The sequence below is a fragment of the Pseudomonas sp. NPDC008258 genome (assembly GCF_042956345.1).
Classification (GTDB): Bacteria; Pseudomonadota; Gammaproteobacteria; order Pseudomonadales; family Pseudomonadaceae; genus Aquipseudomonas.
Genome location: NZ_JBIBGE010000010.1, coordinates 1 through 112233, shown reverse-complemented (window position 1 = coordinate 112233; position 112233 = coordinate 1). Strand labels below are relative to the sequence as shown.

General features: G+C 63.1%; 107 protein-coding genes and 2 tRNA genes. 53 read left to right on the top strand and 56 right to left on the bottom strand.

The window, feature by feature from the left end:
• Nucleotides 1–144 precede the first annotated feature (144 nt).
• The 3 genes from ACFY9W_RS10665 to ACFY9W_RS10655 form a co-directional block, all read right to left on the bottom strand.
• Nucleotides 145–1170 carry a methyltransferase gene (locus ACFY9W_RS10665; protein ID WP_391129460.1) on the bottom strand — a complete coding sequence of 342 codons (1026 nt, stop codon included), beginning with the start codon at nt 1168–1170 and terminating at the stop codon, nt 145–147.
• A 127-nt stretch (nt 1171–1297) separates the two neighbouring features.
• Nucleotides 1298–1384: transfer RNA gene (locus ACFY9W_RS10660), tRNA-Leu, on the bottom strand.
• 88 nt (nt 1385–1472) lie between these two features.
• A tRNA-Leu gene (locus ACFY9W_RS10655) sits at nt 1473–1559 on the bottom strand.
• Between the two features lie 272 nt (nt 1560–1831).
• On the opposite strand from ACFY9W_RS10655, the gene rnr reads away from it, so the two are divergent.
• The 8 genes from rnr to ACFY9W_RS10615 all read left to right on the top strand — a co-directional run bounded on the left by rnr (nt 1832) and on the right by ACFY9W_RS10615 (nt 11429).
• Nucleotides 1832–4417: a ribonuclease R gene (gene rnr, locus ACFY9W_RS10650; protein ID WP_391129457.1), complete on the top strand. Its 2586-nt coding sequence runs from the start codon at nt 1832–1834 to the stop codon at nt 4415–4417.
• Complete coding sequence (gene rlmB / locus ACFY9W_RS10645) at nt 4414–5160, top strand: 23S rRNA (guanosine(2251)-2'-O)-methyltransferase RlmB (protein WP_391129454.1); 747 nt, start codon at nt 4414–4416, stop codon at nt 5158–5160. The genes rnr and rlmB overlap by 4 nt, the downstream gene beginning before the upstream one ends.
• Before the next feature lie 306 nt (nt 5161–5466).
• Entirely contained in the window at nt 5467–5892 is a 426-nt protein-coding gene (gene rpsF, locus ACFY9W_RS10640) for a 30S ribosomal protein S6 (RefSeq protein ID WP_003249557.1), read from the top strand.
• 28 nt (nt 5893–5920) lie between these two features.
• Nucleotides 5921–6151: a 30S ribosomal protein S18 gene (gene rpsR / locus ACFY9W_RS10635; RefSeq protein WP_003249563.1), complete on the top strand. Its 231-nt coding sequence runs from the start codon at nt 5921–5923 to the stop codon at nt 6149–6151.
• Nucleotides 6152–6184: 33 nt separating this feature from the next.
• On the top strand, nt 6185–7048 hold the full coding sequence (locus tag ACFY9W_RS10630) for a hypothetical protein (protein WP_391129451.1): 864 nt from the start codon (nt 6185–6187) through the stop codon (nt 7046–7048).
• Between the two features lie 20 nt (nt 7049–7068).
• A complete protein-coding gene (rplI, locus tag ACFY9W_RS10625) occupies nt 7069–7515 on the top strand; it encodes a 50S ribosomal protein L9 (protein WP_003249568.1) in 447 nt (148 codons plus the stop codon).
• Between the two features lie 111 nt (nt 7516–7626).
• Nucleotides 7627–9024 carry a replicative DNA helicase gene (gene dnaB / locus ACFY9W_RS10620; RefSeq protein WP_391129448.1) on the top strand — a complete coding sequence of 466 codons (1398 nt, stop codon included), beginning with the start codon at nt 7627–7629 and terminating at the stop codon, nt 9022–9024.
• 104 nt (nt 9025–9128) lie between these two features.
• The gene (locus ACFY9W_RS10615; RefSeq protein ID WP_391129445.1) at nt 9129–11429 is read left to right on the top strand and encodes a YgiQ family radical SAM protein; all 2301 of its coding nucleotides are present in this window, start codon (nt 9129–9131) and stop codon (nt 11427–11429) included.
• A 122-nt stretch (nt 11430–11551) separates the two neighbouring features.
• On the opposite strand, the gene ACFY9W_RS10610 is transcribed toward ACFY9W_RS10615, so the two are convergent.
• Entirely contained in the window at nt 11552–12139 is a 588-nt protein-coding gene (locus ACFY9W_RS10610; protein ID WP_391129442.1) for a TIGR00730 family Rossman fold protein, read from the bottom strand.
• 349 nt (nt 12140–12488) lie between these two features.
• On the opposite strand from ACFY9W_RS10610, the gene azu reads away from it, so the two are divergent.
• A complete protein-coding gene (gene azu, locus ACFY9W_RS10605; RefSeq protein ID WP_391129439.1) occupies nt 12489–12938 on the top strand; it encodes an azurin in 450 nt (149 codons plus the stop codon).
• A gap of 114 nt (nt 12939–13052) precedes the next feature.
• Here the strand turns inward: azu and nadE are convergent, their stop codons facing one another.
• Nucleotides 13053–13880, bottom strand: coding sequence for an ammonia-dependent NAD(+) synthetase (nadE, locus tag ACFY9W_RS10600; protein ID WP_391129436.1), 828 nt, complete (start codon nt 13878–13880; stop codon nt 13053–13055).
• Between the two features lie 3 nt (nt 13881–13883).
• Complete coding sequence (gene pncB, locus ACFY9W_RS10595) at nt 13884–15089, bottom strand: nicotinate phosphoribosyltransferase (protein WP_391129433.1); 1206 nt, start codon at nt 15087–15089, stop codon at nt 13884–13886.
• 526 nt (nt 15090–15615) lie between these two features.
• On the opposite strand from pncB, the gene ACFY9W_RS10590 reads away from it, so the two are divergent.
• The 6 genes from ACFY9W_RS10590 to ACFY9W_RS10565 all read left to right on the top strand — a co-directional run bounded on the left by ACFY9W_RS10590 (nt 15616) and on the right by ACFY9W_RS10565 (nt 22162).
• The gene (locus tag ACFY9W_RS10590) at nt 15616–16752 is read left to right on the top strand and encodes an ABC transporter substrate-binding protein (RefSeq protein WP_391129430.1); all 1137 of its coding nucleotides are present in this window, start codon (nt 15616–15618) and stop codon (nt 16750–16752) included.
• Nucleotides 16753–16897: 145 nt separating this feature from the next.
• Nucleotides 16898–17812, top strand: coding sequence for a branched-chain amino acid ABC transporter permease LivH (locus tag ACFY9W_RS10585; protein WP_119371591.1), 915 nt, complete (start codon nt 16898–16900; stop codon nt 17810–17812).
• Nucleotides 17813–17814: 2 nt separating this feature from the next.
• Entirely contained in the window at nt 17815–19116 is a 1302-nt protein-coding gene (livM, locus tag ACFY9W_RS10580) for a high-affinity branched-chain amino acid ABC transporter permease LivM (protein ID WP_391129427.1), read from the top strand.
• On the top strand, nt 19113–19988 hold the full coding sequence (locus tag ACFY9W_RS10575; protein WP_054900210.1) for an ATP-binding cassette domain-containing protein: 876 nt from the start codon (nt 19113–19115) through the stop codon (nt 19986–19988). Before livM ends, ACFY9W_RS10575 begins: the two co-directional genes overlap by 4 nt.
• A complete protein-coding gene (locus ACFY9W_RS10570) occupies nt 19985–20701 on the top strand; it encodes an ATP-binding cassette domain-containing protein (RefSeq protein WP_391129423.1) in 717 nt (238 codons plus the stop codon). Before ACFY9W_RS10575 ends, ACFY9W_RS10570 begins: the two co-directional genes overlap by 4 nt.
• Nucleotides 20702–21394: 693 nt before the next feature.
• A complete protein-coding gene (locus ACFY9W_RS10565; RefSeq protein ID WP_391129420.1) occupies nt 21395–22162 on the top strand; it encodes an SDR family NAD(P)-dependent oxidoreductase in 768 nt (255 codons plus the stop codon).
• A gap of 98 nt (nt 22163–22260) precedes the next feature.
• Here the strand turns inward: ACFY9W_RS10565 and ACFY9W_RS10560 are convergent, their stop codons facing one another.
• From ACFY9W_RS10560 to ACFY9W_RS10550, 3 genes are all read right to left on the bottom strand, one after another.
• The gene (locus tag ACFY9W_RS10560; protein ID WP_391129417.1) at nt 22261–23358 is read right to left on the bottom strand and encodes an AGE family epimerase/isomerase; all 1098 of its coding nucleotides are present in this window, start codon (nt 23356–23358) and stop codon (nt 22261–22263) included.
• A gap of 175 nt (nt 23359–23533) precedes the next feature.
• Nucleotides 23534–24166, bottom strand: coding sequence for a TetR family transcriptional regulator (locus ACFY9W_RS10555; RefSeq protein ID WP_391129414.1), 633 nt, complete (start codon nt 24164–24166; stop codon nt 23534–23536).
• Between the two features lie 121 nt (nt 24167–24287).
• A complete protein-coding gene (locus ACFY9W_RS10550) occupies nt 24288–24740 on the bottom strand; it encodes a hypothetical protein (protein WP_027614722.1) in 453 nt (150 codons plus the stop codon).
• A 341-nt stretch (nt 24741–25081) separates the two neighbouring features.
• Here ACFY9W_RS10550 and ACFY9W_RS10545 point away from each other — a divergent pair, with 341 nt between their 5' ends.
• On the top strand, nt 25082–27148 hold the full coding sequence (locus tag ACFY9W_RS10545) for an AsmA family protein (RefSeq protein WP_391129411.1): 2067 nt from the start codon (nt 25082–25084) through the stop codon (nt 27146–27148).
• 126 nt (nt 27149–27274) lie between these two features.
• Here ACFY9W_RS10545 and ACFY9W_RS10540 read toward each other — a convergent pair whose 3' ends face one another.
• Together ACFY9W_RS10540 and osmE are read right to left on the bottom strand one after the other, a co-directional pair.
• On the bottom strand, nt 27275–27805 hold the full coding sequence (locus ACFY9W_RS10540; protein ID WP_391129408.1) for a ferritin-like domain-containing protein: 531 nt from the start codon (nt 27803–27805) through the stop codon (nt 27275–27277).
• A gap of 42 nt (nt 27806–27847) precedes the next feature.
• Complete coding sequence (gene osmE, locus ACFY9W_RS10535) at nt 27848–28189, bottom strand: osmotically-inducible lipoprotein OsmE (RefSeq protein ID WP_027592558.1); 342 nt, start codon at nt 28187–28189, stop codon at nt 27848–27850.
• Nucleotides 28190–28312: 123 nt separating this feature from the next.
• On the opposite strand from osmE, the gene ACFY9W_RS10530 reads away from it, so the two are divergent.
• Nucleotides 28313–29203 (top strand): alpha/beta fold hydrolase, encoded by an 891-nt coding sequence (locus tag ACFY9W_RS10530; RefSeq protein ID WP_391129404.1) that lies wholly within the window; start codon nt 28313–28315, stop codon nt 29201–29203.
• Here the strand turns inward: ACFY9W_RS10530 and ACFY9W_RS10525 are convergent.
• Complete coding sequence (locus ACFY9W_RS10525) at nt 29200–30072, bottom strand: EamA family transporter (RefSeq protein WP_391129401.1); 873 nt, start codon at nt 30070–30072, stop codon at nt 29200–29202. The genes ACFY9W_RS10530 and ACFY9W_RS10525 overlap by 4 nt on opposite strands.
• 216 nt (nt 30073–30288) lie before the next feature.
• On the opposite strand from ACFY9W_RS10525, the gene ACFY9W_RS10520 reads away from it, so the two are divergent.
• The 3 genes from ACFY9W_RS10520 (at nt 30289) to ACFY9W_RS10510 (ending at nt 32506) form a co-directional block, all read left to right on the top strand.
• Nucleotides 30289–31077 carry a helix-turn-helix domain-containing protein gene (locus tag ACFY9W_RS10520; protein WP_391129398.1) on the top strand — a complete coding sequence of 263 codons (789 nt, stop codon included), beginning with the start codon at nt 30289–30291 and terminating at the stop codon, nt 31075–31077.
• 63 nt (nt 31078–31140) lie between these two features.
• Complete coding sequence (locus tag ACFY9W_RS10515) at nt 31141–31428, top strand: PsiF family protein (protein WP_391129395.1); 288 nt, start codon at nt 31141–31143, stop codon at nt 31426–31428.
• A gap of 70 nt (nt 31429–31498) precedes the next feature.
• Nucleotides 31499–32506 (top strand): AI-2E family transporter, encoded by a 1008-nt coding sequence (locus ACFY9W_RS10510; protein WP_391129392.1) that lies wholly within the window; start codon nt 31499–31501, stop codon nt 32504–32506.
• A gap of 122 nt (nt 32507–32628) precedes the next feature.
• Here the strand turns inward: ACFY9W_RS10510 and ACFY9W_RS10505 are convergent, their stop codons facing one another.
• Nucleotides 32629–33897 (bottom strand): Hsp70 family protein, encoded by a 1269-nt coding sequence (locus ACFY9W_RS10505; protein ID WP_391129390.1) that lies wholly within the window; start codon nt 33895–33897, stop codon nt 32629–32631.
• Between the two features lie 164 nt (nt 33898–34061).
• On the opposite strand from ACFY9W_RS10505, the gene cbpA reads away from it, so the two are divergent.
• A complete protein-coding gene (gene cbpA / locus ACFY9W_RS10500) occupies nt 34062–35015 on the top strand; it encodes a curved DNA-binding protein (protein WP_391129387.1) in 954 nt (317 codons plus the stop codon).
• Between the two features lie 2 nt (nt 35016–35017).
• On the top strand, nt 35018–35323 hold the full coding sequence (locus ACFY9W_RS10495) for a chaperone modulator CbpM (protein ID WP_391129384.1): 306 nt from the start codon (nt 35018–35020) through the stop codon (nt 35321–35323).
• Between the two features lie 117 nt (nt 35324–35440).
• Here the strand turns inward: ACFY9W_RS10495 and ACFY9W_RS10490 are convergent, their stop codons facing one another.
• The 17 genes from ACFY9W_RS10490 to cbiE all read right to left on the bottom strand — a co-directional run bounded on the left by ACFY9W_RS10490 (nt 35441) and on the right by cbiE (nt 53159).
• Nucleotides 35441–35956 carry a GNAT family N-acetyltransferase gene (locus tag ACFY9W_RS10490; protein ID WP_391129381.1) on the bottom strand — a complete coding sequence of 172 codons (516 nt, stop codon included), beginning with the start codon at nt 35954–35956 and terminating at the stop codon, nt 35441–35443.
• Between the two features lie 31 nt (nt 35957–35987).
• A complete protein-coding gene (gene urtE / locus ACFY9W_RS10485) occupies nt 35988–36686 on the bottom strand; it encodes an urea ABC transporter ATP-binding subunit UrtE (RefSeq protein WP_391129378.1) in 699 nt (232 codons plus the stop codon).
• A gap of 146 nt (nt 36687–36832) precedes the next feature.
• Nucleotides 36833–37690 carry an urea ABC transporter ATP-binding protein UrtD gene (gene urtD, locus ACFY9W_RS10480; RefSeq protein ID WP_391129376.1) on the bottom strand — a complete coding sequence of 286 codons (858 nt, stop codon included), beginning with the start codon at nt 37688–37690 and terminating at the stop codon, nt 36833–36835.
• The gene (gene urtC / locus ACFY9W_RS10475; protein WP_391129373.1) at nt 37687–38766 is read right to left on the bottom strand and encodes an urea ABC transporter permease subunit UrtC; all 1080 of its coding nucleotides are present in this window, start codon (nt 38764–38766) and stop codon (nt 37687–37689) included. Before urtC ends, urtD begins: the two co-directional genes overlap by 4 nt.
• Nucleotides 38766–40295 carry an urea ABC transporter permease subunit UrtB gene (urtB, locus tag ACFY9W_RS10470; RefSeq protein WP_391129370.1) on the bottom strand — a complete coding sequence of 510 codons (1530 nt, stop codon included), beginning with the start codon at nt 40293–40295 and terminating at the stop codon, nt 38766–38768. The genes urtC and urtB overlap by 1 nt, the downstream gene beginning before the upstream one ends.
• A 79-nt stretch (nt 40296–40374) precedes the next feature.
• A complete protein-coding gene (gene urtA / locus ACFY9W_RS10465) occupies nt 40375–41640 on the bottom strand; it encodes an urea ABC transporter substrate-binding protein (protein WP_201202524.1) in 1266 nt (421 codons plus the stop codon).
• Nucleotides 41641–41825: 185 nt separating this feature from the next.
• Nucleotides 41826–43232, bottom strand: coding sequence for a D-serine/D-alanine/glycine transporter (gene cycA, locus ACFY9W_RS10460; protein ID WP_391129366.1), 1407 nt, complete (start codon nt 43230–43232; stop codon nt 41826–41828).
• Nucleotides 43233–43459: 227 nt separating this feature from the next.
• Complete coding sequence (locus tag ACFY9W_RS10455; protein WP_391129363.1) at nt 43460–44827, bottom strand: PepSY domain-containing protein; 1368 nt, start codon at nt 44825–44827, stop codon at nt 43460–43462.
• A gap of 58 nt (nt 44828–44885) precedes the next feature.
• Nucleotides 44886–46937, bottom strand: a complete 2052-nt coding sequence (locus ACFY9W_RS10450; protein ID WP_391129361.1) for a TonB-dependent copper receptor — start codon at nt 46935–46937, stop codon at nt 44886–44888.
• Between the two features lie 66 nt (nt 46938–47003).
• Nucleotides 47004–47435, bottom strand: a complete 432-nt coding sequence (locus tag ACFY9W_RS10445; protein ID WP_391129358.1) for a DUF2946 family protein — start codon at nt 47433–47435, stop codon at nt 47004–47006.
• A gap of 22 nt (nt 47436–47457) precedes the next feature.
• A complete protein-coding gene (locus ACFY9W_RS10440; protein ID WP_391129355.1) occupies nt 47458–47943 on the bottom strand; it encodes a copper chaperone PCu(A)C in 486 nt (161 codons plus the stop codon).
• Between the two features lie 46 nt (nt 47944–47989).
• Nucleotides 47990–48379 (bottom strand): DUF2946 family protein, encoded by a 390-nt coding sequence (locus ACFY9W_RS10435; RefSeq protein ID WP_391129352.1) that lies wholly within the window; start codon nt 48377–48379, stop codon nt 47990–47992.
• A 208-nt stretch (nt 48380–48587) separates the two neighbouring features.
• A complete protein-coding gene (locus ACFY9W_RS10430; protein ID WP_016712216.1) occupies nt 48588–49442 on the bottom strand; it encodes an SPFH domain-containing protein in 855 nt (284 codons plus the stop codon).
• A gap of 26 nt (nt 49443–49468) precedes the next feature.
• Nucleotides 49469–49906 (bottom strand): NfeD family protein, encoded by a 438-nt coding sequence (locus ACFY9W_RS10425; RefSeq protein ID WP_104833875.1) that lies wholly within the window; start codon nt 49904–49906, stop codon nt 49469–49471.
• A 235-nt stretch (nt 49907–50141) separates the two neighbouring features.
• Nucleotides 50142–50864 carry a cobalt-precorrin-6A reductase gene (locus ACFY9W_RS10420; protein ID WP_391129349.1) on the bottom strand — a complete coding sequence of 241 codons (723 nt, stop codon included), beginning with the start codon at nt 50862–50864 and terminating at the stop codon, nt 50142–50144.
• Nucleotides 50861–51955 carry a cobalt-precorrin-5B (C(1))-methyltransferase gene (locus ACFY9W_RS10415; protein WP_391129346.1) on the bottom strand — a complete coding sequence of 365 codons (1095 nt, stop codon included), beginning with the start codon at nt 51953–51955 and terminating at the stop codon, nt 50861–50863. The genes ACFY9W_RS10420 and ACFY9W_RS10415 overlap by 4 nt, the downstream gene beginning before the upstream one ends.
• Nucleotides 51948–53159 (bottom strand): precorrin-6y C5,15-methyltransferase (decarboxylating) subunit CbiE, encoded by a 1212-nt coding sequence (gene cbiE, locus ACFY9W_RS10410; protein WP_391129343.1) that lies wholly within the window; start codon nt 53157–53159, stop codon nt 51948–51950. The genes ACFY9W_RS10415 and cbiE overlap by 8 nt, the downstream gene beginning before the upstream one ends.
• Nucleotides 53160–53402: 243 nt before the next feature.
• Between cbiE and cobG the strand changes: the two genes are divergently transcribed.
• The 7 genes from cobG to ACFY9W_RS10375 all read left to right on the top strand — a co-directional run bounded on the left by cobG (nt 53403) and on the right by ACFY9W_RS10375 (nt 59911).
• Nucleotides 53403–54734, top strand: coding sequence for a precorrin-3B synthase (gene cobG, locus ACFY9W_RS10405; protein ID WP_391129340.1), 1332 nt, complete (start codon nt 53403–53405; stop codon nt 54732–54734).
• Nucleotides 54727–55353, top strand: coding sequence for a precorrin-8X methylmutase (locus tag ACFY9W_RS10400; RefSeq protein WP_016489386.1), 627 nt, complete (start codon nt 54727–54729; stop codon nt 55351–55353). The genes cobG and ACFY9W_RS10400 overlap by 8 nt, the downstream gene beginning before the upstream one ends.
• Nucleotides 55350–56084 (top strand): precorrin-2 C(20)-methyltransferase, encoded by a 735-nt coding sequence (locus ACFY9W_RS10395; RefSeq protein ID WP_391129336.1) that lies wholly within the window; start codon nt 55350–55352, stop codon nt 56082–56084. The genes ACFY9W_RS10400 and ACFY9W_RS10395 overlap by 4 nt, the downstream gene beginning before the upstream one ends.
• Nucleotides 56072–57769 (top strand): precorrin-3B C(17)-methyltransferase, encoded by a 1698-nt coding sequence (gene cobJ, locus ACFY9W_RS10390; protein WP_391129333.1) that lies wholly within the window; start codon nt 56072–56074, stop codon nt 57767–57769. The genes ACFY9W_RS10395 and cobJ overlap by 13 nt, the downstream gene beginning before the upstream one ends.
• Before the next feature lie 93 nt (nt 57770–57862).
• Nucleotides 57863–58543, top strand: a complete 681-nt coding sequence (locus ACFY9W_RS10385; protein ID WP_391129330.1) for a hypothetical protein — start codon at nt 57863–57865, stop codon at nt 58541–58543.
• A gap of 59 nt (nt 58544–58602) precedes the next feature.
• Nucleotides 58603–59295 carry a hypothetical protein gene (locus tag ACFY9W_RS10380; RefSeq protein WP_391129327.1) on the top strand — a complete coding sequence of 231 codons (693 nt, stop codon included), beginning with the start codon at nt 58603–58605 and terminating at the stop codon, nt 59293–59295.
• Complete coding sequence (locus ACFY9W_RS10375; protein ID WP_391129325.1) at nt 59288–59911, top strand: hypothetical protein; 624 nt, start codon at nt 59288–59290, stop codon at nt 59909–59911. The genes ACFY9W_RS10380 and ACFY9W_RS10375 overlap by 8 nt, the downstream gene beginning before the upstream one ends.
• On the opposite strand, the gene ACFY9W_RS10370 is transcribed toward ACFY9W_RS10375, so the two are convergent.
• The 9 genes from ACFY9W_RS10370 to ACFY9W_RS10330 all read right to left on the bottom strand — a co-directional run bounded on the left by ACFY9W_RS10370 (nt 59908) and on the right by ACFY9W_RS10330 (nt 71162).
• Nucleotides 59908–60504 (bottom strand): MarC family protein, encoded by a 597-nt coding sequence (locus ACFY9W_RS10370; RefSeq protein WP_391129322.1) that lies wholly within the window; start codon nt 60502–60504, stop codon nt 59908–59910. The two genes, ACFY9W_RS10375 and ACFY9W_RS10370, sit on opposite strands and share 4 nt — an antisense overlap.
• Nucleotides 60505–60554: 50 nt before the next feature.
• Nucleotides 60555–63326: a response regulator gene (locus tag ACFY9W_RS10365; protein WP_391129319.1), complete on the bottom strand. Its 2772-nt coding sequence runs from the start codon at nt 63324–63326 to the stop codon at nt 60555–60557.
• Nucleotides 63327–63476: 150 nt separating this feature from the next.
• A complete protein-coding gene (gene purD / locus ACFY9W_RS10360) occupies nt 63477–64772 on the bottom strand; it encodes a phosphoribosylamine--glycine ligase (RefSeq protein WP_391129316.1) in 1296 nt (431 codons plus the stop codon).
• A 145-nt stretch (nt 64773–64917) separates the two neighbouring features.
• Nucleotides 64918–66525 carry a bifunctional phosphoribosylaminoimidazolecarboxamide formyltransferase/IMP cyclohydrolase gene (gene purH, locus ACFY9W_RS10355; protein WP_391129314.1) on the bottom strand — a complete coding sequence of 536 codons (1608 nt, stop codon included), beginning with the start codon at nt 66523–66525 and terminating at the stop codon, nt 64918–64920.
• Nucleotides 66526–66606: 81 nt separating this feature from the next.
• Nucleotides 66607–66927 carry a DNA-binding transcriptional regulator Fis gene (fis, locus tag ACFY9W_RS10350; RefSeq protein ID WP_019099786.1) on the bottom strand — a complete coding sequence of 107 codons (321 nt, stop codon included), beginning with the start codon at nt 66925–66927 and terminating at the stop codon, nt 66607–66609.
• Entirely contained in the window at nt 66924–67937 is a 1014-nt protein-coding gene (gene dusB / locus ACFY9W_RS10345; RefSeq protein WP_391129311.1) for a tRNA dihydrouridine synthase DusB, read from the bottom strand. Before dusB ends, fis begins: the two co-directional genes overlap by 4 nt.
• A gap of 255 nt (nt 67938–68192) precedes the next feature.
• Entirely contained in the window at nt 68193–69551 is a 1359-nt protein-coding gene (locus tag ACFY9W_RS10340) for a DUF3426 domain-containing protein (RefSeq protein ID WP_391129308.1), read from the bottom strand.
• Between the two features lie 42 nt (nt 69552–69593).
• Nucleotides 69594–70472, bottom strand: a complete 879-nt coding sequence (gene prmA, locus ACFY9W_RS10335) for a 50S ribosomal protein L11 methyltransferase (protein ID WP_391129305.1) — start codon at nt 70470–70472, stop codon at nt 69594–69596.
• Nucleotides 70473–70706: 234 nt separating this feature from the next.
• Entirely contained in the window at nt 70707–71162 is a 456-nt protein-coding gene (locus ACFY9W_RS10330) for a MaoC family dehydratase (RefSeq protein ID WP_016712197.1), read from the bottom strand.
• Nucleotides 71163–71305: 143 nt separating this feature from the next.
• Here ACFY9W_RS10330 and ACFY9W_RS10325 point away from each other — a divergent pair, with 143 nt between their 5' ends.
• From ACFY9W_RS10325 to ACFY9W_RS10315, 3 genes are read left to right on the top strand one after another with little or no spacing between them, the layout of a single operon-like run.
• Nucleotides 71306–71668: a CidA/LrgA family protein gene (locus ACFY9W_RS10325; RefSeq protein WP_391129301.1), complete on the top strand. Its 363-nt coding sequence runs from the start codon at nt 71306–71308 to the stop codon at nt 71666–71668.
• Entirely contained in the window at nt 71665–72381 is a 717-nt protein-coding gene (locus tag ACFY9W_RS10320; protein ID WP_391129299.1) for an LrgB family protein, read from the top strand. The genes ACFY9W_RS10325 and ACFY9W_RS10320 overlap by 4 nt, the downstream gene beginning before the upstream one ends.
• A 9-nt stretch (nt 72382–72390) precedes the next feature.
• Nucleotides 72391–72981, top strand: a complete 591-nt coding sequence (locus tag ACFY9W_RS10315; protein ID WP_391129296.1) for an LON peptidase substrate-binding domain-containing protein — start codon at nt 72391–72393, stop codon at nt 72979–72981.
• Between the two features lie 128 nt (nt 72982–73109).
• Here ACFY9W_RS10315 and ACFY9W_RS10310 read toward each other — a convergent pair whose 3' ends face one another.
• Nucleotides 73110–74426: a phosphatase PAP2 family protein gene (locus tag ACFY9W_RS10310; protein WP_391129293.1), complete on the bottom strand. Its 1317-nt coding sequence runs from the start codon at nt 74424–74426 to the stop codon at nt 73110–73112.
• 2 nt (nt 74427–74428) lie between these two features.
• Nucleotides 74429–75097 (bottom strand): DNA-3-methyladenine glycosylase, encoded by a 669-nt coding sequence (locus ACFY9W_RS10305; protein ID WP_391129291.1) that lies wholly within the window; start codon nt 75095–75097, stop codon nt 74429–74431.
• 329 nt (nt 75098–75426) lie between these two features.
• Between ACFY9W_RS10305 and ACFY9W_RS10300 the strand changes: the two genes are divergently transcribed.
• The 13 genes from ACFY9W_RS10300 to ACFY9W_RS10240 all read left to right on the top strand — a co-directional run bounded on the left by ACFY9W_RS10300 (nt 75427) and on the right by ACFY9W_RS10240 (nt 87851).
• Nucleotides 75427–76698 carry a glutamate-5-semialdehyde dehydrogenase gene (locus ACFY9W_RS10300; RefSeq protein ID WP_391129288.1) on the top strand — a complete coding sequence of 424 codons (1272 nt, stop codon included), beginning with the start codon at nt 75427–75429 and terminating at the stop codon, nt 76696–76698.
• 1 nt (nt 76699) lies between these two features.
• On the top strand, nt 76700–77359 hold the full coding sequence (gene nadD / locus ACFY9W_RS10295) for a nicotinate-nucleotide adenylyltransferase (RefSeq protein WP_391129285.1): 660 nt from the start codon (nt 76700–76702) through the stop codon (nt 77357–77359).
• Between the two features lie 43 nt (nt 77360–77402).
• The gene (gene rsfS / locus ACFY9W_RS10290) at nt 77403–77822 is read left to right on the top strand and encodes a ribosome silencing factor (protein ID WP_198752385.1); all 420 of its coding nucleotides are present in this window, start codon (nt 77403–77405) and stop codon (nt 77820–77822) included.
• A gap of 10 nt (nt 77823–77832) precedes the next feature.
• A complete protein-coding gene (rlmH, locus tag ACFY9W_RS10285; RefSeq protein WP_003249722.1) occupies nt 77833–78300 on the top strand; it encodes a 23S rRNA (pseudouridine(1915)-N(3))-methyltransferase RlmH in 468 nt (155 codons plus the stop codon).
• 16 nt (nt 78301–78316) lie between these two features.
• Complete coding sequence (gene mrdA / locus ACFY9W_RS10280; RefSeq protein ID WP_391129280.1) at nt 78317–80206, top strand: penicillin-binding protein 2; 1890 nt, start codon at nt 78317–78319, stop codon at nt 80204–80206.
• 38 nt (nt 80207–80244) lie between these two features.
• On the top strand, nt 80245–81348 hold the full coding sequence (gene rodA / locus ACFY9W_RS10275) for a rod shape-determining protein RodA (RefSeq protein ID WP_391129616.1): 1104 nt from the start codon (nt 80245–80247) through the stop codon (nt 81346–81348).
• Between the two features lie 17 nt (nt 81349–81365).
• Nucleotides 81366–82376, top strand: coding sequence for a lytic murein transglycosylase B (gene mltB / locus ACFY9W_RS10270; RefSeq protein ID WP_391129277.1), 1011 nt, complete (start codon nt 81366–81368; stop codon nt 82374–82376).
• Nucleotides 82376–83377, top strand: a complete 1002-nt coding sequence (locus ACFY9W_RS10265) for a septal ring lytic transglycosylase RlpA family protein (protein WP_391129274.1) — start codon at nt 82376–82378, stop codon at nt 83375–83377. Before mltB ends, ACFY9W_RS10265 begins: the two co-directional genes overlap by 1 nt.
• A gap of 272 nt (nt 83378–83649) precedes the next feature.
• Complete coding sequence (locus ACFY9W_RS10260) at nt 83650–84810, top strand: D-alanyl-D-alanine carboxypeptidase family protein (RefSeq protein WP_012274373.1); 1161 nt, start codon at nt 83650–83652, stop codon at nt 84808–84810.
• Nucleotides 84811–84883: 73 nt separating this feature from the next.
• Complete coding sequence (locus ACFY9W_RS10255; protein ID WP_003249736.1) at nt 84884–85159, top strand: DUF493 domain-containing protein; 276 nt, start codon at nt 84884–84886, stop codon at nt 85157–85159.
• Entirely contained in the window at nt 85159–85806 is a 648-nt protein-coding gene (gene lipB / locus ACFY9W_RS10250) for a lipoyl(octanoyl) transferase LipB (RefSeq protein WP_391129271.1), read from the top strand. The genes ACFY9W_RS10255 and lipB overlap by 1 nt, the downstream gene beginning before the upstream one ends.
• A 2-nt stretch (nt 85807–85808) precedes the next feature.
• Nucleotides 85809–86825, top strand: a complete 1017-nt coding sequence (gene lipA / locus ACFY9W_RS10245) for a lipoyl synthase (RefSeq protein WP_391129268.1) — start codon at nt 85809–85811, stop codon at nt 86823–86825.
• A gap of 87 nt (nt 86826–86912) precedes the next feature.
• Nucleotides 86913–87851 carry an LD-carboxypeptidase gene (locus tag ACFY9W_RS10240; protein ID WP_391129265.1) on the top strand — a complete coding sequence of 313 codons (939 nt, stop codon included), beginning with the start codon at nt 86913–86915 and terminating at the stop codon, nt 87849–87851.
• Between the two features lie 114 nt (nt 87852–87965).
• Here the strand turns inward: ACFY9W_RS10240 and ACFY9W_RS10235 are convergent, their stop codons facing one another.
• The 5 genes from ACFY9W_RS10235 to leuS all read right to left on the bottom strand — a co-directional run bounded on the left by ACFY9W_RS10235 (nt 87966) and on the right by leuS (nt 94047).
• On the bottom strand, nt 87966–89282 hold the full coding sequence (locus ACFY9W_RS10235) for a lytic murein transglycosylase (protein ID WP_391129262.1): 1317 nt from the start codon (nt 89280–89282) through the stop codon (nt 87966–87968).
• Nucleotides 89283–89342: 60 nt separating this feature from the next.
• Complete coding sequence (gene arfA / locus ACFY9W_RS10230) at nt 89343–89507, bottom strand: alternative ribosome rescue factor ArfA (protein WP_003257578.1); 165 nt, start codon at nt 89505–89507, stop codon at nt 89343–89345.
• A gap of 189 nt (nt 89508–89696) precedes the next feature.
• The gene (gene holA, locus ACFY9W_RS10225; protein WP_391129258.1) at nt 89697–90734 is read right to left on the bottom strand and encodes a DNA polymerase III subunit delta; all 1038 of its coding nucleotides are present in this window, start codon (nt 90732–90734) and stop codon (nt 89697–89699) included.
• Nucleotides 90735–90773: 39 nt separating this feature from the next.
• On the bottom strand, nt 90774–91379 hold the full coding sequence (gene lptE, locus ACFY9W_RS10220; RefSeq protein WP_391129255.1) for an LPS assembly lipoprotein LptE: 606 nt from the start codon (nt 91377–91379) through the stop codon (nt 90774–90776).
• 61 nt (nt 91380–91440) lie between these two features.
• Nucleotides 91441–94047 carry a leucine--tRNA ligase gene (gene leuS, locus ACFY9W_RS10215; protein ID WP_391129251.1) on the bottom strand — a complete coding sequence of 869 codons (2607 nt, stop codon included), beginning with the start codon at nt 94045–94047 and terminating at the stop codon, nt 91441–91443.
• A gap of 228 nt (nt 94048–94275) precedes the next feature.
• Between leuS and ACFY9W_RS10210 the strand changes: the two genes are divergently transcribed.
• Both ACFY9W_RS10210 and ACFY9W_RS10205 read left to right on the top strand, forming a co-directional pair.
• Complete coding sequence (locus ACFY9W_RS10210) at nt 94276–94590, top strand: hypothetical protein (protein WP_198752397.1); 315 nt, start codon at nt 94276–94278, stop codon at nt 94588–94590.
• A 133-nt stretch (nt 94591–94723) separates the two neighbouring features.
• Nucleotides 94724–95485 carry an ElyC/SanA/YdcF family protein gene (locus tag ACFY9W_RS10205; RefSeq protein ID WP_391129248.1) on the top strand — a complete coding sequence of 254 codons (762 nt, stop codon included), beginning with the start codon at nt 94724–94726 and terminating at the stop codon, nt 95483–95485.
• A gap of 126 nt (nt 95486–95611) precedes the next feature.
• Here ACFY9W_RS10205 and lnt read toward each other — a convergent pair whose 3' ends face one another.
• From lnt to ACFY9W_RS10185, 4 genes are read right to left on the bottom strand one after another with little or no spacing between them, the layout of a single operon-like run.
• Nucleotides 95612–97129, bottom strand: a complete 1518-nt coding sequence (gene lnt, locus ACFY9W_RS10200; RefSeq protein WP_391129246.1) for an apolipoprotein N-acyltransferase — start codon at nt 97127–97129, stop codon at nt 95612–95614.
• 8 nt (nt 97130–97137) lie between these two features.
• Complete coding sequence (locus tag ACFY9W_RS10195; RefSeq protein WP_391129244.1) at nt 97138–97977, bottom strand: transporter associated domain-containing protein; 840 nt, start codon at nt 97975–97977, stop codon at nt 97138–97140.
• A gap of 25 nt (nt 97978–98002) precedes the next feature.
• Entirely contained in the window at nt 98003–98476 is a 474-nt protein-coding gene (gene ybeY / locus ACFY9W_RS10190; RefSeq protein ID WP_391129241.1) for an rRNA maturation RNase YbeY, read from the bottom strand.
• Nucleotides 98469–99467, bottom strand: a complete 999-nt coding sequence (locus ACFY9W_RS10185) for a PhoH family protein (RefSeq protein ID WP_016712170.1) — start codon at nt 99465–99467, stop codon at nt 98469–98471. The genes ybeY and ACFY9W_RS10185 overlap by 8 nt, the downstream gene beginning before the upstream one ends.
• Nucleotides 99468–99728: 261 nt before the next feature.
• Here ACFY9W_RS10185 and ACFY9W_RS10180 point away from each other — a divergent pair, with 261 nt between their 5' ends.
• The gene (locus ACFY9W_RS10180; protein WP_198752411.1) at nt 99729–100055 is read left to right on the top strand and encodes a DUF1820 family protein; all 327 of its coding nucleotides are present in this window, start codon (nt 99729–99731) and stop codon (nt 100053–100055) included.
• A 3-nt stretch (nt 100056–100058) separates the two neighbouring features.
• Here ACFY9W_RS10180 and ACFY9W_RS10175 read toward each other — a convergent pair whose 3' ends face one another.
• From ACFY9W_RS10175 to ACFY9W_RS10160, 4 genes are all read right to left on the bottom strand, one after another.
• Entirely contained in the window at nt 100059–100604 is a 546-nt protein-coding gene (locus ACFY9W_RS10175) for a tetratricopeptide repeat protein (protein WP_391129237.1), read from the bottom strand.
• A 239-nt stretch (nt 100605–100843) separates the two neighbouring features.
• Complete coding sequence (gene hemL / locus ACFY9W_RS10170; RefSeq protein WP_391129234.1) at nt 100844–102127, bottom strand: glutamate-1-semialdehyde 2,1-aminomutase; 1284 nt, start codon at nt 102125–102127, stop codon at nt 100844–100846.
• A 17-nt stretch (nt 102128–102144) separates the two neighbouring features.
• Entirely contained in the window at nt 102145–102768 is a 624-nt protein-coding gene (thiE, locus tag ACFY9W_RS10165) for a thiamine phosphate synthase (protein WP_391129231.1), read from the bottom strand.
• Nucleotides 102769–102781: 13 nt separating this feature from the next.
• A complete protein-coding gene (locus ACFY9W_RS10160; protein ID WP_391129228.1) occupies nt 102782–103579 on the bottom strand; it encodes a bifunctional hydroxymethylpyrimidine kinase/phosphomethylpyrimidine kinase in 798 nt (265 codons plus the stop codon).
• Between the two features lie 265 nt (nt 103580–103844).
• Here ACFY9W_RS10160 and ACFY9W_RS10155 point away from each other — a divergent pair, with 265 nt between their 5' ends.
• The 4 genes from ACFY9W_RS10155 to ACFY9W_RS10140 all read left to right on the top strand — a co-directional run bounded on the left by ACFY9W_RS10155 (nt 103845) and on the right by ACFY9W_RS10140 (nt 110019).
• Nucleotides 103845–105833: a 7TM diverse intracellular signaling domain-containing protein gene (locus ACFY9W_RS10155; RefSeq protein ID WP_391129225.1), complete on the top strand. Its 1989-nt coding sequence runs from the start codon at nt 103845–103847 to the stop codon at nt 105831–105833.
• A gap of 245 nt (nt 105834–106078) precedes the next feature.
• On the top strand, nt 106079–107731 hold the full coding sequence (locus ACFY9W_RS10150; protein ID WP_391129222.1) for an acyl-CoA dehydrogenase family protein: 1653 nt from the start codon (nt 106079–106081) through the stop codon (nt 107729–107731).
• Nucleotides 107732–107916: 185 nt separating this feature from the next.
• On the top strand, nt 107917–109380 hold the full coding sequence (amn, locus tag ACFY9W_RS10145) for an AMP nucleosidase (RefSeq protein ID WP_391129219.1): 1464 nt from the start codon (nt 107917–107919) through the stop codon (nt 109378–109380).
• 6 nt (nt 109381–109386) lie between these two features.
• The gene (locus tag ACFY9W_RS10140; RefSeq protein WP_391129216.1) at nt 109387–110019 is read left to right on the top strand and encodes a pseudouridine synthase; all 633 of its coding nucleotides are present in this window, start codon (nt 109387–109389) and stop codon (nt 110017–110019) included.
• Between the two features lie 112 nt (nt 110020–110131).
• On the opposite strand, the gene ACFY9W_RS10135 is transcribed toward ACFY9W_RS10140, so the two are convergent.
• Nucleotides 110132–110335, bottom strand: coding sequence for a DUF2788 domain-containing protein (locus tag ACFY9W_RS10135; protein WP_003249787.1), 204 nt, complete (start codon nt 110333–110335; stop codon nt 110132–110134).
• 54 nt (nt 110336–110389) lie between these two features.
• Nucleotides 110390–110866: an Lrp/AsnC family transcriptional regulator gene (locus ACFY9W_RS10130; protein ID WP_016712159.1), complete on the bottom strand. Its 477-nt coding sequence runs from the start codon at nt 110864–110866 to the stop codon at nt 110390–110392.
• A 394-nt stretch (nt 110867–111260) separates the two neighbouring features.
• Here ACFY9W_RS10130 and ACFY9W_RS10125 point away from each other — a divergent pair, with 394 nt between their 5' ends.
• Complete coding sequence (locus ACFY9W_RS10125) at nt 111261–112055, top strand: DUF6515 family protein (RefSeq protein ID WP_391129211.1); 795 nt, start codon at nt 111261–111263, stop codon at nt 112053–112055.
• Nucleotides 112056–112233 lie beyond the last annotated feature (178 nt).

The window sequence follows — 112233 nt, the reverse complement described above, 5'->3', positions numbered from 1 at the left end:
TTCATGGGCAGACCATGGTTCAACCTTTGAGGGTTGTGCTGGATTCTTCGCGGGCATGCCCGCTCCCACAGGTATTGCGCTGCCCTCGAAACCAGCGGTATTCCCTGTGGGAGCGGGCGAGCCCGCGAAGAGGCCGGGGCAGGTTTACAGCTTACTGGCAATAACAGCGCTCACCGGTGCAACCGGGTACGTCAGGCCATCTTGCTGCTGCACTTCGCCAAACCCCACCTCGACCAACCGCTGCGCCAACTCCCCAGCCGGCAACACATGCCGCCCCTGCATGCGCATGTGCAGGTAATAAGGCAGCATCCGCGCCGCAGTCTGTCGGTCTTCGGGCACCTCGGCATGGCAGCATATCAGCACCCCGCCTGGGTTCAGCGCCGCATGCACCCTGCGCAGCACACCATCAAGATCATCGGCAAAGTGGAGCACCGACGAACACCAGATCAAATCGTAGCCACGGCCAAAATCATCCCGGTCCAGGTCACCGCTGATAATCCCGAGACGCTTTTCCAGCCCGGCGCGCTCGATATTGTCCTGGGCCACCGCTGCGGTTTCGGCAAAGTCGAACACTGCCCCGTGCAAGTCGGGTAGCTGCCGGGCTAGTGCAATGGCTACCAGGCCCGGCCCGCCGCCCAGGTCCAGCATGCGTTGCAGGGATGGCGCCTGTGGCAAGCGTTCGACCAGTGCGCATGCCACGGCCACGGTAACGGCCTGTTGCTCCTGGGCAATCTGCACCCGTGCCGCCTCCGCCCAGCGCCGGGCCATTTCCGGGCCCGGTGCTGTTGCCGATGGCAGGCCATTGCGCAGCGCCTGTTCCAGTGTTTGCCCAGCCTGGCGCAGAACTTGATGGCGAAAGAGCAGGGCATCGCCGCAATAGCTGCCGGCGCTCCGGCTCAGATAGCGTTGGGCGGTTTCGCCATTGCGGTAAAGGCTGCCCTGCACATCGCGCTCCAGCAGGCCCTGGGCCCAGAGCATTTCCAGCAGGTAGCCGGTATTGAAAGGTTCAAGGTCCAGCACATTCGCCAACTGAGCGGGTGCGGTGAATTGCTCAAGGTGCTCGAACAGGTCGATTGTCAGTGCCACGCGCAAGGCATCGGCAGCGAGGCCCGCCAGTTGCAGATCCCAGCACGCCTGGAGTGGGTGAGGGGTGGTCAGGTCCGTGCTCATCGTTCGCTCGCTCCATGAGAGAAAACCCAATCCTAGATAGGAATCATTCTGGATTGCAATGAGGGAGGGGGAATACAAAAAAACGCAGGCAAGAAAAAACCCACTAGCAAGCTAGTGGGTTTTTGTATGGTGCCCAGGAGAAGACTCGAACTTCCACGACCTTGCGGTCACTGATACCTGAAACCAGCGCGTCTACCAATTCCGCCACCTGGGCAAAGCTTTACATCATCTGTTGAAGGCGACTATCGTCAGCTTTCACACAGTAGTAACAGATCCTTGGTCATCTGTTACTTGAAAATATTTGGTGCCCAGGAGAAGACTCGAACTTCCACGACCTTGCGGTCACTGATACCTGAAACCAGCGCGTCTACCAATTCCGCCACCTGGGCACACATTCGAGATTATTTGATGCTTTACAGCGTCGCTAATCTCTACTACAACTTCGGGCTTGTCCGTCGTTGTGGTGCGCACTATACGGACGGTCCGGGGGGCTGTAAACCCCTCAAGCAAAAAAAATTTCAAAAAATTCAACTTGTTGATTCCACAAGCCTATTCCTGCTGTCTATGCACTGCAGCGGGGGCTGTCCAAGGCCGACATTTCCGGTTTCAATACGCCTATGCCAGAATTCCTATCTATATACCCCAAGGTGAACCCCTTCTGATGGCCGATTGGCAATCCCTCGATCCCGAGGCCGCTCGCGAAGCGGAAAAATACGACAACCCCATTCCCAGCCGTGAGCTGATCCTGCAGCGCCTTGCCGACCGTGGCGAACCCGCTGCGCGCGAGGAGCTGGCGAAAGAGTTTGGTCTGTATGAAGAAGACCAGATCGAAGCCCTGCGCCGTCGCCTGCGTGCCATGGAGCGCGATGGCCAGCTTATCTATACCCGGCGCGGCACTTATGCCCCGGTAGACAAGCTGGACCTGATCTGCGGCCGCATCTCCGGTCACCGCGATGGCTTTGGCTTCCTCATCCCCGATGATGGCAGCGACGACCTGTTCCTCGGCCCGTCGCAAATGCGCCTGGCCTTCGATGGCGACCGCGCGCTGGCGCGTGTTTCCGGTACCGACCGCCGTGGCCGCCGTGAAGGCGTCATCGTCGAGGTCATTTCCCGCGCCCACGAAAGCGTGGTCGGCCGCTACTTCGAAGAAGGCGGCATTGGCTACGTAACCCCGGACAACCCGAAGATCCAGCAAGAAGTGCTGGTAACTGCCGGGCGTAACGGCGGCGCCAAGATTGGCCAGTTCGTCGAAATCAAGATCACCCACTGGCCAACCCCGCGCTTCCAGCCGCAAGGCGACGTGGTCGAAGTCATCGGCAACTACATGGCGCCAGGCATGGAAATCGACGTTGCCCTGCGCAGCTACGACATTCCGCACGTCTGGCCCGATGCTGTAGTCAAGGAAGCGCGCAAGTTCCGCTCCGAAGTCGAGGAGAAGGACAAAGAGAAGCGCGTCGACCTGCGCCACCTGCCGTTCGTCACCATCGACGGCGAGGATGCGCGTGACTTCGACGATGCTGTCTATTGCGAACCGCTGGGCAAGCTGCGCCTGTTCTCCGGTGGCTGGCGCCTGTATGTGGCCATCGCCGATGTGTCCAGCTACGTCCGCCTGGGCTCGGCCCTGGACGTCGAGGCTCAGCAGCGCGGTAACTCGGTGTACTTCCCCGAGCGCGTGGTGCCGATGCTTCCCGAAGAGCTGTCCAACGGCCTGTGCTCGCTGAACCCACATGTCGACCGCTTGGCCATGGTCTGTGAAATGACCATGAACAAAGCCGGCCAGATGGTCGACTACCAGTTCTATGAAGGCGTCATTCACTCCCACGCCCGCCTGACCTACAACAAGGTCAGCAGCATGCTCGAGCACGCCCGCACCCGTGAGGGCAAGGCGCTGCGCGAGGAGTACAAGGAGGTCGTGCCGGACCTGAAGAACCTGTACAACCTGTACAAGGTGCTGGTGGATGCCCGTCACACCCGTGGGGCCATCGACTTCGAAACCCAGGAAACCCGCATCATCTTCGGCGACCAGCGCAAGATCGCGGAAATCCGCCCGACCGTGCGCAACGACGCCCACAAGCTGATCGAGGAATGCATGCTGGCGGCCAACGTCGCCACTGCCGAGTTCCTGCAGAAGCACGGCGTGCCGGCCCTGTACCGTGTGCACGACGGCCCGCCGCCGGAGCGCCTGGAAAAACTGCGCGCCTTCCTGGGCGAACTGGGCCTGAGCCTGCACAAGGGCAAGGACCCGTCGCCGAAGGATTACCAGGCCCTGCTGGCCAGCATCGCCGGGCGCCCGGACTTCCACCTGATCCAGACCGTAATGCTGCGCTCGCTGAGCCAGGCTGTGTACAGCACCGAAAACAACGGTCACTTCGGCCTGAACTACGAGGCGTATACCCACTTCACCTCGCCGATCCGCCGTTACCCGGACCTGCTGGTGCACCGCGCCATCCGCAGCATCATCCGTTCCAAGGTCGATACCCCGCACGTCAAGCGTGCCGGCGCCATGAGCATTCCCAAGGCGCGCATCTACCCATACGACGAGAACACCCTGGAGCAACTCGGCGAGCAGTGCTCGATGACCGAGCGCCGCGCCGATGAGGCCACCCGTGACGTGGTCAATTGGCTGAAGTGCGAGTTCATGAAGGACCGCGTGGGCGAAACCTTCCCGGGCGTGATCACCGCGGTGACCGGTTTCGGCCTGTTCGTCGAACTGACCGACATCTATGTAGAAGGCCTGGTGCACGTCAGTGCACTGCCGGGCGACTACTACCACTTTGACCCAGTGCATCACCGCCTGTCGGGCGAGCGCACCGGGCGCAGCTTCCGCCTGGGCGATACCATCGAAGTCAAGGTCATGCGCGTCGACCTGGACGAGCGCAAGATCGACTTCGAAGTGTCGGACAAGACCCTTGCTGCGCCGATCGGCCGCAAGCAGCGCGGCGCTGCGCCGGCAGCCGACAAGGCTGAGCAACAGCCGGTGACCGAGGCGAAAGCCACGCCCAAGCCGCGTAGCCGCAAGAGCGAAACCGCCGAGGCGTACTTCCCGAAAGACGCCGTGCAGCGCAACGCCGAGGTGCGCAAGAGCCGCGAAATGAAAAAGGCGCTGATGAGCGAGGCGCGCAGTGGCGGCCATGCCAGCAGCAAGTCGGACAAAGGTGGTAAGCCCTCCGGTTCCGGCAAGCCGACCAAGCACCGTAAAGGCCCGCCGAAGTCCGGTGCGCCACGCAAGAGCAAGAGCAAGTCATGAGTCAGCTGGAAAAGATCTACGGCGTGCACGCCGTGCAGGCATTGCTGCAGCACCATCCGAAGCGGGTCAAGCAGATCTGGCTCTCGGAAGGGCGCAGCGAGCCACGCCTGCAGGCGCTGCTGGCGCTGGCTGCGGAAAACCGCGTGCAGGTTGGCCAGGCCGAGCGCCGTGAGATGGATGCCTGGGTCGAAGGCGTGCACCAGGGCGTGGTTGCCGAGGTGAGCCCGAGCCAGGTGTGGGGCGAACTGATGCTCGAGGAACTGCTTGAGCGTACCGAAACTCCACCGCTGATTCTGGTGCTGGACGGTGTCACCGACCCGCACAACCTCGGCGCATGCTTGCGCACGGCCGATGCTGCCGGTGCCACGGCGGTGGTCGTGCCCAAGGACAAGTCGGCAACCCTTACCCCGGTGGTGCGCAAGGTTGCTTGCGGCGCTGCCGAGGTGATTCCGCTGGTGGCCGTGACCAACCTGGCGCGTACCCTGGAGAAGTTGCAGCAACGCGGCCTGTGGGTGGTCGGTACCGCGGGCGAGGCCGAGCAGGAGATCTACCAGCAGGACCTGACCGGGCCGCTGGTGATGATCATGGGCGCGGAAGGCAAGGGCATGCGCCGGCTGACCCGCGATCATTGCGATTTCCTGGTGAAGTTGCCGATGGGCGGTAGTGTCAGCAGCCTGAACGTTTCGGTGGCGACCGGGGTTTGCCTGTTCGAGGCCGTGCGTCAGCGCCAGGCCAAACGCTGATCTATAGCCTGTACCGGCCCTATCGCCGGCAAGCCAGCTCCCACAGGTACACCACAAGGCTCAGCACCTGTGGCGATCCTGTGGGAGCTGGCTTGCCGGCGATAGGGCCAGTGCAGGCATAAAGTGTTTCAGGCTGTTCAAATATTCGCCAATTGCCTTGCTTGTGCGCAACGCCTTCTCTACAATTGCGCCCCTTGCCGAGCTGGCAGGCGCGCATGTGCCTCCCCTCCGTGCAAGACATACAGTGTCATTCACTCCTTGTCTGACCAGATTCCCTGGCAGACTACTAACCCGTAAGGAGCATTCATGCGTCATTACGAAATCATCTTCCTGGTTCACCCGGACCAGAGCGAGCAAGTCGGCGGCATGGTTGAGCGTTACACCAAGCTGATCGAAGAAGACGGTGGCAAAATCCACCGCCTGGAAGACTGGGGCCGTCGTCAACTGGCCTACGCAATCAACAATGTTCACAAGGCTCACTACGTGATGCTGAACGTTGAGTGCACCGGCAAGGCCCTGGCCGAGCTGGAAGACAACTTCCGCTACAACGATGCCGTTATCCGTAACCTGGTCATCCGTCGCGACGAAGCCGTTACCGGTCAGTCCGAGATGCTGAAGGCTGAAGAAAACCGCAGCGAGCGCCGTGAGCGTCGTGAGCGTCCTGAGCATGCTGACTCCGCCGAAGGCGACGACAGCAATGACAGCGACTCCAGCGATAACGCTGACGAGTAATCCACGGACCTTTAGAGGAGCCTATTAAATGGCACGTTTCTTCCGTCGTCGTAAATTCTGCCGCTTCACTGCTGAAGACGTGAAAGAGATCGACTTCAAAGATCTCAACACCCTGAAAGCTTACGTATCCGAAACCGGCAAGATCGTTCCAAGCCGTATCACCGGTACCAAAGCTCGTTATCAGCGTCAGCTGGCTACCGCTATCAAGCGCGCCCGCTTCCTGGCCCTGCTGCCCTACACCGACAGCCACGGCCGCTGAGACCGGGTCGTCGACAAGTAGTAAGGGATTAGCATGCGAGCGTTAGCAAGTTTCATCATGCGCGGTCGTGTGCAGGCCACCCTCGTGGTGGTCATCAGCGCGGTACTGCCGCTGCTGTTCTGGTTGAGTGCCGCTGCTGGCAGCCTTGTGCTGCTGCGGCGTGGGTTCAAGGATGCTACATCGGTCATCGCTGGCGGCTTGCTCGCCGGGCTGGCCGTGTGGGTCATGGGCGATCCCATCACCTTTCTGGTGATTGCGGGTGCCGTGGCCTTGGCCGCCATGTTGCGTGCCGATCATCCCTGGAGCCGGGTGTTGGTGGTCAGTGCCGTGTTCGCCGTGGCTTTCAGCCTCGTGCTCGATCTGGTGCTGGCACAAACCTTCGATGTGCTGGCCAAGGCGTTTCCCGAAGCCATGCCGCAAATCGAGGGGCAACCGGTGCTCTCCGGTGAGCTGATCCGCCCTGTGCTGGTCGCTTCCACAGCAGTGACGGTGCAATTGTTCAGTGTGCTGGCCTTGGTGCTGGCGCGCTATTGGCAGGCAGCGTTGTACAACCCTGGAGGCTTCGGTCGCGAGTTTCGCGCCCTGAAGTTGCCCAAACAGACCATGGCGGTCTTGGTGGCAGTGATGGTGGTGGCCCCGTTCATCGGGTCGCAGTTCATCATCCTGGCATCGGCTTCGAGCCTGGTACTGGTGCTGGCCGGCATCGCCTTGATGCATGGGCTGGTGGCACAGGGTCGACTGGCCGGTTTCTGGCTGGTGGGCATGTACGTGACGTTGCCGCTGATCATGCAGCTGATTTATCCGTTACTGATGGTTTTGGCCATTGTCGACAGCCTGATTGATTTTCGCGGTCGCAAGTCCCCCAAGGGGAATGACTCCGCGAACGGTGAAGGTTAAAAGTTAAGAGGTTTTACCAAATGGAACTGATCCTGCTGGAAAAAGTCGCTAACCTGGGCAACCTGGGCGACAAAGTAAAAGTTAAGGCTGGTTACGGCCGTAACTTCCTGCTGCCATTCGGCAAGGCCACCGTTGCCAACGCCGCCAACCTGGCTGCGTTCGAAGAGCGTCGCGCCGAGCTGGAAAAAGCAGCCGCTGACAAGAAAGCTTCGGCTGAAAGCCGCGCTGCCCAACTGGCCGAGCTGGAAGTGACCATCACTGCCACCGCTGGCGACGAAGGCAAGCTGTTCGGTTCGATCGGCACCCACGACATCGCTGACGCTCTGACCGCCTCCGGCGTTGAAGTAGCCAAGGCTGAAGTTCGTCTGCCGAACGGCACCATCCGTCAAGTTGGCGAATACGACGTAGCCGTGCACCTGCACAGCGACGTTGAAGCCACCGTACGCGTGGTTGTCGTAGCTGCCTAAGCTGCGCTGACTGGCTGGCTCCTTGCGAGCCAGGCGGTTAACATCGGGCACGGTCCTGTTTTACAGGCCGTGCCCTTTGTCTTTTTCGTCCTCCAGAATTCTTTCGTGGCCATGAACGAGATCACTACCTCCGAACAGCTAGACCTGCAAACCGCAGCCCTTAAGGTGCCGCCGCATTCCATCGAGGCCGAACAGGCCGTGCTCGGTGGCCTGATGCTGGACAACAACGCCTGGGAGCGAGTGCTGGATCAGGTGTCGGACGGTGACTTCTACCGGCATGACCACCGCCTGATCTTCCGTGCCGTGCACAAGTTGGCCGACGCCAACCAGCCATTCGACGTGGTGACCCTGCACGAGCAACTGGACAAGGAAGGCCTCTCTTCGCAAATCGGCGGCCTGGCGTACCTGGCCGAGCTGGCCAAGAACACCCCGTCGGTGGCCAACATCAAGGCCTACGCCGCGATCATTCGCGAACGGGCTACGTTGCGCCAGCTGATCAGCATCAGTACCGACATCGCCGACAACGCCTTCAACCCCCAAGGGCGTAACGCCGAAGAAATCCTCGACGATGCCGAACGGCAGATCTTCCAGATCGCCGAGGCCCGGCCGAAAACCGGTGGCCCGGTGGGCGTCAACGAGCTGTTGACCATGGCCATCGACCGTATCGATACGCTGTTCAACTCCGACAGTGATATCACCGGTATCTCCACCGGTTACACCGACCTGGACGAGAAAACCAGCGGCTTGCAAGCGGCTGACCTGATCATCGTCGCGGGTCGTCCGTCGATGGGTAAGACCACCTTCGCCATGAACCTGGTGGAAAACGCCGTGCTGCGCAGCGAAAAGGCGGTGCTGGTGTTCTCCCTCGAGATGCCAGGTGAATCGCTGATCATGCGTATGCTCTCGTCCCTTGGCCGAATCGACCAGACCAAGGTACGTTCCGGCCAGCTGGACGACGACGACTGGCCGCGCCTGACCTCGGCAGTGAACCTGCTCAACGACCGCAAGCTGTTCATCGACGATACCGCCGGCATCAGCCCGTCGGAAATGCGGGCGCGTACCCGTCGCCTGGCGCGTGAGCACGGTGAAATCGGCATGATCATGGTCGACTACCTGCAGCTCATGCAGATCCCGGGTTCGGCCGGTGACAACCGTACCAACGAAATTTCCGAGATCTCCCGCTCGCTCAAGGCCCTGGCCAAGGAGTTCAACTGCCCGGTCATCGCCCTGTCGCAGCTGAACCGCTCCCTGGAACAGCGCCCGAACAAACGCCCGGTGAACTCCGACTTGCGTGAATCCGGTGCAATCGAGCAGGACGCCGACGTGATCATGTTCGTGTACCGCGACGAGGTGTACCACCCCGAGACCGAGCACAAGGGCGTGGCGGAAATCATCATCGGTAAACAGCGTAACGGCCCTATCGGCTTTGTGCGCCTGGCGTTTATTGGCAAGTACACCCGCTTCGAGAACCTTGCGCCGGGGATGTACAACTTCGACGACGACGAATAAGCCACTGGCCTCACAGGAATCCGACAACCACCGTCGGATTTGGTCAAAATTTGTGCTATATTCCGCGCCCGCGATTTCCCTGTACACCAGAACCGGTCACTGACATGCAAGCAGCCAAACCACTCTACGACTATCCCAAGTACTGGGCCGAATGCTTCGGGCCAGCACCTTTCCTGCCAATGAGCAGGGAGGAGATGGATCTGCTCGGCTGGGACTCCTGCGACATCATCATCGTGACCGGGGACGCCTACGTCGACCACGCCTCGTTCGGCATGGCCATCATCGGCCGCCTGCTGGAGGCCCAGGGCTTCCGCGTGGGCATCATTGCGCAGCCGAACTGGCAGTCCAAAGACGATTTCATGAAGCTCGGCGAGCCGAACCTGTTCTTCGGTGTGGCCGCAGGCAACATGGACTCGATGATCAACCGCTACACCGCGGACAAGAAAATCCGCTCTGACGACGCCTATACCCCGGGTGGCCTGGCCGGCAAGCGCCCGGACCGTGCCAGCCTGGTGTACAGCCAGCGCTGCAAGGAAGCCTACAAGCACGTACCGATCGTGCTGGGTGGCATCGAGGCTTCGCTGCGCCGCATTGCCCACTACGACTATTGGCAGGACAAGGTTCGCCATTCGATCCTGATCGACGCCAGCGCCGATATCCTGCTGTACGGCAACGCCGAGCGGGCCATTGTCGAAGTGGCCCAGCGCCTGTCCCAGGGCGAGAAGATCGAGAGCATCACCGACGTACGCGGCACCGCCTTCGTACGCCGTGATACCCCTCAGGGCTGGTACGAGATCGACTCCACCCGCATCGACCGCCCAGGCCGCGTCGACAAGATCATCAACCCGTACGTGAACACCCAGGACACCCAGGCTTGCGCCATCGAGCAGGCCAAGGGTGACCAGGAAGACCCGAACGAAGCCAAGGTCGTGCAGATTCTCGACAGCCCGAGCGTGACGCGCGAGAAGTCGGTGATCCGCCTGCCATCGTTCGAAAAAGTGCGTAACGACCCGGTACTCTATGCCCACGCCAACCGCGTGCTGCACCTGGAGACCAACCCGGGCAACGCCCGCGCCCTGGTACAGAAGCATGGCGAAGTGGATGTGTGGTTCAACCCGCCACCCATCCCCATGACTACCGAAGAGATGGACTACGTGTTCGGCATGCCCTACGCGCGTATTCCGCACCCGGCCTATGGCAAGGAGCGCATCCCGGCCTACGAGATGATCCGCTTCTCGGTGAACATCATGCGTGGCTGCTTCGGTGGCTGCACCTTCTGCTCGATCACCGAGCACGAAGGCCGCATCATCCAGAACCGCTCGCATGAGTCGATCCTGCACGAGATCGAAGAAATGCGTGACAAGGTGCCGGGCTTCACTGGCGTGGTCTCCGACCTTGGCGGCCCGACCGCCAACATGTACCGCATCGCCTGCAAGAGCCACGACATCGAGAAGCACTGCCGCAAGCCGTCTTGCGTGTTCCCGGGCATTTGCGAAAACCTCAACACCGACCATAGTTCGCTGATCGAGTTGTACCGCAAGGCCCGTGCCTTGCCGGGTGTGAAGAAGATCCTGATTGCCTCGGGCCTGCGCTACGACCTGGCCGTGGAATCGCCGGAGTACGTCAAGGAACTGGTTACCCACCACGTGGGTGGCTACCTGAAGATTGCCCCGGAGCACACCGAGCGTGGCCCGCTGGACAAGATGATGAAGCCGGGTATCGGCACCTACGACCGCTTCAAGCGCATGTTCGAGAAGTTCTCGAAAGAGGCGGGCAAGGAGCAGTACCTGATCCCGTACTTCATCGCCGCGCACCCGGGCACCACCGACGAAGACATGATGAACCTGGCCCTGTGGCTGAAAGGCAACGGCTTCCGTGCCGACCAGGTGCAGGCGTTCTACCCGTCGCCGATGGCTTCGGCCACGGCCATGTACCACTCGGGCAAGAACCCGCTGCGCAAGGTGACCTACAAGAGCGAAGGGGTTGAGATCGTCAAGAGCGAAGAGCAGCGCCGCCTGCACAAGGCGTTCTTGCGCTACCACGACCCGAAGGGCTGGCCGATGCTGCGTGAAGCGCTTGAGCGCATGGGCCGTGCTGACCTGATCGGCCCGGGCAAGCACCAGCTGATCCCGCTGCACCAGCCGCAGACTGATACTTACCAGAGCGCGCGCCGCAAGAATTCGACGCCAGCGGGCAGCCACAAGGTAGGCAAGGATCAGAAGATCCTCACCCAGCACACCGGGCTGCCACCGCGTGCCAGTGATGGTAGCAAGCCGTGGGACAAGCGCGAGAAGGCCAAGGCCGAGGCGTTTGCGCGTAACGAGAAGGCGGCCAAGGAGCGCAAGGAAGCGGCCAAAGGCGGCAAGGGCAACAAGAAGCCGCGCCAGCCCGTCATCCCGCGCTGATCTTGAAAGCTACATAGAACCCTGTGGGAGCGGGCGTGCCCGCGAATGCGATGGTGGATTCACTGCCGCATTCGCGGGCATGCCCGCTCCCACAGGTTAGGTGTTCGGCCTGCTGATCGAGGTCAATCAGGCTTCTTGTCGACCCACTTCGGCGCCACCGGCGCAACAAAGCTGTCCATCCCGTCCAGCAGCTCATCCGGCTGCTGCCCCAGCAGCAACATCGCCCGGTGCTGCGGCCGCACGAAACCTTCTTCGACGATATGGTCGAGGAACCCGCCCAACTTGTCGTAAAAGCCATTCACATCGAGTAGCCCCAGCGGCTTGGCGTGATAGCCCAGTTGCCCCCAGGTCCACACTTCGAACAGTTCTTCCAGCGTACCCAGCCCACCCGGCAGGGCGATAAATGCATCACTCAGCTCGGCCATGCGGGCCTTGCGCGCATGCATGCCATCCACCACTTCCAGGCGCGTCAGGCCTTTGTGGCCGACTTCAGCGTCCAGCAGGCTTTGCGGGATGATGCCGACCACTTCGCCACCGGCTGCCATGGCCGCGTCGGCCACCACGCCCATCAGGCCTACGGCACCGCCGCCATACACCAGGGTCAGCCCACGGCGGGCAATGGCCTGGCCGAGCGCGACGGCAGCTTCACGGTAAGCAGGGTTGGCGCCGATGCTGGCGCCGCAGAACACACAAACGGAACGTACGGGCATTGCTCATCTCCTGTTACTCAGCTGTACAGGGTACGGCGCATGCCCGTTGCTTCCAAGGCCACTTTCATTCGGGGCGGGAGAATTCGCAGATGGCACCAGTGGCGCCGTGGGCGTAGGCGGCGAGCAGGCTGTTGAGGAATTGGGAGATGGGCATTTGGTATTGCTCCTAAATGAGAGGTTGTCCCATCGTCTATTAAAAGGGCATGATGTGCCCTTAGATTGGTTGTATACAATCCATTGAACAATTCTACTGGCTGGCCTCTTGACACCCCCTTGACCCATATCAGCAGGGGGATGAACGGTTTCAGGCAGTCTCGCAATTGATAAAACCCTGCCAAGGAGATTCATGATGTTTGCGAAAGCTGTAGCGGTATCCCTGCTGACCCTCGCCAGCGCCTCTGTCTTTGCAGCCGAGTGCTCGGTGACTGTCGAGTCGACCGACCAGATGTCCTATACCACCAAGGAATTCACCGTCGACAAGAGCTGCAAGGAATTCACCGTCAAACTGACCCACTCCGGCAACCTGCCGAAGAACGTCATGGGTCACAACCTGGTGATCAGCAAGACTGCCGACATGCAGGCAATTGCCACTGAAGGCATGAGCCAGGGCCTGGAGAAGGGTTACCTGAAAGAAGACAATGCCAACATCATTGCCCACACCGCGATGATCGGTGCGCCGGAAAAAGAAACCGAAGTGAAGTTCGACACTTCCAAGCTGGAAGCCGGTGGTGACTACAGCTTCTTCTGCACCTTCCCGGGCCACATCTCGATGATGAAGGGCAAGGTCGTCGTCAAGTAATGACAGCTGTCTAGGCCTCTAGGGCCTATTCGCGGGCTCGCCCGCTCCCACAGGATAGCCACTGTTCTCAAGGGCAGTGGTTATCCTGTGGGAGCGGGCGAGCCCGCGAAGCTTTTATGGGGCGAACGGCAGTTCGCGCTTGTGCTGGGTCTTGCGGTAGGTGGCGACGATGATGTCGAACGCTGCCTGGTCAACCGGCAACCCATGCAGGAAGGCATCGATCTGCTGGTAGGTCACGCCATGCGACGCTTCGTCCGGCTTGCCTGGTTCCAGGTCTTCCAGGTCGGCAGTCGGCACCTTTTCCACCAGTGACTCCGGCGCACCAAAGCTGCGCGCAATCGCCCGTACCTGGTTCTTCACCAGCCCGCTCAGCGGCGCCAGGTCGCAGGCACCATCACCAAACTTGGTAAAGAAGCCCATCACCGCCTCGGCGGCGTGGTCGGTACCGATTACCAGGCCTGCGCGTGCGCCGGCGATGGTGTACTGGGCAACCATGCGCGTGCGCGCCTTGACGTTGCCGACCACGAAGTCGACCAGGGTTGGCGAGCCGTTCTTCAGCTCCACCACTTCCGCCGCCAATGCCCGTACTGCCGGGGCAATGTCCACGGTGTGCACTTCATCGGCCTTGATCACCTCCAGGCAAGCCTGGGCATCATGCTCGTCATGCTGCACCTGGTACGGCAGGCGCACGGCAATGAAGGTGTATGCCTGGTCGCCGGTTTCGGCGCGCAGTTCATTCACGGCGCGCTGGGCGAGCAGGGCGGCGGTCAGCGAGTCGACACCGCCGCTGATGCCCAGCACCAGGGTCTTGAGCCGGGCGTTGGCCAGGCAGTCCTTGATGAACGCCACGCGCCGAGCGACTTCGGCCTCGAGCGCGGCGGTGTCGGCGAACGGCGGCTGTACCTTCAGCGCCTGGGCAATCTCTTGCTGAACCGCTTGCATGGGTTACTCCTTGCTGGGGACTTTGAATACGTGGCGCATATAGGCGACGAAGTTCTCGTCGCGGCATTGGGTCTTGGCGGCTTCGTCCGAGATCTTGGCCACTGGCGCGCCGTTGCAGTCGGTCATTTTAAGCACGATGTTCATCGGGGCCACACCCGGTATGTCGCAAGTCAGGTTGGTGCCGATGCCAAAACTGACGTTGATGCGACCGCGCAGGGCACGGAATATCTCCAGCGAGCGGGTCAGGTTGAGGCCATCGGAGAACACCAGGGTCTTGGTCATGGGGTCGATACCCAGTTTCTGGTAGTGGGCTATGGCCTTCTCTGCCCAGGCCACCGGCTCGCCCGAGTCGTGGCGCAGGCCGTCGAACAGCTTGGCAAAGTACAGGTCGAAATCGCCGAGGAAGGCGTCCATGGTGATGCAATCGGTCAGGGCGATGCCGAGCAGCCCGCGGTACTCGCGTACCCAGCAGTCCAGCGCGGCGATCTGGCTGTCGATCAGGCGCGGGCCGAGCTGCTGGTGGGCCATGATCCACTCATGGGCCATGGTGCCCAGTGGCTTGATATCCAGTTTCCATGCCAGGTCGACGTTACTGGTGCCGACGAAACGGGCCGGGAAGTCGTCGCGCAATACCCGCACCACTTCTTCCTGCACGCGGCTGGAAAAACGCCGACGGGTGCCGAAGTCGGCTACCTGCAGGTCGGCCAGTTCATCGTCACTGGCATGCGCACGCAGCCAGTCGAACTTGCGGTACAGCTGGTCCCGGGCTTCGGCCAGCCGCATGTGCGGGTGCAGTTGGCGGTTGCGCACTTCGCTGATGATGGCCAGTAGCGGCACTTCGAACAGGATTACGTGCAGCCACGGGCCCTTCAGGCGCAGGAACAGTTGATCGTTTTCGATACCGACGCGTACGTAGCGCAGGTTGAAGCGAAACAGCCGCAGAAAGCGCAGGAAATCGGGCTTGAGGAAGCTGATGCGTTCGAGGAAAGCCAGTTGGCCATCATCCAGCGTGAGGTCGCTGAGCAGTTCGAGCTGGTGACGGATCTCGCCCAGGTAAGGGCGCAGGTCCTCGCCGTTGCGGCAGCGGAATTCCCATTCGACGTCAGCGTCCGGGTAGTTGTGCAACACGCCCTGCATCATGGTGAGTTTGTAGAAGTCGGTGTCGAGCAGGTTGTGCACGATGCGCTCGGCGAATGCGCTCTCGCTCATCAAAGGGGGCTCCGGAAGCGGCGAATGGCGGACATTGTGCCAGCCTTTTATACCTTGTGTGGCTGTTCCGGCCCTTTCGCGGGCTCGCCCGCTCCCACAACGACCCCACTTGGCCCAAGGGTGTTGCGCTACCTGTGGGAGCGGGCAAGCCCGCGAAGAGGCCGGAACAGCCAAAACAGAGGTGTTTTTCCGTGCACCGGCTAGCCTTGAAACGGTGCCGCCTGTAGCAGTCGCGCACCAGCGGTGTGCACTTCGGTGACGTCCGCTGTTACAGGCTGGTTGCACGTAAACACTTGTCGGGGTTGCAATGATGGCACCGTACGGTTGCTCCTTGTCTGTACGTGTGGTGGCGCCTGCCGCGTGGCAGACGGTTGCACGCTCAATAAAGAAAAGGCCGTCGGTCGCTTGCTGGCGCCCGTCACAGTGTGTTTTCCCGGAAGACAAAACCTATGGCACGGCCCTTGCTCTGAGCACAGGGTTGAGAAGTTGTAGTGCCAACCAAAAAAAACTCTAGGAGCACCACCTCATGTCGCAGACGTTTTACAAGAAAGGTTTCCTGGCTCTGGCCGTGGCTACAGCACTGGGTGTTTCTTCGTATGTTCAGGCCGACGTCAAGATCGGTGTAGCGGGCCCCATGACCGGGGCGAACGCAGCGTTTGGCGAGCAGTACATGAAAGGTGCGCAGGCAGCGGCCAACAAGATCAACGCCGCCGGTGGCGTGAATGGCGAGAAAATCGTCCTGGTGAAGGGTGATGACGCCTGCGAGCCGAAGCAGGCCGTGGCCGTGGCCAACCGCCTGGTCGACCAGGACAAGGTGATCGGTGTGGTCGGGCACTTCTGCTCCTCCAACACCATTCCGGCGTCCGAGGTGTATGACGAGGCGGGCGTCATCGCCATCACCCCAGGCTCGACCAACCCACAGGTTACCGAGCGCGGCCTGAGCGCCATGTTCCGCATGTGTGGCCGTGACGACCAGCAGGGCATCGTCGCCGGCGACTACATCGTTGATGTGCTCAAGGGCAAGAAAGTTGCGGTGCTGCATGACAAGGACACCTACGGCCAAGGCCTGGCCGACGCCACCAAGGCGCAGCTGGAAAAACGCGGCGTCAAGCCTGTGCTGTACGAAGGCCTGACCCGTGGCGAGAAAGACTTCAGCGCCGTGGTTACCAAGATCCGCTCCACCGGTGCCGACGTGGTGTATTTCGGTGGCCTGCACCCAGAGGCCGGCCCGCTGGTACGCCAGCTGCGCGAGCAGGGCCTGAAGGACGTCAAGTTCATGTCCGATGACGGCATCGTTACCGACGAACTGGTGGCCACGGCCGGCGGCGCGCAATACGTCGATGGCGTGTACATGACCTTCGGCGCCGACCCGCGCCTGCTGCCAGACAGCAAGGCGGTGGTGGAAGAGTTCCGCAAGGCCGGTACCGAACCTGAAGGCTACACCCTGTACGCCTATGCCTCGCTGCAGGCCCTGGCCGCTGCTTTCAACGGCTCCAAGTCGAACAAGGGCGAAGACGCTGCCAAGTGGCTGAAGGCCAACCCGGTGCAGACCGTAATGGGCGAGAAGAAGTGGGACAGCAAGGGTGACCTGACCGTCTCCGACTACGTGGTCTACCAGTGGGACAAGGACGGTAAATACCACCAGCTGGAAAAACAAAAATAATAACGGCCCACGGCCCGGGCTGATGCTCGGGCCCAAGCCCCGCGGTACCTGTCTTTATTTCGGAGATCTGCACGGTTCTGCGCCGCTTGGGGCCGCTTCATCCGTGGCCGGCGCCCGTGCAGTCTCACTCAGGTGAGATTGCGTTATGGATGGTATTTTCCTGCAGCAACTGGTCAACGGCCTGACCCTCGGGTCGGTCTATGGCCTGATCGCCATCGGCTACACAATGGTCTATGGCATCATCGGCATGATCAACTTCGCGCACGGCGAGGTGTACATGATTTCCGCGTACCTCGCGGCAATCAGCCTGGCATTGCTGGCTTATTTCGGTATCGAGTCGTTCCCCCTGCTGATGTTGGGCACGTTGTTGTTCACCATCGTCGTCACGGGCGTGTACGGCTTCACCATCGAGCGCATCGCCTACAAACCCCTGCGTAACTCCACCCGCCTGGCACCGCTTATCAGTGCCATCGGCATCTCGCTGATCCTGCAGAACTACGCACAGATCAGCCAGGGTGCCCGCCAGCAAGGCGTGCCGACCCTGCTTGAAGGGGCATTGCGCGTCGAAGTCGGTACCGGCTTCGTGCAACTGACCTACACCAAGATCTTCATCCTGATTGCCGCCTTCGTGGGCATGGGGCTGCTCACCTACGTGATCAAGTACACCAAGCTCGGCCGCATGTGCCGTGCCACCCAGCAAGACCGCAAGATGGCCTCGATCCTGGGCATCAACACCGACCGGGTGATTTCGTACGTGTTTGTCATCGGTGCGGTAATGGCCGCCCTGGCAGGTGTGTTGATCACCATGAACTACGGCACCTTCGACTTCTACGCCGGCTTCATCATCGGCATCAAGGCGTTCACCGCCGCCGTACTCGGTGGTATCGGCTCACTGCCTGGCGCCATGCTTGGCGGCATCATCCTGGGGATTTCCGAGTCGCTGTTCTCTGGCCTGATCAACTCCGACTACAAGGACGTGTTCAGCTTCTCGCTGCTGGTGATGATCCTTATCTTCCGCCCACAAGGCCTGCTGGGTCGCCCGCTCGTGGCTAAGGTGTGAACATGTCCGTTGCCAAAACTGCCTCTGCTTCCGAAACCAAGGGTTTCGACCTTAAACGCAGCCTGCTGGAGACCATCGTCGCCGGCCTGCTGGCACTCATTGTGTTTGGCCCGGTCGTTGGCGTGGTGCTCGACGGCTACAGCTTCAATGCCGAGCCGCGCCGCGTGGCCTGGCTGGTAGGTGGGGTGATGCTGGGGCGCTTCCTGCTCAGCCTGTACCTGCAGACCGCCGCTGGTGCGCGCATGCTCCAGGTTTTCGATAGCGGCGGCTCGGGCGTGCATGTGAACGCACCGGACTACAAGTCGCGCTTGCGCTACATCATCCCCGCGCTGGTGGTGATTGCCATCGTCTTCCCGATCTTCGCCAACAAGTACCTGCTGACCGTGGTCATCCTCGGCCTGATCTACGTGTTGCTGGGCCTTGGCCTGAATATCGTGGTCGGCCTGGCCGGCCTGCTCGACCTGGGTTACGTGGCGTTCTACGCCATTGGCGCCTACGGCCTGGCGCTGGGTTACCAGTACCTCGGCCTGGGCTTCTGGAGCGTACTGCCCTTGGCAGCCATCGCCGCAGCGCTGGCGGGGTGTATCCTCGGCTTCCCGGTGCTAAGGATGCACGGTGACTACCTGGCGATCGTGACCCTGGGCTTTGGCGAGATCATCCGGCTGGTGCTGAACAACTGGCTGTCGTTCACAGGTGGCCCCAACGGCATGCCGGCGCCGTCGCCAACCTTCTTCGGCCTGGAGTTCGGCCGCCGGGCCAAGGACGGCGGGGTGCCGATCCATGAGTTCTTCGGCTTTGAATACAACGCCAACCTCAAGTTCGTGTTCATCTACGCGGTGCTGTTCCTGGTCGTGCTGGCGGTGCTGTACATCAAGCACCGCCTGACCCGCATGCCGGTCGGCCGGGCGTGGGAAGCACTGCGCGAAGACGAGATCGCCTGCCGTTCGATGGGCCTGAACCACGTACTGGTCAAGCTTTCGGCCTTCACCCTGGGTGCCTCCACCGCCGGCCTGGCCGGGGTGTTCTTTGCCACCTACCAGGGCTTCGTCAACCCGTCGTCGTTTACCTTCTTCGAATCGGCGCTGATCCTCGCCATCGTCGTACTGGGCGGCATGGGCTCGACCGTGGGCGTGGTGATCGCAGCGTTCGTGCTGACCGTGGCGCCGGAGCTGCTGCGCAGCTTCTCCGAATACCGGGTACTGCTGTTCGGTGTGTTGATGGTGCTGATGATGATCTGGCGACCGCGTGGGCTGATCCGCATCAGCCGTACCGGTGTGACCCCGCGTAAAGGAGTGGCGCCATGAGCGACGAAATCATTCTCTCGGTCGACAACCTGATGATGCAGTTCGGCGGCATCAAGGCGCTCAGCGACGTCAGCCTGAAGGTCAAGCGCAACCAGATCTTCGCCCTGATCGGCCCCAACGGCGCCGGCAAGACCACCGTGTTCAACTGCCTGACCGGCTTCTACAAGGCCAGCGGCGGGCGTATCGAGCTGAACGTACGCGGCAGCCACACCAACGTCATCCAGCTGCTTGGCGAGCGCTTCCAGGCGGCCGACTTCGTGTCGCCGGCGCGCTTTGCCAACCGCCTGTACTACAAGATGTTCGGCGGTACTCACCTGGTCAACCGCGCAGGCCTGGCGCGCACCTTCCAGAACATTCGCCTGTTCAAGGAAATGTCGGTGGTGGAGAACCTGTTGGTAGCCCAGCACATGTGGGTCAACCGCAACCTGCTGGCCGGGGTGCTCAACACCAAGGCCTACCGCAAGGCCGAGAGCGATGCGCTGGACCACGCCTTCTACTGGCTGGAAGTGGTCGACCTGGTCGACTGTGCCAACCGCCTGGCCGGCGAGTTGTCGTACGGCCAGCAGCGCCGCCTGGAAATTGCCCGGGCCATGTGCACGCGGCCAAAGATCATCTGCCTGGACGAACCGGCAGCCGGCCTGAACCCGCAGGAAACCGAAGCCCTCAGCCGCATGATCCGGGTGCTCCGGGACGAGCATGACATTACCGTGGTGCTGATCGAGCACGACATGGGCATGGTCATGAGCATTTCCGACCATATCGTGGTGCTGGACCACGGCAACGTGATTGCCGAAGGCGCCCCGCAGGACATCCGCCACAACCCGACGGTGATCGCCGCCTACCTGGGTGCAGACGAAGAGGAACTGGTATGAGTGCACCCATTCTCGAGCTGAAAGACCTGGACGTGTTCTACGGGCCGATCCAGGCGCTGAAAAAGGTGTCGATGCACATCAACGAGGGCGAGACGGTCAGCCTGATCGGTGCCAACGGTGCCGGCAAGTCGACCTTGCTGATGTCGATCTTCGGCCAGCCGCGGGCGGCCGCTGGGCACATTGTGTACCGCGGCACCGACATCACCCGCAAGTCGTCGCACTACATTGCCTCCAACGGCATTGCCCAGTCGCCGGAAGGGCGCCGGGTGTTCCCCGACATGACCGTCGAGGAGAACCTGATGATGGGCACCATCCCCATCGGCGACAAACATGCCGCCGAAGACATGCAGCGCATGTACGAGTTGTTCCCACGGCTGAAGGAGCGGCGCAACCAGCGGGCCATGACCATGTCCGGGGGCGAGCAGCAGATGCTGGCCATCGCCCGTGCGCTGATGAGCCGGCCGAAGTTGCTGCTGCTGGACGAGCCCTCGCTGGGGCTGGCGCCGATCGTGGTCAAGCAGATCTTTTCGACCTTGCGTGAGCTGGCCAAGAGCGGGATGACCATCTTCCTGGTGGAGCAGAACGCCAACCATGCGCTGAAGCTGTCGGACCGGGCGTATGTGATGGTCAACGGGCAGATCCGCATGACCGGGACCGGGCAGGAACTGTTGGTCAACGAAGAGGTGCGTAACGCCTATCTTGGCGGGCATTGAGTTGAATTCGGGGCCGCTTTGCAGCCCATCGCAGGCAAGCCAGCTCCCACAGGAATCTCACAAGCCCTGAGAGCAACGCAGTACCTGTGGGAGCTGGCTTGCCTGCGATGGGCTGCAAAGCAGCCCCATTCCAAATGTGGACAACTTGTCGCGCACCTCTCGCCATACGCATCACCATCCCATCCCAAGCCCTTGTTTCCACAGGCCAGATCTTTTCCACGGATAATGTGGAACCGCCTGTGGAAAACATGGTGGCATCTCGCTCAAGCCCTTTGATACCAAGCCCTGTAGGGGTATGGTTATTTTTTGATCACAATCCCCTTGTGGATGATTTTCCCAGGCTTTTCAAAGCCCTGCATTCATTCGCAGAGCAACGAAAGGCCTGTGGATAAGTCTGTGAAAAAACCTTGGATAGAGCGCTGCAAGCGGCATGCTTGAAAGCCTTGCGCCATCACTGAAAAGATATCCACCGACCACCTTTCGCTGAAAGGGTTCCGCTCAGCAGACAAGTTGCCCCCAATCCGTGGGGAAAGCCTTGTGGATAACATGCGCATAGCTGGCGCCGGGCCCTCTGCCGCAAGGGTTTGCCGCTTATGTACAAAAAATGAACAGTGCCATGAACGGCTTGCTGCCAGCGCCCGGCGCGGGCATGCTGCAAAGCTGCCGATGACAACCTACCGTGAGGAACAGAGCATGACGTCCACCGTATTCATCACTGGCGCCACTTCCGGTTTTGGCGAGGCCACCGCCCGCCGATTCGCCGAAGCCGGCTGGAAGCTGGTGCTCACCGGCCGTCGCAAGGAGCGCCTGGATGCCCTGTGTGCCGAACTGTCGGCCAAGACCGAAGTGCATGGCCTGGTATTGGACGTGCGTGACCGCAAGGCGATGGAAGAGGCCATTGCCACCCTGCCGGCCGGCTTCGACAAGCTTCAGGGCCTGGTGAACAACGCTGGCCTGGCACTGGGTGTGGACGCGGCACAGAACTGCAGCCTGGACGACTGGGAAACCATGGTCGACACCAACATCAAGGGCCTGATGTACACCACTCGGTTGCTGCTGCCACGCCTGATCGCCCACGGCCGTGGTGCATCGATCCTCAACGTGGGTTCGGTGGCGGGCAACTACCCGTACCCGGGCAGCAACGTGTATGGCGGCACCAAGGCTTTTGTCGGCCAGTTCTCGCTGAGCCTGCGCTGCGACCTGCGCGGTACTGGCGTGCGGGTGAGCAACATCGAGCCGGGCCTGTGCGAGAGCGAGTTCTCGCTGGTGCGCTTTGGTGGTGACCAGGCCAAGTACGACGCTACCTATGCGGGTGCCGAGCCGATCCAGCCGCAGGATATTGCCGAGACCATCTTCTGGATCCTCAACCAGCCGGCGCACATCAATATCAACAGCCTCGAGCTGATGCCGGTGAGCCAGGATTGGGCAGGGTTCTCCATAGACCGCTCGGTCAAGGGCTGATCCGAGGGCCTCTTCGCGGGCACGCCCGCTCCCACAGGTAATTTGCCGCCCTCAAGGTCGGCGCTATCCCTGTGGGAGCGGGCGTGCCCGCGAAAGCGTCAGGCCAGGCGCTGCAACCCTTCCAGGCAAGTCGCCAAGTGGTAGGGGGTAGTCGAAGGCATGTCATGCCGGCTGACACTGCCTCCACCATCCCGGCACTCATACCAGCCCGCCTCACGCAGGAACCGCGCCTCCAGCACCTGCAACTGCTCTGGCAATTTCGCCTCGCCTCCAGCTCGCAACACCAGCGCCCTCAGGTACTCCGCCTGCGCCCAGACCCGCTGTGTAGCATCGATAACCTTGCCATCCACATCCAGCATGGCCAACACTGCCCCATCCTTCACCCCATACTGCTCGGCAAAGCCGAAAGCCCGGTCGATGGACGCATGAAGTGGCGTATCACGCAGCAGCGGCGAGGTATGCAGCAAATAGAACCACTCGAACTGATGCCCTGGCTCGAACCAGTTATCCACAGCCCCGAGTGGCTTTTCCAGCATCAGGCCGTGGGCCGGTTCGATGAAGCAGGTTTGCAGTGCTCCGCACAGTTGCAGCAGTGACTGTCGGGTATGTTCGTCATCACGCACCGCCAGCACTTGCAGGAACGCTTCGGCCAGGTGCATCTGCGGGTTCTGCAGCGGGCCGCTGCCCAGGTCGGCCCAGTCTTCGCCCAGGCTGGCTTCGTACAGGCCGTCGTCACGGGCAAACTGCTGGTCGATGATGTCCAGCGCGGCGTTCAGGGTGGACTCCACCAGGCTTTCGCGCACCTTGCCCCAGTAGTGCGCGCAGGCGAAGACGATGAATGCGTGGGTATACAGGTCCTTGCGCCGGTCCAGCGGCTTGCCTTGGGCATCGATGCTGTAGAACCAGCCACCGTGCTCGGCGTCGTGGAAGTGCTTTTGCAGGGAGCGGAACAGGGCGGCTGCGCGCTCGGCTGCGCCCGGTTGGCCGATGCGGCTGCTGAACAGGTACAGCTGGCGGGCGCAGGCCATGGCCCGGTAGCGCTGCACGGGCAATGGCTGATGCTGATCGTCCAGCGCCTCGTAGGGCAGGGCCATGTCGGCGTTCCAGCCTGGCCCTTGCCACATCGGCACGATGCGCTCGGCGAAATGCTGGTTGAAACGGGCCAGTTCGGGCAGGGTGGGGCGGGGGTTGGACATTTCGGCGCTCGTCGCTGTCGGGCAGGGCGCCATGGTAGCAGAACTGGGGTTCTCGGTAGCCTGTGCGGGCCCTTTCGCGGGCGCGCCCGCTCCCACATGAGCACCACACGCCCCGGCAATGTGGGTTACCTGTGGGAGCGGGCGTGCCCGCGAAAGGGCCCGCACAGGCTACCCATCAGCCCGGGTTGCCAAGCCCTTGCCAATGTCGCGCCCCGACAAAGATGAAGCGCAGCTGCTGGGTAATCTTTTCCTGCGCCGTCAGCGCCTGTGGATAACCCGCTTCCGGGCTGTCGATAAGTTCGGGCAGGGTAGCGAACACCGTCTTCACCACCAGGTCAGCCATTACCGTCAGCGCTGCACTGTCCAGGTGCTGCCAGCGTTTCATCCGCGCAAGGTCGGTGGCCAGGTCGTCGCTGATGTCCTGGCGCAGGCGGGCAATGGCTTGGCGCACGGCCTGCGAGCCCCCGTATTGCTCGCGGGCCAGGAACAGGAACTGCGCACGGTGGGCGGCCACCACATCGAGGAAGATACGCACCGAGGCGTCGGTGATGCCACCCAGTTCGAATTCGTTTTGCCGTACCAGGCGGATGGTCTGGCGGAACGTGGTATCGACTTCAGCTACCAGGGCCAGGCCCAAGGCGTCCATGTCGGAAAAGTGCCGGTAGAACCCGGTGGGCACGATGCCTGCCGTTTTCGCCACTTCGCGCAGGCTGATACTGCCGAAACCACGGCCGCTCTCCATCAGCAGGCAGGCGGCATCGAGCAGGGCCTGGCGGGTCTGTAGCTTCTGTTCGGCGCGCGGCAGCATGGTGCGGGCTTCTGTGGCGGTAAGGCTGGGCACTCTAGTTAAAAAAACAAAGCCCGGTCAATGACCGGGCCTGGAGGGGAGCAAGCGTTGTGACATGAGTTGTTCTTTTCGACCATGGCTATCAGCTCACACGGCTGAGTTCAACCAGGCGATCCGAACCACCTTCAGCTACGCGGCCACTGCGTTCGATCAGGCGATCAGAGCCACCTTCGGCAACGCGGCCACTGCGTTCGATCAGGCGATCAGAGCCACCTTCGGCAACGCGGCCACTGCGTTCGATCAGGCGGTCAGAACCACCTTCGGCAACGCGGCCACTACGTTCGATCAGGCGATCAGAGCCACCTTCGGCGACGCGGCCACTGCGTTCGATCAGGCGATCAGAGCCACCTTCGGCGACGCGGCCACTGCGTTCGATCAGGCGATCGGAACCACCTTCGGCTACGGTTTTCAGCGGTTGGGCGATTTCGGCAGCGCTGGAGCGCGATTCAGCGGTCAGGTGTTGTTCGGCAGCTGGCAGGGCAAAAGCGTTGGCAGCCAGGATGGACAGGGTCAGGGTCAGCAGATGGCGTTTCATGATTTCGGTGCTCCTCTCGGGGGCTGGAAAGTGGGTACGGAGCCAATGCTACGCCGCGTAACGCCAGAGAGAAGTTCATACGGGTAATGGTAACAATCGACCGCGTTGATAGAGGTTAGCAACGTCTCTATTCAGCCTGTTGCAGGCCGAATGGTGGCAATTTGACCCTGCCGGTTATGGGTAACATGTAGGGCCTGGCACGACAAATTGCTGAGCAAAAGGCCAGGAAAAACTTCGCTATCATGGCGCCATCGATAAAACCCTGCGGGTTTTCGCAAGTCCGACATATTGAGTGCCAACGTTGTGCCCGTTTTGTGCCATGCCGCAAGGAGAACCACGCAATGACGCGTCCCACCAGAATCCTCATCTGGACTTTCACCAGCCTGCTGACACTGCTGGCAATCCTGGTGGTGGTGATCGCCACCTTCGACTGGAACCGCGTCAAGCCGCTGCTCAACGAAAAGGTTTCCGAGGCCCTGCACCGGCCCTTCGCAATCAACGGCAACCTTGCCCTTCACTGGCGCACCGAGCCTGAAGAGGGGGGCTGGCGCGCCTGGGTGCCATGGCCGCATTTTATTGCCGAGGACCTGAGCCTGGGCAATCCTGAGTGGCTCAAGGAGCCGAAGATGGTTGGCCTGGAGCGCGTGGAGTTCCGCCTGGCGCCGTTGCCGCTGCTGTTCCAGCAGATCAGCATTCCGCGCATTGACCTGACCAAGCCCACAGCCAGCCTCACTCGCCTGGCTGATGGCCGTGCCAACTGGACGTTCGACTTCGGCCCCAAGGATGAAAACGCAGAACCCTCCAAATGGCAGCTGGATATCGGTGCAATCGGCTTCGATCAGGGCAATGTCAGCTTCGACGACCAAACCCTGAAAACCAGCATGAAGGTGCAGATAGACCCGCTTGGCAAGCCAATCCCGTTCAGCGACATCGTCGGCAAGGCCAGCGCCGAGAAGGCTGGCGGTGCACAGGACTACGCCTTCGGGCTCAAGGCCCAGGGCCGCTACAAGGGCCAGCCAGTGTCCGGCACTGGCAAGATCGGCGGCCTGCTGGCCCTGCAGGACGCCAGCCAGCCGTTCCCTTTGCAGGCCGACGTGCGTATCGCCGATATCCATGTGGTGCTCGCCGGCACCCTGACCGACCCTCGCAACCTCGGTGCCCTCGACCTGCGCTTGCGCCTTTCCGGTGCCAGCCTGGGCAACCTCTACCCATTGACCGGGGTTACCCTGCCGGACACCCCGGCCTACTCGACCGACGGCCGGCTCAGCGCCAACCTGCATGCGGCGCAAGGCGCGACGTTCAACTATCAGGGCTTCAACGGCAAGATCGGTGACAGCGATATCCACGGAGACCTGGCCTTCGTTGCCAGCCAGCCACGGCCCAAGCTGTCCGGCACCCTGGTGTCGAACCAGTTGCTGTTCAAGGACCTGGCACCGCTGATTGGCGCCGACTCCAACGCCGAGCAAAAGGCTCGGGGGGGTGCCAGCAAGCAGCCGGCAGGCAAGGTGTTGCCGGTAGAGGAGTTCCGCACCGAGCGCTGGCGTGCGATGGACGCTGACGTCACCTTTGCCGGCAAGCGCATCGTGCACAGCACGCAACTGCCGTTCAATGACCTGTCGGCGCATGTGATCCTCGAAGACGGCCTGCTGCGCATGGAGCCCCTGCGGTTTGGCGTGGCCGGTGGCAACCTGGCCTCCAGAATCCGCCTGGACGGGCGCAACGTGCCTTTGCAGGGGCGTGCCCAGCTGACTGCACGTGGCTTCAAGCTCAAGCAACTGTTCCCTTCCTTTGCACCGATGCAGACCAGCTTTGGCGAGTTGAACGGTGATGCCGACATCAGCGGCCGTGGCAACTCGGTAGCGGCTTTGCTGGGCACGGCCAATGGTGACCTGCGCATGCTGATCAACGATGGCGCCATCAGCCGCAGCCTGATGGAGATTGCCGGTCTGAATGTGGGCAACTACGTGGTCGGCAAACTGTTTGGTGACGAGGATGTGAAGATCAATTGCGCGGCGGCTGACGTGGGTATCAAGGATGGCCTGGCGACGACGCGCCTGTTCATCTTCGATACCGAGAACGCGATCATCTACATCAACGGCACGGCCAATTTCGCCAGCGAGCAGCTGGACTTGAAGATCACGCCGGAATCGAAAGGGCTGCGGCTGTTCTCGCTGCGGTCGCCGCTGTATGTGCGCGGGCCGTTTGCCAAGCCCGGTGCCGGGGTGCAGGCGTTGCCGCTGGCGCTACGTGGTGCGGGAATGGTGGCGCTCGGTGTCGTGGCCGGGCCGGCGGCGGGGTTGCTGGCGCTGATTGCGCCCAGCAGTGGGGATGATCCCAACCAGTGCACGCCGCTGTTGCAGCAGATGAAGGCGGGCAAGGCGCCGGCTGCGGTGAAAGGCAAGAAATGACAGGGGCCGCGTTGCGGCCCATCGCCGGCAAGCCAGCTCCCACAGGAATTGCACAGGCCTTGAATTCTGTGCGGCCCCTGTGGGAGCTGGCTTGCCGGCGATGGGCTGCAGAGCAGCCCCTTGCGATTACAGCCCTTGCAGCAAGTCGGACATGTCGTCCGCGTGTTCTTCCTCCTGCGCCAGGATGTCTTCGAAGATACGGCGAGTTGTCGGGTCTGTATCGCCGATGTACTGAATGATCTCGCGGTAGCTATCAATCGCAATCCGCTCCGCCACCAGATCCTCCAGCACCATTTCCTTCAGCGAATCCCCCGCCACGTACTGGGCATGGGAATTCTTGGTCAGGTTATCGGGGTTGAAGTCCGGTTCGCCGCCCAGCTGCACGATGCGCTCGGCCAGCTTGTCGGCGTGCTCTGCTTCCTGGTTGGCATGCTCCAGGAATTCCGCAGCAGCCACGCTGGCCTTGATGCCGCTGGCCATGAAGTAGTGGCGCTTGTAGCGCAGCACACACACCAGTTCGGTGGCCAGTGACTCGTTCAGCAGGCGCAGGATCTGTTTGCGATCGGCGTGATAGCCCTCGGTCACCGCGCCTTGCTCGACATGCTGGCGGGCACGCTTGCGCAGGGTTTGCACATCGGTCAGTTCAACGTTGCTCATGGTTATCTCCAGGCGGGTCAGGACGGTAGGTGAAGGTGGGACTTACGCGCCATGCACGGCGTCGCTGTCCTCTTGGCGTTGCTTGCAGGTCTTGAAGCCCTTGGCATCGACATGGCCGGTGGCGTCGAAGCGCACGTAGTAAGGCTGCTGCTTGCCGTCGCGGTTGAGGATGTAGTCGTTGCAGGTGCCCCCGTGCGGCAGGTCGATCACGTTCGACGGGCTGCCGCCGATGGCGATGACCTTCTGCATGGTCATGCCATGCTCCACCTGCTTGACCAGCGGCTCGTCACGGTAGGTGACGTAGTCCACCGGGTTTTCCGGGCGGCTGCCGCAGGCGGCCAGGGTGGCGCTTGCCAGAAGGATTGCCAGGGTCTGCTTGTACATGGTCCCGCTCCTTGCAAAGGGTCTGTGTGGTTTGGAACCACAGCGCGCGCCGGGAGTTCGATTGCGATGGTCATGATGGCCGCTGTAGTGTTGGCCGGTCGTCCACGGAAAGGGGCTGGGGCAATGCAGCAGGAATTGGCCACGCGATACCCGTTGGTGCTGGTGCCGGGCATGCTCGGGTTTGTCCGGTTGGTGCTCTATCCCTACTGGTTCGGCATCGTGCCGGCCCTGCGCAAGGGCGGCGCACAGGTGTTCCCGGTGCAGGTTTCGCCGCTGCACTCAAGCGAGGTGCGTGGCGAGCAGTTGCTGGCGATTATCGAAGACATTTGCCAGCGCACCGGGGCCGACAAGGTCAACCTCATCGGCCATAGCCAGGGTGCCCTGAGCGCGCGCTACGCTGCGGCCAGGCGGCCGGATCGCGTGGCTTCGGTCACCTCGGTGGCTGGCCCCAATCACGGTTCGGAACTGGCGGACCACCTGGAACGCACGGCGCCCGGCGATTCTGCCCAGGGACGCATCCTCAAGGCCGTGCTGCATGGTTTTGCGTTGATGCTGGTGTGGCTGGAAACCGGCTGGCGCCGCCACCCGCTGCCGGTCGATGTGCACGCCTCGCACCAGTCGCTGACCAGCGCCGGGGTAGCGCTGTTCAACCAGGCTTATCCACACGGCCTGCCGCAGGCCTGGGGCGGTGAAGGTGCCTATGAGGTCAACGGCGTGCGCTATTACTCCTGGTCCGGCACCTTGCAGCCCGGCCTGACTGACCAAGGCCGCAACCGTTTTGACGGTAGCAACCGCTTTTGTCGCATGTTTGCGCGCAGTTTCGTCAAGGAGAAAGGCCAGTGCGACGGCATGGTCGGGCGCTTCAGCTCGCACCTGGGGCAAGTAATTGGCGACGACTATCCGCTCGACCATCTGGACATCGTCAACCAGTCGCTTGGCGCCGTGGGCAAAGGCGCCGAGCCGGTGCGGCTGTTCACCGACCATGCCGCCCGGCTCAAGGCTGCAGGGCTTTAGCGACGGATGGGCGTGGTCCAGCGCTCGGCCAGCACCACCCCGGCCAGGGTCAGCACGCCGCCGATCAGGTGATAACGGGCCAGTTGCTCGTCGAGCACCATGGCGGCGATCAGCGCAGTGACCACCGGCAGCAGGTTGAAGAACAGCGTGGTACGGCTTGGCCCCAGGCGGTGCACCGCCTGCATCCATACCAGCGGCGCAATCATCGAGGCCAGCACGCAGGCATACAGCACCAGGCCGATATTGTGGCTGTTCAGGCCGGTCTTGTCCGACAGCAGGTACAGCGGCAGTAGCACCACGATCGCCACCAGCACCTGCAGGTAAAGCAATTGCAGGGGCGGCAAGCGCAGCTGCCATTTCTTCAGCAGGAAGCTGTACAGCGCATAGGCCAGGGTGGCCACCAGCATCAACAGGTCACCGCTGTTCAGGCCTTGTTCCAGCAGGCTGGCGGGGTGCCCGGCGCTGACCACTTCCAGTACGCCGAAGAATGAAACCACTGCACCCAGCAGTGCGCCATAGCTCAGCCGCTGACCCAGCCAGGCGATGGACAGGGCCAGTGACATCAATGGCATCAGCGAGAGGATGATGCCCATGTTGGTGGCGCTGGTGATGCCGGCGGCGAAGTAGGCCAGGCTCTGGTACAACGCCATGCCCAGCACACCCAGCACGAATACTTTGCCCAGGTGCGGGCGAATGGCTGCGCGGTTGCGCCACACGGCGGGCAGCAGGAACGGGGTGAACAGCAGCCCGGCCAGCAGCCAGCGGTAGAAGCCGATTTCGGCGGGGTGGATGGCACCGGCGGACATCTTGGTGACCACGGTATTGCCGGCCCAGATGAGGATGGCGGTGAGGGGGAACAGGTAGTTCATGTAGCGGGGTACTCGTTTTGGGCTGATTGGGGCTGCTTTGCAGCCCTTCGTGGGCATGCCCGCTCCCACAGGAATCTGGAGGCTGACGCGGATCCTGTGGGAGCGGGCGCGCCCGCGAAGGCCTGCAAAGCAGGCCCTCGATAGGCCTGTATTATCGGTTGTCCGTCCACAAGCCTATACTCCTATACAGACAACCCACCCCGCCAAACAGTCAGCATGCCGCCCAAACACCTCGACATCCCCCGATTCACCCAGCTCCCGGCCCCGGTGTACTTTCGCCACGACGAGTTCGGTGCCGACACCCTCAGCGCCCCGCACCGCCACACCTGGGGCCAGCTCAACTATTCCGCTCATGGCGTGATGCAGCTGGACGTGGCCGGCCAGCGTTTCCTTTCGCCACCACACTACGCCGTGTGGGTGCCGCCCGACACCGAGCATGGCTGCTACAACCCCCAGGCCATTGTCTACCGCTCAATCTACCTGGACCGCAGCCTGTGTGCCGCGCTGGGGCAGCAACCGTGCAGCCTGATGATCAGCGATATTCTCAAAGCCATCCTCGGCGACTTCGCCCGGCGCGACCTCAAGGTGGCCGAGGACGCGCGCGACCAGCGCCTGGTGCAGGTACTGCTCGACCAGTTGCTGCTGGCGCCCACCCAGGCCTGCTACCTGCCGTTTGCCCACAGCGATGGCCTGCGCCTGGTACTTGATGCCCTTGGCGCCGAACCGGGCGACAACCGCCCACTGGCTGACTGGGCCGCGCAGGTACATGTCAGCGAGCGCACCCTGGCCCGCCAGTTCCTGCGCGAGCTGGGCATGAGCTTTGGTGAATGGCGCCTGCGCCTGCGCTTTCTGCGTGCCATCGAAGCGCTGGAGGCCGGCCTGCCGATTCAGGCCATCGCCTTCGACCTGGGCTACAGCAGCGCATCTGCGTTCATTGCCATGTTCCAGCGCCAGGCCCAGTGTACGCCCGAGCAATATCGCCGGCAGGCGCGGGCAGGGCGTTGAGAATTCTTGGCTACACTCAGCTCGACCCCCGTGCATCGGGCGCGGAGCCAAGGAGACCACTCCATGAAAGTGCTGCAAATCCCATTGCTGGTGTTGGCGGTGTTGTTCAGCGCCCAAGGCTTCGCCGCCAATACCGCGCAGCAGGAAAAGATGAAAACCTGCAATGCCGACGCCACCACCAAAGCCCTCAAAGGCGATGAGCGCAAAGCCTTCATGAGTACTTGCCTGAAGAAAGACGTGCCACAAACCCAGCAAGACAAGATGAAAACCTGCAACGCCGACGCTACTGCCAAGACCCTCAAGGGAGACGAGCGCAAAGCGTTCATGAGCGACTGCCTGAAGAAGAAATGACCTGCGCCTATGCCTGCAGGCATAAGGCTGGCAGACTGCGGGCATTCCCGCTGTCTGCCGTCGAGGCTGTATGACCTTTACCCCCCGTCAGATCACGCTGGCCAGCCTGATCATTGTCATGGCCGGGCTGCTGCTGGCTTTGCCCCTCAAATTGTTGCCCAGCCTGCTTGCCGGCCTGCTGGTGTTCGAACTGGTCAACATGCTGACCCCGCGCCTGCAACCGCTGCTGGCCGGCCAACGGGCCCGCTGGCTGGCCGTGGCGCTGCTCGGTACGCTGGTGGTCAGTACCTTGACGCTGTTGATTGCCGGCGCCTTCAGCTTTTTGCTGCACGAGGCGGAAAACCCCGGCGCCTCGCTGGACAAGTTCATGGCCCTGGTCGAGCGCGCACGCGGCCAGCTGCCGCCGTTCATCGAGGGCTACCTGCCCGCCAGTGCCGCAGAGTTCAAGGTGGCCATCGGCGACTGGATCAAGAGCCACCTGAGCGATTTGCAGCTGGTGGGCAAGGGCATGGCGCACATGTTCGTGACGCTGCTGATCGGCATGATCCTCGGTGCCATCATCGCCTTGCAGCGCATTCCTGATGTATCACGGCGCAAGCCACTGGCGGCGGCGCTGTTCGAGCGCCTGAACCTGCTGGTGAAGGCGTTTCGCAACATCGTTTTCGCGCAGATCAAGATTTCGCTGCTGAACACGGCCTTCACCGGCATCTTCCTGGCGGTGGTGATGCCGCTGTTTGGCGTGCACTTGCCGCTGACCAAGACGCTGATCGTGCTGACCTTCCTGCTGGGCTTGCTGCCAGTGATCGGCAACCTGATGTCCAACACGCTGATCACCATCGTCGGTTTGTCGCTGTCGATCTGGGTGGCGGCGGCAGCGCTGGGGTATCTGATCGTCATCCACAAGGTCGAGTATTTCCTCAACGCGAAGATCGTGGGCGGGCAGATCAGTGCCAAGGCGTGGGAGCTGTTGCTGGCGATGCTGGTGTTCGAGGCGGCGTTCGGGCTGCCTGGGGTGGTGGCGGGGCCGGTCTACTATGCCTACCTGAAGAGTGAGCTGAAGCGGGCCGAACTGGTCTGATCAGGTAGTTGACCAGGGCCGGCCTATTCGCGGGCTTGCCCGCTCCCACAGGGATCGCACAGATCTCAAGACTTGTGCAGTACCTGTGGGAGCGGGCAAGCCCGCGAAGAGGCCGGTACAGGCTAAACGCCGTACCGCTTGCGCGCCTCGATGGCCAGGCCGCTGCCAATGCTGCCAAAGATGTTGCCTTCCACATGCCGCGCATTCGGCAGCATCGCCGCAACGCTGTTGCGCAGTGCCGGAATACCGCTGGAACCCCCCGTGAAGAACACCGTGTCCACCTGGCCTTCGCTCACGCCAGCCTTGGCCAGCAGTTCGGTCACGCTCCCGCGCACACGTTCCAGCAACCCTTCAATCGCGTCTTCGAACAGCACGCGGGTCAGTTCTGCGGTCAGCTCCGGCTCGACACGGCGCAGGTCGATGTGGCGGCTCTCACGGTCCGTCAGCTCGATCTTGCTGGCCTCGACTTCCATCGCCAACCAGTGCCCGGCGCGTTGCTCGATCAGCTTGAACAGGCGGTCGATGCCGAAGCTGTCCTCGATGTCATAGCGCATGCTGCCCAGCGCCAGCTGCGACTTTTGCGAATACAGGGCGTTGATGGTGTGCCAGGTGGCCAGGTTGAGGTGGTAGCTGGTGGGCATCAGCGCGCCGCTCTTCATGCGGCTGCCGTAGCCGAACAGCGGCATCACGCCCTGCAGGCTCAACTGCTTGTCGAAGTCGGTACCGCCGATGTGCACGCCGCCGGTGGCGAGGATGTCGCTTTGGCGCTCGGCTACCAGGTGGCGCTCGGGCGACAGGCGGATCAGGGTGAAGTCGGACGTACCACCGCCGATGTCGACGATCAGCACCAGCTCTTCGCGGCTGATGCCCGACTCGTAGTCGAAGGCCGCGGCAATCGGCTCGTACTGGAACGACACGTCCTTGAAGCCGATCTTGCGTGCTACTTCGGCCAGGGTATCCTCGGCTTCCTGGTCGGCAGCCGGGTCTTCGTCGACGAAGAACACCGGGCGGCCCAGCACCACCTGGTCGAATTCGCGGCCCGCGGTAGCTTCGGCGCGCTTTTTCAGCTCGCCGATGAACATGCCCAGCAGGTCCTTGAATGGCAGGGCGCTGCCCAGCACGCTGGTGTCGTGCTTGATCAGCTTGGAGCCCAGCAGGCTTTTCAACGAGCGCATCAGGCGGCCTTCGTAGCCTTCCAGGTACTCGTGCAGCGCCAGGCGGCCATACACCGGGCGACGTTCCTCGATATTGAAGAACACCACCGAGGGCAAGGTGATCTTGCCGTCTTCCAGGGCGATCAGCGATTCCACGCCAGGGCGGTGCCAGCCGACCGTGGAGTTGGAGGTGCCAAAGTCGATGCCCAGGGCGCGGGCCGGGGATACGTCAGACATGGGGAATGAGCTTCCGGAGGCAAAACGGCCGCGCAGTGTATGCCAGTTGGCTACAGAATCAAGACCAGTCGTCTGCCATGGGGCAAACCCAAGGCGGCCTTGAAAGGCTATGCTTGACCCCTATCTTCAGTTGCAACACGCACATTCACATTGGTGATCCACAGATGGACTTCAAAGACTATTACAAGATACTCGGCGTAGAGCCAACGGCGGACGACAAGGCGATCAAGGCCGCGTACCGCAAGCTGGCGCGCAAGTATCACCCCGATGTCAGCAAGGAGCGCGACGCCGAGGACAAGTTCAAGGAGGCCAACGAGGCCTACGAAGTGCTGGGCGACGCGCAGAAACGTGCCGAATTCGACGAAATCCGCAAGTACGGGGGCCAGCATGGCCGGCCGTTCCAGGCGCCACCAGGCTGGGAAAACCGCGGCGGTGGCGGCGGCTTCGAGGGCGGCGACTTCTCCGACTTCTTCAGCTCGATCTTTGGTAGCCGGGGTGGTAACCCCTTTGGTGGCGCCCGGCAGCAGCAACGCAGTGCCGGCAGGCGAGGGCAGGACGTGGAGCTTGAACTGGCAGTATTCCTTGAAGAGACCCTGAGCAAGGAGTCCAAGCAGATCAGCTTCCAGGTGCCGCAAACCAATGCCATGGGCCAACGCACCGGGTTCACCACCAAGACCCTGAACGTGAAGATTCCGGCCGGTGTGACCGACGGCGAGCGCATCCGCCTCAAGGGCCAGGGCGCACCGGGCAGTGGCGGCGGGGCCAATGGCGACCTGTTCCTGACCATCCGCATGGCACCGCACCCGCTGTTCGATGTCGAAGGCCATGACCTGATCATCACTGTGCCACTGGCACCGTGGGAAGCAGCCCTGGGCACCAAGGTGGCGATGCCGACCCTGGAAGGCAAGATCAACCTGACCATCCGCCCCGACAGCCAGAGCGGCCAGCGCCTGCGCGTGCCGGGCAAGGGCCTGGCCAACAAGAGCGGCGAGCGCGGCAACCTTTACGCGCAACTGAAGGTGGTCATGCCGCCAAGCTCCGATGAGGCTGCCCGCGAACTGTGGACCCAGCTTTCCGAGAAGGCGGCGTTCAACCCGAGGACACAATGGAGTAAGTGATCATGAGCAGCACCCTGATCGTTCAACTGGACATGCGTACCCTGTGTCAGGAAGCCGATGTTACGGCGGACTGCGTGATCGAAATCGTCGAGCACGGCATTGTCGAACCCTCTGGGCGAACGCCTGAGGACTGGTTGTTCGACGATCAGGCGCCGCTGCTGACCCGGCGTGCGGCCAAGCTGCACCACGAGCTGGAACTGGAGTGGGAAGGGGTGGCGCTGGCGCTGGAACTGTTGCAGGAAGTGCAGCAGTTGCGCAGTGAGAACAGCATGCTGAAGCAGAGGCTGGGCAGGTTTACCCAGATGTAAGGGTTGCAGGCCCGGCCTCTTCGCGGGCGCGCCCGCTCCCACAGGTACATCACAGGTTTCGAGGCCTGTGGTGTACCTGTGGGAGCGGGCAAGCCCGCGAAGAATGTCACACGGAACTCAGCTGGGTTCAGCCCCCGGGTTCAACACCAGCTGCATGAAAGTCAGGTCCAGCCAGCGGCCAAACTTCACCCCCACCTGCGGCATCTGCCCGGTCACCACAAAGCCCAGCCGCTCATGAATGCGCACCGACGCCGCATTGCCACTTTCGATTGCCGCCACCATCACATGCTTGCCGCATTGCCGCGCTCGCTCGATCAGCGCCGCCATCAACACTGGCCCCAGCCCCTTGCCACGCTGGTCACCCCGGACATACACCGAATGCTCCACGGTCAGGCGAAACCCTTCGAACGGCCGCCAGTCACCAAACGAGGCATAGCCCAGCACACCGGTGGCATCCACTGCCACCAGGATCGGATACCCCTGCTGCGCCCGTGCTTCAAACCAGGCCTGGCGGTTGCCAAGGTCAACCGGGGTTTCGTTCCAGATCGCCGTGGTGTTGCGCACCGCGTCGTTGTAGATATCAAGGATGCCCGGCACGTCGGTAGGCAGGGCGTCGCGTATTTCGTAACTCATGACAGCGTCTCGCAGGGTTGTTGTTGGCAGATTAAATGGTTACCAGCCCACGCACACCTTCGGCTTGCATGTTTTCACCACGGCCACGCTGCACGATCTCGCCACGGGCCATGACCAGGTACTGGTCGGCCAGTTCCTCGGCAAAGTCGTAGAACTGCTCCACCAGCAAGATTGCCATGTCGCCGCGCTCGGCCAGGCGGCGGATGACTGCACCGATTTCCTTGATGACCGAGGGCTGGATGCCTTCGGTCGGCTCATCAAGGATCAGCAGGCGCGGGCGGCTGGCCAGGGCGCGGCCGATAGCCAGTTGTTGCTGCTGGCCGCCAGACAGGTCACCGCCGCGGCGTTGCTTCATCTGCTCCAGCACCGGGAACAGTTCGTAGATGAACGCTGGCACTTCGCGGGCTTCCCGGGCGGGGAAGCGCGACAGGCCCATCAGCAGGTTTTCCTCCACTGTGAGGCGCGGGAAGATTTCGCGGCCCTGGGGCACGTAGGCGATGCCCGCGTGCACCCGCTGCTGCGGTTTGAGGGCGGTGATCGGCTTGCCTTCCCATGTGATGCTGCCGTCGCGGGCGGGTACCAGGCCCATCAGGCAGCGCAGCAGGGTGGTCTTGCCCACGCCATTGCGGCCGAGCAGGCAGGTGACTTCGCCGACCTTGGCTTCGAAAGACAGGCCGCGCAGGATGTGGCTGCCGCCGTAGTACTGGTGCAGGGTGTCGATCTTGAGCATGTTGGTATTCCTGAAAGGGTTGCTGTGCCTGTGCCGGCCTCTTCGCGGGCTCGCCCGCTCCCACAGGAAACTCGCAATTTTCGAGCCCTGTGGAGTACCTGTGGGAGCGGGCAAGCCCGCGAAGGGGCCGGCACAGGTTTCCTTGTCTAGCGGCCCAGATAAACCTCGACCACCCGCTCATCCGCCTGCACCTGCTCCAGCGACCCCTCTGCCAGCACACTGCCCTGGTGCAGCACGGTCACATGGTCGGCAATGCTGCCGACAAAGCCCATGTCATGCTCCACCACCATCAGCGAATGCGTGCCAGCCAGGCCCTTGAACAGCTCGGCGGTGAACTCGGTCTCGGCATCGGTCATGCCGGCCACCGGTTCATCCAGCAAAAGCAATTGCGGCTCCTGCACCAGCAGCATGCCGATCTCGAGGAACTGCTTCTGCCCGTGCGACAACAATCCTGCCTGGCGCTGGGCCAGGGGCAACAGGCGCAAGGTGGTCAGCACTTCTTCGATACGCTGGCGCTGTTCACCGCTCAAGCGAGCTGCCAGGCTGGCCCACACCGACTTGTCGGTCTTCAAGGCCAGCTCCAGGTTCTCGAACACCGTCAGGGCCTCGAACACCGTGGGCTTCTGGAACTTGCGGCCGATGCCGGCCTGGGCGATCTGGTATTCGCTCATGCGGGTCAGGTCGAGGGTGTCGCCAAAGTAGGCGCTGCCCGTGTCGGGGCGGGTCTTGCCGGTGATCACGTCCATCATCGTGGTCTTGCCGGCGCCGTTGGGGCCGATGATGCAACGCAACTCGCCCACGCCGATGTACAGGTTCAGCGCATTGAGCGCCTTGAAGCCATCGAAGCTGACGCTGATGTCTTCCAGGCTCAGCACCGTGCCGTGACGGGTGTCGAGGCCGGCCTTGCGGCTCTGGCCCAGGCCGATGGCGTCACGGCCGGCGCCGAGGTTGTCGAACACCGGTTCCAGCATGAATTCCGGGTGTACCGGGGGCACGCCTCTCATGGCTGGCTCCTTTTCTTCAACAGGCCGACCACGCCCTTGGGCAGGTACAGGGTCACGAGGATGAACAGTGCGCCAAGGAAGAACAGCCAGAACTCCGGGAAGGCCACGGTGAACCAGCTCTTCATGCCATTGACCAGGCCGGCGCCGAGCAGCGGGCCGATCAGTGTGCCGCGCCCGCCCAGGGCCACCCACACGGCGGCTTCGATGGAGTTGGTCGGCGACATCTCGCTGGGGTTGATGATGCCCACCTGCGGCACGTACAGCGCGCCCGCCAGGCCGCACAGCACGGCGCTGAGCACCCACACCAGCAGCTTGAAGCCACGCGGGTCGTAGCCACAGAACATCAGGCGGTTCTCGGCGTCGCGCACGGCGGTGAGCAGGCGGCCGAACTTGCTGCGGGTCAGGCGCCAGCACAGGTACAGGCTGGCCAGCAGCAACCCGACGGTGAGCAGGAACAGCACGGCCCGGGTGCCTTGCGCGGTAATGTCGAAGCCGAGGATGGTGCGGAAGTTGGTAAAGCCGTTGTTACCGCCAAAGCCGGTTTCGTTGCGGAAGAACAGCAGCATGCCGGCGAACGTCAGGGCCTGGGTCATGATCGAGAAGTACACGCCCTTGATCCGCGAACGGAAGGCGAACCAGCCGAACACCAGCGCCAGCAAGCCCGGCGCCAGCACCACCAGGCACAGGGCCCAGGCAAAGTGCTGGGTACCGGCCCAGTACCACGGCAGTTCGGTCCATGACAGGAAGGTCATGAAGCCCGGCAGGCCATCACCGGCCGCCTGGCGCATCAGGTACATGCCCATGGCGTAGCCGCCCAGGGCGAAGAACAGGCCGTGCCCCAGCGACAGCAGGCCGGCGTAGCCCCAGACCAGGTCCAGGGCCAGGGCGACAATGGCGTAGCAGAGGATCTTGCCGACCAGGGTCAGGGTGTAGGCCGACACTTGCAGGGCATGGTCCGCCGGTAGCAACGACAGCAGTGGCAGGGCGACCAGCAGCAGGATGACGACGGCGCCGATGGCCAGCGTCAGGCGGGGCCCGGCCTTTTGCGTAGCGGTGACAAGCAGTGGCTGGTTCATCAGTCGATTACCCGTCCCTTGAGGGCGAACAGGCCTTGCGGGCGTTTCTGGATGAACAGAATGATCAACGCAAGGATGAGGATCTTGCCGAGCACCGCACCGATCTGCGGCTCCAGCAGCTTGTTGGCGATGCCAAGGCCGAAGGCGGCCCAGAGGCTGCCGGCCAGTTGCCCGACGCCACCCAGCACCACCACCAGGAACGAGTCGATGATGTAGCTCTGGCCCAGGTCCGGGCCGACGTTGCCGACCTGGCTCAGGGCCACGCCGCCGAGCCCGGCAATGCCAGAGCCCAAGCCGAATGCGAGCATGTCGACGCGCCCGGTGGACACACCGCAGCAAGCCGCCATGTTGCGGTTCTGGGTAACGGCTCGCACGTTAAGGCCCAGCCGTGTGCGGTTGAGCAGCAGCCAGGTGAGCAGCACCACGGCCAGGGCGAAGCCGATGATGACCAGGCGGTTGTACGGCAGCACCAGGTTGGGCAACAGCTGGATACCGCCCGACAACCACGCCGGGTTGCTGACCTCGACGTTTTGCGCGCCGAACAGCAGGCGAATGGCCTGGATCAGTATCAGGCTGATGCCCCACGTAGCCAGCAGGGTTTCCAGCGGGCGACCGTACAGGTGACGAATGATCGTGCGCTCCAGCGCCATGCCGACCCCGGCACTGACGGCGAAGGCCACCGGCAGGGCAATCAGCGGGTAGAACTCGATGGCACCCGGGGCGTAGCGCTGCAACAGCACCTGGACCATGTAGGTGCTGTAGGCGCCGAGCATCAGCATTTCGCCGTGGGCCATGTTGATCACCCCGAGCAGGCCGAAGGTGATGGCCAGGCCCAGCGCCGCCAACAGCAGGATCGAGCCCAGCGACAGGCCGCTGAAGGCCTGGCCGAGCAGTTCGCCGACCAGCAGCTTGCGCTTGACCTGGGCCAGGCTGGTTTCGGCCGCGGTGCGTACGCCTGTGTCGCTTTCTGCATCGGGTTGCAGCAACGCTTCAAGGCGGGTGCGGGCCAGCGGGTCGCCTGTTTCACCCAGCAGCCGCACGGCGGCCAGGCGTACCGCTGGCTCGCTGGCGCCCAGTTGCAGGTTGGCCAGGGCCAGGCCGAGGGCGGCGTGCACGGCGGCGTCCGGTTCGCTGGCGAAGCGTCGGTCGAGGAAGGCCATTTGCGCCGGTTGTGCGCTTTTTTGCAGCTGTTGGGCAGCGGCCAGGCGCGTTTCGCTGTTGTCGCTGAGCAACTGATGGCTGGCCAGGGCGTTGTCGATCAGGCCGCGCAGGCGATTGTTCAGGCGCAGCTTGCGCGTGTCGTCGGCGGCGATGCGGCCTTGGCGCAGGTTGTCCAGCAGTGGCAGGCGCGCGGCATCGGGTTGCGCCGCCCAGCTTTCGAGCAGGCGGGCTTGCTCGGCGGGCTTGGCGGTGAGGAAGAATTCGCCCTCGTTGGCCTGGGTGGCCAGGGGGAATAGCAGGAGCAGGGTGAGCAGGAGTCTGAGCATGCGGGCAATCCTGGAAATCGGCGGTGGATTCTTCGCGGGCATGCCCGCTCCCACAGGTACACCACAGGCCCTGTGGGGGCGGGCTTGCCCGCGAATGGGCTGCAATGCAGCCCCAATGCACTCAGTTACCTTTCACCGCATAGTCTGGCCGCTTGTCATTCCCCGGAATGAACGGGCTCCAAGGCTGCGCCCGCAGCGGCTGCTCGGTTTCCCACACCACGCTGAACTGCCCGTCATCCTGGATCTCGCCGATCATCACCGGCTTGTGCAGGTGGTGGTTGGTCTTGTCCATGGTCAAGGTAAAGCCCGAAGGCGCCTTGAAGCTTTGCCCGGCCAGCGCCTCACGCACCTTGTCGACGTCGGTGGACTTGGCTTTCTCCACCGCCTGCGCCCACATGTGGATGCCCACGTAGGTGGCCTCCATCGGGTCGTTGGTCACTGCCTTGTCGGCGCCCGGCAGGCCCTTGGCCTTGGCGTAGGCCTTCCAGTCGGCAACGAACTTCTGGTTGACCGGGTTATCCACCGACTCGAAGTAGTTCCACGCCGCCAGGTGCCCCACCAGCGGCTTGGTGTCGATACCGCGCAGCTCTTCTTCACCCACCGAGAACGCCACCACCGGCACGTCGGTGGCCTTCAGGCCCTGGTTGGCCAGTTCCTTGTAGAACGGCACGTTGGAGTCGCCGTTGACCGTGGAGATGACCGCCGTCTTGCCGCCGGCAGAGAACTTCTTGATGTTGGCAACGATGGTCTGGTAGTCGGCGTGGCCGAACGGTGTGTACACCTCTTCGATGTCCTTGTCGGCCACGCCTTTGCTGTGCAGGAAGGCCCGCAAAATCTTGTTGGTGGTGCGCGGGTAGACATAGTCGGTGCCCAGCAGGAAGAACCGCTTGGCGCTGCCGCCGTCTTCGCTCATCAGGTATTCCACCGCCGGGATGGCTTGCTGGTTGGGTGCGGCGCCGGTATAGAACACGTTCGGCGACATCTCTTCACCCTCGTACTGCACCGGGTAGAACAGCAGGCCGTTGAGCTCTTCGAACACCGGCAGCACCGACTTGCGCGACACCGAGGTCCAGCAGCCGAATACCACCGCCACCTTGTCCTGGGTCAGCAGCTGGCGGCTTTTTTCGGCGAACAGCGGCCAGTTGGAGGCCGGGTCGACCACCACCGGTTCGAGCATCTTGCCGTTCACGCCGCCCTTGGCGTTGATCTGCTCGATGGTCATCAGCGCCATGTCCTTGAGCGACGTCTCGGAAATGGCCATGGTCCCGGAAAGCGAATGCAGGATGCCGACCTTGATGGTTTCGGCGGCCTGGATACTCCAGCTCAGGCCCATTGCGGCAATCGATGCGCTAAGGGTAAAGGCCTTGATCAGACTGCGACGCTTCATGTGCTCTCTCCGCTGGGTTTTTTTGTGTTGGGCAAGCGGGGAGGGGCGTTGCAAGGGGTGTGCCTAGTGGCAAAAGGGGCGGGATAGAGGGGTTGTGCGAGGTGTTGGGGCGCTTTTTAGGTCCAGCTTGGTGCCCGTGGAATTTGTGTGCACAGGATTGGGGCCGCTGTGCGGCCCCGAGGCCATCAGCCGTTACGCACAGCCGAACGCGGATGACGGCGGCTACGCACGCCCTGATAGGTCACTGCCAGCAGCAAGAACCAGATAGGCGTGACGACCAGCGCCGAACGGGTATCTGCCTCCAGGCTCAACAACACCAGGATGAAGGCAAAGAACACCAGGCACACGTAGCACATGAAGCGCCCGCCCGGCATCTTGTACTTCGACGCCTGGTGCAGTGCCGCACGGTTTTTGCGGTACTTCAGGTACGACAGCAGGATCAGCGTCCAGACGAACATGAACAGCACCGCCGAAACCGTGGTCACCAGGGTGAACGCTTCGACAACGTTCGGCACCAGGTAAATCAGCACCGCCCCTAGCAGCAGGCAGGTGCAGGAGAAGTACAGGCCGTTGGCTGGCACCGAGCGGCTCGACAGTTTCTCGAACGCCTTGGGTGCGTCACCCTCCTGGCTCAGGCCGTACAGCATACGGCTGGTGGAGAACACGCCGCTGTTGGCCGACGAGGCCGCCGAGGTCAGCACCACGAAATTGATGATGCTGGCCGCTGCCGGCAAGCCGGCCAATACGAACAGCTCGACGAACGGGCTCTTGCCCGGTACCACGTCGCGCCAAGGTGTCACCGCCATGATCGCGATCAGCGCCAGCACATAGAACACGATGATGCGGATCGGGATCGAGTTGATCGCCCGCGGCAGGGTGCGCTCCGGGTTCTTCGCCTCGGCGGCGGTGGTCCCCACCAGCTCGATGCCGACAAAGGCAAATACGGCAATCTGGAAACCGGCGAAGAAGCCCATCAGGCCATGGGGGAACATGCCGCCGTCATTCCACAGGTTGGCCAGTTGGGCAGTGCGCCCGCTGGGCGAGGTGAAACCGGTGATGACCATGTACAGGCCGGTGGCGACCAGGCCGAGGATGGCGACGATCTTGACCAGGGCGAACCAGAACTCCATTTCGCCGAACATTTTCACCGTGACCAGGTTCAGCGACAGCAGCAGCCCGACACAGGTCAATGCCGGTATCCACTGCGGCAGGTCGGGGAACCAGAACTGCGTATAGGCTGCGATGGCGACCACGTCGGCAATGCCGGTAACCACCCAGCAGAACCAGTAGGTCCAGCCGGTGAAGTAACCGGCCCAGGGGCCGAGCAGGTCGGCGGAGAAGTCGATGAACGACTTGTAGTTCAGGTTCGACAGCAGCAGTTCGCCCATGGCGCGCATGACGAAGAACAGCATGAAGCCGATGATCATGTAGACGAAGATGATCGATGGCCCGGCCAGGCTGATGGTTTTGCCCGAGCCCATGAACAGGCCGGTACCGATCGCGCCACCGATGGCGATCAGCTGGATGTGGCGGTTGGTCAGGTTGCGTTGCAGGTGCTGCTCTTCTGGTGGTGTGGGTGAGGTTTGCGTCATAGGCTGCATTCCCTTGTAAGGTCAGTCTTCTTGTCAGAGGTAGCCGGCTAGGCTAACACGCGGGTTCCCGTTCGGGGCGCGACAGATCGACTCTACTTTTGGGTAGCAGCATTTCGCCTGTACCGGCCCTTTCGCGGGCTTGCCCGCTCCCACAGGTACTGCGCAAAGCCTGAGGGCAACGCAATCCTGTGGGAGCGGGCAAGCCCGCGAAGAAGCCAGTGCAGATATCAAGCGTTGGCCACCACCCGGCGATGCCTCACCACCAGGCTATCCACCACCCACATCACCACCATCGACACCCCCACCAGCGGGAACATCACCCCCAGCACCAGCATCACCCCCACCGCCGCCTTCCAGCGCGGCAGGTCATGGCGCAGCGGCGGCACGCCCAGGCCGCCTTCGGGCCGGCGCTTCCACCACATCACCAGCCCGCTCACCGAGCCCAGCAGGATCATCAGGCATACCAGCAAGATGATGATCTGGTTGAACGCCCCGAACATCTTGCCTTCATGCAGCATCACGCCCATCTCGGTGGCCCGGGCGACCGGGCTGTAATCCTGCCAGCGCACATCGGCCAGCACCTTGCCGGTGTACTGGTCGACATGCAGGGTGGCGTCGTTGCGTGGGTCGTCGGCGAACACGGCAATGGTGAAAACACCGTCGGCGGTGGTGGGCAGGGTGATGCTGTAGCCCGGCTCGACCTGGCGGGAGGTGGCAATGTCTTCGACCTGCTGCACGCTCACCTGGGGCGCTGCGGGCATGTCCGACATCATGTGGTGGCCGGCGTGTTCGGCGTGTGCACCAGACTGCGGCATGGGTGTGTTTTCCATCGCCCAGGGCACGGTCTGGCGGTGAGCGCTGTTCAATTCACCGGCCTGTTGGTCCGATTTGGGCACGTCGTTCCACATGGCAGCCGGGAAGCGGTTCCACACATCGGCGTACTGCTTGCCCCACAGGCCAGTCCAGGTCATGCCGCTGACCAGCATCAGCAGCAGCAGGGCCGAGCCCCAGAAACCGGTCACCGCGTGCAGGTCGCGCCACAACAGCCGGCCGCGTGCACTCAGCCGTGGCCACAGCACGCCAGCGCCATTGCGTCCGCGTGGCCACCACAGGTACAGGCCGGACACTACCAGCACGATGCCCCAGCCAGCCGCCAGCTCCACCAGGCGGTCACCGACCGTGCCGACCATCAGTTCGCCATGCAGCGCACGGGCGATGGCCTGCAGGTTCTGCTTGCCATCCTGCTCACCGAGGACCTTGCCGCTGTAAGGGTCGACGAACACGTTCAGCTCGCGCCCGCCGTCATGCACCACGAACTGCGCACTGCGCTCGGGGTTGACTGGCGGCAGGTACTGCCCCACATGCCCCTTGGGGTAGGCCTGGCGCACCTCGGCCAACATCGCATCGGCGCCCTGTCGGTGGTGGCCCGCTTCGACCACCATCAGGTCGCGGTACAGCAGCGGGTCGAGCTGTGGCTTGAACAGGTAGATGATCCCGGTGATCGCCAACAGGATCATGAACGGGGCCACGAACAGCCCCGCATAGAAGTGCCAACGCCAGGCCAGGTTATAGAAATTGATGCGTGTTCCTCTCATGGGAACCTCCTGTGTGACCAGCTGATGGGCGCAACCGAAGTTGCGCCCGTTGTTGTTGTCAGAAGCTGAAATCGACCTTGGTCCAGAAGGTCCTGCCTGGCTCGTTCACCGGCTGTGGATCGGTAGCCGGGTAGCCGAACCCGGCGTTCCCGGCCAGGTTCAAGTGCTCGGCGTAGGTTTTGTCGAACAGGTTGTCGACCCCCGCGCTGAGCTTGAGGTTTTTGCTCACCTTGTAGGCGCCATTGAGCGAGAACACGCCGAAGCCGGCACTTTCTTCGTAGTCCTTGCCGACCACGTTGCCCTGGTTTTCGGCGATGCGGTTTTGCGCCGCTACCAGCCGCCACAGGGCGCCGACGCTCCACACATCGCGGCTGTAGGTCAGGCCCAGGCGGCTTTCCAGGGGTGGCATTTGCGGTAGCGCTTTGCCATCACTGCTGTTCTTGCCCCAAGCGTAGGCCAGCGTGGCGTCGGCCTTCCAGTTTTCGGTCAGCTGGTACGCCGCGCCCAGTTCGCCGCCCATGATGCGGGCGTCGACGTTGCGGGCCTGGGAGCTCATCCCTTGGTAGTCGAACAGGATGTAGTCGCGGATCTGGCCGACATAGCCCGATGCCCAGGCTTCCAGGCGCTCGGTGCGGTACTGGATGCCGAAGTCGAGCTGGGTGGTTTTCTCTGGCTTGATGCCGTCGAAGGCGTTGGCCGCCCCGGGTGGTGCCAGCCTGGGCGAGAACAGCTCCCAGTAGTCGGGAAAGCGCTGGGCATGGCCGAGGCCGATGTAGGTGGTGGCCGGGATGGCTGCCAGGTCGTGCTCGTAGCGCACGAAGCCGCTGGGCAGCGTATCGGCGCGGGTGTCGCCATTGGTGGCGCTGGCTGCGCGGAAGTCGCGGGCTGAGGCACGGTCCAGGCGGGCACCGGTAATCAGCCGGTCTTCACCGCTGACGTACCAGGTCAGTTCGCTGAAGGCGCCGTAGTTGTGGAAGTCGGCGTCTTTGGTCCAGGCCTGGCCCTTGTGCTCGTCCACGCCCATGCCGCCGCGCTGGCGATGCTCGTTGGTTTGGGCATCGATGCCGCTGATCAGTTGCACGTCGGCCCAGCGCCAGGTGGCCTTGAGGCGCGCCCCCATTGTGCGGCGGTCGACGTTGCTGACCATCGGCATGCCCATCATGCCGCTGCCCGAGGGCGTGCGCAGGCTGTAGTTGTCCATCACATGGTCGGCGTAGTTGTAGTAAACCTGGGCTTCGACCTTGTCGAGCACCTCGCCGAGGTTGGACTTTTCAAAGCGCAGGCCCAGGCTTTCGCGCTTGAACTGCGAGCCGTCCATGCCACGCCCGGCATAGCGGGCCTCGCCATCGCCCTTGCCGGCGGTGAGCTCCAGCAGGGTGTTCTGGTCGGGCGTCCAGCCGAGGGCGACATCGCCGTTCCATTTTTCCCAGCGCGACGGCACGGTGTCGTTGTTGCCGTCGTGGTAGTCATCCGAGCGTGACTGGTTGCCGACGAAGCGGGCGTAAGCCTGGCTGTTGCCGGCAGCGGCATCCAGCACCTTGTCGAAGCGGCCATTGGAGCCGGCCAGCAGGCTGGCGTTCACCCGGCTGCCGAGGGTACCGAACTTCTCGGGCTCACGCTCGAAGAGGATGGTGCCTGCCGAGCCGCCCGGGCCCCAGACCACGCTTTGCGGGCCTTTGATCACGGTCAGGCGGTCATAGGTTTCTGGCGAAATGTATGAGGTGGGCGCGTCCATGCGGTTGGGGCAGGCGCCCAGCATCAGGCCGCCGTTGGTGAGGATGTTCAGGCGCGAGCCGAACATGCCCCGCAACACCGGGTCGCCGTTGGTACCGCCGGCACGGATCGCCGAAAAGCCAGGGATGGTCTTCAGGTAGTCGGCGCCGTCGCTGGCCGGCACGGGCTGGCGCGGGTCTTTCGGGTTGGTGACCACGGTCAGCGGCGAACTCGGGGCCACGGCGGTGATCACCGTCGGGCTCAACTCGGGTGCGTCGTGCGCATGGCCTTCATGGCCAGGGTCGGCGGCCAGGGCTACGGGCGCGAGCAGCGAGCCGCACACGGCGGCAAGGGTCCCACGCAGGGACAAGGCAAACAAAGGGGGGCAGCCGGACATAATGATTCCAGTCGATCAGTCATGGGTTAGCGCGAAGCCTCCTGGCTTCGTGCGCAAAACGTGTTTTCAGACGTAGATCGAGGAAGGCGGGGCGCGGCTGCGCGCACCGGGGAATACAGCCTGCCGGGCATGGCCCTGGTGCGTTGGCGCAAGCAGGTGGCTGGTGGGGATAACGCTGCCGGCACTGAGCGGGCTGAGGGCCTGGGGCAGGGCCGGGCAGTTGAACAACAGGCTGCAGTAACCGCACTTTTCCCACATCACATGCAGCTGGCCATCGCCGCCGTGGCCGTGATGGGTGTCGCCCCCATGCTGATGGGCAGCGGCCATCGGCATGTCCATCGGCATGCTCATGCCGGCGTGGTGGTCCATCGGCATCGACTGGGAAATCAGCGGGCCGATGAAGATCATCCACATGGCGAACAGGCTCAGCCATCCGCCACCGGCGCGCCTGCGGTCAGGGCGGGTGGTACGGCTGATGCTGTTGCGCGGCAGGCTCATGGCGAGTGCCTGTCAGCAGGTGTCAGTGCGCGTGTTCGTGGGCTTGCGGCTGGTCCGCTGGCGCCTGCTTCTGCACGGCCACTTCGACGGTGATGTCGCCGGCCTTTTCGAAGTGCAGGGTCAACGGGAAGCGCTTGCCGTCGACCAGCAGACTGCGGTCCTTGGGTTGCATCAGCATCACATGGTAGGCGCTGGGGGCGAAGGTCAGGTCCTTGCCGGCAGGCACCACCACGTTAGGCACCTGCTGCATCTTCATGGCGCCGCTGGCACTCATGGCATGCTCGTGCAGTTGGGCGTCATCGCTGATGGGGCTGTCGACACTCAGCAGGCGGTCGTCGGCCTTGCCGTTGTTGTGCACCACGAAATAGGCGGCGACATTGGGCGCGTTAGGGGGTAACTGCAGCGACCAGGGGTGAGCGATGTGCAGGTCACCCACGCTGTATTCGTGGGCATTGGCAAAGGCGCCGGGCAGCAGCAGGGCGGCCATGACGAGGGCGTGCTTGAGCATGGTGAATCTCCGTTCTGTTCAGGTTCAGGCAGACAGCGTGATGAACTCAGGCCAGCGGAGAGGCACGGGGATTGAGCGCAGGCCATAAATGGCGCGGCGTGGGTTGGTAGTTGGCAGGTGGCGGCAGTCGCCCGGCGAGCAGTGTCGGCGGGTTGTGCAACTGCGGCGGGTAGCCGGGCAGGGCCAGCAGCGGTGCGGCGCCCGAGCAGCACCAGCAATTCATCATGCTGGCGCTGTCGTCGCTTTGCGGGCCGAGGTCGATCTTGGCCAGGGCCTGGACATCGACTTTGGCCTTGTTGGCCATGCTTGAACAGAAAGCCCCCCACAGCAGCTGCTCGGCCGGGCCCTTGGGCACGGCAGAGGCCAGCGGCATGGCCAGCAGGTTGAACAGCACTGCAAGGCAGGCTATCCAGGCGATGTGCCGACGTGGGGGCATGGAGAGATCCGGTCAGGAATCGTGGTGGGTATTGTAAGGCGGAGTATAGGTAAAAATGGCGGGGTGCGGTGAAGTGACGCAGGTCGTGCTGGTTTCGGGGGCTGCGTTGCAGACCAATCGCGACGCAAGGCCGCTCCCACAGGGATATGCGTACTCTTGTGGGAGCGGCCTTGTGTCGCGATAGGGGCGCAAAGCGCCCCCGGCATTCTCAAGCCTTGTTACGGCCCATCAGCCCACGCACGGTCTCCTGCAGGTCCGCCGGCAACACTACCACCTTGGCATTGCTGCTGCCCGCCAGGTTCTCCATGGCCCCGACATAGCGCTCGCCCAGCAGGTACATGGCCGGTACGGTCTCATTGCCCACCGCTTCCTTGACCAGCGAAATCGCCCGCGCCGAGGCCTCGGCCAGGCTTATCTGTGCTTCGGCATCCAGCCTGGCCGCTTGCAAGCGTGCTTCCGCTTCAAGGATCGCCGCTTGCTTGGCACCTTCGGCGCGGGTCACATCTGCCTTGCGCTCACGCTCGGCGGCAGCCTGGCGTTCCATGGCCAGTTGCATGTTTTCCGAAGGCTTGATGTCTTGGATTTCCACCGAGCGCACAGTCACGCCCCAGTCTTCGGTCTGCTCGGACATCGCGTCGCGCAGGCGAGCCTTGATCTGCTCGCGGCTGGACAGCGCTTCGTCCAGGTCCATGGCACCGACGATGGCGCGCAGCGAGGTCATGGTCAGGCTGGTGACGGCAAACGAGAAGTTCTGTACGCCGTAGGAGGCCTTCTGCGGGTCGACCACCTTGGCAAAGCACAGGGCGTTGGCGACGATCACCGCGTTGTCCTTTGTGATGATTTCCTGCTGCTGCACATCGAGGATGATGTCTTTGGTCGGCAGGCGGTAGGCGACCACATCCATGTACGGAATGAGGATGTTCAGGCCGGGCTTCAGGGTGCTGTGGTAGCGGCCCAGGCGCTCGACGATCCATTCCTCGCCCTGGGGCACGATACGCACCCCCTTGAACACGGTGATCAGGACGAACAGGGCGATGGCAGCGACGACGATGAGGCTGGTCATGATGCTAAATTCCTTTTAGTGCAGGTTCAGGCCCGAATGACGCGGGCGGTGTTCCCCTCGATGGCAGTAAGGCGCACCCGCTCGCCGGCCGGGATCTCGCTGTCGGCGATGCAGGTCCATTCTTCGTTACCCAGGATCGGCTTCTGGAAGCGTACCCGGCCTTTCTGGAACTCCGAAACGCCGGCAGTCAGCAAGCCGACTTCGCCGATCACGCTGTCGGCTGTCCAGCGCACATCCGGCTGCTTGCGCCGGAACAGCTTGAACCAGCACGCGGTGGTGACCGACGACAGCAACACCCACAGCAGCACCTGCATGTCCAGTTGCAGGCTGGGGGCGGCCAGGGAGATGAGCGAGACCAGCACGGCACCGATGCCGAACCAGAGGATGAAGAACGTCGGCAGGACCAGTTCGAGCAGGATCAGCGCGATGCCGAAGACCAGCCAGATCCACCATTGCATTTCCATATGGGTAGCGCCTTCCGGGGGGAGGAGCTGAGTTTAAGGCAGCAGGACGGCCTAGGCCACTTGCGGGGGAGAAAGAAAAATCCGAAAGGGTTGTAGGGTATTTTAAGACTGGCGCGGTCTTCTGTGGGAGCGGGCGAGCCCGCGAAGAAAACGACTCGGTGTATGGCACCGGCTTCGCCGGTGTTCGCGGGCTTGCCCGCTCCCACAGGGGTCTCTGGGGAACTTGCGAGAGTTTTTATTGCAGGTTGAGTGCTGCGGCTATATCGGTCTGCGATTCGAATGCCCGCTCCACATCCGGCAACGCCGGGCGCTTCAGGATCAACACCGGCACCCCCATCTCCCGCGCCACTTCCAGCTTCGGCTCGGTCGCCACACTGCCGCTGTTCTTGCTGATCAGCACATCGATCCTGCGGCGCTGGAACAACGCCCGCTCATCCTCGATATGAAATGGCCCACGTGCACCAATCACTTCGCAACGCTCGTTGCCAGGGCATGCCTCCAGCGCCCGCAACGTCCAGAACTGCTCCGCCGGAATCTCGTCCAGATGTTGCAGCGGCTCCCGCCCCAGCGTGAACAGTGGCCTGCGAAACGGCTTGAGCGCTTCGATCAACCCTGCCCAGTCCTCGACCTCGCGCCAGTCGTCCCCCGCTTGCGCCTGCCAGGCCGGGCGGCGCAGGGCCCAGCACGGGATGCCAGCGCTACGCGCAGCACTGGCAGCATTGCGGCTGATTTGTGCGGCATAGGGATGGGTGGCATCGATCAGCAGGGTGATGCCCGCCTCGCGCAAGTAGCTGGCCAGGCCTTCAGCACCGCCAAATCCGCCGACCCGCACCTGGCATTGCAGGTCCTGCGGAACGCGGCCGATACCGGCCAGGCTATAGACATGCTGTGGGCCCAGGCGACGGGCGATGGCGAGGGCTTCAGTGACGCCGCCCAGCAACAGGATGCGCGCAGTCATTGCACACCCGCCCGGCCAACGATGCCGCCTTGGCGGTCGATGGCGAACACTTCCACGTGCACCTGTGCCGGCACCACGCTGCGGGCGAAGGCCAGGGCGTGGGCGCATACCGCGTCACCCAGGGCAACGCCAGCCGCATGCGCCAGTGCGAGCGCTTGCTGGCTGGTATTGGCATTGATGATGGCCGCCTGCAACGCTGCGTCAGCGCCTATATCAGCAGCCCAGCCGGCCAGTTGCGGCAGGTCGATGCTGGAATGACGGCTGTGCAGGTCCATGTGCCCGGCAGCCAGCTTGCTGATCTTGCCGAAGCCCCCACACAGGGTCAGGCGTGGCACCGGTACTTTGCGCAAATGCTTGAGCACCGCACCGACAAAGTCGCCCATTTCGATCAGGGCGATTTCCGGCAGGCCGTAGACCCGGCGCATGGTGTCTTCACTGGCGTTGCCGGTACAGGCAGCGATGTGCGTGTAGCCGTTGGTGTGGGCTACGTCGATGCCTTGGTGGATCGAGGCAATGTAAGCGGCACAGGAGAACGGCCGCACGATGCCGCTGGTGCCGAGGATCGATAGCCCGCCAAGGATGCCCAGGCGCGGGTTCATGGTCTTCAGGGCCAGTTGCTCGCCACCCTGCACATTGACCGTGACTTCAAAACCGCCAAGGTAGCCGCATTCGTCAGCCAGGCGTTGCAGGTGTTCGCTGATCATGCGCCGAGGTACCGGGTTGATGGCCGGCTCACCCACCGCCAGCACCAGCCCCGGGCGGGTCACTGTGCCAACGCCGGCGCCGGCGATAAAACGGATACCCGGTTCAGTCCGCAGGCGCACCTGGCTGTAAAGCAGGGCGCCGTGGGTGACATCCGGGTCGTCGCCCGCATCCTTGAGTGTGCCGGCTTCAGCCCCTTCGCCGGCCAGGCGGCAGAACTCCAGGCGCATCTGTACCACCTTGCCTTTGGGCAGGGTGATACTCACGGCATCGCTGCTTTCACCGCGCAGCAGCAGGCGGGCAGCTGCCAGGCTGGTGGCGGTGGCGCAGCTGCCGGTGGTCAGGCCGCTGCGCAGGGGAGCGGGCTGTTCGCGGGTTTCTTCACGCATCGACAGGTTTTACCACGTCCAGCAGGGTGATCGGCAGCGCCTGGCGCCAGGTGTCGAATGTGCCCAGGGGCTGGGCATGGGCGACATGCAGGCGGGTCAGTTCACCGCCGTGTTGTTCACGGAAATGCGCCAGGGCCAGCTCGCTTTGCAAGGTCACTGCGTTGGCCACCAGCCGGCCGCCGGGGCGCAGGCTTGCCCAGCACAGGTCCAGCACGCCTTCACGGGTGACACCGCCGCCGATGAAGATGGCATCGGGCTGCTCCAGGCCTTGCAGTGCCATTGGCGCCTTGCCGCAGACCAGTTGCAGGCCGGGTACGCCCAGCACATCACGGTTGTGTTCGATGAAACCCTGGCGGCCTTCATCGGCCTCGATGGCCAGCGCGCGACAGGCCGGGTGGGCACGCATCCACTCGATGCCGATCGAGCCGCAGCCTGCACCCACGTCCCACAGCAGTTCGCCGGGCTGGGGTGCCAGGCGCGCCAGGGTGATGGCGCGGACATCGCGTTTGGTCAGCTGGCCGTCGTGCCGGAAGGCACTGTCTGGCAGCCCGGCCAGGCGGTGCAGGCGTGGCGCTTCGGGCGTGGCCAGGCATTCGATGGCCATCAGGTTGAGCGCTGCGATATCGGCGTGCGGCCAGTCCTGGGCGGTGCCGGCCAATGCGCGCTCTTCCTGGCCACCGAGGTGCTCGAAAACCCGCAGGCGGCTTGGCCCGAAGCCACGTTCGCAAAGCAATGCCGCAACGGCCGCCGGGCTGTCGCCATCGTTGCTCAGCACCAGCAAACGCACACCGCTATGCAGATGGGCATTGAGCGCAGCCAACGGACGGGCGACCAGCGACACCACTTGCACGTCCTGCAGCGGCCAGCCCAGGCGCGCAGCGGCCAGGGCGCAGGAAGAGGGCATCGACAGCACGCGCATTTCATCGGCAGGCATCTGGCGCGCCAGGCTGGCGCCGACGCCGTAGAACATCGGGTCGCCGCTGGCCAGCACGCACACCGGCTCGCCGCGCAGGGCCAGCACCGGGGCCAGCGAGAACGGGCTTGGCCAGCCCAGCCGTTCGCCGGGTACGCAGCGTGGCAGCAAGGCCAGCTGGCGCGGGCTGCCAAAGATCCGCGCAGCGCCCAGCAGCGCGCGCCGGGCCTGTTTGCCCAGGCCACTGAAGCCGTCTTCGCCGATGCCTACTACTGTCAGCCAAGGGGTCATGTATTTCATTCCGCCATTTTGGGGGCCGCTGCGCGCCCCTTCGCGGGCTCGCCCGCTCCCACAGGTACAGTGCAGCAATTACGGCCTGCGATGATCCTGTGGGAGCGGGCAAGCCCGCGAAGAAGGCGACACGGTCCTGAATTTCTACGCAATCGCTGAGGATGCTCGACCACCGGCTTTTCATGCCGCCGGACAAAGCAGGCATAATACCGCGCCTTCTACACTCAAGCGCATTTTCACAGATTGCCGGACGCCCCTTTGACGCAGGCCCATGCCCCCAACGTTTCGCCCCGTCCCTCGGCTTGCCCGGGGTTGTGGCGCATTGTCAGTGCCCGTGATGGCGGCATTTGCCGCATCAAGCTGCCGGGCGGCCTGCTGCTGGCCGATCAAGCCGAGGCGGTAGCGGCGGCGGCCGAGCGTTTTGCTGGCGGTGTGATCGAGGCCACCAACCGTGGCAACCTGCAGATCCGTGGCATCGGCAACGCTCATCGTGCCTTGATCGACACCTTGCTCGATGCCGGCCTTGGCCCGCGTGATGCGGCCGGTGACGATGTGCGCAACCTGATGCTCAGCCCGCTGGCCGGGCACGACCCGGCGATGCTGCTGGATGCCAGGCCATTGGCCGGGCAGATCCTCGACATGCTGGAAAGCACACCGCGCTTCCATCAACTGTCGGCCAAGTTCGCCGTGCAGCTGGACGCCGGCGAACGCCTGGCCATGCTCGAACACCCGCACGACCTGTGGCTGTCGGCCCTGCGCCTGGAGCAGCAGACCTGGCTGGCATTCGGCCTGGCGGGTTGCCCGGTGGACGGCCAGGTGCTCGGCGCAGTGCCGCTGGAGCAGGGCCTGGCACTGGTGCGTGCCGTGCTGGAACGCTTTCTCGATCTGGCAACCCCTGCGCAGTCGCGCATGCGCCAGCTACTTGAGGTGTGCCCGCCAGGCGATTTCGTCGACGGGCTCGGGCTGGACATCCGCCGGGATGCCACCGTGCTCGCGTGGCGACGCGAACACCACCGTGCCTTTTGGCTGGGCCAGCTGGCTCAGGTTCAAGGCCTTGCCCTTGGCGTTGCCCCGCCGCAAGGCCGCCTGACCCCGGCCATGCTGCGCGGCGTCGCACGTATTGCCCGTGAATGGGGCGATGGCAGCCTGCGCTTCAGCCCTTGGCAAAGTCTGGTGCTGACCAACCTGCAAGCGCAACGCATTGATCAGGCCCAAGCCGGGTTGTCTGCACTGGGCTTGCTGTGCCACGACCAGGAACCCCTGGCGCGCATCAGCGCCTGCACGGGTGCCAGCGGCTGCGCCAAGGCCCTTGGCGAAACCAAGGCCGACGCTGTTGTCCTGGCCGCACTTCTGGGCCCTGGTACACCCGCCAGCGTGCACCTGTCTGGCTGCCCCCGTTCCTGCGCCGTGGCCCATGTTGCCCCGGCCACCTTGCTGGCCCGCTCGCCGGGCCGCTATGACCTGTACCTGCGTGATGCGCGCCAACCGGGCTTCGGTACCCTGCGCGCCACCGACCTTACCTTGAATGAAGCAGGCGCCATGCTCGACCTGCCGACGGAGCACCTTGATGATTGACTACATCCGCGATGGTCAGGAGATCTATCGCAATTCCTTCCGGATCATCCGTGAGGAAGCCCGACTCGAGCGGATCCCCGCAGACCTCGAAAAGCTCGCCGTACGCGTGATCCACGCCTGCGGCATGGTCGATGCCATTGATGGCCTGCAGTTCTCCGAAGGCGCCGGCCGCGCCGGGCGCGAGGCGTTGCTCAACGGCGCGCCGATCCTGTGCGACGCGCACATGGTGGCCGAAGGCATCACCCGGGCACGCCTGCCGGCAGACAACAAAGTCATCTGCACCCTGCGCGACCCAAGTGTGCCAGGCCTGGCCAAGGACGCCGGCAATACCCGTTCCGCCGTGGCCCTGGAACTGTGGCGCCCGTACCTGGAAGGCAGCGTGGTGGTGATCGGCAACGCGCCTACTGCGCTGTTCTACCTGCTGGAGATGATTGACGCCGGCGCACCCAAGCCGGCCCTGATCCTCGGCTTCCCGGTTGGCTTCGTTGGCGCTGCCGAGTCCAAGGCGATGCTCGCTGCCGACAGCCGTGGCGTGCCGTTCGTGATCATGCAAGGCCGCCTGGGCGGCAGCGCGATGGCCGCCGCCGCGGTCAACGCCCTGGCCACGGAGGTGGAATGATGGCGCCGCGTGGACGACTGCTGGGCCTGGGCGTGGGCCCGGGCGACCCTGAGCTGATCACCCTCAAGGCCCTGCGCCTGCTGCGCGAGGCGCCGGTGGTCGGCTACTTCGTGGCCAAGGGCAAGCGTGGCAATGCCTTCGGCATTATCGAGGCACACCTGCAGCCCGAGCAGACACTGCTGCCGCTGGTCTACCCGGTAACCACCGAGGCCCTGCCAGCGCCGCTGTCCTATGAGCAGGTAATCAGCGACTTCTACGACGAAGCCAGCGTGCAGGTGGCCGAACACCTGGATGCCGGCCGTGATGTGGCGGTGATCTGCGAAGGCGACCCGTTCTTCTACGGCTCGTACATGTACCTGCACGACCGCCTGGCGCAGCGCTATGAGGCCGAAGTGATCCCGGGCGTCTGCTCGATGCTGGGTGGCGCCTCGGTGCTGGGTGCGCCGCTGGTGTACCGCAACCAGAGCCTGTCGGTGCTGTCGGGCGTATTGCCGGCCGAAGAGCTCAAACGCCGCCTGGCCGACGCCGATGCAGCGGTGATCATGAAGCTTGGGCGTAACTTCCCCAAGGTGCGCGAAGTGCTGACCGAGCTGGGCCTGGAGGGGCGTGCGCTGTATGTGGAACGGGCGACCATGGCCAACCAGAAGATCGTGCCGCTGGACCAGGTCGACCCGCAGTCGTCGCCGTACTTCTCGCTGATCATCGTGCCGGGGGAAAAATGGCAGGGATGAACATGCACAAGGCACCGGCAATCGTCATCCTTGGTCCGGGCAGCCTGGCCACCGCGCAGCGTATCCAGCAGTGTTATCCACAGGCGTCGATCCATGGCCTGCAAGGCCGGGTCGAGGGTGCCGACCTCTATTACAGCGCGTTTGGCGATACCTTGCGTGGGCTGTACGAACAGGACACGCCCATTATCGCCCTGTGCGCCGCAGGTATCGTCATTCGCAGCCTGGCCAGCCTGCTCTGCGAGAAAGGCACGGAGCCGCCGGTACTGGCCGTGGCGGAAGATGGCAGTGCGGTAGTGCCGTTGCTCGGTGGCCTGGGGGGCGTGAACGTGATGGCACGTGAGATCGCAGAGGCATTGGGTGTTGCTGCTGCGATTACCACCAGTGGCGAGCTGCGTTTTGGCACCTGCCTGCTGAACCCGCCGCAGGGTTATGCCCTGGCGGACATCGAGCAAGGCAAGCGGTTTGTCTCCGATTTGCTGGCCGGTGAGTCGGTGCGCGTCGAAGGTGATGCACCGTGGCTGCAACAGGCGCAACTGCCCTCCAGCGAGGCTGCCCAGCGCACCATTCATGTGGGGCACCAGGCGCGCCCGGCCAGCCGCGACGAGCTGTTGATTCACCCGCGTTCGGTAGTGGTAGGTGTTGCCGACGGCGACTTGCACAGTATTCGTGCCGCATTGCAGTTGGCTGGTGTTGCCGAGCCATCCCTGGCCTGCGTGCTGGCGGATGAACACGCCATGGCCAGTAACGCCCTGCACGAGGCCGCACAGGCCCTGGGTGTCGCTTTGCGCTTCGCTGCCAGGCCGCACGATGTGACGGGCATGGTTGCCGGGGCATTGCCCGATGCCCAGTTGATCGAGCAGGGTGACGTGGTCATCGCAGTGGCACCTGCACCGGTCGAAGTGGCGAGGGTTGGCCGCCGCCGCGGTCGCCTGGCGGTCATCGGCCTGGGCCCGGGTGCTGCCGAACTGATGGTGCCAGCGGTCAAGGCCGAGCTTGCGCAGGCCGAAGATGTACTGGGCTACGAAACCTATGTGCGCATGGCCGGGCCGTTCCGTGACGAGCAGGTGCTGCACTGCACCGATAACCGTGAAGAAATGCAGCGCGCCCGGCATGCCTTCGAGTTGGCGGCCCAAGGCCGTTCGGTGGTGGTGGTATCGTCGGGTGACCCGGGCGTGTTTGCCATGGCTGCCGCAGTGCTTGAAGCGTTGCATGAATCCAGCGACCCGGCCTGGCATCGCGTGGATCTCGAAATCCTGCCCGGCGTATCGGCCTCGCTCGCAACCGCCGCCCAGGCGGGGGCGCCGCTGGGCCACGACTTCTGCGTGATGTCGCTGTCGGACAACCTCAAGCCTTGGTCGATCATCGAGAAACGCCTGGACCTGGCCGCTCAGGCCGATCTGGTACTGGCCTTCTACAATCCGATTTCCAAGTCCCGACCGCACCAACTGGGGGTGGCACTGGAAGTCGTGCGCCGACATCGCGACGGGAACACGCCTGTAGTACTTGGCCGTGACATCGGTAGGCCGGGGCAGGCGCTGAAGGTAGTCACCTTGGCCGAACTGGTGCCAGAAATGGTCGACATGCGCACCATGGTGTTGGTCGGTTCCTCTACAACCTGCGTGTTTCCTCGCCTGGCAGGTGGGGTGTGGGCCTACACGCCCCGTTGGTACCCTTCGGCCGACTGATTGCTCCGGAAACCCTTCAGCGCGTTGCCTGGCGAGCGCGCTGGCTAAGGTGGTTGCCCCTGACCCAAGGGGCAACCATGAAGGAGTTTCCACATGTCCGAGATACAAACCACCACCACTACAGACGCCGCCATCCTGGTCGAAGGCAACCTGCTGGCCTGCGGCGCAGGCATGTCTGCGCAAAGCCGTCACGATGTGAAGAATGCCTTCCACTTCGCCACCTTGGTGGCCGACAAGGCGTTCGATGCCGAGAAACAGAGCCGGGAGTGGTACGACAAATTCGTTGATGTCATGCGTGATCTTGGCTTTACCATTCCGCAGCGCAGCTTCGAGCTGGAAACCTCGGCAGAGCTGTCAGTCACCGTAGGGGCCGTGGCAGTCCGTACCATTGGCGCTATTGGCAATGCCGTGCTGGGGGGCTCGGTGCTGGGTGACCTGGCGAAGACCGCGTTCGACAAGCTGACCACCCTCGAAAACGACGCCAAGGTGCTCGACCACAAGCGCAAGAACAAGGCCCGGGGCATGGTCGGTATGGCCGCCTGCATCGAAACCGGGAACAACGATGTAGTCATGGTGGTGAATTGCATTCAGGCATCCGCTCCGCAACTGGATGATGACATCCTCGGCATTCAGTGGAAGTTGGACAAAACCCACTACTACGCCGGCACGGCCGTACTCACGCTCAACAATTTTGTTTACGACAAGGTGCGCGAAACCGTGGAAAACAAGCTTGGCGTGCGCAGTGTCGAAAACGTTCTGCAATACGACATCTGACCGCAGTGCGGCGTTTTAGCGACGCCGCCTTGTCCGCTTCCCGGTAATGAGGCAACACAATGGACAGAGCAGTTGAACAACTGATGTTGATTGGCGGAACGGCCGTTTTGTATTCCCCTGGAGTAGTTGTTGAGCAACGCCAGGCGGCATTCGACTCGATACTCTATGCACAGTTGGTGGCCAACAAGAACGCAGGGTCACGCTTCGATGATGACGAACGATGGTATGCCGCCTATCGCGACGCTTATCGCCAGTTAGGCTGGATCAAGCTGGCCAGCACGCATGACCTGAAAGTGTTGGGGCAGCCTGTGCGCAGTGCGCAGATACAGCCCCTTGAAGCCTGGCTGAAAATGCGCTCGATTCGCGCTGAGGCGGTGCTGGCGTCGATAAAGGCGGGTTTGGGGCGATCTGAGGCAGGTTTTCCTCACCTGCTGAAATTTGGCTCGCTTGACCAGGCGCAAGGTTCGAAGCTGGTGATCGAGCTCGGCATACTCAAGCCAGGGCCGGTGCTGGACCTTTGCTGCATCACGCTGCAGACCGGCACGCCGGTTTCGGGCGTTTCGCTGAACACGCTCATGCGTGAACAGGTGCCTGGGGAAGAAGCCGAGTTCAGTGCGGTTTCCCTGGCGCTGGATAACGGGCGCTTCCAACGCCAGCGGGAAGAGCTCCAGGCGCTGATGAATGCCAAGGACGCGCAGGGTGACTACCGGTTTGACCCTTACGCTTCGCAAGCAGGAGCAAATCATGACTGAGACCGCATCCGCCGTGATCGGCGCAGGTATCGTTTCGTTCCTGCCGGGTATTTCCTCACTACAGGCAAACAAGGTGAAGCTGGCCTTGGCGATGGCCGAGCGGGCTACTGAAACGGCGTACCAGGAAGGGTTGATACAAGACTGGTTTACGTATTATCGCAATCAGCTCAAGTTCATGGGTTGGGACTCGGTTTCGGCCGAACAAATTCATTGGCCCGACGAGCGCCGCAACAAACAGACCGATCAGGTTCTGGAAACCATTTCCGCCACCGCCGGTGAGCATTTTGCTTCAGCAACCAGCCTCGCCATGCAAGAACTGCTATCCAGCCCGGCGGCCCTGGGTGAACTCGAACGCCGTGCTTATGAGCGTCAGCACTTCCAGTTGTTACCTTGTGCGCCAGCGGGTGCCAACCGGGTCGATATGGTGCTTTACCACGAAGTCGATATTCGCGCGGCGTTCAGCGCAGGCTTCATCAGCCACAAGCGCAGCCATCAAATCGTGCGGGCAGAACTGGTGCGCTTCAATCTGCTGGCGTTTGAAAACAGTTACTTGCCCAAGGTGCAGGAGCGCGTGGTGCAGGTGTCGTTACGGCGCATTCTGGATTACGGCGTTTAAGGCGCCATGTAGCCTTTGATGCCGGTGAAGATGATTTGCGCGGCCAGGGCGCAGACGAACAACCCCATCAGCCGGCTGACGATCTGCAACCCCTGGTCGCCGAGAATGCGCTCGATACCGTGTGACAGGTAAAGCACCAGGCCGACGGTAAAGCTGGCCAAAGCGATGCTGATGATGGCCAGCAGCTTGTCGTCCCAGTGCGGCTGGCCGACGCCCATCACCAGCAGGGCGCCGATGGTGCCAGGGCCGACGGTCAGCGGGATGGTCAACGGAACAATGGTCACATCCTGCTGCACGTTGTCGGCCTGCACTGCCGGCTTGCCTTGGGCCATGCCCAGGGCGGAGATGAACAGCACGCTGCCGGCACCGATGCGGAAGGCGTCGGCGGTGATGCCGAAAATACCGAAGATTACCCGCCCGAACAGGTACAACAGCACGCTGGCGACCAGTGCCGCGAAGGCTACCTTCCAGGCCAGTTGCTTACGCTCCTTGCTGGAGTGGCCACGGGTCAGGCTGATGAAGCACGACAGCACGAAGAACGGGCTGTAGAGGACGAGCATTTTCAGGTAGACGCTGAATAACTCATGGAGCATGGGCGCTGGTCCTTGGCAAATATGCGGTCGTGTACGGGAAGTCGTTGTCGCTAGGAAATATGCGCCGGGTTCACCTTGGCTTCGCGCTGGTTGGCCCAGTACTGGATAAGCTCGCGCAACTGCGACAGCTCTACTGGCTTGGCCATGTGCCCGTCCATGCCCGCCAGCCGTGCGCGTTCCTTGTGCTCAGCCAGAATGTGCGCGGTCAACGCCACCACCGGGGTGCGCTGGCGCTGGTTGGCCACCTCCCAGGCGCGCAACTGCTGGGTGGCTGAGAACCCGTCCAGTATCGGCATCTCGCAATCCATCAACACCAGGTCATAGCGCTGTGCTTTCATCGCCTGCAGCGCCTCTTCGCCATTGCTGGCAGTGTCCGGCTCAAGGTTGAGCTTGCCGAGCATCCCGCGGATCACCTTGGTCGAAATGCTGTTGTCCTCGGCTACCAGCACCCGGAAGTCGCCTGGCAGGTCCAGCGCTTGCGGGATGCCAGGCAAGCTGGCAGGCACTGCCTGCTCGCGGCCGCGCTGGGCCAGTTCCTCGGCCAGGGTAGTCTTCAGCGTGTAGCCGGCGACCGGCTTGGCGAGTATCCGCTTGACCCCGGCGTTGCGTGCGATGACCTTGCTCGGGGCATTGCTGATACCGGTCAGCATCACCACCAGGATGTCGTGGTTCAGGCTTGGGTCTTCCTTGATCTTCGCAGCCAGCTGCATACCGGTCATGCCCGGCATGTTCTGGTCCAGCAGCACGGCGTCGAAGTAGTCGCGCAGGTGCGCCTTGGTACGCAACAGGGCCAGGGCCTCTTTGCCCGACGGCACCGCGCTCACATTCATGCCCCAGGCGCTGCACTGTTGCACCAGCACCTTGCGGCAGGTGTCGTTGTCGTCCACCACCAGCACGCGGGCATCGCGCAGCGGGCTGTCGAGGTCGGCCGGTGGCTGTTCCAGGCGCGAAGGGTCCAGCGGCAGGGTCAGCCACAGGGTGTTGCCCATGCCGGTACTGCTTTTGATACCGAACTCGCCCTGCATCAGGCCAATCAGCTGTTTGGCGATGACCAGGCCGAGGTGGCCGCCCAGCTTGCTGCTGGAAAGGAAGTGGTGGCTGTGCAGTTCGGCCTGTAGCAAGGCTTCGCGGTCGGCGGCGGGCAAGGGTTCGCCACTGTCCTGCACGGCAATGCGCAGGCGCGGTGTTTCGCCGCGTTGGTCCAGCGCCACTACCAGCAGAATCTCGCCCTGGTCGGTATTTTTCAAGGCGTTTTCCAGCAGGCTCGACAGCGCCTGACGCAGGCGCGTCGGGTCGCCGCTGATAACCTGCGGCACCTGCGGCTGGGTAAAACTGATCAGCTCGATGTTCTGTTGCTCGGCCTTGGCGCGGAAGATGTTCAGGCAGTCCTCGACCAGTGCGTTGAGGTCGAATTGCACGTCATCCAGTTCGATCTGCCTGGACTCCAGCTTGGAAATGTCGAGAATTTCGTTGATCAGCGTCAGCAGTTCGTTGCCGGCACTGTGGATGGTCTGCACGTAGTCACGCTGCTTGACCGACAGTGGTGTGCCCAGCAGCAGCTCGGTCATGCCCAGCACGCCGTTCATGGGGGTGCGGATTTCGTGGCTGATCTTGGCCAGGAACTCGGCCTTGGCGTTGATTTCGGCGTCGCTGGCGGCCAGTGCGCGGCTGGCGCTGAAGCGCTCTTCGCTCATGCGCCGCAGGCGTTCGCTGACGGCCAGGTTGAGCAACAAGCCGCTGGCCACCGTCAGGCCCAGCAGGATGCACAGCAGCCAAGGCGTGGACGTGCGGGTCAGGCCCAACAGCGCCGGCAGCAGCACCAGCCCGCCCAGGTTGAACACCACCATGGCCAGGCTGAACAGGCGCCCGGGTGCATAGCCCCGGTACCAGTGGTAGCTGCTGACCAGCAGCATGCTTACGCTGCCCAGGGCCAGCAAGGCGTAGGTCATCAGGTTGAGGGGCAGGGTATCGACAAACAGCAGCACCAGGCCGCTGACCCCGACCACCAGCATTTCACCTTGCAGCAGGCGGTTAAGCCGCGGTGAGTTGCAGGGGGAAAAGAAATGCTGGGTGAAATACAGCCCGGCCAGGCCCGCCAGAACCAGCGTCAGGTAGGCGGCCGGGGTTTGCGCGTTGTGCCACACGTGCCACCAGGGGCCACTGAGGTTCAGCAAAATCAGGCCGCTGAGCAGCATCAGGCCGTGGTACAGCGCCAGGATCAGGGTGGTGGTGGAGCGGCTGTAGAGGAAGCGGATCAGGTTGTGCAGGATCAGCATCACCAAACCGCCAAACAGCATGCCGAACAGCAGTGGCTGGCTCTGGTCCGAGGCGGCTACGGCTGCAGGCTCCAGGCTGATAGCCGGGCGCAACTGATGTTCGGAGACCAGGCGCAGGTAGATATCCAGCGGTTGCTTGCTGTTGGGCAGGGGCAGTACATGGTCGCTTCCCCGCAGGGTCGGGCTGGCATTGCCGGCCAGGCGCCCGTGGTGCAGCTGACGCAGGAGTTTGTCGCCATCGAGGGCGTAGAGGTCAAGGCCAGAGAGGTCGGGTGCGAATACCCGTAGCAGTTGCTCCTGGTCGCCTGGCGCCAGGCGGTAGTGCAGCCACAAGGCCTGTTCTGGTGGGGCAGCATCCAGCTCGGCAAGCACCAGCGGGCTGAACTGGTTACGGTAGCGTTCGGAGCGTACATCGCTCAGTTGCAGGTTGGCCTGTTCATCAAGCAGAACGGTCCAGCCTCCGTCAGTTTCGGCAGCAGCCGGAAACAGGCAGAGCAAGGTCAGCAAGCTGACGATCAGAGCTGAGGCAATCCGAAGCCGACGCACTACGAGATCCCTTCTTAGCCGATGTGCCGGGTGTTAACTATGCGCGGCGCGCCAAGTCGAAGGCAAGGCCCGTGCCGGGCCTTGTCGACGAGCCGGATACCATGCGCCGGGCGTTTGACAGCCCCGGGCAGCACGGTGTTCCGGTACAACTTACTGCTGGTGCTCACCGCGCTCACGGGCGATGGCCCGGTAGCCGATGTCGGTACGGTAGAAGCTGCCGTTCCAGCTCACTTCCTTGGCCAGGCGGTAAGCCTGCTGCTGTGCATCGGCAACGGTGCTGCCCATGGCAGTGGCGCACAGCACGCGCCCGCCGTTGGTAACCACTTGGCCGTCCTTGAGCGAAGTGCCGGCATGGAATACCTTGCCTTCGATCTTGGCAGCAGCGTCCAGGCCGTTGATGGCGTCGCCCTTGGCGTAATCGCCCGGGTAACCGCCAGCCGCCAGTACGACGCCCAGGCTCGGGCGCGGGTCCCATTGGGCTTCGACTTTGTCCAGCGCCTTGGCGAAGGCGGCTTCGATCAGCAGCACCAGGCTCGATTCCAGGCGCAGCATGACGGGTTGGGTTTCCGGGTCGCCGAAGCGGCAGTTGAACTCGATGACCTTGGGGTTGCCCGCCTTGTCGATCATCAGGCCAGCGTAAAGGAAGCCGGTGTAGACGTTGCCTTCCTCGGCCATGCCGCGCACGGTCGGCCAGATGACCTGGTCCATCACGCGCTGGTGAACGTCGGCGGTGACCACCGGGGCAGGGGAGTAGGCACCCATGCCGCCCGTGTTCGGGCCGGTGTCCTGGTTGCCAACGCGCTTGTGGTCCTGGCTGGTGGCCATGGGCAGCACGTTTTGGCCGTCGACCATGACGATGAAGCTGGCTTCCTCGCCGTCGAGGAACTCTTCGATCACCACGCGCGAGCCTGCTTCGCCGAAGGCGTTGCCAGCCAGCATGTCACGTACCGCGGCTTCGGCTTCTTCGAGGGTCATGGCCACGATCACGCCTTTGCCCGCAGCCAGGCCGTCGGCCTTGATCACGATCGGTGCGCCTTTCTCTTGCAGGTAGGCAAGTGCAGGCTCGATTTCGGTGAAGTTCTGGTAGTCGGCGGTCGGGATCTTGTGGCGCGCCAGGAAGTCCTTGGTGAAAGCCTTGGAACCTTCCAGCTGGGCCGCGCCCTTGGTTGGGCCGAAGCAGTCCAGGCCACGGCTGCGGAACAGGTCGACCACACCAATGACCAGTGGCGCTTCCGGGCCGACGATGGTCAGGTCGACGTTCTTCTCGGCGAAGTCGGCCAGTTGCTCCAGGGCGCAGACGTCGATGGCGACGTTCTCGCACTTGGCTTCAATGGCGGTGCCGGCGTTGCCTGGGGCAACGAAGACTTTTTCGACGCGTGGGTCCTGGGCGACTTTCCAGGCCAGGGCGTGCTCACGGCCGCCGCTGCCGATGATCAAAACTTTCATGTCAAAACCTCGATTCAGGTGATCCTCGGGCTTGCGCCGAACACTGTGGGAGCGGGCGTGCCCGCGAATGCGGCGGTGCATGCACCATCGTATTCGCGGGCGCGCCCGCTCCCACAGGATCTCCGCTTGCCAGGGATCCGCGTAATTAGTGGCGGAAGTGGCGCATACCGGTGAAGACCATTGCAATGCCAGCTTCATCAGCGGCAGCAATCACCTCAGCATCACGCATCGAACCACCCGGCTGGATCACGGCGCTGATACCCACTTTAGCCGCGTTGTCGATGCCATCACGGAACGGGAAGAACGCATCCGAAGCCATGACTGCACCCTGCACCTGCAGGCCAGCATGCTCGGCCTTGATTGCAGCAATGCGTGCGGAGTTGACGCGGCTCATCTGGCCGGCGCCTACGCCGATGGTCTGGCGCTGCTTGGCGTAGACAATGGCGTTGGACTTGACGAACTTGGCCACTTTCCAGGCGAACACCAGGTCGTGGACTTCTTGCTCTGTCGGTGCACGCTTGGTGACGATTTTCAGGTCATCGGCGGTGATCATGCCGATATCGCGGCTCTGCACCAGCAGGCCACCGTTGACGCGCTTGAAGTCCCAACCGGCAGCGCGCTCGGCAGGCCACTCGCCGCATTCCAGCAGGCGGACGTTCTGCTTGGCAGCCACCACGTCGCGCGCAGCCTGGGAAATTTTCGGGGCGATGATCACTTCGACGAACTGGCGATCGACGATGGCCTTGGCGGTTTCCCCGTCCAGTTCGCGGTTGAAGGCAATGATGCCGCCGAATGCCGACTCGGTGTCGGTGGCGTAGGCCAGGTCGTAAGCCTTGCGGATGCCGCCCTCGTCTTCAGGCACAACCGCTACGCCGCACGGGTTGGCGTGCTTGACGATGACGCAGGCCGGCTTGACGAAGCTCTTCACGCATTCCAGCGCGGCGTCGGTGTCGGCCACGTTGTTGAACGACAGTTCCTTGCCCTGCAGCTGCACGGCGGTGGAAATGCTGGCTTCGCCTTTCTTGGCTTCTACGTAGAACGCCGCGCTCTGGTGCGGGTTCTCGCCGTAGCGCATTTCCTGGGCCTTGACGAACTGGCTGTTGAAGGTGCGCGGGAATTCGCTGCGCGCTTCGGTGCTCAGGGTGTCCTTGGCCTGGTCGATGGTGCCCATGTAGTTGGCGATCATGCCGTCGTAGGCAGCGGTGTGCTCGAACGCCTTGAGCATCAGATCGAAGCGCTGGGCGTAGGTCAGGCCACCGGCCTTCAGGCCTTCGACGATGCCGGCGTAGTCGCTGGCGTTGACCACGATGGCCACGTCTTTGTGGTTTTTGGCAGCCGAACGGACCATGGTCGGGCCGCCGATGTCGATGTTCTCGATGGCCGTCGGCAGGTCACAGCCAGGCTTGGAAATGGTTGCCTCGAACGGGTACAGGTTGACCGCGACCAGGTCGATCGGCTTGATACCGTGCTCGTTCATGATGGCGTCGTCGGTGCCGCGACGGCCGAGGATGCCACCGTGGATCTTCGGGTGCAGGGTCTTGACCCGGCCATCCATCATTTCGGCGAAGCCGGTGTAGTCGGCCACTTCCACCGCGTTCACGCCGTTGTCCTTGAGCAGCTTGTAGGTGCCGCCGGTGGACAGGATCTCGACACCGAGCTGCTGCAGCTCACGGGCGAATTCGAGGATACCGGTCTTGTCGGAGACGCTGATCAGGGCGCGGCGGACTGGCAGGCGGGTAGTCTGGTCGGTCATTTCGGGTTCCAATAACGCGGTGGAGTCAGCAAAAAAGGCGCCTCTGTTCAGGGAGCCGCCTTTTCTGGTTGGGATTCTGGCTTACAGCAAGTCGTACTGCTTGAGCTTCTTGCGCAGGGTGCCTCGGTTCAGCCCGAGCATCTCGCTGGCCTTGGTCTGGTTGCCCTTCACGTAGTTCATCACGCATTCGAGCAGGGGCGCCTCGACTTCGGAGAGCACCAGGTTGTACACGTCCGTGACGGTCGCGCCTTCCAGGTGGGCGAAGTAGTTGTGCAGCGCCTTCTCGACGCTGTCGCGAAGGGTCTGGCCCTCTTCGCTCGGCGTGTTGAGGTGCTGTTTCAGGTTGGCGTTGTCGCTCACGGGCGTTGTTCCACTCACAAATGTCTCGGTCATCATCGTCATGCGGCCACCCCTTGTCCGTCCTCTGTCTCAAGGCTCTGTCGACGTTCACTGAAAAACGCGCGAACGTTGGCGCACTGCGCTTGTGTGTCTTCCAAAGCGTTGAACCGGGAGCGAAACTCCTTGCCGCCGGGTCGTGTTGCCAGGTACCAGCCAACGTGCTTGCGGGCGATACGTACGCCCATCACATCGCCATAGAAGGCATGCAACGCGGCCAGGTGCTCAAGCAGGATGCGTTCCACTTCATCCAGTTGCGGCGCTGGCAGGTGTTCACCAGTGCGCAGGTAATGCTCGACCTCGCGAAAGATCCATGGCCGCCCTTGGGCAGCCCGGCCGATCAGCAGGCCATCGACCCCGGTGGCATCCAGCACCGCCCGGGCCTTTTCTGGCGAAGTGATATCGCCGTTGGCAAAAACCGGAATCGACACCGCCTGCTTGATGGCAGCGATGGTGTCGTATTCGGCTTCGCCTGTGTACAGGTCGGCGCGTGTGCGGCCATGCACCGCCAGCGCCTGGATACCAGCCTGTTCAGCGATTTTCGCCACGTTCAGGCCGTTCTTGTTCGCCCGGTCCCACCCGGTGCGGATCTTCAGGGTCACCGGTACGTCCACGGCGCCGACTACGGCGTGGAGGATTTCGCTGACCAAGGCTTCATCTCTCAATAAAGCAGAGCCTGCAGCTTTGTTGCAGACTTTTTTTGCCGGGCAGCCCATGTTGATGTCGATGATCTGGGCACCCGCTTCGACGTTGGCCTTTGCCGCCGCTGCCATCATCTGCGCATCACCACCGGCGATCTGAACCGAGCGTGGCTCGGGATCACCTTCATGGATGCGGCGCAGGCTCGACTTGCGGCTGTTCCACAGGCTCATGTCGCTGCTGACCATTTCCGATACCACCATGCCTGCGCCCAGGCGCTGGCAAAGTGTACGGAAAGGCTGGTCCGTGACCCCGGCCATGGGCGCGAGGATCAGGTTGTTACGTAGTGTGTATTGGCCGATGCGTACCGCCGACATAGGTGATCCCTGTTGTGGGGCCGAATCTTGGAGTTCGAAAAAGGGTTGGCATGATACCCGCTCTCGGTGACCGGATAAAGATGGATTTGGATAAAATCTGAACAGTTGTCGGCTTATGACTTTTGGTATGAGCAAAGATCCGGGCATCGCGCGGACCCTGTGGGAGCGGGCGTGCCCGCGAAGCAGGCGCCGCAGTGGATGGCACGGGCTTTGCCCGTGTTCGCGGGCATGCCCGCTCCCACAGGGTTGTGCTGACTATTCCGGCGAGCGGAAGCTCAGGCTGTAGTTCACGGCCTTCGGCCCCGGGTCGAGGATGTCCAGGGCGATATGGATCGGCGTCTGGCTTGGCATGTCGCCACGCCCGGCCAATTCGCCGGACAGGTACTCGCTGGGCTTGAAGCGCCGGCTGGCGATCAGTTGGCCATTGAGGTCGGCAAAGCGCAGCTCCAGCAGCGGGAACGGCTGGGCGAACGGTGCCCGGTTGTAAATGATGGCATCGACGATCAGCGCGCCCTTGAAGTCCGGGTGGCTGCGCACCACCAGGTTGCTGCTCTTGATCCGTGCGATATCAACGCGGGTTGGCACCTCGCACCCGACCATCGGGCAGATTTGCTGGAAGATTGACCGGTACTGGTCCTGACGGGCCATTTCGTCGAAGTGGAACCACACGTACTGGAACAGCAGCAGGCCGGCGGCCAGCAGGGTCAGAAAACCCCACAGCAGGCGCTTGCCCCAGTTGGGTGCGGGCTTTTCCCAGCCCAGTTGCAGTGGGTCGTCGACCACGTCAACCAGCGGCTCCTTGCGCACCGGGCGCTCGGGCTTACCGGCAAGGCCCGGTTCCAGGCGCTCACCGGGCAAGGGCTCGACAGCGTCGTCGTCGCGCGCCGACAGGTGCAATGCCAGCGGCTCATCGTCGCGGGCGCTCAGGCCTTGCACCGGGATTTCGTCATCGCTGGCACGCAATGGCTCGTTGAATGCGGGCTGGTCATCGATTACGGCGGCGTGGCGTACGGGCGGCTCGTCATCGATGTCCAGGTCAAGGCTGCTGCCCAGGGTCGGCTCGGTGCGCTCGCCGGGTTCTGGCTCCAGGTCCAGCTCCAGGGGCTGCGGTTCCAGCAGCACCGGGGCGGGCTCTGCTGGCGTTTGCGGCTCAAAGGGCTCGTCGGTGGCGTTGCCGAACAAGTCGTCCGCATGCTCGTCCGGGTGCAGCTCGTCACGGCGCGCCTGCAACCCGTCATCCTGGTTGGCGGGGCGTGCCGGTGCCGGCTGGCCGCGCTGCTCCAGGCGCGCCAGTTCCTGGTCGAGGTCGAGTGCGTCCAGCGCCTGGGCCGTCAGGGCCCAGTCCTCGTCAGGCGTGATGCTGCGCTCGCGGCTGGCAGGTTCGGGCGTGATCGACGGCTCGACTACTGGCTCGGCAGGTGCCGCTGGCACAGGCGCCGGTACCGGCACCTCAGGTGCGCTGGCACGGCTTTGTTCCAGCAGTTGCCTGGCGGCATTGAACACCTGCAGGCAATGGCCGCAGCGCACCACGCCGCGGGCCACGCTCAACTGGTGGTGGGTGACGCGAAAGCTGGTCTGGCAATGCGGGCACTGGGTGACGAAACTGTCGGTCATGCGGCGATCCGGGAGCTGTGCAGAGAAATATTCTAGGCCCGCTTAGCGGCGGCGACCACTGATGCGCACCCAGCCATCGCGAACGACGATCGGGTCCAGCTCGAAGTCGGCGGCGTAGGCGGCTGCCACTTCCTCGCCCTGCTCGGCAAGGATGCCCGAAAGTGCCAGCAGACCACCTGGGCGGACCAGGCCGGACAACTGCGGCGCCAGGGAGACCAGTGGGCCGGCCAGGATGTTGGCGACCAGCACATCGGCCTGCATGGCCGGCATGTGCTCGGGCAGGTACAGCGCCAGTTTCTCGTCGGCGATGCCGTTGCGCTGAGCGTTGTCACGCGAAGCCTCGATGGCCTGCACGTCGATGTCGGTACCCACTGCTTCACGTGCGCCCAGCAACAGCGCAGCGATGGCCAGGATGCCCGAACCGCAGCCGAAGTCCAGCACCTGGGTGCCTTCCATTTGCTGGCCGTCGAGCCACTCCAGGCACAACGCGGTGGTGGGGTGGGTGCCAGTGCCGAAGGCCAGGCCTGGGTCGAGCAGCAGGTTGACGGCGTCCTTTTCCGGGGCGTCATGCCAACTCGGCACGATCCACAGACGCTGGCCGAAACGCATCGGCTGGAAGTTGTCCATCCAGCTGCGTTCCCAGTCCTGGTCCTCGATCACTTCGGCCTGGTGCTCGGGCAACTCGGCGCCGGTCAGCAGGCGCAAGTGGGAGAACACCTGCTCAGGTTCGGCATCGGCCTCGAACAGGGCCAGCAGATGGGTGTGCGACCACAACGGGGTGGTGTTGAGGTCTGGTTCGAAGATCGGCTGATCTTCGGCGTCCATGAACGTGACCGAGACGGCACCTACTTCAAGCAGGGCATCTTCGTAGGTTTCGGCTTGTTCCGGGCTGATGGCCAGGCGTACTTGCAGCCAGGGCATGGCGGGCACCTTTGGTAAATCGACAGAGGGCAGCCCTAGGCTGCGCGAAGGCTGGCAGTTTACGCGAGTGCAGAGAGTTTGTGGATTGAATAGGGTGGATTGAGTCGGGGCTGCTGCGCAGCCCAATCGCCGGCAAGCCAGCTCCCACAGAGTTCGCGAATTGCTTTGGGCCTATGCAAATCCTGTGGGAGCTGGCTTGCCGGCGATTAGGCCATGAGCCCGATCATCAATGTGTCAGACAAAACAGAGCGAAAGCGACTCGGCTATATAAGCAGGCTTCTCTTCACCCTCGATTTCCAGGGTGGCAATTGCCTTGAGCAGCCACTGCCCCGGCTTTTTCTCTGTCACCTCGGCCAGGTCCACCTTCAACCGCACCTGGCTGTCGACCTTGACCGGCTGGATGAACCGCACGCTGTCCAGCCCATAGTTCACCACCATCTTCAGCCCTTGCGGCAGGACCAGGATGTCCTCGATCAGCTTGGGGATCAGTGACAATGTCAGGAAACCATGGGCAATCGTGCCGCCAAACGGGGTTTTTGCGGCTTTTTCAGGATCGACATGAATGAACTGGAAATCGCCCGTCGCCTCGGCGAACAGGTTGATGCGCTGCTGGTCGATCTTCAGCCAGGCAGAGCGGCCCAGTTCCTTACCAACGTATTGCGAAAGCTCTGTAACCGGTACATAGGGCATCGCTGACTCTCCAGGTTGTCAGTTGGTACGAAAGTGCTAGATCAGCACGGCGAACCGTTTCAGTCAAGTTGTCCGCTTTTCGGCGAATATCGATCTATAGCCGTGCGTGCTTATAATGGCGGCCATGCCCGAGGGAGATGCTTATGCTGTTGCGTGGTTTGACCTGGCTGGTGCTGTTCCAGCTGCTGGGGACGGCGATCAATCACTTGCTGGTGCCGTTTCTGCCGGGGCCGATCATCGGCCTGGTGCTGCTGTTGTGCTTCCTCATGGCGCGCGGTGAAGTCGGCAAGCCACTCAATGAAGCCGCCAGCAGCCTGCTGCGCTACCTGCCGCTATTGCTGGTGCCGCCGGCGGTAGGGGTGATGGTGTATGCCAAGGACATCGCCGCCGACTTCTGGGCAATCGTCGGTGCCTTGCTGATTTCCTGCTTGCTGACACTGGTGTTTGTCGGTGTGCTGATGCAGAAGCTCATCCACCGCCAGGGCAAGCGCGAGGAGCAGCCATGATGCTCGACTGGCAAGGCGCGGTCGCCGCGGTGGTGCATCATCCCTTGTTCGGCATCGGCATTACGCTGGGGGCTTATCAAGTGGTGCTGGCAGCCTACGAGAAAACCCGCTGGATCTTCCTGCAGCCGGTGTTGGTGTCGATGTTGCTGGTAATTGGCGTGTTACTGGTATGCGGCATCGAATACAGCGAGTACCGCAAGAGCACCGAAATCATGAACATCCTGCTGGGCCCCGCCACCGTGGCGCTGGCAGTGCCGCTGTATCTCAACCTGCGGCGTATCCGGCAGCTGTTCTGGCCCACATTTACTACGCTGGTAGTCGGAGGCCTGTTCGCTACGCTCTGCTGCCTGTTGCTAGGCTGGTGGTTCGGTGCAGAACACATGATCCTGATGACCATGGCACCCAAGTCGGTGACCTCGCCAATCGCCATGCTGGTGGCAGAGCAGATTGGCGGTGTGGCGGCCCTGGCGGCAGTGTTCGTACTGATCACCGGGGTGATTGGCGCAATCTTCGGCCCGGCGCTGCTGAGCCGCTTTGGCGTGCACAGCCCCGAGGCGCGCGGCATGTCGCTGGGGATTACAGCGCATGCGGTGGGCACTTCGGTTGCCCTGCAGGAAAGTGATGAATGCGGCGCTTTTGCCGCGCTGGCGATGAGCTTGATGGGGGTAGCCACGGCAGTGTTCCTGCCGTTGGCGGTCAGCCTGGTGGCTTGAGGAGTTGTGATGACACTACCGCTGTTTCCGCTCAATACCGTGCTGTTCCCGGGCTGCTTTCTCGATTTGCAGATTTTCGAGGCGCGTTATCTGGACATGATCGGGCGCTGCATGAAGCAGGGCGCAGGTTTTGGCGTGGTCTGCATCCTGGAGGGCGAGCAGGTTGGCAAGGCGCCACCGATGGTCGCCTCGATCGGCTGTGAAGCGGTGATTCGCGACTTCGTGCAGCAGGATAATGGCTTGCTGGGCATTCGCGTCGAAGGTGTGCGGCGCTTCAACCTGGACAGCACCGAGGTGCAGAAGGACCAGTTGCTGGTGGGCCAGGTGCAATGGTTGCCGGAGCAGGCGGACAGCCCGTTGCTTGAGGCAGATGATGACTTGTTGGCGTTGTTGGTGGCCTTGGGCGAACACCCCATGGTCGAGGCGCTGGACATGCCGCGCCCGGTGGACGGGCGCCAGGCGCTGGCCAACCAGCTGGCTTACCTGTTGCCGTTCATGGAAGAAGACAAGCTGGACTTGCTGACCCTTGACTCGCCGCAGCAGCGGCTGGGCGAGATCCAGAAGCTGCTGGAGCGGATTCAGGGTGAGTTGTTCGCCTGAAGGTTCTCTAGTGCCAGTGCGGGCCTCTTCGCGGGCTTGCCCGCTCCCACAGGTATGTCACTCGCTGCAAGGCTGGTGCAGTACCTGTGGGAGCGGGCAAGCCCGCGAAGAGGCCCGCACATGCATCATCAATATTGATAACGCAACAAAGCCTGTGGCAGCGCATGCATGGCAAAGAACGCCAGCAGCGCGGTACACGCTGGCAACACCAGCCACCACACCCGCTGCGGCAATGCCGGCAACGTCTGCCGGTGTTGCACCAGCGTCAGGCTAAGCGCACACACGCAGCATGCCAGCAGGGCCCCGGCGAGGATGTCGGTCGGCCAGTGTGCCCCCAGGTACACCCGCGATAGCGCAATCGCCAGTGCCGGAATACAGCCCAGCATCACCCAGGTCAGGCGCATGCGCGGCGGCTGGCCACGCCCCGCCAGCACCGCCAATACCAGAAAGAACGCGAACGACGCCGAACTGTGCCCGCTGGGCATGCTGTAGCTGGTGAGCGGGTCAGTCAGTACTTCAGGCCTGGCGCGGGCAAACAGCCATTTGAGGCTGCCGTTCGCCAGCGCCGTACCTATCAGTGCGCCACCGGCGAACAGGGCATGGCGCCATTGCCGGGCAAGCAGCAGCAAGCCCGTCAGCAAGCCACCGAGGAAGAACTGGGTCTTGAAGTCGCCCAGGCGAGTGACCAGCACCACAGTGCCATCAATGGCTTGGCTGCGGTGTTCCTGAACCAGCGTCATCACGCCCTGGTCGAACTCGTGCAGGTAGGGCCAACCCAGGAAGATCCCGGCCAATGCCAGAAAACTCAAGCCCGCGACCAATCGGGTGCCATGGCGCTGATCGCGAATGCTGCTGTTCAGGCTCAGCCCGATGATGACTGCCAATGTGCCGGCGATGATGCCGGCATCCAGCCAGAAGCCTTCCGGTAGCGGCAGGCGCATGGCCGCCCCGGTGGCCCAGCCTGGCAGCAGGTAGGCTACCGACCAGCCAGCACCTGCCACCAGGCTGACGGCGATGAAGCGTGGCAAAGGCATGTCGAACATGCCGGCAACCATCGGTAGCATCGGCCGCAGCGGGCCAATGAAGCGGCCTACCAGCAGGCTGGCAATGCCGTAGCGCTGGAAGTAGGTCTCGGCGCTGCTGATCCACTCTGGGTGGTGGCGTATTAGTGGCAGGCGTCGGATGTTCTGGTGGAAGTACTTGCCCACCGTGTACGACAACGCATCGCCCAGCAGGCCGCCAAGAAAGCCCAGCAGCAACGTTTCGCCCAGGGTGAAGGCGCCACTGCCGGCCAAAACCGCGACCGCGAACAGCAGCACGGTGCCCGGCACGATGATGCCGGCAATGGCCAGGCACTCGATGCAGGCGATGAGGAAAATTGCCACGCCAAGCCACTGCGGGTTGGCGCTGAGCCAGCCGGTCAGGCCGTCGAGCCATTGGCCCATGTTCAGCTTCCTTGTTCGAGAATGAAGAAGTCACGGCCTTCGACTTGGCCGCGACGTAACGGGTTCCGTGTGCAGAACCGGGCGTACTCGGCATCGACGAAGCGGTAGGGCAGGTGCTCGTCGCGCCCGTGCGGGATGCCCAGGCGGGCGGCCTGGATTACCCGTGGTACGGCGTTGCCGCAATCTTCCACATACAGGCGCTCGGCGTCGAAGCGCTGGGCGTCCCAGTGTGGCACTTGCAGGCCCAAGGCTCGGCACAGCAGGGTCTGGCCGGCGCACAGGCGTTCATCCGGGCGCACCTTGCCGCTGGCGTCGGGATTGTTCAGTTGCATTTGCGCCAGGCTGTTCGGGCCCGAGCGGGCATCCTGCCAAGGATAGGCAGACTTGATCAGCACCGCGTTCCCTGGGCCGTGGGCGCTGAAGTTCAGCGAGTCGCCGCCGCGGGCGTAGTACATGTAGATATGCCCGCCATCGAGAAACAGCGCCTTGCGCTTTTCGGTATAGCCGAGCGAGGCGTGGCTGCCTTTGTCGGTGAGGTAGTAGGCCTCGGTTTCGATGATACGCGCAGCCAGCCACAGGTCGCCTTGGCGATGGCGGATTACCTTGCCCAGCAAGGCCTTGGCCAGGGTCTGGGCGTCGCGGTCGAAAAAGCTGTCGGGCAGGGCAGGCATGCGGGCGGTTCGTGATTGGGGAGGCGGGGATGATAGCAATGAATGGCTTAATCGAGGCTGAATCGAGCGTGATGTTGGCGGGGCCGGCCCTTTCGCGGGCATGCCCGCTCCCACAGGTACTGCATAGCCCCAGGCCTTGTGAAATCCCTGTGGGAGCGGGTTCACCCGCGAAAGGGCCACAATAGGAGAAAGAAATTTCGATAACCCCGGTTACATCTTTCCTGCACATTGTCCCTGACCATTTTCTACCATCCGCCACCCGCCGCTGGGCGTACACCTGCGCGGCAGTTATAATCAGCCGATTTCCCCTTCGCCAAGACACCGAACCCATGACTGAGTCCGTTCTTGACTACATGACCCGCTTGGGTCGCGCTGCCCGTGAGGCTTCCCGGGTGATCGGCCGTGCCAGCACCGCGCAGAAGAATCGCGCCCTGCAAGCCGCTGCCGACGCGCTGGACGCTGCCCGTGCCGAGCTGACGGCTGCCAACGAGCTGGACCTGGCCGCCGGCCGCGCCAACGGGCTGGAGCCTGCGCTGCTCGACCGCCTGGCGCTGACCCCTGCACGCATCGACGGCATGATCACCGGCTTGCGTCAGGTGGCCAGCCTGCCGGACCCGGTCGGCGCCATCCGCGACATGAGCTACCGCCCATCGGGTATTCAGGTAGGCAAGATGCGCGCGCCGCTGGGGGTGATCGGGATCATCTACGAGTCGCGCCCGAACGTGACCATCGATGCCGCCAGCCTGTGCCTGAAGTCGGGCAACGCGACCATCCTGCGTGGCGGCTCCGAGGCCATCCACTCCAACCGCGCCATCGCCACCTGCATCCAGCGTGGCCTGGCCGCTGCCGGCCTGCCGGCAGCCGTGGTGCAAGTGGTCGAAACCACCGATCGCGAAGCCGTGGGCGCGCTGATCAGCATGCCGCAATTTGTCGACGTCATTGTGCCGCGAGGCGGTCGTGGGCTGATCGAGCGCATCAGCCGCGATGCCCGCGTGCCGGTGATCAAGCACCTGGACGGCATCTGCCATGTCTATGTCAGCCAGCATGCCGACCTGGACAAGGCCTGGAACGTGGCTTTCAACGCCAAGACCTACCGGTACGGCATCTGTGGCGCCATGGAAACACTGCTGGTCGACCAGCAGGTGGCCGAGCGCTTCCTGCCGGAAATGGCCCGTCGCTTCCAGGAAAAGGGCGTGGAGCTGCGAGGCTGCGAGCGCACCCGGGCGATCATCGACGCCAAGCCGGCCACTGAAGACGACTGGCACACCGAATACCTGGACGCGATCCTGTCTATCCGCGTCGTCGATGGCCTCGACCAGGCCATCGAGCACATCAACCACTACGGTTCGCATCACACCGACTCGATCATCAGCGAACACCAGGGTGAAGCCCGCCAGTTCATGGCTGATGTCGACTCGGCGTCGGTCATGCTCAACACCCCGACCTGCTTTGCCGACGGTTTCGAGTACGGGCTGGGTGCGGAAATCGGCATTTCCACCGACAAGCTGCATGCCCGCGGCCCGGTCGGCCTGGAAGGCCTGACCTGCGAAAAGTACGTAGTGATCGGCGACGGCCAGCTGCGCGGCCAGGGGTCCTGCTGAGTTGAGCAAGGCCCAGGCAGTCCGGCGTATCGGCATTCTTGGCGGCACTTTCGACCCCGTGCACATCGGCCACCTGCGCAGCGCGCTGGAAGTGGCCGAGTTCATGGGGCTGGATGAGCTGCGCCTGTTGCCCAACGCCCGGCCGCCGCATCGCGACACCCCGCAGGTAGCCGCCGAGCATCGCCTGGCCATGGTTCGCGAAGCGGTGCAGGGTGTTGCCTGCCTGAGCGTCGATGCCCGCGAACTGGCGCGTGACAAGCCGTCGTACACCATCGACACGCTGGAATCGATCCGCGCCGAGCTGGCCGGCAACGACCAGCTGTTCCTGGTGCTGGGCTGGGATGCCTTCTGTGGCCTGCCTACCTGGCACCGCTGGGAAGAACTGCTGCAACACTGTCACATCCTGGTGCTGCAACGCCCGGATGCCGACGTAGAACCCCCTGACGAGCTGCGCAACCTGCTGGCTGCGCGCTCGGAGAGCGATCCCGCCGCCATGTCCGGCCCGGCGGGAAATATTTCGTTCGTCTGGCAGACGCCGCTTGCGGTGTCGGCTACACAGATCCGACAGCTGCTGGCCAGCGGCAAATCGGTGAGGTTCCTGGTGCCGGACGCCGTACTGGCCTACATAGAGGCGCACGAACTGTATCGTGCGCCTAACTGATGGTGCCTCTGGCGCCTCATCCAACGAGTTGAACGAGTTTTATATGACCAAGCAGAAAATTTACGGCGAAGAACTGGTCGCCCTGACCAAGGCAGCGCTGGAAGACGTCAAGGCCCAGGACATCCAGGTCATCGACGTGCGCGAGAAGCACAGCCTGACCGACTACATGATCATTGCCACCGGTACCTCCAACCGCCAGATCAACGCGATGCTGGAAAAGGTCCGCGAAGCGGTGAAGAGCAAGGGCGCCCAGCCACTGGGTGAAGAAGGCAAGGGCGACAGCGATTGGGTGCTGCTGGACCTGAACGACGTCATCGTCCACATGATGACCGCCGCTGCCCGCCAGTTCTACGACCTGGAACGCCTGTGGCAGGGTGCCGAGCAAAGCCGTGCCGCCGATGGCAAGCACCACAGCCCGGACCACGCCCACGAGTACTCCGACAAGCTCAAAGACCGCGAATAAGGAAAGCGCCGTGCGTTTGCGCCTGATCGCGGTCGGCTCGCGCATGCCGAAGTGGGTGGAGGAAGGCTGGCATGAATATGCCAAGCGCCTGCCCGCCGAGCTGTCGCTGGAGCTGGTGGAAATCCCGCTGAACACCCGTGGCAAGAATGCCGACGTCGCCCGCCTGATTCGTCAGGAGGGCGAGGCCATGCTAAGCAAGGTTCAGCCTGGGGAACGCATTGTCACCCTCGAGGTCCATGGCAAGCCCTGGAGTACCGAGCAACTGGCGACCGAGCTGGACCGCTGGCGCCTGGATGCGCGCACGGTGAATTTGATGGTGGGCGGCCCGGAAGGCCTGGCGCCTGAGGTTTGCGCGCGCGCCGAGCAACGCTGGTCGCTGTCGCCGCTGACCTTGCCGCACCCGTTGGTAAGGATACTCATCGGCGAGCAGATCTACCGCGCCTGGACCGTGTTGTCCGGGCACCCTTACCACAAATGAGCCTGTAAGCAGTCCGATGTCGCAGCCGATCCGTCTCAAGGACCACGAGAAAGACGCCCGCCTGGTGCGCAACCGCGTCGTGGTCGGCGCAGTGGCGATCATGCTGCTTATTTGCGTGCTGATTGCGCGGCTGTACTACCTGCAGATCATCCAGTACGACTATCACTCGACGCTGTCGGAGAACAACCGGGTGCATGTGCAGCCGATTCCGCCGACGCGCGGGCTGATCTTCGACCGCAACGGTGTGATCGTGGCCGACAACCGGCCCAGCTTCAGCCTGTCGATGACCCGTGAACGTGCGGGTAACTGGCAGGAAGTGCTGGACACCATCGTCGAAGTGCTGGAGCTGACGCCAGAGGACCGCGCCCTGTTCGAGAAGCGCATGCGCCAGGGGCGCCGGCCATTCGAACCGGTGCCGATCCTGTTCGAGCTTAACGAAGAGCAGATCGCCCGGGTGGCAGTAAACCAGTTCCGCCTGCCAGGTGTAGAGGTGGTGGCCCAGCTGGTGCGGCATTACCCGCAGGGGGCGCATTTCGCCCATTCGGTGGGCTATGTGGGGCGCATCAACGAGAAAGAGCTGAAAACGCTCGACCCGGTGAACTACAGCGGCACCCACCACATAGGCAAGACGGGTATCGAGCGCTTCTACGAAGACGCCCTGCATGGCCAGGTCGGCTACGAGGAAGTCGAGACCAACGCCCGGGGGCGTGTGCTGCGGGTGCTCAAGCGCACCGACCCGAAACCCGGCAAGGACATTGTGCTGAGCCTGGACATCAAGCTGCAGGAAGCCGCCGAGGCCGCCCTGGGTGGCCGGCGTGGCGCGGTGGTGGCACTCGACCCGCGTACCGGCGAGGTTCTGGCAATGGTCAGTCAGCCAAGCTTCGACCCCAACCTGTTCGTCACCGGCATCAGCTTCAAGGCTTACGCCGAACTGCGTGATTCGATCGACCGGCCACTGTTCAACCGCGTGCTGCGTGGCCTGTACCCACCTGGCTCGACCATCAAGCCAGCGGTAGCCATCGCCGGCCTGGACAGTGGCGTGGTCAATGCCGGCAGCCGGGTATTCGACCCGGGCTATTACCAACTGCCCAACTACGACCACAAATACCGTAACTGGAACCGCACCGGCGATGGCTGGGTTGACCTGGATACCGCGATCATGCGGTCCAACGACACCTACTTCTACGACCTTGCGCACAAGATGGGTATCGATCGGCTGTCCAGCTACATGAACAAGTTCGGTATCGGCCAACGGGTTTCCCTCGACATGTTCGAGGAGTCTGCCGGGTTGATGCCGTCGCGTGAATGGAAGCGTGCCACTCGCCGCCAGGCCTGGTTCCCCGGTGAAACCCTGATTCTGGGTATCGGCCAGGGCTACATGCAGGCAACGCCGCTACAACTGGCCCAGGCCACTGCGTTGATCGCCAACAAAGGCGTGTGGAACCGCCCGCACCTGGCCAAGACCATCGAAGGCCAGCCGCCGGTGGACGAAAACCCCATGGAAAACATCGTGCTGCGTGACAAGTCCGACTGGGCCAAGGTCACCCATGGCATGGAGCAGGTGATGCACGGCGCCCGCGGTACCGCACGCAAGGCCGCTGCCGGTGCCCAGTACCGCATTGCCGGCAAGAGCGGTACCGCCCAGGTGGTGGCGATCAAGCAGGGTGAGAAGTACGACCGCAACAAACTTCAGGAGCGCCACCGCGACCACGCGCTGTTCGTCGCCTTTGCCCCGGCCGACGACCCGAAGATCGTGGTTTCGGTGATGGTCGAGAACGGTGAGTCCGGCTCCGGTGTCGCTGCGCCCGTGGTCCGCCAGATCATGGACGCCTGGCTGCTCGACGAAAACGGCCGGCTCAAATCCGAGTTCGCGCCTGCCACCGTTACCCAGGAATCGGCCCTGTGATGAACAATTTCGATCGCATGCTCTCCAGCGAGGATGTGATGCGTCGGCGCGCCAGCTTTTTGCAGCGCATCCATATCGACGGCCCTCTGCTGGTCATTCTGCTGACCCTCGCGGCCGGCAGCCTGTTCGTGCTGTATTCGGCCAGTGGCAAGAACTGGGACCTGCTGCTCAAACAGGCCACTTCGTTCGGCATCGGCCTGGTGTCGATGTTCGTCATCGCCCAGCTGGAGCCTCGCTTCATGGCCCGTTGGGTGCCGCTGGCCTATATCACGGGTGTGCTGTTGCTGGTGGTGGTGGACGTGATGGGCCACAACGCCATGGGCGCCACGCGCTGGATCAACATCCCCGGGGTGATCCGCTTCCAGCCCTCGGAATTCATGAAGATCATCATGCCGGCGACCATCGCCTGGTACCTGTCCAAGCGCACTCTGCCGCCGCACCTGAAACACGTGGCAATAAGCCTGGTGTTGATCGGCGTGCCGTTCATTCTTATCGTTCGCCAGCCTGACCTGGGTACCGCGCTGCTGATCCTGGCCTCCGGTGCGTTCGTGCTGTTCATGGGTGGCCTGCGCTGGCGCTGGATCCTCAGCGTGCTGACCGCAGCGGTGCCGGTGGCGGTGGCGATGTGGTTCTTTGTGATGCACGACTACCAGAAGCAGCGAGTGCTGACCTTCCTCGACCCGGAAAGCGACCCGTTGGGCACGGGCTGGAACATCATCCAGTCCAAGGCGGCCATCGGTTCGGGCGGGGTATTCGGCAAGGGGTGGCTGCTTGGCACCCAGTCGCACCTGGACTTTCTGCCAGAGAGCCACACGGACTTCATCATCGCCGTACTGGGCGAAGAGTTCGGCCTGGTCGGTATCTGCCTGCTGCTGATCGTCTACCTGCTGCTGATCGGCCGTGGCCTGATGATCACCGCCCAGGCGCAGACCCTGTTCGGCAAGCTGCTCGCGGGCAGCCTGACCATGACCTTTTTTGTATACGTGTTCGTCAATATCGGGATGGTCAGCGGCCTTCTGCCCGTGGTGGGCGTGCCGCTGCCTTTTATCAGCTATGGCGGAACATCGTTGGTGACGCTGCTGTCAGCGTTTGGCGTTCTGATGTCGATCCATACGCACCGCAAATGGATCGCGCAGGTTTGAATAAGGTGAAGAATTTCATGCAAGCAGTGCGTAACTGGGCTGCCCGTTGTGCGCCGTGGATCGGTGCGGTGGGCCTGTTCGGCGCTGTACAGCTGGCCCATGCCGGCGATTACCAAGGCTCGCCGCAGGTGGCCCGGTTTGTCGGCGAAATGAGCCGCGACTATGGTTTTGCCCCTGAGCAACTGATGGGCGTGTTTGCTGAAGTGCAGCGCAAACAGGCAATCCTCGACGCCATTTCGCGCCCGGCCGAACGGGTCAAGCCGTGGAAGGACTACCGGCCGATGTTCCTCACCGATGCGCGCATCGCCCGTGGTGTGGACTTCTGGCGCCAGCACGAAGCGGTACTGGCGCGTGCGGAGCAGGAGTACGGCGTGCCGGCGCAGTACATTGTCGCCATCATCGGCGTGGAAACCTTCTTTGGCCGCAACACTGGCAACTATCGGGTGATCGACGCCCTGTCGACCTTGGGCTTCGATTACCCGCCGCGGGCCGAGTTCTTCCGCAAGGAGCTGAGAGAATTCCTGCTGCTGGCCCGTGATGAACAGCTCGACCCGCTTACGCTCAAGGGCTCCTACGCCGGCGCCATGGGCCTGCCGCAGTTCATGCCGAGCAGCTTTCGCAACTTTGCGGTGGACTTCGACGGCGACGGCCACATCAATATCTGGAACAACCCGGACGATGCCATTGGCAGTGTCGCCAGCTACTTCAAGCGCCATGGCTGGGTGGCCGGTGGCGGCGTGGTCAGCCGCGCCTGGGTGGAGGGCGCACGTGCCGACGAAGGCCTGACCACTGGCATCGAGCCGGTGAAAACCGTCGGGGAGTTGCGCGCGCTCGGTTGGTCGGTTCATGATTCGCTGCGCGATGATCTGCCGGTTACCGCCTTCCGCCTTGAGGGCGACAGTGGGCCTGAGTACTGGATGGGCCTGAAGAACTTCTACGCGATCACTCGCTACAACCGCAGCGTGATGTATGCCATGGCGGTGCATCAGCTTGCGGAACAGCTGGTTCAAGTACGGGGCGTCAAGTAATGCGCGCAATCATCTCTGCCAATTCGTTCAAGTTGCTCACCTGCCTCGCCGTTGGCGTGGTGCTGGCCAGCTGTTCTTCCAGCCGCCCGACCCAGCAAAGCAGTGGCAACGTGGTGCGCAGCCAACCGGGCCTGGACATCAACCGGGCGCACAAGGATGGCGCGCCGTGGTGGGACGTGGATGTGAACAAGATCCCCGACGCCACGCCGACCGTGCACACTGGCAACTACAAGGCCAACCCGTACACGGTGCTGGGCAAGACCTACTACCCGATGCAGGACTCGCGCAATTACCGCGCCGAGGGCACCGCGTCGTGGTATGGCACCAAGTTCCATGGGCAGAACACCGCCAACGGCGAGCTATATGACCTGTATGGCATGAGTGCGGCGCACAAGACCCTGCCGCTGCCAGCCTATGTGCGGGTGACCAACCTGGCCAACGGCCGTAGCGTGATCCTGCGGGTGAACGACCGTGGCCCGTTCTATTCCGACCGTATCATCGACCTGTCCTACGCGGCGGCGAAAAAGCTTGGCTATGCCGAGATCGGCACTGCGCATGTGCGCGTCGAGGGCATCGACCCGCAGCAGTGGTGGGCCCAGCGTGGCCAGACACCGCCGATGGTGCTGAAAGAGCCGCAGGTGGCCCAGACCCAGGTAATTGCGGCGAATACCGGGCGTGTAGAGCAGTGGACCCCACCGGCACAGCAGCATGCGGCACCGGTCGTGCCGGTGCAGGTAGGTGGCAACAACGTGCCGGCGGGCAACGGCGGCAGCTTCTTGCAGGTAGGCGCCTTCGCCAACCCGGACGCCGCTGAACTGCTGCGCTCCAAGCTCAGCACCATGGTCAGTGCGCCGGTGTTCATCAGCTCGATCGTGCGCAACCAGCAGACCTTGCACCGCGTGCGCCTGGGGCCGATTGGCAGCCAGGGCGAGATCCAGCAAGCACAAGACAGTATCCGCCTGGCGAACTTGGGGCAGGCCAAGCTGGTCACAGCTGACTGACCGCGTCGCCTTCTTCGCGGGCACGCCCGCTCCCACAGGGGCATGCGAAACCCTGTGGGAGCGGGCGTGCCCGCGAAGAAGGCAACACCAAACTGTCGGTTTTGTCATGAATTGCCGGGCGTGGGCATGTACAATGACGGCTTTTGCCCGCAGCGACATAAAGCCGCACTTTCGCGGGCCAGGCCAACGGCCATAAAACTAGACTGACTGGCGCTGGGCACACGATCTTGCCCAGGGAACATCTCAGACCATTAGCGATTTTCGAGAGACGGATGAACATCACCAACCTTGCCAAACGACTTTGCCTGCCTGTACTGCTGATGATCACGCCTGCCGCCTTCGCGGCTGAGCAGATGACGCCGGCGCCACCGCAACTGGCAGCCAAGTCCTACGTACTCATGGACGCGTCCAGCGGCAACGTGCTGGTCGAGAACAACGGTGACGAGCGCCTGCCGCCGGCCAGCCTGACCAAGCTGATGACCGCCTACATCGCCACCCTGGACATCCGCCGTGGCCAGATCGGTGAAAACGACCCGGTTACCGTCAGCGAAAACGCCTGGCGTACCGGCGGTTCGCGCATGTTCATCAAGGTGGGCAGCCAGGTAACCGTCAGCGACCTGCTGCACGGCATCATCATCCAGTCCGGCAACGACGCCTCGGTGGCCCTGTCCGAGCACATCGCCGGCAGCGAAGATGCCTTCGCCGACATGATGAACAAGACGGCTGCCGACCTGGGCATGACCAACAGCCACTTCATGAACCCGACCGGCCTGCCGAACCCGGAGCACTACTCGTCGGCGCATGACATGGCGACCCTGGCCCGTGCGATCATCACCGTGGATCCGGCCCACTACGCCATCTATTCGCAGAAAGAGTTCTTCTGGAACAACATCAAGCAGCCTAACCGCAACCTGCTGCTGTGGCGTGACAAGACCGTCGATGGCCTGAAAACCGGCCACACCGACGAAGCCGGCTACTGCATGGTGGCCTCGGCCGTTCGTGATGGCCAGCGCCTGATCGCCGTGGTGTTCGGTACCAACAGCGAGCAGTCGCGTGCTGCCGAGACCCAGAAGCTGCTGACCTATGGTTTCCGCTTCTTCGAAACCCAGACCTTCTACCAGAAGGGCACCGAGCTGACCCAGGCCCCGGTCTGGAAGGGCGCTACCGGCCAGATCAAGGCTGGCCTGGCTGACGACCTGACCATGACTATGCCTAAAGGCCAATTGAAGCGCCTGCAGGCTTCGATGACCATGAACCCGCAGCTCACCGCACCGATTGCCAAAGGTGACGTGATCGGCAAAGTGGAAGTCAAGCTGGACGAGAAAGTGGTTCACAGCGCCGACCTGATCGCCCTTGATGGCGTTGAGGAAGGTGGTTTCTTCCGCCGTATGTGGGATAGCATCCGTCTATTCTTCTATGGCTTGTTCAACTGACACGTGACCGGCATGCCCCCGCGTATCTCGCGGGGGCGTTGTTGTTGCCACGGCTTACGAGGCCGTTTCCGCCATGAGCGAACCAGACGTCAAGTCGCATAAAATCGAATTCCCTTGCGACGATTACCCGATCAAGGTAATCGGCGATACCGTTGTCGGCTTCAAGGACACGGTAATCGAGATCCTCAGCAAGCACGCGAAGGTTGACCTTTCCACCCTGGCCGAGCGCCAGAGCAAGGAAGGCAAATACACCACCGTGCAATTGCACATCGTTGCCGAAAGCGAGAACCAGCTGCACGATATCAACAGCGCCCTGCGCGCTACCGGCATCGTGAAAATGGTGCTCTGATGCCCGCTTGTCTCGGTTTTCGCGAGCTTGGCCTGCAGCCCTACGAACCTGTGCTGGAGGCCATGCGTCGCTTCACCGAGCAGCGCAGCCCGGACAGCCAGGATGAAATCTGGCTGGTCGAGCATCCTGCAGTCTTCACCCAGGGCCAGGCCGGCAAGGCCGAGCACCTGCTGGTGCCGGGCGAAATCCCGGTGGTGCAGACCGACCGCGGCGGCCAGGTAACCTACCATGGCCCCGGGCAGCTGGTGGCCTACCTGCTGCTGGATGTGCGCCGGCTGGGCTTTGGCGTGCGTGAACTGGTCAGCCGTATCGAGCAGACGCTGGTCGACCTGCTGGCCAGTTACGGCGTGCAGGCATCGGCCAAGCCCGATGCCCCGGGCGTCTATGTCGATGGAGCGAAAATCGCCTCCCTCGGCCTGCGAATTCGCAACGGCCGTTCGTTCCACGGCCTTGCCCTGAACGTGGACATGGACCTTGCGCCATTCCGCCGAATCAACCCCTGCGGTTATGCGGGGCTGGCCATGACCCAGCTGCGCGATCTGGCAGGTCCGATCGAACTCGACGAGGTCAGGACAAGGCTGCGCGGACAGCTGGTCAAGCACCTCGACTACGCTGAGCAGACGACCCTCACGGGCGGAATCGACTGAATATGACAACTGTGCAAGAAGCCGTGCCGAACCTGATACCCACCCAGGATGTCACCCCGCGCCAAGCGCCGAAGAAGGTGGAAGCTGGGGTAAAACTGCGTGGCGCCGAAAAGGTGGCGCGCATCCCGGTGAAGATCATCCCGACCGAAGAGCTGCCGAAAAAGCCCGACTGGATTCGCGTGCGGATTCCGGTATCGCCAGAGGTAGACCGCATCAAGCAACTGCTGCGCAAGCACAAGCTGCACAGCGTGTGCGAAGAGGCCTCTTGCCCGAACCTGGGCGAGTGCTTCTCCGGTGGTACCGCCACCTTCATGATCATGGGCGACATCTGCACCCGTCGCTGCCCGTTCTGTGACGTCGGCCACGGCCGGCCGAAGCCGCTGGACCTGGACGAGCCGAAAAACCTGGCTGTCGCTATTGCCGATCTGCGCCTGAAGTACGTGGTGATCACTTCGGTGGACCGCGACGACCTGCGTGACGGCGGTGCCCAGCACTTTGCCGACTGCATCCGCGAAATCCGTGCGCTGTCGCCGGGCGTGCAGCTGGAAACCCTGGTACCGGACTACCGTGGCCGTATGGACGTTGCGCTGGAAATTACCGCGCAAGAGCCGCCGGATGTGTTCAACCACAACCTCGAAACCGTACCGCGCCTGTACAAGGCAGCGCGCCCGGGCTCGGACTACGACTGGTCGCTGGACCTGCTGCAGAAGTTCAAGCAGATGGTGCCGCATGTACCGACCAAGTCGGGCCTGATGCTCGGCCTGGGCGAAACCGACGAGGAAGTGATCGAAGTGATGCACCGCATGCGCGAGCACGATATCGACATGCTCACCCTCGGCCAGTACCTGCAGCCGTCGCGCAGCCACCTGCCGGTTCAGCGTTTCGTTCACCCGGACACCTTCGCCTGGTTCGCCGAGGAAGGTTACAAGATGGGCTTCAAGAACGTTGCTTCCGGCCCGTTGGTGCGTTCGTCGTACCACGCCGACCAGCAGGCTCACGAAGCCAAGATCAAGCTCTGAGCCACGCGCAGGGTTGAACATGCCGATGCGCGCCGAAGGGCGGCATCGGCATTTTTGTTTGTGTACCACGCGCTGCAAGGAGCCACGATGATTTGCCCCGAACCCTTCGAAACCTGCCTGCCGGCTGCGCTGCCGCGTAATGCCTGCTTTGCCATTGTTGCCCCGGCTGGCGCAGCGCGGCTGGATACGCACAAAGTCAGCCAGTGGTTTGCCGACCGCAGTTACCGCTGCCGGGTGTATCCGGGTGCGCTTCAGGCGCAAGGTTACCTGGCGGGGTCGGACCAGCAGCGCTTGCAAGACTTGCACGATGCCTTTGCCGACCCGGCTATCGACGCCATCCTGTGCATGCGTGGTGGTTACGGCAGTATGCGCCTGCTCGACCGGCTGGACTTTGACCTGATCCGCCGCAACCCCAAGCCGTTGATCGGCTACAGCGACATTACCGCGTTGCACACGGCTATCTACCGGCATGCCGGGCTGATCACGTTCCATGGCGGGATGCTTAATGCCGACTTGTTGGGGGCCAAGTTGCCGCCGACCGAGTCGTCGTTGCTGGCGCAGCTGGGTGGGCATGTGCGGGCAGGCGAGCACGTCGTGCACCCGGCGGAACATGCCTTGAGCAGTGTATTGCCGGGTGTGGCCAGCGGGCCGCTGCTGGGCGGCAACCTGTCGATGCTGGGCGCGACCATGGGAACCCTTGCCGAGCTGGATACCCAGGGCTGCATCCTGTTCATTGAGGACGTGAACGAGCCGCTGTACCGGGTGGATCGCCTGCTGACCCAGATGCGCCTGGCGGGCAAGCTGGAGGGGGTGAAGGGCGTGCTGGTGGGGGACTTTGCCGGGATTACCACGGCGGCGTTGACGCCGTTGCTGGTGGACATCTTTGCGCCGCTGGGCGTGCCGGTGCTGGCGGGGTGGCGCAGCGGGCATTGTGACCCGAATGTGTGCTTGCCGTTGGGGGCTCGCGTCCGGCTGGACAGTGATCAGCAGAGTCTGGTGTTGGAGCAGGACCTGTTCAAGGCTTGAGACTCTAGGGGCTGCTTTGCAGCCCTTCGCGGGCACGCCCGCTCCCACAGGGTTGGCGCGATACCTGTGGGAGCGGGCGTGCCCGCAAAGGGCCGCACAGCGGCCCCAAAAATCTCACTGGCTACGCAAGCTCTCAAGCAACTTGTGGGTCGGGTAGCCATCTGCCGGCCACCCCAGCCCCTGCTGGGCATTGCGAATGGCCTTGCGGGTATTGGCGCCGATGATGCCATCGGCATTCCCGGCCTCGTGCCCGCGGCTGTTCAACAGGTTCTGCAACTCCATACGCTCGCTGCGGCTCAGCGGCAGGTCCTCTTTCGGCCAGCTGCCGGCAATGAAGCCCCAGCCGCTGAAGCGATCCCCCAGCAGGCTCACCGCCAACGCATAGGACGACGAGTTGTTGTACTTGAGAATGGCGCGGAAGTTATCCAGCACCAGGAATGCCGGGCCACGTGCTCCCGCTGGCAGCAGCAGGGCGGCCGACAGCGGGTTGCTACCTGCCGGCAGCTGAGTGCCTGCGGGCAGTTTCACGCCCATTGCCAGCCATTCGCTCACCGGCTTGCGCAGCGCGCCATCGGCTTGCCAGAAGTCGAAACCAGCTGGTACCTGTACCTCGAAGCCCCACGGTTGACCACGCTTCCAGCCCGAGCTCTGCAGGTAGTGCGCAGTCGAGGCCAGCGCATCTGGTGTGCTGTTCCAGATATCGCGGCGGCCATCACCGTCGAAGTCCACGGCATGGGTGTTGTAGGTAGTCGGGATGAACTGGGTCTGGCCCATGGCGCCGGCCCACGAGCCACGCATGGCCTCGGGCTGGATGTCACCATGCTGGATGATCTGCAGTGCGGCGATCAGCTGGTCCTGGGCGAACTGTGGCCGTCGGCCCTCGTAGGCCAGGGTGGCCAGCGAGCGGATCACCGACTTGTTGCCCTGGAACTGGCCGAAGTTGCTTTCCATCCCCCACACCGCGACCAGCACCTGGCGGTCCACGCCGTAGCGTTGTTCGATGCGTGTCAGCAGCTCGGCGTTCTGCTCCAGCAGCTTCTTGCCGTTGCGCACGCGCAGGGGCGACAGGGCGCCTTCGAGGTATTCCCACACTGGGCGGGTGAATTCCGGCTGGCTGCGGTCGGCCTTGATCACGTCCATGTCCGGCGTGACGCCGAGGAACGCGCGGTCGAAGGTGCTGGGTGAAATGCCGGCTTGCAGGGCTTGTTGGCGGAAGTTCGCCTGCCACTGGGCGAAGGTTTGCAGAGGCTGGATTTCGGTGCTGACGTCAGGCGTTGCGCCGGGTACGGTTACCACGGGAGCGGGTTGCGCAGGGGCCAGCGGCAGTGCGTCGGCGGCGGTGGGTTTTTCCGCGCAGGCCACGAGCAGGATGAAGCTGGAGGCCGCGATCAGCTGGCGGGTTTCCCAACGGGGGAGAAGACGGAAGAGCATGCACAGATCCAGAATTGCAGGTCAGGTGACGACCATACCATGCCTGCGCTTGCGATGCTTTCAAGCTGCCAAAAAGTAGGAAGCCTCCCAATCTCTCGATTGGAAGGCTTCGCGGCGGTAGCTGCCTTTGCCCTTGTTCGGTTGTTCCTGGCGGCAGCGGAACAGCGGTTGGGCGATGATGGACTTGGCCTTGTTGGGGCCGTGTTTTTTCGGCTTTTTGCTCATGGTGGCGTTCCCGTGGTTGGTGAGTTTCGGGGCGCACTGTAGGGCTTGGGGTAGGGTGGGGCCAATTGATTATGTTTATGGTCGATCGCAGTCCTGTGGGAGCGGGCGCGCCCGCGAACACCGGCGAAGCCGGTGCCATCCACCGCGTCGCCTGATTCGCGGGCACGCCCGCTCCCACAGGGACTCCAGTTACTCGGGAGGGAGCGCCAGGCGCTGGCCAGCCATCAGCAGCGCCAACCGCGACAACCCGGTCCAGGGCGAACCTTCGGCCTGGCCCTTGATCTGTGCATCGATCCGCTGGGCATCCTGCAGCAACTGCGACCAGCGCTGCGCCGACAGGCGCTGCAGGGCCTTGCTGACCAACGGTCGGCGTTTGTCCCAGATCGGCGGGCGGGCCTGGCTGAAGGCCTTGTCCAGCGGTACACCCTGGCTGAACTGCTGCGCCAGCCCGGCCAGCTGGCGCAACTCACGGGCCAGGGCCCAGAGGATCACCGGTGGCTCCACACCCTCACCACGCAAACCTTCGAGCATGCGCAGGGCATGTGCGGCTTCGCCATTGAGGATGGCGTCGACCAGGCCGAATACATCGAAGCGGGCGCTGTCGGCAACGGCGGCCTGCACGGTTTCCACGGTGATCTGGTTGCCGTCGGCGAGCAGCTTGAGCTTTTCGATTTCCTGCGCGGCCGCCAGCAGGTTGCCTTCCACGCGGGCTGCGATCAGGTCGACAGCGTCACGTTGTGCCGACAGGCCGGCTTGCTGCAGGCGCTGGTTGATCCACTGCGGCAACTGGTGCACATCCACGGGCCAGATCTGGATGAACTGGCAGTGCGCGCCCTCGATCAACGCCTTGCCCCACTTGGTCTTTTGCGCACTGCCGTCGAGCTTGGGCAGGCTGACCAGCAGCAGGGTGTCTTCGGCGGGGTTCGCGCAGTATTCCATCAGTGCAGCGGCGCCTTTGTCACCGGGCTTGCCAGAGGGCAGGCGCAGTTCCAGCAGGCGACGCTGGGCGAACAGTGACAGGCTGGCGCCCGCCTGGAGCAGGGTGCCCCAGTCGAAGTTGGCATCGGCACTGAATACCTGGCGTTCGTCGAAACCTTGCTGGCGTGCCGCATTGCGGATGGCGTCGGCGGCTTCCTGGCACAGCAGCGGGTCGTCGCCGCTGACCACGTAAACCGGTGCCAAGGCGCCTTGCAGGTGCTTGTTGAGCTGGGCGGGGGCGAGTTTCATGGGAAACAGGCGGGGCACCCGAAGGTGCCCCACGCGGGCTTAGTTGCCCGGAACTTCCAGTGGCGACTGCTGAGGCGTTTCGGCCTGCTGACGCTGGGCAGCCTCCAGCGCGGCGGCTTCGGCCTTGGCGCGTTCGTCGGCTTTGCGCTGCAGCTCGTCGAGCTGGGACGGGCTCAGCATCTGCAGGCGAACGACCATGGCGTTCACGAGGTCGCGGCGCATTTCTTCACGGGCGCGGTTGGCTTCCTGCTCGGACCCTGTGATGTTCGAGCCGTCACGCACATAGATCTTGCGCACTTCCAGCTTGTCGCTCATCAGCTCCAGGTTGTTCAGGCCCTGGATGCTGTAGTTCAGCACGGTGGTCAGTTCGTATTCGGCAGTACGGTTGCCGCTGCTGTAGGTGGCGGAACGTTCGTTTTCCTGCTCGTTGGTCAGTACCAGGCGGTAGGGGGCGCCGGTGTGTACGTTGACACCGCTACGCTCCAGTACTTTGCGCAGCTCGACCACGGTCGGGCCGTAGGCGTTGCGTGCGCTGACGTCCATTTCCTTCACGCTCAGCTCGGTAGAGCCGGTGCCGCGCAGCTGGAAACCGCAGGCGCTGAGCATGACCGCCAGGCCGATTACCAGCAAATTGCGTTTGATCATGTTGTTGCTCCCTTGTGGGCCTGTTACGCCCGCCCGCACTGACTGCGAGCGGGCGCTGCCATCAGTTGGCGACGATGTTGACCAGCTTGCCCGGTACCACGATGACCTTGCGGATGGTCAGGCCATCGATGAAGCGCAGGACATTCTCGTTGCTGCGGGCGGCGGCTTCGACTTCTTCGCGGCTGGCCGCGGCAGGCATCTCGACCTGGCCGCGCAGTTTACCGTTCACCTGGACCACCAGGGTAATGGTGTCCTGCACCAGCGCTTGTTCGTCGACGCTCGGCCAGGCGGCATCGATTACCGAGCCGGCGTGGCCCAGTTGCTGCCACAGCTCGTGGGAGATGTGCGGGGTGATCGGCGCCAGCAGCAGGGTCACGGCTTCAAGGCCTTCCTGCAGCAGGGCGCGGTCCTGTTCGCTGGCCTGCGGGGCCTTTTCCAGCACGTTCATCACGGTCATTACCTGGGCAATGGCGGTATTGAACTTGTGGAACTGGCCCACGTCGGTGCTGGCCTGCTTGATGGCAGCGTGGATGGCGCGGCGGATGACCTTTTGCGCGTCGTCCAGGGCGGCAACATCCAGCTTGCCCGGCAGGCCTTGGCTGACATGAGCCTGGGCCAGGCGCCAGACACGGCGCAGGAAGCGGCTGGCGCCTTCGACGCCGGAGTCGGACCATTCCAGGCTCATGTCGGGCGGCGAGGCGAACATCATGAACAGGCGGCAAGTGTCGGCGCCGTAGGCTTCGATCATCGACTGCGGGTCGACGCCGTTGTTCTTCGACTTCGACATCTTCTCGGTGCCGCCGATTTCCACCGGCAGGCCGTCGGTCTTCAGGCGGGCGCCAATGATCTTGGCCTTGGCATCGCGCTCGATCTCGACATCGGCCGGGTTGAACCAGTCCTTGCCGCCGTTGCTGGCCACACGGTAGTAGGTTTCGGCGACCACCATGCCCTGGGTCAGCAGGTTCTTGAATGGCTCGTTCGAGGTGACCAGGCCTTCGTCGCGCATCAGCTTGTGGAAGAAGCGCGCGTACAGCAGGTGCAGGATCGCGTGCTCGATACCGCCGATGTACTGGTCGACCGGCAGCCAGTGGTTGGCGGCTTTCGGGTCTACCAGGCCCTTGTCGTAGTTAGGCGAGGCGTAGCGGGCGAAGTACCAGGACGACTCGACAAACGTGTCCATGGTGTCGGTTTCGCGCTTGGCCGCGGTGCCGCATTTCGGGCAGGTGCACTCATAGAATTCAGGCATCCGCGCCAGTGGCGAACCGGCGCCGTCCGGCACAACGTTCTCTGGCAGGGTGACCGGCAGCTGGTCTTCCGGCACCGGTACGTCGCCGCAGGACGGGCAGTGGATGATCGGGATCGGGCAGCCCCAGTAGCGTTGGCGGCTGATACCCCAGTCACGCAGACGGAACTGGGTACGCGACTTGCCCAGTTCCTTGCGCAGCAGGGCCGCTTCGATGGCGTCGAAGGCGCCGGCGAAGTCCAGGCCGTCGAACTCGGCGGAGTTGATCAGCTGGCCGTGCTCGCCATAGGAGGCCTGCCATTCGGTGCCGACTTCATCGCCAGCGCTGGTGCGCACCACGGCCTTGACCGGCAGGTTGTACTTGTGGGCGAACTCGAAGTCACGCTCGTCGTGGGCCGGCACGGCCATCACGGCGCCGTCGCCGTAGTGCATCAGCACGTAGTTGGCGACCCATACCGGCAGCTTCTCACCGGTCAGCGGGTGCTCTACCAGCAGGGAAGTGGCCATGCCCTTCTTCTCCTGGGTGGCCATGTCGGCTTCGGCTACGCTGCCGCTCTTGCACTCGTCGATGAACGCCTGCAGCGCCGGGTTGCCCTGGGCTGCCTGGGTGGCCAGCGGGTGCTCGGCGGCAACGGCAACGTAGGTCGCGCCCATCAGCGTGTCGGGGCGGGTGGTGAAGACCTTCAGGGTGCCTTCGTGGCCGATGCTGGCCTGGTCGTACGGGAACTGTACTTCCATGCCGCGCGACTTGCCGATCCAGTTGCGCTGCATGGTCTTGACCTGTTCAGGCCAGCCCGGCAGCTCGTCGAGGCTTTCCAGCAGCTCGTCGGCGTAGTCGGTGATGCGGAAGTAGTACATCGGGATTTCGCGCTTTTCGATCAGCGCGCCCGAGCGCCAGCCGCGGCCGTCGATGACCTGCTCGTTGGCCAGTACGGTCTGGTCCGCCGGGTCCCAGTTCACGGTACCGTTCTTGCGGTAGATGATGCCTTTCTCGAACAGGCGGGTGAACAGCCACTGCTCCCAACGGTAGTAGTCGGGCTTGCAGGTGGTGACTTCACGTGCCCAGTCGATGGCCAGGCCCAGGCTCTTGAGCTGGGTCTTCATGTAGTCGATGTTTTCGTACGTCCACTTGGCCGGGGCGACGTTGTTTTTCATCGCCGCGTTTTCTGCGGGCATGCCGAAAGCGTCCCAGCCCATCGGCTGCAGGACGTTCTTGCCCAGCATGCGCTGGTAACGGGCAATCACGTCGCCGATGGTGTAGTTGCGAACGTGGCCCATGTGTAGCTTGCCGCTCGGGTACGGGAACATCGATAGGCAATAGTAGGTGTCTTTGCCTGGCTGTTCGGTAACAGCGAACGATTGTTGCTCGTCCCAGAACTTCTGGGCGGCGGCTTCGATATCACGGGGCGTGTATTGTTCGTGCATGGCTACTTTTGGCTGAGAGAGAAGAGACCTTGTTCCAGGCAGCGGAACCTCGCTGCGTCCGGCACTCCGGTGTCGTTCAGAGTGAACGCCGTAGCATACAGCAGCGCCGCGCATCGTGGGAAACCTTCGTTGCGAATGGCCGCTGGTCGCAGCGCCCGGCTGCTTTTCATGGCGCCGCTAAGCTCAGGTGTGGGGGGAGATATTCTTTATCTTCAATTGAGGTGACGGATGGGAGAGACGCAGCTACCCGCTATGAAACCGGAGCTTTACGAGCGCCTGATCGACCGGCTTGGCCTGGCACTGGAAGTGGCCAGGACCTCGGTACGATTGCGCGACGAGATGCCAGCCGAGCTGGAGTTGCGTGGCCTGAGCCACGCAGAGTTCGAAGTGATCAAGGCCTACCTGGAATCCCTCCCGGAGCGCCACAATGCCTCTGTCGGCAGTTACCCACAAGCGGAGCCGACATCGGCCAAGATCATCTGGCTCAAGGACAAGAAGCGCCCCGCCAATCCGGCGAGGTCCAGGACGCTGCCACATCGCTAGCCGTCCAGGACGCCAGGCGCGGGCTGGCGCGCCGGTTCTTCGACTACACACAACTTACGATCGGCGCCGGTCGCACCCTTGTTGACCGGCGCCGATCCTTCTAGGCTGCACGCCTGCCAAGGAGGTGTGGCCGATGCCGATCCGATTCTTCATCAAACAATGGCTGATGCCGCCGGGCATCCTGTTCCTGCTGCTGCTTGCGGCGTGGTGGCTGCGTGCGCGGCGGCCACGGCTGGCGGCACTGTGCTTTGCCGTGGGGCTTGGTGGCCTGTGGCTGATGAGCCTGCCGCTGGTGGTGCAGCAAACCGCCCATGTACTGGAAAGCGAGCCACCGTTGGCGGTAGACGACTGGGCCGACCTTGCGAAGCGGGCGGATGCCATTGTGGTGTTGGGCGCAGGGCGCGAACGTGGCGACCCCGCCTGGGGCGGCAGCGACCAGCCCGCGGCCACGGCTTTGGAACGCATGCGTTTTGCTGCGCAGCTGGCCAAGGCGTCAGGCCTTCCGGTGCTGACCAGTGGTGGGTTGCACTATGGCACGCCGCCGAGTGAAGCGCGGCTGATGGCTGATCGCCTGCATGACGATTTTTCGGTCGAAGTGAAGTGGCGCGAAGAGGCCAGCCGCACGACCTGGGAGAATGCCCAGCTAACAGCCAAGGTGTTGCAGCCGTTGGGCATTCGCCGTGTGGTGGTGGTGACCCAGGCCTGGCACATGCAGCGCTCGCGCTGGAGCTTCGAGCAGGCGGGGTTCGAGGTGGTGCCGGCGCCAGTGGGGTTCCTGGGGCGTGATCATGCTCGCCCGTTTGGCGGGTTGCTGCCGGAGAGCCGGGCGATGTGGCAGAGCGGGCAGTTGTTCAATGAGGTGGTGGGGCTGGTGGGGTATCGGGTGTTCTATTGAGCCCATTATTGCCTGTGCCGGCCTCTTCGCGGGCTTGCCCGCTCCCACAGAGATATCACTGGACCTGAGAACAGCGCGATACCTGTGGGAGCGGGCGAGCCCGCGAAGAGGCCGGTACAGGAAAACTCAGACGGTTTTGGCAATGCGACCCGCCAGCAACGCCCAACCCAGCAGCAGCGCACAGACAATCGCCAGCGGCCACGAACGCCATTGCAGGTATGGCGTCAGCTGCTGCATCGGCACCACCTCGCCATACAGCACCGCCTGCTGGAACTGCGGAATTTGCGTGGTGATGCGGCCAAACGGGTCGATCAGCGCGGTCACGCCGTTGTTGGTGGCGCGGATCATCCAGCGTCCGGCTTCCAGTGCGCGCATTTGCGCCATCTGAAGGTGCTGCAACGGGCCGATCGACTTGCCGAACCAGGTGTCGTTGCTGATGGTCAGCAGCAGGTCGCTGCGTGCGGCCAGGCCTGCGGCGAATTCGGGGTAGACCACTTCGTAGCAGATGTACGGCGCAATCTGGTACCCCTTGGCCTGCAGCAGTGGCTGATCTTCCGGCCCGCGGGCGAAGTCCGACATGGGCAGGTTGAAGAACTCGATGGCGCCACGCAGCATGTCCTGCAACGGTACGTACTCGCCGAACGGCACAAGCTTCTGCTTGAGGTAGGTGCCATCGCCTTCGCCGGTCACCGTGATGCCGTTGTAGTAGCGGCGTTGGTGGTGCACCACTTCCCGCACCGGTACGCCGGTGATCAGCGCCGAATGCCGCTCGGCGGCGAAGCGACCCATCACGTCGATATAGCCCTGGGCCTGGTCCTTGAGTACCGGTACTGCGGTTTCTGGCCAGATCAGCAGGTCCACCGGCCTGGAGCTGAAACTCAGGTCACGGTACAGCGCCAGTTGCGCGTCGATGTGCGCCGGGTCCCATTTCAGGTCCTGCTCGACGTTGCCCTGGATAGCCGCCACTTTCAGCGGGTCGCCCGCCGGCTTGGTCCAGGCGTGGCCCTTGAGCGCCAGGCCCAACGCCCACGGGGCCAGCAACAGCAGGCAGCCCACGGCCAGGAACGAAGGGCGCGCAAGCAAGCGGTGCAGGTTGCACAGCAGGGCAGCAGTGAGCGCCAGGGCGAACGAAACCAGCCACACGCCGCCCAGCGGTGCCAGGCCGGCCAGTGGGCCGTCCAGCTGGCTGTAGCCGGAATAAAGCCAGGGGAAACCGGTAAGGAACCAGCCGCGGAAGGCCTCTTGCAGCAGCCACAGGGCGGCAAAGCACAGGGCGTCGGCCAGTGGCGCTTCATTGCGCCGCAGCCAGCGCGCCCATAGCCAGGTGGGCAGGGCAAAGAACCAGGCCAGGGCGGCGAAGAACGCCAACAGCAGCAGGATTGCCAGCAATGGCGAGGCGCCGCCGTAGGTGTTCATGCTGACGTAGATCCACCAGGTGCCGGCGCCATACAGGCCGAAACCGAACCACCAGCCACGCCACATGGCCTGGCGCGGGCTGAGCTCGCGCAGGCCAAGGTAGAGCAGGGCGATGGACAACACGGCCAGCGGCCAGATGTCGAACGGCGCCAGGGCCAGGAGGGTGGAAGCACCGGCCGCCAGGGCCAGCAGGTTACCGGGCCAGCCGGGGCGGGTGATCCAACGCATGTTTGTCCTTAACGGGTGATCGGGGTCAGGCGCAGCAAGTGTATCCGCCGGCTGTCGGCGTTGAGAATACGGAACTTGTAAGCCCCGATCTCGGTGGTTTCGTTGCGCTTGGGCAGGTGGCCGAAAGCACTCATCACCAGGCCACCGACCGTGTCGAACTCGTCATCGGAGAACTCGCTGTCGAAGAACTCGTTGAAGTTCTCGATCGGGGTAAGCGCCTTGACCAGGAAGTCACCGCTGGGCAGCGGCTTGATGTAGCTGTCTTCCTCGACATCGTGCTCGTCCTCGATATCGCCGACGATTTGCTCCAGCACGTCTTCGATGGTCACCAGGCCTGCCACTCCGCCATATTCGTCGATGACGATGGCCATGTGGTTATGGTTGGCGCGGAACTCGCGCAACAGCACGTTCAGCCGCTTGGACTCGGGCACGAAGGTGGCCGGGCGCAGCAGGTCCTTGATGTTGAAGCTGTCGCCGTTTTCTTTGAGGATCAGCGGCAACAGGTCTTTGGCGAGCAGGATGCCGAGCACATCGTCGTGGCTTTCGCCGATCACGGGGTAGCGGGAGTGGGCGGCGTTGATCACCGCCGGCAGGAACTCGCGCGGCGACTGGCTGGCCTTGATGCTGATCATCTGCGAACGCGGCACCATGATGTCGCGAACCTGCAGGTCGGCGACCTGGATGGCGCCTTCGACGATGGTCAGCGCTTCGCTGTCCAGCAGTTTGTTCTGATGGGCTTCGCGCAGCAGCTCAAGGAGCTCCTGGCGGTTTTTCGGCTCATGGGCAAAAGCCTGGGTCAGTTTACCCAGCCAGGACTTCTGCCCGTTGCTCGATCGATCTTCGCTCATGGCGGTTCTCGTGATCCTTCGTGTTTCAGTGTGTGATTGAGTCGGTTTCATCGTCGGCATACGGGTCGGGGTGACCCAGTTCTGCCAGCAATTCCCGTTCCAGGCCTTCCATTTCCTCGGCTTCCTCATCATCGATGTGGTCGTAGCCGAGCAGGTGCAGGCAGCCGTGGATGACCAGGTGGGCCCAGTGGGCTTCAAGCGCCTTGCCTTGTTCGGCAGCTTCGCGCTCGACCACGGACACGCAGATCACCAGGTCGCCCAGCAGCGGAATATCGAGCAGGTCGTCAGGCACATCGGCCGGGAACGACAGCACATTGGTCGCGTAGTCCTTGTGCCGGTAGGTGTGGTTGAGTTCACGGCCTTCGGCTTCGTCGACCAGGCGAATGGTCATTTCCGAGTCGGCGCTGCGCTGGCGCAGGGCCAGTTCGCACCAGCGGCGGAAGGCGGCGTCATCCGGGGCGGCAGCGTCCGTGGCCCGTTGGATATCAAGTTCAAGCATCTTTGCCGGGCGCCTCGGGCTTGGCCTGGCGGGCTTCGAAGCGGTCATAGGCTTCGACAATGCGCTGCACCAGTGGGTGACGAACCACATCTTTGGGTTGGAAGTGGGTAAAGCTGATCCCCGGAACGTCCTTCAGCACCTCGATGACATGTGCCAGGCCCGACTTGGTGCCCCGTGGCAGGTCGACCTGGGTAATGTCGCCGGTGATCACCGCCGTTGAGCCGAAGCCGATGCGGGTGAGGAACATCTTCATCTGTTCCAGCGTGGTGTTCTGGCTTTCGTCAAGGATGATGAAGCTGTTGTTCAGGGTGCGGCCACGCATGTAGGCCAGCGGGGCGATCTCGATTACCTGGCGCTCGATCAGCTTGGCGACGTGCTCGAAACCGAGCATTTCGTACAGGGCGTCGTACAGCGGGCGCAGGTACGGGTCGATCTTTTGCGCCAGGTCACCGGGCAGGAAGCCGAGCTTTTCGCCCGCTTCGACCGCCGGGCGCACCAGCAGGATGCGGCGCACTTGTTCGCGCTCCAGCGCGTCCACGGCGCAGGCTACGGCGAGGTAGGTCTTGCCGGTGCCGGCCGGGCCGATGCCGAAGTTGATGTCGTTGGCCAGGATTTCCTTCACGTAGCGCTGCTGGTTGAGCCCGCGCGGGCGGATATTGCCCTTGCGCGTACGCAGCGACACGCTGACCTCGTTGACGGCCGGGTTGTCGATGTTCTCGACAGCCGACTCCTGCAGGTACAGGTGCACGGTCTCCGGCGACAGGTCGGTGGCCTTGGTCTCGCGGTAGAGACGGCGCAGCAGCTGTTCGGCCGCGGAGGTGGTCTTGGGTTCGCCGATCAGTTCGAACTGATTGCCGCGGTTGCGGATTTCGATGGCCAGGCGCTGTTCGATCAGGCGCAGGTGCTCGTCGAACTGGCCGCACAAATTGGCGAAACGGTGGGCCTCGAAGGGCTCGAGGATGAAACGATGGGGTTCTATGGGTGCGTTCAAGGTCGTTTTTAGCCGCTCGACGGCAATGGAGGTGAACTCAAGAATAACCCTTGAATGGCAGTGGCGAAAGCACTGAAACGATCAAGGGTTGGCACAAGGTATGTAGTGCCTGTTCTGGCCTCTTCGCGGGCAAGCCCGCTCCCACAGGTACTGCACCGGTTTGAAGGTGGGTGCAATACCTGTGGGAGCGGGCTTGCCCGCGAAGGGGCCGGTGCAGGTATGATGCCTGCCTTTTCTTACGCATGTGTTATCCCGCCGAACATGAGCAAACGCGAACCTGCCATCTATAAAGTGATCTTCCTCAACCAGGGGCAGGTCTTCGAGATGTATGCCAAGCAGATCTACCAGAGCGACCTGTGGGGGTTTCTGGAAATCGAGGAGTTCGTCTTCGGCGAGCGCTCGCAGCTGGTGGTAGACCCGAGCGAGGAAAAGCTCAAGACCCAGTTCGAGGGGGTGGTGCGCAGTTTCGTGCCGATGCACTCGATCGTGCGTATCGATGAGGTGGAGCGCCTGGGCACGGCCAAGATCAGCGAAGCCAAGGGTGGCGGCAATGTAATGCCGTTCCCGATGCCGATGCCGGAAAAGTAAGCCTCAGGGGAGTGGCGAGAACGGCGTGCGCCCTTCGGCGTTCTGCAGTTCCAGCAGGTACTTGCGGAAGATCTGGCCGAGCACCTGGGTGGCATGCTCCAGTTCGTCGCGGGGCATTTGCTCGGTCACTTCGTCAGCCATGTCCAGTGCATCTTCGGCACCGTTGACGGCGGCCATCTTCAGCAGGATGTAGGCCTGTACATTGTTGGCCTTGACCCCTTCGCCGTGGAAGAACATGGCGCCCAGACGATACTGCGCGTCGGCCTGGCCTTGCAGCGAGGCCTTCTGGAACCAGTCCAGGGCTTTGTTCAGGTTTTTTGGCGTTTGCGTGTAGTAGTACTCGCCCAGTTCGAATTGCGCCTGGGCATCCCCGTTCGTCGCCGTCTGCTCGCAAGCTTTGAGGGCGTTTGCCAGGTCTTCTGGCTGGACATTCAAGGTGCAGCGGCCCGTCGCTGGAATGAGCAACGAGTTACCGCCCTCCGCCAAGGCCAGCAGGGGCTGAAGAAGCAACAGGCAGCCCAGGGTCAGGGCGCGGCCGGTGCGGTTCATGGGGATCGACTTACCTCTGCAAAGCTGCGGCCAATGTCTCTGGTGGCACATTATGGGATAAGCAGCGCCAACCTTACAAAGTTTTACTCGAATTTCTGCTTGGTTGGGGAAGTCAGCTGATTGTGCATGAATAATTGTTGCCTGTACTGGCCCTTTCGCGGGCTTGCCCGCTCCCACAGGTTACGCGCTTGAACTGTGGGAGCGGGCAAGCCCGCGAAAGGGCCAGTACAGGCTAAATATCACTTCAGGGCTGCAAAGGCCTTTTCAGCAGCATCCAGGGTGATCTGCAGTTCCTTGTCGCCATGGGCGATGGAAGTGAAGCCCGCCTCGAATGCGCTCGGTGCCAGGTACACGCCACCGTCCAGCATCACGTGGAAGAAGCGCTTGAAGCGCTCGGCATCGCTGGCCATCACGTCTTCGAAGGTGACGATATCGTCGGCACCGCTGAAGTACAGGCCGAACATGGCGCCGGCTTGGGTGGTGACGAACGGTATGCCAGCTGCATCGGCACGTTGTTGCAGGCCATCGAGCATGCGGCTGGTGTAGTCGGTCAGCTCGGCGTGGAAGCCCGGGCGGCTGATCAGCTTCAGGGTGGTCAGGCCGGCGGCCATGGCCAGCGGGTTGCCCGACAGGGTGCCGGCCTGGTAGACCGGGCCGAGCGGGGCGATGCAGCCCATGATCTCGCGCTTGCCGCCGAAGCAGCCGACCGGCATGCCGCCACCGACGATCTTGCCGAAGGTCGACAGGTCTGGCTTGATGCCGTAATGGCCCTGGGCGCCGCCCAGGGAAACGCGAAAGCCGGTCATCACTTCGTCGAAGATCAGCACCACGCCGTGCTTGTCGCACTGCTCGCGCAGGCCTTCAAGGAAGCCTGGCGCCGGCGGTACGCAGTTCATGTTGCCAGCCACCGGCTCGACGATGATGCAGGCGACGGTCTGGCCGACGTCGGCCAGGGTTTTCTCGACGGCGGCGATGTCGTTGAACGGCAGGGTCAGGGTGTGCTTGGCAAAGTCTGCCGGCACGCCGGCCGAACTTGGTACGCCTTGGGTCAGCAGGCCGGAACCGGCTTTTACCAGCAGGCTGTCGGAGTGGCCGTGGTAGCAGCCTTCGAACTTGATGATGGCGTCACGGCCGGTGTAGCCACGGGCCAGGCGGATGGCGCTCATGGTGGCTTCGGTGCCCGAGCTGACCATGCGTACCATTTCCATGGACGGCACCAGCGAGCAGACCAGGTCGGCCATGTCGGTTTCCATGGCGGTTGGTGCGCCATAGGACAGGCCGTGCTCCAGCTGCTTGCGTACCGAGTCCAGTACCTGCGGGTGGCCGTGGCCGAGGATCATCGGGCCCCAGGAGCCAACATAGTCGACGTAGCGCTTGTCGTCCTCGTCGACAACGTAGGCGCCTTCGGCATGCTTGAAGAACAGCGGCGTGCCGCCAACGCTCTTGAAGGCACGCACCGGCGAGTTGACGCCACCGGGGATGTGCTTCTGGGCTTTGGCGAACAGGTCTTCGGAACGGGACATGAAAGGCTCTCTCGAAATCAGGATGCGAACAAGGCGTTGAAGGCGCGGGCGCGGCGGGTGACTTCCTGCGCGCTGTCGGCACCGAACAGGCCGTGGATCACCGCCAGCAGGTCGGCGCCATGGGCGACCAGCGGGGCGGCGTTGTCGAGGGTGATGCCACCGATCACCGCGATCGGCAGTTTCACCTGGGCGCGTGCCTGCTCCAGCAGTTCGACGTTGGCAGCGGGCGCACCCGGCTTGGTGACGGAATTGAAGAAGCGGCCAAAGGCGACGTAGCTGGCGCCCTCGCTGGCGGCCTGGGCGGCCAGCTCGAGGCTGGCGTGGCAGGTGGAGCCGATGATCGCCTGGCGGCCAAGCAGGGCGCGGGCTGGTGTCAGCGGGCCGTCGGTCTGGCCCAGGTGCACGCCAACGCCCAGGCGTGCGGCCAGTTCGGCGTCGTCGTTGATGAGCAGCTGGGTGCCGTAGCGCTCGCACAGCTTCATCAGCCCTTCGGCTTCGCGCAGGCGGCGCGCCGCGTCGTCGCTTTTGTCGCGATATTGCAGCAGGCGCACGCCGCCTTCCAGCGCCGCTTCGACATGGGACAGGAACCGGCCAGCGAGCAGCTGGCTGTCGGTGATGGCGTACAGACCGCGTAGCTTCATTGAAGGCCTCGCATCAGGAACAGAAGTCCAGGGGCAGGCGGCGCGGCACGAACTGGCCTTTGCCCAGCTGCTCGGCGTCACGCAGGGTGCGCCAGGTGTATTCCAGGGCGCTGCGCACGGCGCTTACCAGCTGCTCGCCAAGGGCAAGGCGGCCGGCCAGGGCGCTGGCCAGGGTGCAGCCCGAGCCGTGGTAGCTGCCCGGCAGGCGTTGGCAGGTCCAGGTGTGGCGCTGGCCGTCCTGGGTATACAGGCGGTTGTGGATTTCGTCTTCGTCGCCGTGACCGCCGGTGATCAGCAGGTGTCTACAGAACGGCAACAGTTTCTCGGCACACTCGTCGGCAGTGCCTTCGGGCAGTTCGGCGAGGATGCGCGCCTCGGGCAGGTTCGGCGTGGCGATGGTCGCCAGCGGCAACAGGCGTTCGCGCATGGCGTAGCCCACTTCGTCCTTGCCCAGGCGGCCACCGCCACCGGCACGCAGTACCGGGTCGCAGACCAGTGGCAGGTGCGGGTGGGCGGCCAGCAGTTCGGCGACGGTGTCGACCATTTCGATCGAGCCGAGCATGCCCAGCTTGACGGCGGCCACCGTGGAGTCGGCCAGCACGGCATTGGCCTGGGCCAGTACCCACTCGCGGTCGAGCACGCGGAAGTCGGAAACGTTGACGGTATCCTGCACGGTCAGGGCGGTCACGGCGGGCGCGGCGTGACAGCCTTGGGCGATCAGGGCTTCGATATCTGCCTGCAAGCCGGCGCCGCCACTTGGGTCGTGGCCGGAGAGACAGAGGACAACGGGGCGGGAGCTGTAGGTATTCATGGTCGGCGAGCTTACCACCAAACCTGTTTGGGCGGATCGTCCTACAAACGAGTTTTGCTGATCGATCGGTCAGCTTGTGGTTTGTTGATCTTCTGAAAGCATTGATTTAGAGCCTTTTCCTTGGTTTTTGATATGGCCGATTGCCAGGTTGCGAAGCTATGCTAGAGTGCTCGGATAACTCGACAAACGGGTGCTGCTGGATCACGTCGTCTCAAACGGATGGGAGGCAAACGCGACGCGACCAGACAGGCCATGCTGGGGCTGTATGCGCTATTTGCTGATTGTGCTTCTGGGCTTGTTGCCCGTGCTGGCCGGAGCGGTCGATTTCGACGACGCTTCCCGGCATCTTCCGTTGGGCAAGGTCATGCAGGTTTATGAAGACCTCGACGGCAGTGCCAGCATCGCCCAGGTCAGCGCCCCTGGGTTCGCCAAACATTTCCGCCCCCACCATGAAGACGTGCTGAACGCCGGTTACTCCACCTCGGTGTTCTGGCTCAAGGTCGAACTGCGCCCGGTTGCGCCGCCCGGTGCCGCGCCACGGCAATGGCTGCTGGAGCTGGCCTATCCGCCGCTGGACCACCTGGAGCTGTATCTACCCGACAGCACGGGTGTATATCGCCTCGCGCAGCGCACCGGCGATGCCTTGCCCTACGACAGCCGGCAAATCCGGCAGAACAACTACTTGTTCAATCTGCTGTTGCCCCCAGGCCAGGTGACCACCGCCTACCTGCGCCTGCATAGCCAGGGGTCGGTGCAGGCGCCGCTGGCGTTGTGGTCTCCCGAGGCCTATATGGAAGAGCAGCCAACGCGCCTGTATGTGTTGGGCATGATCTACGGCGTGTTGCTGGTGATGCTGGTGTACAACCTGTTCATCTACCTTAGCGTGCGCGATGTCAGCTACCTCTACTACATCCTCTATATCGCTTCGTTCGGCTTTTACCAGGTGTCGGTGAACGGTGCGGGTGTGGCCTACTTCTGGCCTGACAGCCCGTGGTGGGCAAATGCCTCGACGCCATTGTTCATTGGTGCGGCTGGCCTGTTTGGCTGCCAGTTTGCCCGCCACTTCCTGCAGCTGGGCAGCATCAGCCGTGGCTTTGACCGGCTTCTGCAGCTATTGATGCTGGGCGGCGCGGTGGTCATGGTGCTGGCGGTGTGCATGGCCTACGGCGTTGCCCTGCGCATGGCCACGCTGCTGGCGCTGCTGTTTACCGTGAGCATCTTCAGCGCCGGGCTGTTCGCCTGGTGGCGCGGTTTGCGCGTGGCGCGCTGGTTCATCATCGCCTGGACGGCCTTCCTGCTTGGCGGGCTGGTCAACACGCTGATGGTGCTGGGCTACCTGCCGAACGTGTTCATCACCATGTATGCCAGCCAGCTGGGTTCAGCGCTGGAGGTGGCGTTGCTGTCGCTGGCGCTGGCCGACCGTATCAACAGCCTGCGCGAGCAGCAGGCGCAGGCGTTGCGGGAGACGGGGCGCACGCTGGAGCAGTTGAACCTGCAACTGGCCAGGAGCAACCGGCTGAAGGACGAGTTCCTGGCCAGTGTGACCCACGAGCTGCGCACGCCGATGAATGGGGTGATCGGGTCGCTGGAGCTGATGCTTACGCTGCCGATGGAAGGCGAGATGGCCCAGTACCACCGTACGGCGGTGGGGTCGGCGCAGGGCATGATGGACATGGTTGATGCGATCCTGACCCTGTCCGAGCTGCAAGCGGGGCGCCTGAGGGCGCAGCCTGCGCCGTTCAGCCTGCGCACGCTGTTGCAGAGCCTGCGTGCGGGTTATGCCGGGCAGGCTTTGGGCAAAGGCTTGTACCTGAGCCTGGATATACCGGCTGATCTGCCCGACGCGCTGGTGGGTGATGCGCAGAAGCTGGCGCGTTGCCTGGGCTGCCTGGTGGACAACGGGCTCAAATTCACCCACCAGGGCGGGGTGATGATCCAGGTCCGCGGGCGCCGGGTAGGGCCGGACGACCTGGCATTGACCTTTACGGTGAGTGACAGCGGGATCGGCTTTGATGACCTGGAGCAGTCGACCTTGTACCAGCGGTTCTTCCAGGTGGATGGCTCGATGACCCGGCGTTATGGCGGGTTGGGGATCGGGCTGTCGATTTGCCGGCAGATGGGCGAGTTGCTGGGGGCGCGGTTGGCGCATGAGTCCACGCGGGGCCTGGGGAGCCGGTTTGAATTGAGTTTGAACATGGCGGTTTCGCAGGTGCAGATACCGGTGAGTAGCCTGCAGACGCGGCGGTCGCTTTGAGGGCGTGGATTTGGGTAGGGCTGGAAGGTGTTCGCCGATAGGTTTTTAGCGCCTATGAGACCGAGCGCCGCCCGCGCGGCGCTCGATCTCATGGCCCGTGAAAATCTATTGGCGAGCACCTTCCAGCTCTGATGCATGCCCCACATTCCCCACCACCCCACCTTTAGTCACGAATGCCCCTTTGACTCCCCCGCAAGCAGTGCTTCACTGGGTCTCTCAAGCCTACCCGGATCCAGGAGCCCCCGATGAACCTGCACCAGTACGCTGAAACCCACGAAGTCACCAACCAGCCACCGCCTCTCGACGGCGCCAACCTCTACCGCCTCGACCTGCCATTGCAAGAGTGGTCCCGGCGCTTTGGCGCAGGCTGGGCCGAGTCGCGGATCGACGCCTACGGCGCCCTGGCGGGTGGCCCGTTGATGCAGGCAGGCTTCCTGGCCAACGCGCACAAACCCGAATTCAGCAGCCACGACCGCTACGGCCATCGTATCGACCTGGTCGAGTTCCACCCCGCCTACCACGAACTGATGCGCACCGCCGTAGAGCACGGCCTGCCGTCGCTGCCATGGGCCGAACCCCGCCCCGGCGCCCATGTGGCCCGGGCTTCGATGACCTACCTGCACAGCCAGGCTGAAGCTGGTACCGGCTGCCCGCTGACCATGACCTTCGCCGCCGTGCCAGCCCTGCGCCTGCAACCCGAGCTGGCTGAATACTGGCTGCCGAAGATCCTTGCCTGCGAGTACGACCCGCGCAACGTCGGCGACCGGCACAAGGCCGGGGTCACCCTGGGCATGGCCATGACCGAAAAGCAGGGCGGCACCGATGTGCGCGCCAACACCACCCGGGCCTACCCGGTCGGGGCGCCGGGGCCGGGCCAGGCCTACGAGCTGGTCGGCCACAAATGGTTCTGCTCGGCACCCATGTGCGACGCCTTCCTGACGCTGGCACAAACCGAAAAGGGCCTGAGCTGCTTCCTGCTGCCGCGCCATCGCCCGGACGACAACCGCAACCAGTTCTATATCCAGCGGCTGAAGAACAAGCTCGGCAACAGCTCTAACGCCTCCAGCGAGGTCGAGTTCCGTGGCGCGCTGGCGTGGATGATCGGCGAAGAGGGGCGCGGTGTGCCGACCATCATCGAGATGGTGGCCATGACCCGCTTCGACTGCATGGTCGGCTCCAGCGCCCTGATGCGCCAGGCACTGACCCAGGCTGCTCACCACTGCGCGCACCGCAAGGTCGGTGGCCGGGTGCTGAACGAACAGCCGCTGATGCAGAACGTGCTGGCTGATCTGGCACTGGAAAGCGAGGCTGCATTGGCCTTGAGCCTGCGCATGGGCCAGGCACTGGAGCAGCTCGACGACCCGCAGCAGGCGCATTTCGCCCGGCTGGTCACGGCGGTGGGCAAGTACTGGATCTGCAAACGGGCGCCGGCCATGATCAACGAGGCGGCAGAATGCCTGGGCGGCGCAGGTTATGTGGAGGACAGCATCCTGCCGCGGCTGTACCGCGAAGCACCGGTCAATTCGACCTGGGAAGGCTCGGGTAATGTGCAGTGCCTGGATGTGCTGCGAGCCTTGTCCAAGGAGCCGGGTGTGCTGGATGCGTTGTTTGCCGAACTGGGGGATGGCCACGGTGACCCGCGCCTGGCGGCGCATATCGGCAACCTCAAGGGGGCGTTTGCCGACACGGGCGACATGCAGTACCGGGCGCGGCAGTTGACCGAGGATATTGCCTTGGCATTGCAGGCCAAGCTGTTGCTGGAGGCGGGGAATGCGCTGGTCAGTGATGCGTTTATTGGCAGCCGGTTGGCGGGCGGTGGCCGGGTTTACGGTGCACTGCCGCGTGGTATCGATGTGCAGGCCCTGGTGGCAAGGGCGACACCCACCTGTACAGGTTGAGGTGGCTGTGATGGCCCTATCGCCGGCAAGCCAGCTCCCACAAGTACTGCACCGGTGTCGAATCCTGTGCAGTACCTGTGGGAGCTGGCTTGCCGGCGATGAGGCCGGGACTGACCACTGGGGATGTATTTGCCAAGAAACGCAGGCAAGATGGTTCACATGCATGTCCAGACAGGAAGCACAGTGTGAGCCACGCTTTTGTAGTCGTTGATACCCCCGAACAGGCCGTCGACCGTCTGGCGGCCCTGCATGATCAGGCCACCGGGGCCCTTAGCCAGGCCCTCAAGCGTTACCTGAAGGACCGTACCGAGCCAGGTGCCGAAGAGCGCGACCTGTTCCGCTACCCGGCATTGCGCCTGACCTACTACAGCCACGGTGAAGTCGCCGCCACCACGCGGGCCTACGCCAAGGTCCAGGTGGCTGGCACCTACAGCGTCACCGTCACCCAGCCTGCCGCGTTCCGCAGCTACCTGCTGGAACAGCTGCGCCCCTTGATGCACGACTACACCGTCACGGTAGAGGTCGGCGTCAGCGAGCAGAACATTCCTTATCCGTACGTGGTCGACCAGGGCGACGAACTGGCCGGCAGCGGCATCACCGCCGCGCAACTGGCGCGGGTGTTCCCCAGCACCGACCTGTCGGCTGCCACCGACAATATCGCCGACGGCCTGTACGACTGGGACCGTGCGGAGATCCTGCCCTTGGCGCTGTTCGATGCCGCGCGCGTCGACTTCTCGCTGCGCCGCCTGGTGCACTACACCGGTAGCGACTGGCGCCATGTGCAGCCGTGGATCCTGCTGACCAACTACCACCGCTATGTCGACCAGTTCATCAGCCATGGCCTTGAGCAACTGCGTGACGACCCGCGCTTTGTGCGCATGGTGCTGCCGGGCAACGTGGTGATCGAAAAGGGCATGGACCATGGTGAGACCCAGGCTTTGGTAGCCAGTGTGATCTGGCACCGCTACCAGATGCCGGCCTACCACCTGATTGCCGCCGATGGCGATGGCATCACCTTGGTCAACATCGGTGTCGGCCCGTCCAACGCCAAGAACATCACCGACCACCTGGCCGTGTTGCGCCCACACTGCTGGCTGATGATCGGCCACTGCGGTGGCCTGCGGCAGTCGCAAACCATCGGTGATTATGTGCTGGCGCACGCCTACATGCGCCGTGACGGTATTCTTGACCGGGTGGTACCGCCGAACATCCCGATTCCGGCCCTGGCCGAAGTGCAGTTAGCGTTGCAGGAAGCCGCAGCCCAGGTTACCGGTGAGCGTGGCGAACAGCTGAAGAAGCGCCTGCGGACCGGCACCGTGCTGACTTACGACGACCGTAACTGGGAGTTGCGCTGGGCGCAGGAACGCCCGCTCATCAACCTGTCGCGTGCCGTGGCGGTGGACATGGAAAGCGGCACCATTGCCGCCCAGGGTTATCGTTTGCGCGTGCCGTACGGCACCTTGCTGTGTGTGTCCGACAAGCCGCTGCACAGCGAGATCAAGCTGCCGGGTTCGGCCAACGCCTTCTATAACCGGGCAGTCAGCCAGCACCTGAAGATCGGCATTGCTGCCCTCGACCTGCTGCGCACCGAGCTCAACTCGCTGCACTCGCGTAAACTGCGCAGCTTCGATGAGCCGCCGTTCCGCTGAGGATCCATGTCACTGCCACCCCGTAACAAGCCGCGCCGCCCCCAGGCGCGGCCTGCCGCCGGCCCACGTCGCCAGCCCAAGGCGCCACCGGCCGCGCCGCGCCTGATCCTGTTCAACAAACCGTTCGACGTGCTGACGCAGTTCAGCGACGGTGAGGGGCGGGCGACGCTCAAGGATTTCATCGACATCCCGGGCGTGTACCCGGCGGGGCGGCTGGATCGTGACAGCGAGGGGCTTTTGCTGCTGACCAACGATGGCGGGTTGCAGGCGCGCATTGCCGACCCGAAGCACAAGTTGCCCAAGACCTACTGGGTGCAGGTGGAAGGCGAACCCAGCGACGAGCAGATCCAGCGCTTGCGCGATGGCGTGGAGCTGAACGACGGGCCGACTTTGCCGGCAGAGGCACGGCGGCTGGATGAGCCTGAGCTGTGGCCGCGCAACCCGCCGGTGCGTTTTCGCAAGAGCGTGCCGACCAGCTGGCTGGAGCTGGTGATTCGGGAAGGGCGTAACCGCCAGGTACGGCGGATGACGGCGGCGGTGGGGTTGCCGACCTTGCGCCTGGTGCGGGTGCGGATTGGTGACTGGGCGCTGGATGGGCTGGAGCAGGGTTGCTGGCGGGAGGTCCCTGCCAAGCTTTAGTCCAGTTCAGGGGCCATTCGCGGGCACGCCCGCTCCCACAGGGACGGCGCAGTACTTGAAGGCAGCGCCAAACCTGTGGGAGCGGGCGTGCCCGCGAATGGCCCTGAAATTTTTACACCCCTTCGAGAAACCCTACCACCACGCTTTTGATGATAAAGGCCAGCACCCCCAGCCCCAGCACGAAGAACAGGATCAACGTACCAAACTTCCCGGCCTTGGACTTTTTCGCCAGGTCCCAGACGATGAAGCCCATGAAACCGATCAACACGGTGACCAGGATGATCATCATCCACTCTTCGAATACGGCGGGATCCATCGGTGTTCTCCAGGCAGGCTGAGCAGCCGATTATACGCCGGCTGCCGTGGGCATTTAACGCAGGTGGGTCAATGGCATCTCGGTACTGGCCAGCACCTGGTTGAGCACGAAGCTCGAGCGCACGCTGGTGACGCCTTCGATACGGGTCAGGCTGCCTAGAAGCAGTTTCTGGTAGTGGTCCATGTCGGGGACCACCACTTTAAGCTGGTAATCGGCATCCATGCCGGTGACCAGGCTGCATTCAAGCACCTGCGGCAGGTTGCGGATGGCTGCCTCGAAGGTTTCGAAGCGTTCCGGGGTGTGGCGGTCCATGCCGATCAGCACGTAGGCGGTCAGGCTCAGGCCCAGCTTCTTGCGGTCGAGCAGCGCCACCTGGCGCGAGATGTAGCCGTCGTCTTCCAGTTGCTTGACCCGACGCGAGCACGGCGAAGGCGACAGGCCGATGCGTTCGGCCAGTTCCTGGTTGGAAATGCGCGCATCGCGCTGCAATTCGGCGAGGATGCTCAGGTCGTAGCGGTCAAGTTTGCTCATGGCAGTTGCCTTTTCTGTTCGTATTGCTGCGAATTATCAATCCAGGGTGAAAAATTGCGCAAGTGCTATTTATCCGAGCAATCTTCGCAATCCTGTGCTGCAACCTGTCCGGTATCTTTATCAACAGAATCACTGCCCGGACATCAGTCCACGGCGACGCGCTCTAGGCGGGCGGTCGCGGCCAGCCATCCAACAGGATCTGCAGGCCCCCGGGCTACACACCCTCCAGAAGACGGTGTGAGGTGAGCCGGCGCCACAAGTGCCGAGCACGGACGACAATTCCTGAAGGGAGGCCCTGTGGCCTCCCTTTTTTCTGTCTGGAAATTTAATTGGCCTGTGTGGCGGGCGCGGTAGACTGGTTTCGGGTGCAGTTTTTTCTACCGAGAGGAATACCATGAAGTCGCGCATCTGGCTGTTGGCAGGTGTTGGTTTGCTGGGTTTGAGCATCAGCCTGGGGGCGTTGGCCGAAGGGCCGGGTGAGGGGCACGGTGGACACGGTCAGCAGGTGCAAGGTGAAGGCGGGCCGGGCCGCACGCTCAACTCGCGCGACGAAGTGCGCCAGACCCAGGCACCACGCCAGGGGTATTACCAGGACATTCCTCGACGCCACGGTGATGACCGCTGGCAGGGGCGCCCGGATGGCCATGGCAATGGCTGGGGGCCTGGGCCGCAGTATCGGCCGGGGCACACGGTGGACCATTTCCCCGACCGCTACTGGAAAGTGCCCTACCGTGGCGCGGACTACTTCTACTCCGGTGGCTACTGGTACCGCCCGCACGGTGGCAGCTACATCGTGGTGACCCCGCCTTACGGCGTGCGGGTCAACTACTTGCCGTCCTACGCGCAGGAGGTCTGGTTGGGCGGTGCATTGTTCTTCCTGGTGGCCGATACCTATTACCAGTACCTGGCGGACAGCCAGGAATATGTGGTGGTCAACCCGCCCGTTGCTGCGCCAGCGCCCGTGCCGGTTGCACCTGCGAATGGTGGGTATGATGTAGTGGCTTACCCGATGCATGGTCAGGGCCAGGAGCAGCAGGAACAGGACCGCTATCAATGCCATCGCTGGGCGGTAAGCCAGTCGGGCTTCGACCCGGCGACGGCGACCTATGCGCCGCCGGCCAATGTGCTCAGCAACTACCAGCGTGCGCTGGGCGCGTGCTTCAGTGGAAGGGGTTACAGCATCAACTGAGCCGGGTGTGTTGCCTGCAAGGGTCCTATCGCCGGCAAGCCAGCTCCCACAGGTATTGCGCATGTCTTCAGGCCGGTGAAGTTCCTGTGGGAGATTCTATGGTTTTAGGGAAGTTTTTTAAGCGGCTTTTGATCGATACTCGTCTCCGCTTTTCAGTAGGGCAAATACTACTCGCGCC

Coding starts and splice junctions, on each gene's coding strand:
- ACFY9W_RS10665 (WP_391129460.1), bottom strand. CDS start 1,170: ATGAGCACGGACCTGACCACCCCTCACCCACTCCAGGCGTGCTGGGAT.
- rnr (WP_391129457.1), top strand. CDS start 1,832: ATGGCCGATTGGCAATCCCTCGATCCCGAGGCCGCTCGCGAAGCGGAA.
- rlmB (WP_391129454.1), top strand. CDS start 4,414: ATGAGTCAGCTGGAAAAGATCTACGGCGTGCACGCCGTGCAGGCATTG.
- rpsF (WP_003249557.1), top strand. CDS start 5,467: ATGCGTCATTACGAAATCATCTTCCTGGTTCACCCGGACCAGAGCGAG.
- rpsR (WP_003249563.1), top strand. CDS start 5,921: ATGGCACGTTTCTTCCGTCGTCGTAAATTCTGCCGCTTCACTGCTGAA.
- ACFY9W_RS10630 (WP_391129451.1), top strand. CDS start 6,185: ATGCGAGCGTTAGCAAGTTTCATCATGCGCGGTCGTGTGCAGGCCACC.
- rplI (WP_003249568.1), top strand. CDS start 7,069: ATGGAACTGATCCTGCTGGAAAAAGTCGCTAACCTGGGCAACCTGGGC.
- dnaB (WP_391129448.1), top strand. CDS start 7,627: ATGAACGAGATCACTACCTCCGAACAGCTAGACCTGCAAACCGCAGCC.
- ACFY9W_RS10615 (WP_391129445.1), top strand. CDS start 9,129: ATGCAAGCAGCCAAACCACTCTACGACTATCCCAAGTACTGGGCCGAA.
- ACFY9W_RS10610 (WP_391129442.1), bottom strand. CDS start 12,139: ATGCCCGTACGTTCCGTTTGTGTGTTCTGCGGCGCCAGCATCGGCGCC.
- azu (WP_391129439.1), top strand. CDS start 12,489: ATGTTTGCGAAAGCTGTAGCGGTATCCCTGCTGACCCTCGCCAGCGCC.
- nadE (WP_391129436.1), bottom strand. CDS start 13,880: ATGCAAGCGGTTCAGCAAGAGATTGCCCAGGCGCTGAAGGTACAGCCG.
- pncB (WP_391129433.1), bottom strand. CDS start 15,089: ATGAGCGAGAGCGCATTCGCCGAGCGCATCGTGCACAACCTGCTCGAC.
- ACFY9W_RS10590 (WP_391129430.1), top strand. CDS start 15,616: ATGTCGCAGACGTTTTACAAGAAAGGTTTCCTGGCTCTGGCCGTGGCT.
- ACFY9W_RS10585 (WP_119371591.1), top strand. CDS start 16,898: ATGGATGGTATTTTCCTGCAGCAACTGGTCAACGGCCTGACCCTCGGG.
- livM (WP_391129427.1), top strand. CDS start 17,815: ATGTCCGTTGCCAAAACTGCCTCTGCTTCCGAAACCAAGGGTTTCGAC.
- ACFY9W_RS10575 (WP_054900210.1), top strand. CDS start 19,113: ATGAGCGACGAAATCATTCTCTCGGTCGACAACCTGATGATGCAGTTC.
- ACFY9W_RS10570 (WP_391129423.1), top strand. CDS start 19,985: ATGAGTGCACCCATTCTCGAGCTGAAAGACCTGGACGTGTTCTACGGG.
- ACFY9W_RS10565 (WP_391129420.1), top strand. CDS start 21,395: ATGACGTCCACCGTATTCATCACTGGCGCCACTTCCGGTTTTGGCGAG.
- ACFY9W_RS10560 (WP_391129417.1), bottom strand. CDS start 23,358: ATGTCCAACCCCCGCCCCACCCTGCCCGAACTGGCCCGTTTCAACCAG.
- ACFY9W_RS10555 (WP_391129414.1), bottom strand. CDS start 24,166: ATGCTGCCGCGCGCCGAACAGAAGCTACAGACCCGCCAGGCCCTGCTC.
- ACFY9W_RS10550 (WP_027614722.1), bottom strand. CDS start 24,740: ATGAAACGCCATCTGCTGACCCTGACCCTGTCCATCCTGGCTGCCAAC.
- ACFY9W_RS10545 (WP_391129411.1), top strand. CDS start 25,082: ATGACGCGTCCCACCAGAATCCTCATCTGGACTTTCACCAGCCTGCTG.
- ACFY9W_RS10540 (WP_391129408.1), bottom strand. CDS start 27,805: ATGAGCAACGTTGAACTGACCGATGTGCAAACCCTGCGCAAGCGTGCC.
- osmE (WP_027592558.1), bottom strand. CDS start 28,189: ATGTACAAGCAGACCCTGGCAATCCTTCTGGCAAGCGCCACCCTGGCC.
- ACFY9W_RS10530 (WP_391129404.1), top strand. CDS start 28,313: ATGCAGCAGGAATTGGCCACGCGATACCCGTTGGTGCTGGTGCCGGGC.
- ACFY9W_RS10525 (WP_391129401.1), bottom strand. CDS start 30,072: ATGAACTACCTGTTCCCCCTCACCGCCATCCTCATCTGGGCCGGCAAT.
- ACFY9W_RS10520 (WP_391129398.1), top strand. CDS start 30,289: ATGCCGCCCAAACACCTCGACATCCCCCGATTCACCCAGCTCCCGGCC.
- ACFY9W_RS10515 (WP_391129395.1), top strand. CDS start 31,141: ATGAAAGTGCTGCAAATCCCATTGCTGGTGTTGGCGGTGTTGTTCAGC.
- ACFY9W_RS10510 (WP_391129392.1), top strand. CDS start 31,499: ATGACCTTTACCCCCCGTCAGATCACGCTGGCCAGCCTGATCATTGTC.
- ACFY9W_RS10505 (WP_391129390.1), bottom strand. CDS start 33,897: ATGTCTGACGTATCCCCGGCCCGCGCCCTGGGCATCGACTTTGGCACC.
- cbpA (WP_391129387.1), top strand. CDS start 34,062: ATGGACTTCAAAGACTATTACAAGATACTCGGCGTAGAGCCAACGGCG.
- ACFY9W_RS10495 (WP_391129384.1), top strand. CDS start 35,018: ATGAGCAGCACCCTGATCGTTCAACTGGACATGCGTACCCTGTGTCAG.
- ACFY9W_RS10490 (WP_391129381.1), bottom strand. CDS start 35,956: ATGAGTTACGAAATACGCGACGCCCTGCCTACCGACGTGCCGGGCATC.
- urtE (WP_391129378.1), bottom strand. CDS start 36,686: ATGCTCAAGATCGACACCCTGCACCAGTACTACGGCGGCAGCCACATC.
- urtD (WP_391129376.1), bottom strand. CDS start 37,690: ATGAGAGGCGTGCCCCCGGTACACCCGGAATTCATGCTGGAACCGGTG.
- urtC (WP_391129373.1), bottom strand. CDS start 38,766: ATGAACCAGCCACTGCTTGTCACCGCTACGCAAAAGGCCGGGCCCCGC.
- urtB (WP_391129370.1), bottom strand. CDS start 40,295: ATGCCCGCGAAGAATCCACCGCCGATTTCCAGGATTGCCCGCATGCTC.
- urtA (WP_201202524.1), bottom strand. CDS start 41,640: ATGAAGCGTCGCAGTCTGATCAAGGCCTTTACCCTTAGCGCATCGATT.
- cycA (WP_391129366.1), bottom strand. CDS start 43,232: ATGACGCAAACCTCACCCACACCACCAGAAGAGCAGCACCTGCAACGC.
- ACFY9W_RS10455 (WP_391129363.1), bottom strand. CDS start 44,827: ATGAGAGGAACACGCATCAATTTCTATAACCTGGCCTGGCGTTGGCAC.
- ACFY9W_RS10450 (WP_391129361.1), bottom strand. CDS start 46,937: ATGTCCGGCTGCCCCCCTTTGTTTGCCTTGTCCCTGCGTGGGACCCTT.
- ACFY9W_RS10445 (WP_391129358.1), bottom strand. CDS start 47,435: ATGAGCCTGCCGCGCAACAGCATCAGCCGTACCACCCGCCCTGACCGC.
- ACFY9W_RS10440 (WP_391129355.1), bottom strand. CDS start 47,943: ATGCTCAAGCACGCCCTCGTCATGGCCGCCCTGCTGCTGCCCGGCGCC.
- ACFY9W_RS10435 (WP_391129352.1), bottom strand. CDS start 48,379: ATGCCCCCACGTCGGCACATCGCCTGGATAGCCTGCCTTGCAGTGCTG.
- ACFY9W_RS10430 (WP_016712216.1), bottom strand. CDS start 49,442: ATGACCAGCCTCATCGTCGTCGCTGCCATCGCCCTGTTCGTCCTGATC.
- ACFY9W_RS10425 (WP_104833875.1), bottom strand. CDS start 49,906: ATGGAAATGCAATGGTGGATCTGGCTGGTCTTCGGCATCGCGCTGATC.
- ACFY9W_RS10420 (WP_391129349.1), bottom strand. CDS start 50,864: ATGACTGCGCGCATCCTGTTGCTGGGCGGCGTCACTGAAGCCCTCGCC.
- ACFY9W_RS10415 (WP_391129346.1), bottom strand. CDS start 51,955: ATGCGTGAAGAAACCCGCGAACAGCCCGCTCCCCTGCGCAGCGGCCTG.
- cbiE (WP_391129343.1), bottom strand. CDS start 53,159: ATGACCCCTTGGCTGACAGTAGTAGGCATCGGCGAAGACGGCTTCAGT.
- ACFY9W_RS10400 (WP_016489386.1), top strand. CDS start 54,727: ATGATTGACTACATCCGCGATGGTCAGGAGATCTATCGCAATTCCTTC.
- ACFY9W_RS10395 (WP_391129336.1), top strand. CDS start 55,350: ATGATGGCGCCGCGTGGACGACTGCTGGGCCTGGGCGTGGGCCCGGGC.
- cobJ (WP_391129333.1), top strand. CDS start 56,072: ATGGCAGGGATGAACATGCACAAGGCACCGGCAATCGTCATCCTTGGT.
- ACFY9W_RS10385 (WP_391129330.1), top strand. CDS start 57,863: ATGTCCGAGATACAAACCACCACCACTACAGACGCCGCCATCCTGGTC.
- ACFY9W_RS10380 (WP_391129327.1), top strand. CDS start 58,603: ATGGACAGAGCAGTTGAACAACTGATGTTGATTGGCGGAACGGCCGTT.
- ACFY9W_RS10375 (WP_391129325.1), top strand. CDS start 59,288: ATGACTGAGACCGCATCCGCCGTGATCGGCGCAGGTATCGTTTCGTTC.
- ACFY9W_RS10370 (WP_391129322.1), bottom strand. CDS start 60,504: ATGCTCCATGAGTTATTCAGCGTCTACCTGAAAATGCTCGTCCTCTAC.
- purD (WP_391129316.1), bottom strand. CDS start 64,772: ATGAAAGTTTTGATCATCGGCAGCGGCGGCCGTGAGCACGCCCTGGCC.
- purH (WP_391129314.1), bottom strand. CDS start 66,525: ATGACCGACCAGACTACCCGCCTGCCAGTCCGCCGCGCCCTGATCAGC.
- fis (WP_019099786.1), bottom strand. CDS start 66,927: ATGACGATGATGACCGAGACATTTGTGAGTGGAACAACGCCCGTGAGC.
- dusB (WP_391129311.1), bottom strand. CDS start 67,937: ATGTCGGCGGTACGCATCGGCCAATACACACTACGTAACAACCTGATC.
- ACFY9W_RS10340 (WP_391129308.1), bottom strand. CDS start 69,551: ATGACCGACAGTTTCGTCACCCAGTGCCCGCATTGCCAGACCAGCTTT.
- prmA (WP_391129305.1), bottom strand. CDS start 70,472: ATGCCCTGGCTGCAAGTACGCCTGGCCATCAGCCCGGAACAAGCCGAA.
- ACFY9W_RS10330 (WP_016712197.1), bottom strand. CDS start 71,162: ATGCCCTATGTACCGGTTACAGAGCTTTCGCAATACGTTGGTAAGGAA.
- ACFY9W_RS10325 (WP_391129301.1), top strand. CDS start 71,306: ATGCTGTTGCGTGGTTTGACCTGGCTGGTGCTGTTCCAGCTGCTGGGG.
- ACFY9W_RS10320 (WP_391129299.1), top strand. CDS start 71,665: ATGATGCTCGACTGGCAAGGCGCGGTCGCCGCGGTGGTGCATCATCCC.
- ACFY9W_RS10315 (WP_391129296.1), top strand. CDS start 72,391: ATGACACTACCGCTGTTTCCGCTCAATACCGTGCTGTTCCCGGGCTGC.
- ACFY9W_RS10310 (WP_391129293.1), bottom strand. CDS start 74,426: ATGGGCCAATGGCTCGACGGCCTGACCGGCTGGCTCAGCGCCAACCCG.
- ACFY9W_RS10305 (WP_391129291.1), bottom strand. CDS start 75,097: ATGCCTGCCCTGCCCGACAGCTTTTTCGACCGCGACGCCCAGACCCTG.
- ACFY9W_RS10300 (WP_391129288.1), top strand. CDS start 75,427: ATGACTGAGTCCGTTCTTGACTACATGACCCGCTTGGGTCGCGCTGCC.
- rsfS (WP_198752385.1), top strand. CDS start 77,403: ATGACCAAGCAGAAAATTTACGGCGAAGAACTGGTCGCCCTGACCAAG.
- mrdA (WP_391129280.1), top strand. CDS start 78,317: ATGTCGCAGCCGATCCGTCTCAAGGACCACGAGAAAGACGCCCGCCTG.
- rodA (WP_391129616.1), top strand. CDS start 80,245: ATGCGTCGGCGCGCCAGCTTTTTGCAGCGCATCCATATCGACGGCCCT.
- mltB (WP_391129277.1), top strand. CDS start 81,366: ATGCAAGCAGTGCGTAACTGGGCTGCCCGTTGTGCGCCGTGGATCGGT.
- ACFY9W_RS10265 (WP_391129274.1), top strand. CDS start 82,376: ATGCGCGCAATCATCTCTGCCAATTCGTTCAAGTTGCTCACCTGCCTC.
- ACFY9W_RS10260 (WP_012274373.1), top strand. CDS start 83,650: ATGAACATCACCAACCTTGCCAAACGACTTTGCCTGCCTGTACTGCTG.
- ACFY9W_RS10255 (WP_003249736.1), top strand. CDS start 84,884: ATGAGCGAACCAGACGTCAAGTCGCATAAAATCGAATTCCCTTGCGAC.
- lipB (WP_391129271.1), top strand. CDS start 85,159: ATGCCCGCTTGTCTCGGTTTTCGCGAGCTTGGCCTGCAGCCCTACGAA.
- lipA (WP_391129268.1), top strand. CDS start 85,809: ATGACAACTGTGCAAGAAGCCGTGCCGAACCTGATACCCACCCAGGAT.
- ACFY9W_RS10240 (WP_391129265.1), top strand. CDS start 86,913: ATGATTTGCCCCGAACCCTTCGAAACCTGCCTGCCGGCTGCGCTGCCG.
- ACFY9W_RS10235 (WP_391129262.1), bottom strand. CDS start 89,282: ATGCTCTTCCGTCTTCTCCCCCGTTGGGAAACCCGCCAGCTGATCGCG.
- arfA (WP_003257578.1), bottom strand. CDS start 89,507: ATGAGCAAAAAGCCGAAAAAACACGGCCCCAACAAGGCCAAGTCCATC.
- holA (WP_391129258.1), bottom strand. CDS start 90,734: ATGAAACTCGCCCCCGCCCAGCTCAACAAGCACCTGCAAGGCGCCTTG.
- lptE (WP_391129255.1), bottom strand. CDS start 91,379: ATGATCAAACGCAATTTGCTGGTAATCGGCCTGGCGGTCATGCTCAGC.
- leuS (WP_391129251.1), bottom strand. CDS start 94,047: ATGCACGAACAATACACGCCCCGTGATATCGAAGCCGCCGCCCAGAAG.
- ACFY9W_RS10210 (WP_198752397.1), top strand. CDS start 94,276: ATGGGAGAGACGCAGCTACCCGCTATGAAACCGGAGCTTTACGAGCGC.
- ACFY9W_RS10205 (WP_391129248.1), top strand. CDS start 94,724: ATGCCGATCCGATTCTTCATCAAACAATGGCTGATGCCGCCGGGCATC.
- lnt (WP_391129246.1), bottom strand. CDS start 97,129: ATGCGTTGGATCACCCGCCCCGGCTGGCCCGGTAACCTGCTGGCCCTG.
- ACFY9W_RS10195 (WP_391129244.1), bottom strand. CDS start 97,977: ATGAGCGAAGATCGATCGAGCAACGGGCAGAAGTCCTGGCTGGGTAAA.
- ybeY (WP_391129241.1), bottom strand. CDS start 98,476: ATGCTTGAACTTGATATCCAACGGGCCACGGACGCTGCCGCCCCGGAT.
- ACFY9W_RS10180 (WP_198752411.1), top strand. CDS start 99,729: ATGAGCAAACGCGAACCTGCCATCTATAAAGTGATCTTCCTCAACCAG.
- ACFY9W_RS10175 (WP_391129237.1), bottom strand. CDS start 100,604: ATGAACCGCACCGGCCGCGCCCTGACCCTGGGCTGCCTGTTGCTTCTT.
- hemL (WP_391129234.1), bottom strand. CDS start 102,127: ATGTCCCGTTCCGAAGACCTGTTCGCCAAAGCCCAGAAGCACATCCCC.
- thiE (WP_391129231.1), bottom strand. CDS start 102,768: ATGAAGCTACGCGGTCTGTACGCCATCACCGACAGCCAGCTGCTCGCT.
- ACFY9W_RS10160 (WP_391129228.1), bottom strand. CDS start 103,579: ATGAATACCTACAGCTCCCGCCCCGTTGTCCTCTGTCTCTCCGGCCAC.
- ACFY9W_RS10155 (WP_391129225.1), top strand. CDS start 103,845: ATGCGCTATTTGCTGATTGTGCTTCTGGGCTTGTTGCCCGTGCTGGCC.
- ACFY9W_RS10150 (WP_391129222.1), top strand. CDS start 106,079: ATGAACCTGCACCAGTACGCTGAAACCCACGAAGTCACCAACCAGCCA.
- ACFY9W_RS10140 (WP_391129216.1), top strand. CDS start 109,387: ATGTCACTGCCACCCCGTAACAAGCCGCGCCGCCCCCAGGCGCGGCCT.
- ACFY9W_RS10135 (WP_003249787.1), bottom strand. CDS start 110,335: ATGGATCCCGCCGTATTCGAAGAGTGGATGATGATCATCCTGGTCACC.
- ACFY9W_RS10130 (WP_016712159.1), bottom strand. CDS start 110,866: ATGAGCAAACTTGACCGCTACGACCTGAGCATCCTCGCCGAATTGCAG.
- ACFY9W_RS10125 (WP_391129211.1), top strand. CDS start 111,261: ATGAAGTCGCGCATCTGGCTGTTGGCAGGTGTTGGTTTGCTGGGTTTG.